Here is a 115,343-nt window from a genome sequence, read left to right as displayed (position 1 = left end):
TAATTGGTATGGCACCATAAAATTAAGGGAATAAAAATGAAAAAACAGATTAAAGATTCTTTATTTGGGGAAGCGAAGACCATGAATCATGCATTCCGTCAATTTTCTATGGCTGCGGTTGCAATTGCTATTTCGCAAGTAGCTTCGGCACAGGTGGGTATTACAAATATTGTGCCGATGAACTTGGGGGATCAGGGTACTGAAATCAGAGTCATGTTTAATGGTTTGCCTCCTCAACCACAGGCCTATCAACTTGAGCAGCCTGCTCGTTTAATTTTAGATTTTGATAAGGCTCAGCAGAACTTAAAGCAAACGTCTATTCCTGTTTCAACCAATGAGGCAAGTTCCGTCAATGTGGCTGCAGATGATCAGCGTGCACGTTTGATTGTAAATTTAAAAGACTCGGGTGCTTTCACAACCCGTGTTGAAGGTAATACTTTTGTTTTAAAAATAAATTCTGCAAAACCAACATTAATCAGTAATCCTACGGTTGCTACTCGACAAGTTCAACAAGGTGTTTCCAATATTGGTTTTCAAAGAGGAAATCAAGGTGAGGGGTTAGTTGTTATTGATTTATTGGGGGGGAATACACCAGTAGATGTACAACAACAGGGGAGTAAAATTGTTGTTCGCACTCTTGGAAATAAAATCCCAACTCACTTGGCACGTCGTTTAAATACTAATGATTTTGCGACCCCAGTAGCAAGTATTGATGCTTATAACGACAAAGGAAATGGGGTTATTACTATTCAATCTGCAGGTAGCTATGAGTACATGGCTTATCAGGCAGAGAACAAACTTACAATTAGTTTAAAAAGACCAGAAGATAAGTCACCGAATAAAGCTAAGCCACAAAGCTATACTGGAAATAAAATTTCATTAGATTTCCAAGATATCGAGGTTCGCCGTGTTTTGCAATTATTAGCAGACTTTACCGGAATCAATATGGTTGCTGCTGATACTGTACAAGGAAATATTACACTACGTCTTAAAGACGTTCCTTGGGATCAGGCTCTTGATATCGTTTTAAAAACAAAAAATTTGGATAAACGTCGTAATGGAAATGTAATTTGGATTGCACCAGTTACGGAGTTGATCAAAGCGGAAGAGGATGAGGCGAAAGCAATTGCTCAAAGTGTGAAGCTTTCACCTTTGCAAACAGAGTATATTCAATTGAGTTATGCGAAAGCGGCAGATATTGAGAAACTGATCACACAAGGTAAAAATGGCTCAGGTAATGGTAATCGTAATCAGGGAGCTAATGATCTTTTAGGGGATAGTGTAGGTAGTTTATTGAGCCCCCGAGGAACAGTTTCAATTGACCCTCGCACTAATACATTGATTATAAATGATACATCTCAAAAGATTGATCAGATTCGTAAAATGATCGATTTGCTTGATGTGTCTGTTAAGCAGGTTATGATTGAAGCACGTATTGTGCGTGCGAGTACAGACTTTACCAAAGAGATGGGTGTGAAGTGGGGGATATTGTCTCAAGGTATAGCATCTAATAATGATTTGCTTGTTGGTGGTAGTGATACAACTTTATGGAATTTACGAGAACCTACAGCTGATAGTGAAACTGGTGGTTGGAAATATGATATTGAGCGTCCAGATAATCTGAATGTGAATTTAGGTGCTGTGACACCTGGAGCAAGTCGTATTGCTTTTGGTTTAATTAGTCTTTCAGATTTTATGTTGGACCTAGAGTTGTCGGCTGTTCAGGCTGATGGTTATGGTGAAGTAATCTCAACTCCGAAAGTTCTAACCGCAGATAAGCAAGCTGCAAAAATTGAATCAGGGACTCAAATTCCTTATTCATCTTCTACGGGTGGTGGAGCTAATGCTGTTCCAAAAACTGAATTTATTGATGCGACCTTAAGTTTGGATGTTACACCAAGTATTACCCCTGAGGGTAAGGTGATGATGAAATTAAACATCACCAAAGACTCACCAGGAACACCAACACCTACAGGTCAGTTGACGATTAATAAAAACACAATTGATACGAATGTTGTGGTTGATAATGGTGAAACTGTTGTTCTTGGTGGAATCTTCGAGCAAGAAAATATTAATTCTCAGACCAAAGTTCCATTCTTGGGTGATTTACCTTATGTTGGGAAATTATTCCGCAGAGAGTCTAAACAAGACAATAAACGCGAGTTGCTTATTTTTGTTACGCCGAGAATTGTTAATGACACTTTGACAAGAAATCATTAATATATTTTCAATAGTCGCAATGAATATAGGTGGCGCGTTGCCAAGCAAAGCGTTTGAATCCCTACCAAATATTTATTTGGTAGGGCCAATGGGGGCAGGTAAAACAACAGTTGGTCGGCATTTAGCAGAATTGTTAGGTCGTGATTTTATTGATAGTGATCATGAAATCGAACGTAAAACAGGCGCTACCATTCCATGGATATTTGAAAAAGAAGGTGAAGTGGGATTTCGTTTACGCGAGACAAATGTATTAAATGACTTAACTTCTCGTTCATCATTAGTTCTAGCAACAGGTGGTGGTGCAGTTACTCAAGCAGAAAATCGTCAATTCCTTCATCAGCGAGGAATAGTTGTTTATCTTTATACGCCTGTAGAACTTCAACTACAGCGTACCTATCGTGATAAAAATCGTCCATTACTTCAAGTTGAAAATCCTGAAAAAAAACTTAGAGAATTGCTAGAGGCAAGAGATCCACTCTATCGCGAAGTTGCTCATTATATTATTGAAACAAATCAAGGTGCAGCAAGAGATTTAGCTCAAAGAATTCTTCAGTTAATTTTATCTAAACAAGTCAAGTAATTTATTTAGTGGTTAATGCTATGCAGACGTTACATGTAGAGTTGGGGGATCGTCGGTATCCGATTTTTATTGGTAATCATTTAGATCCCAAGAGATTACTTGAACCTTATCTGCACGGACGACAAGTGATGTTGGTATCTAACACAACTGTCGCACCTTTATACGCGGAGCATTATGTTAAAGCTTTAGAGCAATTAGATAAACAAGTTGCAACTTGTATCTTACCTGATGGTGAGCAGTATAAAGATATTGAGCATTTGAATCTGATTTTTAATGCTTTATTAGAAGCGGGTTTTAATCGAGATTGTACAGTGCTTGCCTTAGGTGGTGGTGTTGTAGGTGATATGGCTGGTTTTGCATCCGCTTGTTTTCAACGTGGTGTAAATTTCATTCAGGTTCCTACAACTTTATTGTCGCAAGTGGACTCGAGTGTTGGGGGTAAAACAGGAATTAATCATCCACTGGGTAAAAATATGCTGGGTGCTTTTCAGCAACCACAAGTGGTGCTGGCTGATATGGTGCAGTTAGACACTTTGCCTGATCGAGAGTTGTCGGCTGGATTGGCAGAAGTGATTAAATATGCCTTACTTGGTGATCTTGATTTTTTAACTTGGCTCGAAGAGAACATGGATGGGTTGGTTGCTCGAGATGCAAACCTGTTAGCTGAAGCAGTTTATCGCTCTTGTGCTCATAAGGCTAGAATTGTTGCAAATGATGAGAAAGAGCAAGGTGAGCGAGCTTTGTTGAATTTAGGACATACATTTGGGCATGCAATAGAGTCTTATTTAGGTTACGGTGTTTGGTTGCATGGAGAAGCTGTTGCTACGGGTATGGTGATGGCTGCTGATTTGTCTGAACGTTTGGGTTGGATCTCAAGGGGAGATCTTGAGCGTACAAAAAAAATCATTCAACGTGCTCGTTTACCGATATCATGTCCAAAAATTCCTCTTGAAGAATTCTTAGCTTATATGGCACATGATAAGAAAGTTTTGAATGGTCAATTGCGTTTGGTTTTGTTGAAACAACTTGGACAAGCAGTGATCACTAAGGATTTTGATGTTGAGCTGATGAAACAAGCAATTCTTGCAAACCAAAGCGCGTAATTAAAATTAGGGTAATATGGCTGTGTCACGATCAATTTGGCAAAATATTCAACAGTATAGCTGGCTTTTTTTCTCTATCGCTTGTTTGGTGGCTGCACTGATATTTTGGGCTGTAACGGATCGTGATGCACTTGTTGAGGTGGATCACCCTTCTAAAAATGAAGCACAGGTTGAAATTAAGTCCGAAAAAGTAACAGCGACTACGAATTTAGGTGCATTAACGAATGAGGTCAAACCACTAGATCTGACAACTCGTGTTGTTGTGTCGAATGAACATGCACCTGAATTCCGTGGAACAAAATTTATCAGTGAAAATCAACGTCAATGGGTTGTTGAAATTTTTCGTAGTTCGGATGAGGCAATTGTTAAAAACTTTTTGTTGAGTCGTGCAGATCGGAATAAATTTAGTTATTTTCGTTTGAGTGGTGATCAACAAGTTGAACAATATGTATTGGCATATGGTCTTTTCCCAAACGCTGAAGAAGCTAAAAGTCAATTTTCCCAACTTAATTTAGTTTTACCAAAGTCAATACATCCGACCATTCAGCAATTATCTGCTTATATATCTTATGTAAATGATTTAGGCTCAGATGAGTTAAAGTCAGCCTCGAATCAGTTATTTGAAGTGCGATTGAAGCCAGCAGCATTACCTAAAATAGACGAAACTTTATTGATGAGTGGGCAGCAGGCGAAAGGTTCATCAAATACCGTTACAACTCAGAGTGTAAATACATCGACAACTGTGACTACAACTGTGACTCAGCGCGATGCACAAGGTAATGTAGTTAATGTTAGACAAAGTCAGTCTAATCCACAAAATAACAGCTCAACTCCTGAAGAAATAAGAGAAAATTCAGATTCTTCCAGAAGAGAAGTAACGGATCCGTTTAATTAATATTGCATTAAAATGGTGCAAAATAGTTCAAAATTGTTGCATTAAGCTTTTTTTTGGTGCAATTTTGTTCTAAAAGGAAACGTCGCATATCTTTATAATTTTTAGTTATTTTAACTTTTTTAATGATTTAGTAAATTTATAATTTTATGGCATATTTTTTGCATCGTTGTGGTGCTAATTTATCTGCTCATTGCTCTTTTTAGTGCTAAATGATTCATTATTTTGGTGAAATGTAAAGTTTTTGTGCTTTACAAAGAAGTGTGAAGGTGTAATAACTAAAAACACTTTGTATGGTGAAATGCGATGAATCTCCTAGCAGAACAGCGTATATTGCAAATCCGCCAGAAAAAATGTTTTCGCGAAGCATTGAACTTTATATGAGTTGATCGGCAATATCGCAGAAAATGAATTGATTGTTTGTTGCTCGAAAGAGCCATGTTGAAAGAAGGGTACGCTATGCACATGCCATCGCCTAATACTGTAGCTCCCGCTCAAGGTTTATATCAACCTGATGAGTTTAAGGATAACTGTGGTTTTGGTTTGATTGCCCATATGAAGGGTGATTCAAGTCATCATCTTGTGGAAACCGCAATTCACAGTTTAAGTTGCATGACGCACCGTGGTGGTATTGCCGCAGATGGTAAGACGGGAGATGGGTGCGGATTGCTATTGGCTATGCCGAAACAGTTCTTTCGTGACGAAGCTCAGAAGTTAGGTACTAATCTTACTGAGATTTTTGCTGCGGGTACTGTATTTTTAAATATTGACCCTGCTTTAGCTCAAAATGCCAAAAATATTCTGAACAAAGAAATTACAGCTGAAGGTCTTACCGTTGCAGCATGGCGTGTTGTGCCGACAAATAATGATGCTCTAGGTGAAATTGCGTTGCAATCACTTCCAGCATTTGAACAAATTCTAGTGAACTGCCCTATGGGTGTCACTGAAGTTGAGTTTAATCGTAAACTCTTTTTAGCGCGTCGTCGTGCTGAACAACAATTACAAAATGATCCTTTATTTTATGTGACTACTTTAGCCACAACAGTGATTAGCTATAAAGGCTTGATGATGCCTGCTGCTATTGCTGACTTCTATACTGATTTGGCAGATGAGCGTCTAAAATCACATATCGTTGTATTCCATCAACGCTTCTCAACCAATACATTACCGCGTTGGCCTTTGGCTCAGCCTTTCCGTTATCTTGCACACAATGGTGAAATTAACACCATCACTGCAAACCGTAACTGGGCTTTGGCACGTACTCCAAAATTTGAAAACCCATTACTTCCAGGCTTAACTGAATTAAATCCAATTGTTAACCGTACTGGCTCGGATTCTTCAAGCTTAGATAATATGCTTGAAATCTTAGTTGGTGGTGGTATGGATTTATTCCGTGCACTACGTATGTTAGTTCCACCAGCTTGGCAAAACGTTGAAACCTTAGATGCTGACTTACGTGCTTTCTATGAGTTCAACTCTAAGCATATGGAAGCTTGGGATGGTCCAGCAGGTTTGGTTATTCAAGATGGTCGCCATGCAATATGTATGCTTGACCGTAATGGTTTGCGTCCAGCACGTTGGGTGATCACTAAAAATGATTACATCACACTTGCATCTGAGATCGGTGTATGGGGTTATGAACCAGAAGATGTGGTATCTAAAGGCCGTGTAGGTCCTGGTCAAATCCTTGTTGTAGATACACTGACAGGTAAAGTTCTTGATACTAAAGATGTTAGTAACCATCTTAAAAACATGCGTCCATATCGTGAATGGTTGCGTGATCACGCAATCCGTTTGCAAGCGAACCCACAACTTGAAGAACAATTAGTTGATCAAGGTTTAACTGGCGATGCATTAAAAGCCGCTCAAAAAATGTTTATGGTGACATTTGAAGAGCGTGATCAGTTGTTACGTCCTATCGCAGAAAGTGGTCAAGAAGCGGTTGGTTCGATGGGTGATGATACGCCAATGGCAGTATTGTCTCGTCAGGTACGTCATGTGTCTGATTATTTCCGTCAACAGTTTGCTCAAGTAACCAACCCACCAATCGATCCATTGCGTGAATCGATTGTGATGTCATTGGAAACTTGCTTAGGTCGTGAACAAAACGTATTTGAACAAGGTCCAGAGCACGCTGACCGCATCATTATCTCAAGCCCTGTATTGTCAAACTCAAAAATGCGGCAGCTTCGTGATGTGGAAAAAGAGCGCGAAGGTTATGGCGTTGTTGATATCGATTTGAACTATGCTGAAGCTGAAGGCTTACAAGCAGCAATTGCTCGTATTTGTGAAGAAGCTGCTCAAGCCGTTCGTGATGGGAAAACACTGATCGTATTAACAGATAAGAACCTCCGTGAAGGCTTCTTACCTGCGAATTCAGCATTGGCAACAGGTGCCGTACATCATCACTTAATTAAAACTGGTTTGCGTACAGATGCAAACATTTTAGTTGAGACAGGTTTTGCGCGTGATCCACACCAATTTGCAGTATTGCTCGGCTTTGGTGCTACAGCGGTTTACCCTTACTTGGCTTATGATGTAATCAATGACCTAGTTGCTAAAGGCGAGTTATTGGGTGATCCAATCCACGCACAAGCAAACTTCCGTAAAGGTATTGAGAAAGGCTTGTTGAAAGTTCTTTCTAAAATGGGTATTTCGACAGTTGCTTCTTATCGCGGTGGTCAATTATTCGAAGCGGTAGGTTTATCTTCTGAAGTTGTTGATAAGTGTTTCCTTGGTGTACCAAGTCGTATTCAAGGTGCAACATTTGCAGATTTAGAAAACGATCAGAAAAAATTGGCAACAACTGCTTGGCAGAACCGTAAGCCGATTGATCAAGGTGGTTTACTTAAATTTGTATTTGGTAAAGAGTACCATGCTTTCAACCCAGACGTGATTAACTCACTTCACAAGGCTGTTCGCTCAGGTCAATATCAAGACTTTAAAGAATATGCAGAGTTGGTGAATAACCGTCCTGTAGCTACGATTCGTGACTTATTCAAATTAAAAACCACAAATTCAATTGCGCTTGATCAAGTTGAAAGCATTGAAGATATCCTTCCGCGTTTCGACTCTGCTGGTATGTCTTTGGGTGCATTATCTCCAGAAGCACACGAAGCAATTGCAATTGCAATGAATACAATTGGTGGTCGTTCGAACTCTGGTGAGGGCGGTGAAGACCCAGCGCGTTACGGCACGATTCGTAACTCGAAAATCAAACAGATTGCATCAGGTCGTTTTGGTGTAACACCAGCGTACTTAACTTCTGCTGAAGTTTTGCAGATTAAAGTAGCACAAGGTGCAAAACCAGGTGAGGGTGGTCAGTTACCAGGTGGTAAAGTGAATGGCTTAATTGCACGTTTACGTTACTCGGTGCCCGGTGTGACTTTGATTTCACCACCGCCACACCACGATATTTACTCAATTGAAGATTTGTCTCAGTTGATCTTTGACTTGAAGCAAGTAAACCCTCAAGCAATGGTATCGGTAAAACTGGTATCTGAGCCAGGTGTTGGAACCATTGCTGCAGGTGTTGCAAAAGCTTATGCTGACTTCATTACCATTTCTGGTTATGACGGTGGTACAGCGGCATCTCCACTTTCATCAATTCACCATGCAGGTTCGCCTTGGGAATTAGGTTTAAGTGAAGCGCATCAAGCACTTCGTGTAAATGATTTGCGTGGTAAGGTGCGTGTTCAAACTGATGGTGGTTTAAAAACAGGTCTGGATGTAATCAAAGCAGCAATTTTAGGTGCTGAAAGCTTTGGTTTCGGTTCTACACCAATGATCGCATTAGGTTGTAAATATCTTCGTATTTGCCACTTGAATAACTGTGCAACTGGTGTTGCAACTCAGCAAGATCATTTACGTCAAGAACACTATATTGGCGAACCAGAAATGTTGATTAACTTCTTCAAGTTTATTGCAGAAGAAACACGTGAATGGTTAGCTGCTCTAGGTGTTGCATCACTTAAAGATTTGATTGGTCGAGTTGATTTGCTTGAGGTTTTACCAGGTGAAACTGAAAAGCATGCTCATCTTGATCTCAGCGCTTTATTGACTTCACATCCATCTGCTGAAGGTAAAGCTCAGTATTGCCAAGTTCAAGGTAATGCGCCATTTGATAAAGGTGTATTGGCTGAGAAAATGGTTGCTGAAATGCTACCAGCGATTGAAGCAGGTACAGGCGGTTCATTTAATTTCACTGTTGGTAACTGTGATCGTTCAATTGGCGCACGTATTTCAGGTGAGATCGCACGTCGCTACGGCAACTTAGGGATGGAAAACAGCCCAGTGGTGATGAATCTTGTTGGTACAGCGGGTCAGTCACTTGGTGTTTGGAATGCTGGTGGTCTGCATATCAAACTTGAAGGTGATGCAAACGATTACGTGGGTAAAGGTATGGCGGGTGGTCGTGTATCGATCTTCCCACCAAAAGGTTCGCCATTCCAAACGCAAAATACCGCGATTATTGGTAACACTTGTTTGTATGGTGCGACTGGCGGTAAGTTATTTGCTGCGGGTACTGCGGGTGAGCGTTTCGCTGTTCGTAACTCAGGTGCTTTTGCAGTCATTGAAGGTGCTGGCGATCACTGCTGTGAATATATGACAGGTGGTGTGGTAACTGTCTTAGGTAAAGTTGGTCATAACTTTGGTGCAGGTATGACAGGCGGTTTCGCTTATGTACTTGACCTTGATAATGATTTTGTAGACTACTACAACCATGAGCTGATTGACCTCAATCGTATCTCTACCGAGTCGATGGAAGATCACAAAGAAAATCTACTGCGTATCCTTGATGAACATATCAAGGAAACAGGTAGTGCTTGGGCATATAAAATCCGTAATGAGTTCGACTTCTATAGTCGTAAGTTCTGGCTTGTAAAACCAAAAGCTGCTAATTTGCAAACGCTTTTGAAAACAACCCAAGCTGATCCACAATAATTCCACGACTGCAAAGACATAGGCAGGTGCAGAGATGAGAGACATCGCTGCGCCTACCCACGGAGAGAGACATGGCAGAACGCCTCAATAATGACTTTCAATTTCTGGATGTACCACGTCAAGATCCAGAGAAAAAAGATATTACTGTCCGCAAAGCAGAGTTTGTGGAAATTTATAAACCTTTTACAGCGGAAGTGGCTGCAAACCAGACTCACCGTTGTTTAGGGTGTGGTAACCCGTATTGTGAATGGAAATGTCCTGTACATAACTACATTCCAAACTGGTTAAAGCTGATTGCAGAAGGTCAAATTTTCCAAGCGGCTGAGCTTTGCCATCAAACCAATACCTTGCCAGAAGTATGTGGTCGTGTTTGTCCGCAAGACCGTTTGTGTGAAGGTGCATGTACTTTAAATGATGGTTTTGGTGCGGTCACGATTGGTAATGCAGAAAAATATATCAATGATACAGCGTTCGCTTTAGGCTGGCGTCCAGATATGTCTGGCGTTAAATGGACCAATAAAAAAGTTGCCATCATTGGTGCGGGTCCAGCAGGTTTAGGCTGTGCTGATATTCTTGCCCGTGGCGGTGTGAAACCAGTTGTATTTGATAAACGCCCTGAAATTGGTGGTTTACTTACATTTGGTATTCCAGAATTTAAAATGGAAAAAGATGTAATGAAACGTCGTCGTGAAATCTTCACGGGGATGGGTATCGAATTCCGCTTAAATACTGAAATTGGTGTTGATGTCACGATTGAACAACTCCTTGCTGAATACGATGCCGTATTTATGGGGATGGGAACCTATACCTACATGAAAGGTGGTTTCCCTGGTGAAGATCTTGATGGTGTTTACGATGCCCTAGATTTCCTGATTGCGAATGTAAACCGTTGCCAAGGCTGGGAAAAAGACCCAAGTGAATACATCAGTGTAGATGGCAAAAAGGTGATTGTTCTGGGTGGTGGTGACACTGCAATGGACTGTAACCGTACTTCATTACGCCAAGGTGCACATGATGTGACCTGTGCTTACCGTCGTGACGAAAGCAACATGCCAGGTTCTGCGCGCGAAGTGAAGAATGCCTATGAAGAGGGTGTGAAATTCCTGTTCAACCGTCAGCCAATTGAGATTGTCGGCGAAAATGGCAAGGTAACAGGCGTAAAAGTCGTGACTACACAGATGGGTGAGCCTGATAGTCGTGGCCGTCGTAGCCCTGAGCCAATTCCTGGTTCTGAAGAGGTTTTACCAGCTGATGCAGTATTGCTTGCTTTCGGTTTCCGTCCAAGTCCAGCGGACTGGTTTGGTTCTGCGAATGTGAGCTTAGATGGTTCAGGTCGTGTCGTTGCGGCAGAACAACAAGAATTTAAATTCCAAACATCTAATCCAAAAATCTTCGCTGGTGGAGATATGGTGCGTGGTTCTGACCTGGTTGTGACTGCAATTTGGGAAGGTCGCCAAGCAGCAGAAGGTATTTTAGATTATTTAGGTGTCTAATTCATCTTTATAGTTTGATTGCGATGAAGCCTGCTCAAGCAGGCTTTATTTTTTTCATCTTATCTTTTAGGTCGTTTTAGCAAATCTTGTAAGCTTTCTGCCCTGTCGCTGATCATTTTTCAGCATGATACTTGAAGACCAATCAGGAAATTGTGCAGGCAATAAAGATGGCTGTTGTAAATGCAAATTCAGAGAAAATTATTTAAATCTTCCCAAGGCATTGGGGGTTACAGTACAACGGTTACAGTTCTCAGATGATTCTATGCAATGATATAAAGATTTCAACAAATAAATGTTACACAGCGAACAAAAAATCACATTACAATGAATTATGGCAAAAATATAAAGAAAAACCTGAGGATAAATTTTTATGAAAGTGATCAAACAAACTGCGCTCGCAACTGTATTGGCAAGCACCTTATTGTTCACAGGCTGTGGCTATAACACCTTGCAGGTGAAAGAGGAAGCCGTGAATGCTTCTTGGTCTGAAGTACAAAACCAGTATCAACGCCGTGCTGACCTTGTGCCTAATCTTGTCAATGTAGTGAAAGGCTATGCTAAACATGAAGAACAAGTCCTCACAGAGGTGACGCAAGCTCGTTCGAATGTTGCGGGTTTAAAAGTAGATAAAGAAGTGTTGGAAGACCCAGCGCTATTCGAAAAATATCAACAAGCACAAAGTCAATTGACTGGCGCATTATCTCGTTTGATTGCTGTTTCTGAAAATTATCCAGATTTAAAAGCCAATGAACAATTCCGTGATTTACAAGCACAATTGGAAGGTACAGAAAATCGAATCGCGGTGGCACGTAACCGCTATATTACGACCGTGCAAGATTACAACTCATATGTGCGTCAGTTCCCACAAGCAATGACAGCAAAAGTGATTGGGATGAAAACCAAGGAAAACTTTAAGGCAGACTCATCTGCACAACAGGCGCCAACAGTTTCATTTAATTAATCGTTGAAATTGTTTTCGGCTTAGGAGGGGCGTATGTTGATCAAATTAAAGCAAAAATTAAAATATGTTTTAACCATCATTTTTGCAATACTTTGTTTTCAACATACAACCTGGGCTGAGACCGCCACTGCGACAGATCAGGGCGATCTGGTGATTGCTGATAAAATTATTCAGCAACAGCAGCAACAAAATAAGCCATCAACAACCACAGCACAACCTCCCGTACTAGCTACAGTTGCCAATGATATGGCTGAGGGTGAATCCATACGTGGTTTACCGACTTTAAATCAGCCCATCATAGATCAAGCCAATATCTTAAATGCAACGGATAAACAGCAACTTGAACAGAAAATTTTAAATCTCTATCAACAAGGTAAAGCTCAGATTGGTGTCATTATTGTACCCACCACTGGACAGGAAGCGATTTTTGATTTTGCTTTAAGGACAGGTGAAAAATGGCAATTAGGTTCTGCTAAACGTGATAATGGTTTGTTGATGGCAATTGCGGTGAATGATCGCAAAATTCAGATTCTAACAGGCTATGGTCTGGAAGGTGTTTTACCTGATGTGGTGCTCAGCCGCATTATTCGCAACAAGATCACACCTTATTTTAAACAAGGACAATATGCACAGGGAATTTCAGCTGGACTGGATGAAATTAGCCGTATTGTAAACCTTGACCCTGAAATTGCCCAACAGGCTGCCCAAGAATTAAAAGACCGTCATGAACAAGCTTTACGTGAGCAGCAAGCGAAAGATAATACGCTAACTATGGGGCTGTTTATCCTGATTGCTGGGATCGTGGGGTCCTTTATCGTGGGAAATCGTTTAAGTGCTTCCACTGCGGCTGTGGCAGCAACGGTTGCGGGACTGGTTAATGGTGCTGGTCTTGTGATGAGTCTATTACTTGGTGTGGGAATTTTCTTTCTATTGATTACTTCATTGGCACAGCTTATTTTTCAGGCCTTTTTGTCAGGTGGTGGACGAGGGGGCAGAGGGGGAGGCTTTGGCGGTGGCAGCGGCGGTGGTTATAGTGGTGGTGGCAGTTTTGGTGGGGGAGGAGCATCAGGCTCATGGTAACAAAAACAGATACAACACAGATTATTACCCAGCCTAAACTGGATGAGCATGTTCAACCAAGTTTAAAACGCTGGTTTAAACACTTCCTCTATATATCTTCTATGCATCGTTATTTCAATAAGCAAGATAGAATGCACATAGCCAACGCTGTGCAGCAGGCTGAAAAAGGTCATGTTGGTGAAATTCAGGTAGTAATCGAAGGGCATATTCCTTGTTCACAGGCCTATCACCAGAATACACGGCTACGGGCGCAGCAATTGTTTGCTGAATTAGGGGTATGGGATACTGAACTCAATAGTGGGGTTTTGCTTTATTTGAACCTTTGTGAGCGCAAAGTTGAGATTGTGATTGATCGTGGTCTTAAAAATGCAACACAAACTGAGACGTGGAATACAATTTGCCAAAATATCGTTGTTACCTTGGCTCAAAAAGAATATTTACGAGCTGTAACTGAAGGTGTGAATGAAATTGGACAAGTATTGAATCAATACTATGTCGAATCTGATCTGCATAATCAAAATGAACTGCCGAATGAACCCATTATATTGAAGTAGATATAAACTATTGATTTTATTTTTAAATTTTTTAAAAAATAATATTCTGTATTTTTAATTGTATAGAGAATATTCTCTTTATTCCGATAGACGGTTAGCAAAATTTCTATCTTTATAAATTCTTTTTTTTTGTGATTTGTTTCGCTCATTTTTACAACAATTAGAAAATAATCAAGGTTAAACCCCTACTACGTTAAAGATAAAAAGCGAAAGTTGACATTTTTTGTCATTTTTTTCTTTCATGTGTCAGGATTGGTTTATATGTGAGCAAATATAATATTCTTTAAGTCTCTGTTTTTTTGCGTTAAAATTGGCTAAGCTAAGGATTGGCATAAAATATGCTAAATACAAAGTAGCTCGAAAGGCTTATAAAAATTTATACATTGGAGAAATGTTATGAACACAATGCAAAAGGGTTTTACTCTTATCGAATTGATGATCGTTGTCGCGATCATTGGTATTTTGGCTGCGATTGCAATTCCTGCTTATCAAAACTACACCAAGCGTGCTCAAGTTTCTGAAGGTTTAAGTTTGGCTGGTGGTGCTAAAGCTGCAGTGTCTGAGTTTTACTCTTCTAACAATCGTTTACCTGCGTCAAATAGTAGTGTTGGTTTAGCTGCTGCAACAGCTATTACAGGTAATGCTGTAACTTCAGTTGGTGTTGGAACTACAGATGGTGCGGATGCAAATGGACAAATTATCGTAACTTATAATTCTAAAGTTGATGGTACTAATAATAAATTAGTACTAAGTCCAATCACTTCAACAGGCGGGGTAAAATGGACTTGTAAACCAGCAGCTACTAATGGTATTAGTACACAATTCGTTCCTACAAATTGTCGTTAATCTATAATTAGATTATTATAGACGCTCATCATTTGATGAGCGTTTTTATTGTTAAGATATAATTTATGTTGCTCAAGTACAAATCAATCCTTTTTTTATTTTTTATTTTACTTTTGACAATAACTAGTTATTGGACTGGATTAAAAGGCGATTTTTTATTTGATGACTATCCTAATTTACAAGACTTGGGTGCGTATGGCGTAATTGATAACTGGGATAAAGTAAAAGCCTTTATTTCGAATGGTTTTGCTGGGCCTACAGGCCGTCCAATCTCATTAGCTAGTTTTCTGATTGATGCTAATACATGGCCAGCCGATCCATATTCGTTTAAGTATACTAATTTGATGATTCATTTGCTTAATGGAGTCTTGCTTTGTTGGGCAGTATTACTTTTATTAAGAAACTATCAATATCAAGAACAAAAAACAGTTTGGATTGCATTAGTCAGTACAGCAATTTGGTTGTTACACCCTTATTTTGTTTCAACAACACTATATATTGTACAACGTATGGCTCAGCTTGCTACACTATTTAGTCTTGTGGGTATTATTGGCTATTTAAAAGCAAGACAAGCTTTAGCTACTCGCCCGATAACTGCTTACTTGGGTATGATGGTCGCTATAGGTGCAGGGACGATACTGGCAACATATAGTAAAGAAAATGGCGCACTATTGCCGCTTTTGATCTTGGTTATAGAGTTTTGTAACCCTAATCAAACTAATAAACCAATATGGCAATGGCGAGCAGTTTGTTTATGGTTGCCTTCAATTGCGGTCAGCTATCTGGTTTTTAAAAGCATAAATTTTTCTGATAATCCTTGGCCAAACCGCAACTTTAACCAAATCGAACGATTATTCAGTGAAGCACGCATCGTCACGGAATATCTATACAATTTATATATCCCACAAATTGAGTTAAGAGGATTATATCAAGATGGTTATAATATTTCTAAAGGACTATTACAGCCAATCAGTACGCTATGGTCAATATTATTTTTAGCGGCTCTATCACTGAGCGCTTTTATTGTACGTAAACGGTTTCCATTATTTAGCCTAGCAGTTTTGTTTTTCTTTGCTGCTCATCTGATGGAGTCCACTGTATTGGGGCTCGAACTCTATTTTGAACATCGAAATTATTTAGCTGCATTATTTTTATTTTTGCCTGTTGGCAGCGGGTTATATTTATTACAGGAAAAAATCAACCCTAAGTTGGTGGTATTGATTACACTGGTCATTTTTTCAATACTCAGCTTCTTTACTTATGAACGAGCCAAATTATGGGGCAACACTGCCGAGCTTGAGCTTTATTGGGCAAAAATCAGCCCTAATTCACCACGAGCACAAAATTCTATTGCAGGCATATTGATGAACCAAGGACGAGTGCAAGAAGCCAATCAATTTTTAGTGCAAGCGATGCAGCGTATGCCAGACAGTGCTTTACTCAATTTACAGCTCCTCCTACAAAAAGTTTATACACATACAGCAACTCAGCAAGATCTTATCGACACAGCACATAGATTAAAACAACAACCTTTCGATGCACAAGCAGTACAAGCCATACGAGTATTGACCGAGTACGTTAGCGACCATCAACTTGACCAATACGCCGATTTATCCTTAGAGCTGATCCGCACAATGGATGCCAATCCTACATATAGCCAATTTTCGGTATATAATCGTGTATCACCCTACCTAAAAGCCAAGCTGTATATTGTAAAAAAACAACCTGATGAGGCACTAGTACAGTACTTAACTGCCTTACCTCGTTATAATGACGTAGAAGCAGGTATGATGATGGTAGCAGAACTAGGCTCAGCAGGTTATACCAAACAAGCACTTCTATTGTTAGAAAAAGTTAAAGTGGTCTATCAACACCAAACTAAGCTACAGCGCACCAAGAGAGAGTATGACTTTGAAGTACAGCGTGTAGAAGAACTGTTAAAGCAACAGCTACAATCAGAGGAAGTAACTGCACCAAATACTCCTGCTGAGATTGTGCTAAAATCTCACTCGCTATAGATCAGCCAAGGATTGTATATTGAACATTAGCATCGTCCTCCCTGCCAAAAATGAATCTACTGCCATTGGGCAAACCATTGAATGCATTAAGCAACTCAGTATTGCCCATGAAATCATCGTGGTCAATGATGGTTCTACAGACCAAACCAAACAAGTCGCAGAAACTGCTGGTGCTAAAGTCGTTACTCATCCTTACTCAAAAGGCAATGGTGCAGCCATTAAAACAGGGGCACGTACTGCAACAGGTGACATCATTGTATTTATGGATGCAGATGGGCAGCATGATCCGCAAGATATCCCTCGCTTGATTGAGAAAATTGAACAAGGCTATGATTTGGTGGTAGGTGCTAGGCAAAAAGGTTCACAAGCCAGTATTGGCCGTGGTATTGCCAATGCACTCTATAACAACCTTGCAACATATATGACTGAACAAAAAGTAGAAGACCTCACCTCTGGTTTTCGTGCAGTTCGAGCAGACAAATTCCGTGAATTTTTATATTTACTGCCTAATGGTTTTTCTTATCCAACTACTAGCACCATGGCATTTTTCCGCGCAGGTTACTCAGTAACTTATGTTCCAATACATGCAGCAAAACGTATAGGTAAAAGTCATATTCAACCCCTGAAAGACGGTGTACGCTTCTTTTTAATTATTTTTAAAATTGCCACACTATTTTCACCGTTAAAAATGTTTTTACCCATTGCAGTTGTACTATTTATGATGGCAACCAGTTGGTATGGTTATACATTATATGAGTTTGGTCGGTTTACCAATATGAGTGCATTGCTTTACACGGGAAGTGTGATGATATTTTTGATGGGGCTAATTTCTGAGCAAGTGACTGCCCTCATGTATAAAGATAATAAGTAGGAATTACTGTGTTTAGTATATTAATACAGTTGTGGAAAATTTTGACACCGCTTGATAAAAGAAAACTATTGGTTGTTCTTATTCTTGTAGTTATTATGGCAGGTATTGAAGCAATTGGTGTTGTTTCAATTATGCCTTTTCTCGCCGTATTAGCGAATCCTACAGTTATAGAAAGTAATTTATTGCTTCAAAAAATTTCAAAAATTTTATTAGTGAGTGATACACGTCAATTTATTGTATATCTAGGTGTAATTTCACTTATCATTGTTATTTGTTCTACCGTTATTAAGATTATTACTCAATATGCATTATATAGATTTTCTAACCTACAGCGGCATTATTTTTCAACTCGACTTTTAGAAATTTACTTACAACAACCTTATGAATTTTTTATTGAAAAAAATAGCTCAAACTTGATAAAAAATATATTGTCAGAAGTGGATGAACTTGTTCGAGGGATTATTCAACCTATATTGTTTTTGATTGCTTATAGTGTTGTTATCCTGTGTGTGATTGCTATTTTAGTTTGTTATGATCCTATAATGGCAATTTCTACTGCATTTATATTAATGTTTTTTTATATTATTATTTTTTTAAGTGTGAAAAAAGTTCTTGATCGGATAGGCCAAAGTTTTGTTGAGGCAAATGAAATGCGCTATCAAGCTTGTTCGGAAGTATTGGGTGGTATTAAAGATATTATAATTAATCATGCAGAAAAACAATACATTGAGAAAGTGGATCATAGTTCAAGACTATATTCACTACACTTAGCAACGAAAGAAACTTTAGGTCAAGTTCCTCTACATATTGTGGAGACGATAGGGTATGGCTGTATTATTATTCTTGCTATCACATTAGTTGTCTCTGGTAAAGAAATCTCTCATATTTTACCTATATTAGGATTGTATGGAATAGCCGCTTATCGAATGTTACCAGCCGCACAAAATATATATAGAGCAGTTTCACAAATAAAATTTTCTCAAAAAGTTTTTAATGTGATAAAAAATGAGTTTTTATTAGAGCGTGAAAAAATAGACTTTAAGCCAGACTATAAACTTAAATTTGAAAAAATAATCCAATTAGAAAATATATGTTTTTCTTACTCAAGTCGTTCTGATCATTTGATTTTTGATGATTTTAATTTAAATATTCTAAAAAATCAAAGCATAGGAATTGTGGGTAAGAGTGGCAGTGGTAAAAGTACACTCATGGATATTATGTTGGGGTTATTGCACCCAAATAATGGAAAAATCCTAATTGATGGCGTTGAGTTAAATCAGAATAATATACAGGCTTGGTATCAAATTGTAGGATATGTACCGCAAAGCATTTATCTAGCGGACAAAAGTATTGCAGAAAACATCGCATTTGGTCTTGATGTCGAGCAAATCGATATGCAGGCAGTTAGACTTGCTGCACAACAGGCTCAGATTGATGAGTTTATTGTGAAGCAATTACCACATGCGTATCAAACAAAAGTTGGTGAGCGTGGGGTAATGTTATCTGGTGGTCAAAGGCAACGTATTGGAATCGCTCGTGCATTATACAAGAATCCGCAAATTTTATTTATGGATGAAGCAACCAGTGCATTAGATATTGAAACTGAACATGCAGTAAATGAAGCAATTCAAAATTTAAGTGGAAAAAAGACCATAGTCATTATTGCGCATAGAGAAAGTGCAGTAAATAATTGTGATAAAGTTATAAAGTTATAAAGTTATAAAGTTATAAAGTTATAAAGTTATAAAGTTATAAAGTTATAAAGTTATAAAGTTATAAAGTTATAAAGTTATAAAGTTATAAAGTTATAAAGTTATAAAGTTATAAAGTTATGTATTATTAGGAGGGGATGGTGTCAAAAAGAAATGTTTTATTGTTGAGTTATGAGTTAAATAAGAATGCTCAAAGAGGAATCTATCAGTTTTCAAAGGCTTTGGTAGACGGTATTAATGCTAATAATTATAATTTAGGCTTCTTCACCCAAGTTTACAGTGTGCAAAATGGATTGGATGAAATTAATAGATGTTTAATTGATCCAAGGAAGTATTTTTTAAATGAAAATAGTATGTCTAAGTTATTATTACATTATTTAAAAAACAAGGTCGTTCCTGAAGATTTCTCAATTACTCCTAATGATAATTTTAATTGTGATATATTAATTGATGTGCCTTTTTTAAAAAAAATAAATTTTTTTATTAATAAGCCTGTTTTTTATTATGAAAACAACATGGATCTTATATTTCCACACCCATTTTATGAGAAAAATATTGAGCTAGCTGAATGCTCTAATAATGATATTATTTTTACTACTTCACCACTGGCTATAAAGTCATCTAAACATAGGGTTGTTCAGACTGTGCATGATTTAATACCATTGGAGGAGAAAAATAAATTTTACAAGTATTTTCTTAAAAGATTATCTTCATGCAATGGTGCAGACAAGGTTCTAGCAGTATCAAATTATTCAAAAAACAAGTTTTTAGAAATTTTTCCAAAAATGGAAGATCGAACTCATGTTGTTTATCAACCACTTCCAGTTGATGAAAATATTATTTTATTAAGCTTGATTCCTGAAATACAGAATAAAGTCTTAGATAAGTATAAGCTTAAACCAAAGCAGTATATGTATTACGTTGGGGTAGTTGAGAAAAGAAAAAATATACATAATCTTATAAAAGCATATATTAATGCTACTAAATTTGATAAAAATATTCCATTAGTAATATCTGGTAGTTTGGACTCAGATTATGTTGATGAGTATAATATTCGAGAATATTTCTCAGATGTAAATAACTATAATTTATCAAAATTTAATATTTTGAAAACAGATTTTGTAACGGATCTTGAAAAGCTTTGTCTAATAAGAAATAGTCGTGCATTTTTATTTCCTAGTTTGAGTGAGGGGTTTGGTATACCTGTACTAGAAGCTCAATCATTAGGTGTTCCAGTACTCACTTCTAATAATACCTCATTACCTGAGGTTACATATAAATCTGCTTTAATGTTGGATAATCCATTAAATATTGAAGAGATTAAGACAAATATTGAAAATCTTTGGGCAGATGAAAAATTATGTTTATTTTTATCAAAGCTCGGTTTAGAAAACTCAAAACGTTTTACCAAGGACCAGTTTAGGAAATCTATAGGAGATTTTTTAATGGATTTATAGTTCAATAATCTCGGTGATTAAGATTATTAAACTATTTGTTAATATTTCATATGAAAAGTAAGTCAGTAAATTTTTCTTTACTTTGATAAAGTTTAAATAAATCATCTATTATACTTATGGAAAAATTATATTTAATTTTTGTTTCAATGTCATATATATGTTTGTAACTTGAATTTTTCAGTATTTCTTTGAATTCATTGTATGAATCAGTCATTAGAAAATGCTTTGGGTCGAATTCTAAAACTAGCTTTGGAGCATTATTTTCTATTATTTCTTTTGCACCCTTTAAAATAAAAGTTTCATATCCTTGTGTATCCATCCAAATTAATGTTTGGTCTGTTTCTAAGTCTTTTATATAAGTAGTTAAAGTCTCTGTGTAGACTTTTATTACTTCTCTATTTTCATCTTGGTTTACTGATCTTTTTACTCTATGATCTCCATAATTATCTATAGATAATCCAAAATCAATAGAATCTCCAGCCTTGTCTGATAATGCTAAATTATATGATTGAATTCTATCTTCTAATTTATTTAATAGAATATTAATGCTTAGTAGCCTATAGTTTAATGGTTCTGGTTCAATAGCAATGGCTTTATGAAAAAAATTTCTATTTATCGCAGGAATACAAATAGTTCCTATATTGGCGCCAATATCTATTAGTGTATGAAATTTGAATTCATGTTCTTTTAAAATATCCATTGTTTTTTCAAATTTGTCAAAATCAAAATGTCCTCTAATAAATACTGATCTACCTATATGTTTGTCTTTAGGAGAGTGTATAAACTGCTCAGTTCCTATTATGGAAATAGCTAGCTTATCTTGAGGCAATGTAGAAAAAAAAGCTGATCTGAAATATGTTCTCTTATTGAAAAAAGGTATCCAAAAGAAAGTTTTATATAAAAAACCTCTGTACACGACAAATTTCATAGGGCCCTTGTTCTATCAGGCTTTTTCTTTCTTAAAATTGCGAGCACTTTCTTAAATTCTTCTTTTTTTCCAAAACCAATCAAACGTAGAATAACCATTTGAACATAGTCCAAACCGTAGCGAAATAAACTTATTGAAAGTCGTCCATGCTTCTTTATTTTTATCGCTTTTTTTCGATCATGTTGCCATTCACCTGTTAAATAGCACCAACAGAAACCGATAGCTAGCACTGCTATCAATTTCTTAACTCGTCTAGGGTCTGTTAAACGAGTATTTTCAAGATTGAATCCACGTCCTTTGAGACAACTAAATAAGGTTTCGATTTCCCAGCGTAATGCATAATCACGAATAGCAGAAGCATTAAACATAGGAGAAACAACAAGTAAAAGTTCTCCATCTTCTAATCGTAGCGCACTAATATACAGTTTCACTCGACCAACCCAAATACGTCGTTTACGACATTCTGTTTGACCAACTTGAAGATGACGAAATAAATCACTAATTTTATGATTCTTGGCTAAGTGATTGGTCACAATAAAGTTTTTTTAACACGTATACAGAAGTGAATGTCATTTTCAATTAACCATGTAAACCATTTCTCACCGATAAATTCTCTGTCTGCGAACACATTCACAATACGATCTTTACCAAAAATGGAGATAAAGCGTTGAATCAAAGCAATACGCTCTTTTGTATCTGAATTGCCACGTTTATTGAGCAATGTCCAAACAATAGGTATCGCTATTCCACGATAGACGATGGCTAACATCAAGATATTGATATCTCGTTTTCCCCATTTCCAGTTGGTTCTATCCAAAGTTAATTGGACTTTATCGAATGAAAATATATTGAAAATTAACTGAGAAATTTGACGATAATCGAAATACTGATCTGCAAAGAAGCGTTGTATACGTCGATAAAATGATTGTGGTAAGCACTTGATGGGTAAGGCTTTAGATGCAGAAGAAAGATTACATGTCTGTTTTACAATTAATGCAAGCATAATCAGTGTAAAACATTTTGCATGTGACTTGTTCCACTTTAGATATTTGTTTAAGATGAGATGTAACTCATTGAAATGTGTCATCATATTCGTCGTCAGAAAACAAGTATTATGCCATTATTTCAATGAGTTATCTTTTTTTGTCGTGTACAAAGATAAAAAACCTAGAATCGATAAAATAATTTTTGCGACGTAGTCCATTTATTACCTCCCTGATTTAATTTTTTTTAAGTCTAAGTTTTTGTATAATTTAATGTATTTTTCAATCATATTCAATATGCAAAAATTATTTTCAATAAATAGTTTTGATGACATGGATAAATTTTCTCTTAAATCATTTTCAAGCTTGAGTAGTTGAATTGTTTCCACAAAGGAGACAATATCATCTTGTTTACAAATTAATCCTGTTTTTTGATGTTTTACCAATTCTGGTAGTGCCGAGCTATTAGCAACCACTACAGGTAAACCGCATGCCATAGCTTCTGCTACCACTAAACCAAATCCTTCCAGTCTTGAAGGAAAAAGTAATGCATCCATTGATCTGTAAACATTTGCTAAATCTTGTGAGCTTTTTTGATATGGTAATTGTTTCATATTTGATGGGAGTTTTTCGGCAGATTTGGCTGTATAAAACAGTTCATAATCATCACCAAGCTGTTCCATTATTTTAGGTAGTAAGTCAAAACCTTTGCGAATTGAGTTATTACCTACAAACAATAGACGGAACTTTTGATTTTCTTTCTTTTCATTTCGGGGCACGGGATTAAAAATATCAAGATCTACACCATTATAAATAACTTCTATATTGGAAATATCAAAAATCTCTTTTGCACAATTAGCTGTATATTGACTAACAGTGGTTATAATAGTCGCATGCTGAATAGATTTTTTTTCAATTGGAGTAATCCATAAAAAATGGTAGAGCTTTTGCAGTTTTGTTTTATAAGCTGAAAAATTTTTATCTTGAACACAATGGTGTAATGTAGCAACAATGGGAAGATTCTTGGGGTAGAATTTTGAGGGAAGCCAAGTATTGATATGTATAATATTTGCCCATTCTGGTGCAGTAGGTGCTTTTACTAGCCATGGTAAATATTCTGCATAATGTGGCAACCAAGTAATTTCAGCCCGAATCTCATTTTTATTCAATGCTATTACGAGTTGTTCTGTGAATTTATCTGAGCCGCTATTGGTTCTGACTGTAGGAAACCAGATTGCAGGTGTTGTCATAAGTGCGTCCAAGAAGAGCAAAGATAAAATTCGTGATATCATTTTACTAATAAATGATTATATTTAATATATTTCAATGTGTTTAGAAAGGAAATACACATGATTGTTCCAGTCATTTTAGCTGGCGGGGCAGGTACACGTTTGTGGCCACTTTCACGTCAAGCTTACCCAAAGCAGTTTTTAAAACTTGTAGATGAAAGTTACACAATGCTACAAATAACTTTAAAACGTTTAGAGAATTTACCAAAGCCAATAGCACCACCGATTATTGTATGCAATGAAGAGCATAGATTTATTGTTGCTGAGCAGCTTCGACAGTTAAATATTCAAAATGCTTCAATTATTTTAGAACCTTGCGCAAAAAATACTGCTCCAGCAATAGCGTTAGCCGCTTTACTGGGACTCGAACTCTATCCAGAGCATGACACTATCTTACTTGTCTTAGCTGCAGATCATTTTATTGCTGATATTGAATGCTTCGAAAAGTGTGTTAAAAATGCCTATCATTATGCAAAGCAAAACGATTTAGCTATTTTTGGGGTAGTTCCTACAGAAGCAAATACTGGTTACGGCTATATACAATTGGGAGATGAAATTAAGAAGAACGATGTTTATAAACTTAAACAGTTTGTTGAAAAACCTGATCGTTCAACGGCAGAAAAGTACTTATCCACGAGTCAATATCTGTGGAATAGTGGTATGTTTATGTTTAGATCTATTGTCATTCTTGAAGAGCTTAAAAAATATCAAGGTGAAATTTATCAAATTTGTGAGCTAGCATGGCAGAGTAAAAAACAAGATATGGACTTTATCCGTATTAATGCTGATATATTCCAACAATGTTTAGATGAATCAATAGATTATGCAGTCATGGAACATACCCAAAATGGTGTAATTGTAAGTTTAAATGCTGGTTGGAATGATTTAGGTACATGGTCATCTTTGTGGCAGTCCAATCAAAAGGATGAGCAAGAGAATGTGATTTTTGGTGATGTATTAGTTGAGCAGAGCTATCATAATTATATCCATTCGTCTTCACGTTTAATTTCCGTATTAGGTGTTGAGAATCTTATTATTGTAGAAACAAAAGATGCGATATTAATTTGCCATTAAGATAAATCTCAAGAAATTAAGGACATAGTACAGCGGTTAAAAAAGACCCAAAGGGTGGAATTATTACAGCATAAGGAGGTAGTTCGGCCTTGGGGTAAATATGATTGTATTGATATAGGAGAGCGTTATCAGGTTAAAAGAATTACTGTTCAACCTAAAGCGAAATTATCTTTGCAATTACATCACCATCGTGCAGAACATTGGATTGTTGTGAAAGGTACAGCGAAAGTAGTTAAAGGTGAGGAACAATATTTTATTTCAGAGAATGAATCTACTTTTATTCCATTGGGGACAGCACATAGTTTAGAAAATCCAGGCTCTATTCCATTGGAGTTGATTGAAGTACAGTCAGGCTCTTACCTAGGCGAGGATGATATTATTCGCTTCAAGGACGAGTATGGGCGAACCTAATCATTTAATAAATTAGAGAATTTAACTCTCATGTTGTTCCATGAGAATTTCTCTGCGTAATTTTGGCACGTACCTCGGTCTATTGATGTCTTGTTCTGCAGAAATTGTATAACAGCATTACTGAGTTCTTGATAATTATTACTCTCAATTAAAAACCCACTCTTTTGTTGTTCCACGGCATCTATTACACCACCTGTAGCAAAGCCAATTGTAGGAATTCCATGTGTTGCAGCCTCTATTGCGACCATACCAAAGCCTTCAGGGTCATTTGCTATGTGTTTAACGGGAAAAATATGAATAGAGGATAAATAAAATAGGCTAGAAAGCTCTTGATCTGTAACTTTTCCTGCAAAACATAGATGTTGGTCTATGTTATGAGTTTGAGCTATTTTAATGAGTTGATTTCGGGTTTGCATATTCTTATTCAGAGCATGATTGGCTGAATCACCGACAATGAGCAAGATTACGTTTGGATTATTTTTCACAATTTGAGGTAAAGAAAATTTTATGAATTCACTTAAACCTTTGCGTTCTGTTAGGCGTCCGACAGAAAGGAGAATTTTTTTGTTATTAAGATTTAATTTCTCTTTCATTTCTTGCATAACTGTATGATTTTGAATTTTTGCTGGAAATGTTACACCAGGGTGAATTATAGATATTTTCATAGATGGAATATTTTTTTTTATGCATAAATCACGAGTAGGTGAACTATTTGTAATAATATGATTTGCAGCCCCTATGAATGGTGTCCAAACTAAATGATAAATACGACTATCATTTTTTATATCTAAACCATGTATATAAACTAAACTTTTTTTTCTAAAAAACTTTGCCCAAAAAACTGTAATTGGAGCTGTTAAACCACTGCCTGCAAATAAAATATCTGGGCGTTGGGTTAAGCATATCCAGAATGTTTTGATAAAAGCCAATATAAGAAAAAGAGGAAGTGGATCTAATGTGACTCCATAAAATGTGGATTTTGATGGCGCGATTGTTCTTGCTTTGGTATGGCTAATAAGCAGAACATCATGATCCTTAGATAGTTCATCTGCTATATGCCAATTTAAGCGTTCCATTCCCCCAATTAATGGAGGAAGATTGCGGGTCACGATCAATATTTTTTTCTTAGACATGATTTTAAGAGATTATAAGCTCTTCTAGAGTGTATATGATTTGAAGTTCTTTCGTTAAATTTTTATTCAATAAAATTACCTTATAAGTCATCATATGACAAAATAGGTCATTCATTTGATCTTTTAATTTAACTTATATATTTGAAATTGTTTATTTTATTTAATTGGCATGATTTTTGAAATTAAGCTCCCATAATTACATTTTTAGGGAGGAAAGTCATGATTGGTGCGAAAGGATTTACACTCATTGAATTGATGATTGTGGTTGCGATCATTGGTATCTTGGCCGCAATAGCAATCCCTGCCTATCAAAACTATACCACACGGGCACAGGTTTCTGAGGCACTCAATATGGCAAGTGCATTTAAGTCGGAATTGATGGCAAAATACGGTGAAAGTGGAGCATGCCCTACATCACCTGTAGACTTGGGGCTAGACTCTTCTGGAACAGTGAATACTAAATATGTTCAGAGCATAAGTATTAATACAACTTATTCAGGTGCGATCTGCGCTTTTGACTTTACTTTTAATAACTCAGGAATGAATGCAGGGGTTGCAGGTAAAACACTCACTTTTGCAATGATGAATTATGCTGGAAATGGATCGGCGCGTTGGGAGTGTGCTTCTTCACAAATCTCTCAAATGTACTTGCCATCTATATGTAAAGGTGCTTAGTCATAATCGCAGATGAGATTGAGAGGGCGGGAGGATATATTTTAGATCGTATAAGACAAACTTCTCTTTCCCTAATTGTTGAATGGCTTCATATCCCATATTCTTAAATTGTTGATGTCCAATCGCAAGAATAATAGCATCATAATGAGAGGTCTTAGGTGTTTGAATTGGTTCTAAACCATATTCCTTAATCACTTCTAGTGGATTTACCCAAGGATCGTATACATCCAGATTTAGATCATACTCTTTTAATGACTGTATTAGGTCGATAATTTTTGTATTTCGAATATCAGGACAATTCTCTTTAAAAGATAACCCCATTACAAGAATATTTGCTCCTACAACCTGAATTTTCTGTTTGACCATTTCCTTGATCAATTGGGTTGCAACATATTCTCCCATACGGTCATTGAGTCTTCGGGCAGCTAAAATAATTTCTGGGTGTAGACCAATTGATTGGGCTTTATGGGTGAGATAGTAGGGGTCGACACTAATGCAATGACCACCAACGAGACCTGGTCGGAATGGTAAAAAATTCCATTTTGTCGCAGCAGCCTTTAGAACTTCTTCGGTATCTATGCCGAGTTTATTAAAAATAAGTGCAAGTTCATTGATAAGGGCAATATTAACATCACGTTGAGTGTTTTCAATAACTTTAGCAGCTTCTGCAACTTTGATAGACGAAGCCTTATATGTGCCTGCTGTAATGATTTTTAAATAAATCTGGTTAATCAGTTCCGCTATTTCAGGTGTTGATCCTGAAGTGACTTTTTGAATGGTGGTAACGCTCTTGGTTTTATCGCCTGGATTGATACGTTCTGGACTATAGCCAACGAAGAAGTCTTGGTTAAATTTACACTGTGAGTTTGCTTCTAATATCGGAACGCAAATTTCTTCAGTTGCTCCTGGATAGACTGTAGACTCATAAACGACGATATCCCCTTGTTTAAGATACTTTGCAATAGTTTTTGATGCTTCAATTAATGGGCTTAGGTCTGGTTGTTTAAAGTGGTCAATCGGTGTTGGGACAGTAACAATAAAACATTGACACTCTGATAAGTCATCAGCATTCGAGCTAATCTTAATTTTAGCTAAATCATTGAGTTGATCTTGTTCTATTTCGAGTGTGGAATCTTGTTGGTTAGCCAGTTCAGTCACCCGTTTGAAATTTATATCATACCCAATTACTTGAAATTGTTTACTAAAAGCTAAAGCTAGAGGTAAGCCTACATAACCTAATCCAATGACTCCAATCTTTAAGTCATGGGTCATTATTTTTTTACTAATATTTGAATAAATATGAGAAATACTTTGATTGTTAAGGTTATTTTCCATCTTGAATAAGAGTTGAGGTTGTATTTTTGTATTTTAATACGTATATCAATGTAAAAAAACTTAAATTTTAGAAATCGCTTATTTTATTAGAGTTAATAAATTAATTTGACATTCTTATTTGCGTCTAATTTTTATATCTTATTGTAATTATTTAATAATTTATTTTACATATTTTCTAAAAAAATTATGGTGGTAAGTTTGGTCGGTAGTCATATCAGAATTTACTCATCTCTATTTAGATGATAAAAGCGCTTTACTGTATGATATGTGAGAATGCCTTTTACATACTACCCTATGCCATTTCTATGTCTCATTCTCGCTAGCCTTTTACTTAGCTTTGCCTGGCTATCACCATTTCACACCTATCCCTGGGTGACATTTTCTAGTGAGTTGGCAACTTTCGCTGCTGCGCTAACGCTATTTACGCTTTTTCTCAATCGAAATATTCAGATACCCAAACTACAACTTTATATATTGCCAGTTGCTTTTATACCATTGTTGCAATGGAGTAGTGGCTTAGTCTCTGATTTTAGTGTTGCCTTATTGAGTACAGCATATTTATTTGGTTTTTGGGTCATGGTGGTGATGGGGTATAACCTATCGTTACAATCAAGTGCTCGTGAACAGTTGATGAAACAGGTTTGTTGGCTGTTACTTATTATTGCGAGTGTGACTAGCCTGATAGCGATGGTGCAATGGCTGGGGTTTGAATCAAGTGTATATGGCATTATGCAGCTCAAAGGCAACCGCCCTTATGCTAATTTTGGGCAACCTAATAATCTCTCGACTTTTTTAGTGATGGCATTGATGGGTGGGCTTTATCTATATGAGAAAAGAAAAGCATCCTTATGGTTGCTTATTCCTTCTTCTCTAATCCTGCTATTTACCATTACATTGACGCAATCAAGAACAGCATGGATTGTTTGTATATTTTTCTTTTTTTATTGGATTTATAAACAACATAAAAATAATCCGCGATTCAACTTTCCGAAATTGCTTTTATGGACTTCATTGTATTTTGTGATTGCGGGCTATTTACTGCCATATCTGACACAATTTATGACCTCTCATTTAGATACGGGAGTGGCTCATACAGCTTCTATTGTTCAAAGAGCTGGTTCAGGACATGAAAGGTTAGGCATGTGGATGCAAATTCTGCATGCGATTGCAGAGCGTCCATGGTTTGGTTATGGCTGGAATCAAACAAGTATCGCTGTAGTCGAGAGTATTGAGTTCAATACTGTTCAAGTTTGGTTTAATAGTGCCCACAATATTATCCTTGATCTTCTAATTTGGAATGGTGTTCCGCTCGGTGTTTTGATTGTTGGATATTTATCTCTATGGTTATTATGGTTAAACAAGACGGCAAAAGATAGTACCTCAATTATCGCGATTATGATGGTTTGTGCGATTTTGATTCATGCTATGTTGGAGTTCCCGCAGCGTTATGCGTATTTTCTGTTGCCAATGGGTTTCTTGCTGGGGCTTATTCAAGCACAAACACCGCAATTAAAAGGTATTACCATTCAAAAAAATGTCGTGCGTTGTGTATGGTTGATCAGTGTCATTGTTCTTTTGTTGATCTGGCGGGATTACAAACTGTTTCAGGATAACAGTCGCCTTATCTTTAAAGGTAAACAACCTACCGAAGAAATATTGGGCAGCTCAAGAATTTTATTATTAACACAATTTCAGAAGCGTTTAGATTGGATAGCCTTAGATCCTAAAACAAGGTTTTCTGAAGCGCAGTTAAGTGAATTTGCTGAGATGGTGAAGAATAAGGCGACACCGTATAACTTGAAGAAATTTGCACAAGTATTGGTCTACAATCAGCAAAATAAGGAAGCTGAAAAATACCTTTACATACTTAATCGTTTGTATAAAAAAGATGTGAGTTTGGCTGACATTATTGAGTTAAATCAATAGTCTAAATGATAAAAAAGAGCGACATTAAGTCGCTCTTTTTTTATATGTTTTAAAGTTGGCTTTGAATATAGTTTTCAATGCCAACATTTTCAATAAGATCTAATTGAGTATCTAACCAATCCCAGTATTCTTCTTCTTTCTCTAGAATTTCTTGAACTAAATCACGTGTTACATAGTCTTGTTGCGTTTCTGATAGCTCTACAGCTTGCTTGAGTGCTTCAATATTTTCTTTAACTTTGCGAATGTCGCAATTTAAGACTTCTTCTGTGTGCTGTCCGATGTAAAGTTTGCCTAAGTGTTGCAGATTTGGTAAACCTTCAAGAAACAAGATGCGTTCAATAATCTTATCAGCATGTTTCATTTGGCGAATAGATTCTTTGTATTCAGCTGAACCTAATTTTTCAATTCCCCAATCATTGAACATACGCGAGTGTAAAAAATATTGGTTGATCGCAGTTAAATGGTGATAAAGCACCTGATTCAATTGATTAATGACTTCACGATTGCCTTTCATTGCACTTACTCCGTAAACATCCAGTAATGCCCTAATCGCTAAGGCAATTTAGATTATATTAATCAACAAATGGATTTGGCGCGAGTAATTTATTGAACGGCAAATGAAAATCACAATCAAAAGCAGATCATGTGAGTCTCATTTGCATAGGGAGGGTTAAAGAAAGAGTTAATTTTAATAGTGGTAGTTAAAGCAGGGTTATTATTAAAATATTTGAAAAGGAGTTATGCCGCGACAGAAATACGTGCTGCAATTTCAGCAAGTTCTTCATTGATAATTGAGCGAGCTTCAGGAACACAGCGACCACAACAAGTGCCTAAGTCGAGTAAATCACGAATTTCACGATAGCTTTCAGCGCCATTTGCAACAGCATCTTTGATATCTTGGTCTGTGATTCCACGGCATAAACAAACATACATGGGAGTGATCCACAAATATTAATGCGATAATTGATATTATTGATAATTATTATCGTTTGTCAATGAATTTCATTCTAATAGTGAATATATTCTTATTGAGAATTTGAATAAAAAAAGATCATTTGAGAGGAAATCCGAGTTATACACGGAATTCCTCTCGAGATTGATGACCAATTAAAAATGAAATTTATTAATTAAGTATTTAATTTTTATAGATTATTGGTTAATGATAACGATGCCATCCATTTCAACCAATGCACCTTTGGGAAGGCTAGCAACCCCCAATGCTGCTCGAGCAGGGTAAGGTTGTGCAAAGTATTCGCCCATGATTTGATTCACAAGTTGGAAATGAGATAAATCTGTAAGGAAAATATTGAGTTTTGCGATATCTGCTAAGCTTCCGCCCGCTGCAGCACATACAGCTTTTAGGTTGTCAAATACTCTACGAATTTGAGCTTCGATTCCATCCACAAGTTCCATACTATAAGGGTCTAAGCCAATTTGGCCTGAAAGGTAAAGCGTATTACCGACTAAAATTGCTTGAGAATACGTTCCGATCGCAGCTGGCGCATGTTCAGTATGAATTACTTGACGTGACATTAAGCTCTCCTATGTCGTTTTTATCATAAAACAATGTGACTTTAACACAAATGATCGCCCACGAAACTGCCTACGACTGCGGAGTCGCAGTCGATTATTGTCATGATTTATATCTGCTAGTGAGGATAAGTGTTAGATTTTATGCTTTGGCAATTTCAGTTTGCACAATTGGCATATTGAGGCGTTCTATTCGAGGGAATCCAAAATGCATGCGTAAATCACGGATAATTTGCGCGATCTGATTACGGTTACTGACGACTATATTGACGTAAGTTTTATGATCTTGTGATTCCACCATTTCTACGCCTGTTTTAGCTTTTCGGCACTGGTAGATCAGATCAGAAATTTGTTCATCATTCATCATCATATGAATGCATAGATAGGCACTAAAACGAACATCATCAACTTCTTCAGCTTGCCAATGTAGGGGCATAATATTTTCAGGATGAAGATGCTGCTCATGTAGTAAATTACGACAGCGTGAACGATGGACGATTAATCCTCTTCGAGATAAATGCCCTTGAATTGGATCACCGAGAACAGGATTACAACAGTGTGCATATTTGACATCGACACCTTCTGTGCCTGAGATCAAACGGTCTGATGTTGCTTGGTGCTGTGTATGATGATCTTGTGCAAACAAATGGTTAGCAACTAGTTGAGGCAATAAGTCGCCCACTGCAATTTGCTCAAACAAGGTATCTTTGCTACTTAAATGACGCCACTCCAATACATTAATCCAATCCGTTTGAGAGAGATCGTCAATTGAGCGATGGAAGAGTTTTAATGCACGATTAAGAGCTTGTTGACCAACAAGACGTTGTTCATCTATATCTTGCTCGCGGAGCATGTTTTGGAGAGCACGTCGAGCTTTTTGCGTATTAATGAAACTCAGCCAATCTGGGTTCGGGGTGGCTAGTACATCTGTAATTATTTCAACAACCTGTCCACTGTGTAAAGGTGTTGATAAAGGACGAATTTCACCATCAACCTTTGCACCAACAGCATGATTACCTAAAAATAAGCTGGCAGAATAGGCAAAATCTACAACAGTTGCTCCCTGTGGTAGTTCATGTAACTGCCCGTGAGGTGTATATACCCAAATTTTTTCTTGATGTAAATAATCAAGCAAATCACTAAAAGTAGTTTTTGCGCATTCTCCATCAATGAGGGTGTTCAAGTTCTGCATAGAGGCTTGAATGGCTGAACGACAAGCTTGAGGCGCGTTCTCACCTAAAACCACACCAAAGCGAGCAGCTTTACGCATAAGTTCGGTTTGTATGGTGAGCGAAAGTGTAGTTTTTTCACCTTTTAATTTGATCATTAACGATTGGTTGCCACCTGGAAGTGGACGTCGGATGTGATCTTTGTATTGTAAAACTTGGAAGTTCTCTTTGAGTGCATCGACGAAGCGATCACAATCAGCAATGCTGTTTAAAATAATTTCAAAGGCATGGCTGTGGCTTAATTCATTTAAGTCTATTTCATTTTTTACAAAATGGCGTAGCAATTCAATATTATTGTTTTTCTTTTTAATACGGCCTTTTAAGTCGTATGTCTTTAATAAATCAGTTAGTTTTTGTTCCCATACTGTTTGATATTCACAGCGCTTTGGTTTTGTTGCAAGTAGGGCTGCTTGTACGTCGTTAAACATATCAAGATCAAGATTTTGATAACAGAGATGTTCCAAGTTATCAGCCATCTCATTCATACCAACCAAACGTGCCATCGGTACGAAAATATCAAAAGTTTCTTGTGCAATACGTGCTCTTTTATCGGGGCGTAAAGCATCCAAGGTCGTCATATTGTGATAACGATCGGCTAATTTAATAATAATGACACGAGGATCTTGTAAGGTTGCTTGCAGAATTTTTCGGAAAGAAGCGGCTTTGTTATATTCTTTATCACTGGAGTGGCTTAATTTTGTTACACCATCGACTAATTCGGCGACAACTATTCCAAATTTTTGTCCGATTTCATCTTTGGTAAATTCGGTATCTTCAATAACGTCATGTAATAAGGCTGCCATCAAAGTATCGGCATCCAAGCGCATATGTGCAAGTATGCAACTTACTGCTATAGGATGCAGTACATAAGGTTCACCACTTTTTCGAGTGATACCACTATGCGCTAAATCGGCAAAATCACAGGCAGCAAGCACACACTGAATTTCGCTATCTTTGAGATAGGCTTCAATGATGACTTTGAGTTGTTGCTTGGCTTGGCTGACCTCTTCGCCTGGCATAAAAAACACCTATATAACTTAAATTTCGATATTGAATTACTTAGCTTCTAATGAAAAGCATATTGATAAACTTGTCAATTTGTTCATTGGAAAAAATATGAATTTTTTTCAATTAAACCGATTGCTTTTATCAATTTGAATCCAAATTTTCAATAAACAAAAAAGCCCAGTGTCTTCACATTGGGCTTCTTTATGCGAGCAGATTTACTTAAAATGTAAATCCTTCTAAATTCAAAGAATTTGTAGACAATACCATATCAAGATTTGATGTTTGGTAGTCTTGTTCGCGTTGTTTTAAGATGTCTTTTGTTACATGACCAATCGCAATTTCACGTAATGCAACGACTGTTGGCTTGTCATTATCCCACTCAACAGTTGGTTCCATGCCTTGACGTGCCAATTGACGTGCACGTTTACTCGCTACCAGTACCAACTCGAAGCGGTTATCTACATGGTCTAAACAATCTTCAACGGTTACACGTGCCATAAATTGTCTCGTTTGAACATTACACTTGAAAAGACTAAATAGTATAAAAGGCTTTTGCTCAAGACTCAAGTTATTCGCGATTGAGTGTAATTAAGTTTTCAATCAACTTTTGATGGCGACTGCTTTGTTGCAGAGTGACTAAACGATTTGCCGTAATAATTGCTTCGAGATCATGCACAGCTTTGTTGAAATCATCATTGATAATGACATAGTCAAAACTAGCGAAATGGCGCATATCTTCAACTGCACAACTGAGGCGATGTTCGATCACATCGACTGAATCCGTACCACGGTTTGAAAGACGTTGTCTTAGGTCATACTGGGTTGGAGGGAGAATAAAAATTTGTTTTGATTCAGGGAAAAGGCGACGAACTTGTTCAGCACCTTGCCAGTCAATTTCGAGTAAAACATCGTGACCTTGTTGTAATTGTTCTTTTACTTTTGCTTGAGATGTGCCGTAATAATTACCAAATACTTCAGCGTACTCAATAAAACCACCTTGTTCTACTTGCTCTAAAAATGTTTCAGTATCAGTAAAATGATAGTGAACACCATCAAGTTCACCAGGGCGTTGTCCACGCGTAGTATGTGAGACAGAAACGTGTAGATTGCTGACTCGATCGAGTAGGGCTTTTACAAGAGATGTTTTGCCTGTTCCTGATGCCGCAGAAACGACAAACAATAGACCCGACATGATATTTTTCCTGATATGATAAAATATCTTGGCTATTGTAGTGTAGCGTGCCGTTAAACGAAATAGCTTGGCATAAATATTCAAATGATGAGAGAGGTTGTTATGGAAATCGTGTTGGCCAATCCAAGAGGTTTTTGTGCTGGTGTTGACCGTGCTATAGCGATCGTCAATCGTGCATTAGAATGTTTCAATCCACCGATCTATGTACGACATGAGGTCGTTCACAATAAATTTGTAGTCGATGATTTACGTCAAAGAGGTGCAGTGTTTGTTGATGAGCTGGACCAAGTTCCTGATGATTCAATTGTAATCTTTAGCGCTCATGGCGTATCAAAAGCCGTACAACAAGAAGCAGAACGTCGAGGTTTAAAAGTATTCGATGCTACTTGCCCGTTGGTGACCAAAGTTCATATTGAAGTCACCAAATATGCGCGTGAGGGCACCGAAGCCATTCTGATCGGGCATGAGGGGCACCCTGAGGTTGAAGGCACAATGGGTCAATATGATAAGTCTAAAGGTGGAGAGATTTATCTCGTTGAAGATGAAGATGATGTGGAAGCGTTAGTTGTAAAACACCCTGAAAAAGTTGCATTTGTAACTCAAACAACACTTTCAATCGACGATACAGCGAAAGTGATTGATGCCCTAAGAAAAAAATATCCGATGATCATGGGACCGCGTAAGGATGATATCTGTTATGCCACTCAAAATCGTCAAGATGCGGTACGTGATTTGGCGGAACAATGTGATGTAGTGTTGGTGGTAGGTTCTCCGAATTCATCCAATTCAAACCGTTTGCGTGAACTGGCTGAGCGTATGGGTAAATCAGCTTATTTGGTTGATAATGCAGAAGAACTAGAAAAAGATTGGTTTAAGTCAGACAGTAAAATTGGTGTGACGGCTGGTGCATCCGCGCCTGAAATTCTCATCAAGCAGGTCATTCAGCGTTTACAGGATTGGGGTGCGACTCCTCCGCAAGAGCTTCAAGGTCGCGAGGAAAATATTACTTTTAGCCTACCCAAAGAGTTACGAATACAAGTGATACAGGCCTAATTTGTATAGAAAAATGTGAACTTAAAACGGATGGACGACACTCCATCCGTTTTTTTATGTTACTTATCTACTTTGTATTGGTTATGTAAGAGATAAGTTTATTATTAATATAAGTAAAAGTTTTTCTTGGGTGCGGAGCGATGGGGAAAAATCGAGGATTCACCTTAATAGAATTGATGATGACAATTGCGATTGCGGCGATTATTGCAACGATGGCTGCGCCGTCTTTTATCCAAATGGTTCGGAGTAATCAATTGCGAAGCGATACCCGTGATTTTGTGGATTTATTGAGCGAAACGAGATCAGAAGCGATTTTTAAACAGAGTGATCGGATCGTAGCGTTAGATAGTAGTGTGGCAACACCTTTTAAAACTTGGGTGCCGACGCATGTCACAAAAACGAGTGGGGATAGCAGTGTGACTTTTAATCGTTTGGGGCAGACCAGTATTTCCACAAACGGACAGTGCTTTATTTTTGAACACAGTAGTGATGCTGCGTTAAAAGCATATGTGTATGTACAAAAGGGTGGAACGGTTGTTTACAACAAAGCGGCAACAAGTTGTCCGACTTGAGGGGAAGGAATAATAAAAATGATGAAACGTCAAACGGGAGTTGGGTTGGTGGAGGTGCTTGTGGCTTTAGTACTTCTAAGTATTGCTGTATTGGGGTTTGTGGCATTACAAATTAGAGCCATCACGGCTAGCAACGAAGCGACGATGAATGTTCAGGCGACTAATATTGCCCGAGATTTGGCGGAGCGGATGCGTATGAATCGGGATGGGTTGGCGGGATATGTTGCGAATACCGATACCACGAATTGCGCAACTGCATTTTGCTCCCCTGAAAATATGGCTAAATACGATTTTAGACTAGTAAGCAGCCGTGCAACTGACTTGGGTATGAGTATGGATGTGCTTAATTGTCAAGGGTCTACCTTAGTTCGAAAATGTATATATGTAGCGTGGGAAGGAACAACAGCGACCAATGGTACAAGTAGTTCTGATTGCACCAATGGTGCGGCTTATGTACCAAATGCGAAATGCATCATCATGGAGGTATATAACTATGGCTCATAAGCGATATACCTCAGGTTTCACCCTCATGGAGTTGATGATTGCTTTAGCATTAGGATTGTTAATTGTTGCCGCAGGTTTGGCGGTATTTTTGAGTAGTCAGCGTTCTTTGAGTTTACAGTCTGGCATGAGTGAGTTGCAGCAAAATGCTAATTTTGGTTTATCTTTAGTCACACATGATCTGCGTCATACCAATTTAAATACTGCCTCTTCACATAGGGTGAATAATTATAACAATGGTTCGGGGATTATTTTTAAAAAAGAAAATCTACCAACTGCATTGCAAGCAACAGCTAATTTAGAAGCTGAATTTGTTACTTTACAAAATAAGGATACTGACAACACTACTGGGGCAAGTGATCGGTTAACTATACAATATGTCCCTGCAAGCAGTGAGATTTTTAATTGTGAAGGCGTACAGGTGACGAATGCGTCCTCGAAAACCATTGTGCAGCGTTATTACGTAGCAGAAAGTCCGCAACAAGTCACGGGTGAACCGACTTCATACTCTTTGTATTGTGATGCAGCTTCTTATGAGGGTGCGGTAATGACGGGTTTGGGGACTGGCGCGCAACAAATTATGCAGCGGGTCGATGCGTTTAAAGTACGCTTAGGGGTAAAAAATCCTGCGGGTCAGTTACGCTATATGACAATTGATGATTATATTGATGCAATGGCTACTATTCGTGCTGCTTGTGCCACCCCAATAGTTGAAGATACCTGTTCAAAAACCTATTTGAATGTTGTTTCTATGGATATTGGCATTTTGTCTCGTTCTACGGGAACAATTGGTGCTAATGCAAATTTAAATACTCAAACCAGCTTTAATGTTGCGGGAACTCCAGTCACGCTTTCAGGGGATGAAGCAGTAAATAAGCGATATTTGCGTCAGGCGGTAAATCAAGTGGTCGCTATTCGTAATACTTTGGGAGCATCATCATGAAACAACAAAAAGGTGCAACACTCATTACGGTATTGGTCATTTTGGTCATTGTCACCTTACTTGGCACAATTGCGGTAAAAATGGGGATTGTGGGCTTAAAAATTGCAACCAATAGTCAGGTGAATGCGTTGTTGTTAGAAAACTCCGATTCAGCGTTGTTTAATATTGAAAACCCTGCTGAGGTTGAAAGACAATTGGCTCTGGATGGTATGTTTGCTTATTTTAACTCGTCTGCCAATGCAAATGACGAATTGGTATTTTGCTATCGCGCATCGGAAAATTCTTTCTTTAAATTATCTAAAGCTAGCGCGATTACAGAGGATGGATCAACGCTCAAGATTGGTGTTGATGGCTTTTGTAAAGCCAATCAATTTGCAATGGGGCGTTCAGCAGTGCTGTCACAAGTGTATTTAACCAAAAATGCAACAACCTCTACACCATTTGGTGGTGTGCCAAAAGGAACAAGTCTTGGACAAAGTAATGTGCCGGTAACCATGCATAATATCGGGGCGACTGTCATTTCAGTCTTACCAAGTTTTGCAGGTGCGACTACTACGCAAATAGAGAACTGTTTTAAGCAGCGGGCTTCGGCCGTGGGGGCATGTTTTGATGGGTTAGGTATTCCCTATAACATGCAGCATTCGGACTATACCGTTGGCGGTCAGCCGAAGTTGGTATCGTAAAGAAAGAGGATTAAAAAATGAAAACATTAAATTCAAGAAATATACTTTCTACGGCAGTCTCGGCGCTGATGACGATGATGGTCTGTAGTAGTGTCTCCCGGGCGAGTGATATCGATATCTATCAAAATGCTCAGCCAACCACGATTACCTTGATGATGCTGATCGATATCTCAGGGAGTATGGATTATAAGTCTCATGGCGGTGGTTCAGCTTGTGATCCAGGTGGTAAGCCTAGTTCGCCACTATATACATACGATAAATCAAATACTCATACTGATGTGCCTGTGTATCGACGACAATTTTGTGGTACTGCTGACGCACCACGCTTTGATAGAATTACCCGTGTCAAAGATGGCATGATGGATTTGTTATTTGGTAACGAGAGCAAAGGAATTTCCGCATTGTCTGGCGATAAACTTATTGGTTTATCTACCATTGGTTGGGTTAGAGATCCTCTGTTAATTGACCTAAAAAATAGTGGCAAGCTACTTTGGGATGGGACAACAGGTACTTCTCCTATGACCGATAGTGGGAATATGGACAAGCTAAAAAAAGGAGCTAGCAATACTTATAAAGATGAAAGGGGCGGTACAGCTTCAGACTGGGAAAATTATGGCAGTATTGTGGTGCCGGCACGACGACTTGATGAAACGCTTACAATAAATGGTGTCTCCATAACGCAGCGAAAGTATTTGGCGCAAAAAGTTGCCGAGCTAGCTGCGGTGACTAATACACCTACAGCCTCAGCATATGCAGAGACGGCTGCCTATCTGCTTGGTACATCGACGAAGATGAGTGGAGGTTATTTTGGCTTTGAGTCTTCAAATGAGAATGCTAAAAATGGGGATAACTATGTAGCACCCGCATCAATGACGCAGACAGAAGACCAAAAGCAGTGTCATGGACAAGGGATTTATGTACTTACAGATGGAGAGCCTTATGATTATACGATGAAATTTAATGACTTGGCAAAACTGGCGTTAAATTCGTCTGATAAAGTTTGCAATTCACCAAATAATAGTCAAGATGTGTGGGGTTGTATCAACAATTTAGCAGGTGCCTTGTTAGATCCAAACAAGAATCCAAAAGGGGTAAAGATTAAAACCGCCGTTGTAGGTTTTGGAAATAGTTTTAATGCTATTGAATCTTATGATCCTACAAAAACTAAAGCTGAGAATCTTGCTGCGGTTGGTAGTGATAGTTCAGCGGTAAAAAATGCTGCAAGATGGGGAATTAATGCTGAAGGGGGGTGGTATTCAGGGAGGAATACGGAAGATGTTGTAAATAGTGTGCAACAGTTTTTAGGACAAATCGAAGTTGAAATTCCTGCGGTAGCAACGGGTTCTCCAACCCTTCCTCAAGATGCTTTGAATCCATTGCGTATCCAACCTTATGGTTATTACGCTTCATTTGTGCCGAAACCGCAGGAATCGACCCAGCTTTGGGTTGGGAATATGAATAAATATCATATTTTTAACGGTGAACTATATAATGCAAGCAAAACTATTCGCTTAATTAAGGCAGATGGTTCGCTTGACGCAGCCGCCAAAGGGCTTTGGACTGACGAGGGCATGAAAGGACAATTGCCCTTAGGCATAGGCACTAATGCTGCGAATGAGCAAGTTGCAAACCGTACTATTTATACCAATCGTGAAATTACAGGTACTGCGGCTCCGTATGCAGCAAGTGAAATCGGTTCACTGAAAAAAGTCAATGTGGCGACGCTATTTGGTACAGGTAGCACGGCATTGTTTGTGAACGACCCAGATAAAAATTATTGGTTGAACTTGCTTGGTTACAATGTTGCTGAAACAGGAACGGTGACTTTAGCCGATCTTATAACCAAACCTGAACTGCGTCAGGTCGGTTCGGTCATGCACTCAACCCCTATCTTGCTGACCCAGTCAGGCAAAATTTCATACACTTCGGGCACCATTGACACCACTGATCGTGACGATTACTTATTATTCGGTAGTACACAAGGATTATTGCATGTCGTACGGGCAGGCAAAAATGCAACTGATGCTGATCGTGGTAAGGAAGTATTTACTTTTGTACCTCACGAAATGATGAGAGACCAAAAGACTGCATTCCTGAAAGAAGATAGCACTACTGGTGGCTCGGCGAATCTGTTTTATGGTATTGATGCACCGTGGACGGCTTATACCCAGTATGTTGCAAAAGCAGATGGAACATTGACCGTGAACGACTCAGGTCGTGTTGCACAAAATGCCAGTGGTGATGATATTGCCATTAAAGGCTTGCAGTGGGTCTATGGTGGTTTACGTATGGGAGGCAAAAGTTATTACGCCTTGAATTTATCTGACTTAGATAATCCAGAGCTCAAATTTCACATCGACCCAGCCAACTCAAAAATTTATAAATCAAGTTCCACAACCACAGGTGTAACCGCTCTAAGCTATATGGGACAAAGCTGGTCTAAACCGACCATTGCTTATGTGAATTTTGGTGGAGTGAAAAAACTAGTCATGTTTGTGGGTGGGGGTTATGACGCAGGTTATGAAAATGCGGCTTATGACCAAAATACCACCACAGGCGGTGGTGCGGGCGTATATATGTTTGATGCCAATAATGGCGACTTACTGTGGTGGACGAGTGCCAATGCAACAGCAGCAGGTGGAGCAGAAGCATTTACCAATGCAAGTGCAGCTACTATTAACATGAAATACAGTGTTGTCAGTCAGATCAATGCCATTGATCGTGATAGTGATGGTTTGGTAGATAACTTATACTTTGGTGATTTGGGTGGACAGGCGTTCCGTGTTGACCTAAATAATGCAGCAACAGGTACGACTGCAAGTGATAAAAAAGCCAATTTTGCGAAACGTGTCGTTCGTTTATTTAGTGAAAATGTAACCACTGGTGCAAGTCCAAGATTCTACGAAATGCCAAGTGTTTCGATTCACGAAGACAATGGTTATGTTGCAGCCGTTGCATTTAGTTCAGGGAATCGTAGTTCTCCATTAGTTGGAGCAGTCGCAGCATCAGGTAGAAACAATCAGGCAGGATCCACGGTTAGTGCAGCGGACGGTGTATTTGTCGTTTATGATAAAGACGTTGCAAAAACAGATCTTTATGCTTCTCCTACATTAACGACACAAAATATTAGCTTTAGTTCTTTAAATACAAATATTAGTACAGGCGTTCCAGTTACTGGTAATAATGGTTGGAAATATATTTATTCGAATACAGCTGGTGTCTATAAAGGGATGAATGAGCTGTATGCCTTAGATGGCATGTTGTATGTCAATGTGTTTCATCGTGATGGTACAGGTATTGGTGGTTCGTGTGGTGCAGGTGTCAAAGGTGACAGCTATGTCTATCAGTTCTGTTTGCCTACAGGAAAATGTCCATTTAATACAACCACATCTGGGGTGCCGAATCGCGTAAAACTGGGTGCGGGTATTTTGGGTGCTGGTTTAGGTCAAGGACGTAGTAGTGCCAATAATACTGGGTTGATTGTAAACCGCCCTAACACGCTCAATTGTACCACTACCCCAAATTTACCTGAATGTCAGGAGTTTACCACCACAGCGAAACTTAGACAGTTACGTTGGTATGAAACTCGTTAAGGGGTAAATCATGAAAAAATACTTTGCTAGGGTGGTTTTTTTGCAGAGGTCGAATATAGTTGCGAACTCTGCTTGTGAGTTAAAAACTTGCAAGCAGGGATTCGCCCGCCTCAACCGCAATGCTGGATTTACACTTATTGAACTGATGATTGTTATCGTGGTTATGGCAGTTCTTGCTGCCATCGCTTATCCTAATTATACGCAATACATGGAAAGACGAGATTTGGCAATCGCGAGACAAGAAGCCTTGCGTATTGCTGCAGAGCTTGAACGGTTTAAATCAAGGAATTTTGGTTATAAAGGTTTCGATGCTAGTTATTTGTATGTATATACAGAGACGGATGCTGATGGAAATCCTACAACTGCCAGTTATTATAATAAAACGACGGGTCAATTGCTGTTACCACTAGGCTCAACGAGTTCCACTGCGAAATATACGTTGACATTGGTGAATGGAGGAACAGGACATAAGCCCTTAACGATTGTTAAAGGATCTGATGGTCAAGAAACAGCAGATTCGGCGAGTGTGAACGGTTTGAGTTGGGTAATGTCGCTAGAGCGGGCTAAGGATAGTGATGGTGAGCCAAAACAGCCACGTAATTACGATCTGCTTTTAAGCAATACAGGTATACGTTGTATGACAAAAGTCAAAGATGTAGTGACAGGTTATGCAAATTGCGGCAGTTATAGCGAGTCATGGTAATGAAAAAATACTCTTTAGCATTTACTTTAATTGAATTAATGATTGTTGTCGCAATTATTGGCATCTTGGCAGCAATTGCTTATCCATCTTACACACAGTACAAAATCCGTACCAATCGGGCAGATGTGCAAAGTGAAATGATGCAAATAGCCCAACGGTTACAGAGTTATTATGTCATCAATCATAATTATACCAACGCAAGATTGGACAATGGCACAGTGAGTAAAGCCTATCCTGCTTCAGGAAGTGTATATACCATCACCCTTGCGCCACTCGATCAAACTTGGACGCTTACGGCAGTCCCAACCCCGAGTACAGTTCAAGATGGCAATGGAGCAGTGGTGCTAAATAGCCAAGGACAAAAATGTTGGGAGAAAGGAACGACATGCAGTGTTTCTGCTTCTTCAAATTGGGAAAGTCGTTAATTCTCGTTTGATGAAGTCTCTTAAAAGAGCATTCCTAGATGCCCTTTTTTGTAAAAAATCCAAATTCAAAACTGTGGATAAATCTAAATTATTCTTCCTTTTAGCATAAAATTAACGTAAAATACCGCCCTCTATGAAAGGGGTTTGAAGTGCTGCCGATGGTCGGCGCAGGGATAATCCGTAAAAATTATAAGGTTGTTCTCATGGTTGTTATTCGTTTAGCGCGCGGTGGTGCAAAAAAACGTCCATTCTACCAAATCATCGTTACTGATAGCCGTAATGCACGTGATGGTCGTTTCATCGAACGTATTGGTTTCTTTAACCCAACTGCACAAGGTAAAGCTGAAAAAGTTCGTTTAGACGCTGACCGTTTTGCTCACTGGGTTGCTCAAGGTGCTCAACCTTCAGAACGCGTTGCTTCTTTAGCTGCTCAAGCTAAGAAAGCTGCAGCTACTGCTTAAGGGTAGTAGATAACCCATGACATCAATACAGAATGTGCCAGAAGATCGAATTCAGATTGGACAGTTACGTTCAGCGTATGGATTGAATGGGTGGCTCTGGGTTTACTCAAATACTGAACCTATGAGTAATATGTTTGACTACCTTCCTTGGTACATCGAGACTAAGGCAGGTTGGCAAACTATAGATGTAAAACGTTGGAAACCTCATGGCAAAGGCTTAGTTGTTGCATTAAAAGGTGTGAATGATCGCACAGGTGCAGAAAACTTAGTCGGTGCAAATATCTGGATTGCCAAATCTCAGCTTCCTAAAGCTGATGTAGATGAATATTACTGGTCAGATCTTAAAGGTCTAACAGTATTAGGTCTTGGTGATGATGAGCAAGAAGTAAATCTTGGTCAAATCTTTGAATTATTTGAGACAGGTGCCAATGATGTCATGGTAGTCAAAGCGACTGCTGACAGTATTGATGCTGAAGAACGAATGATTCCTTGGCATAAAGATGTAGTACAACGTGTTGATCTTGAAGCTGGTCGTATTTACGTTAATTGGGGCGTAGATTACTAATCCTCAATGGATTGTAACGCAGCAGGAATAGAGGAGTCTGCGATGTTTTTTGCAGTCATCACATTATTTCCTGAAATGTTTGAAGCAATTACGGCATATGGCATTAGCGGAAGAGCAACAAAAAAAAATATTGTGAAAATCACTTGCATAAATCCAAGAGATTTTGCAGAGGGCAACTACAAACGAGTGGATGAGCGTCCTTTCGGTGGTGGTCCTGGTATGGTCATGATGGCTGAGCCTTTGGCAAAAGCAATTACCCATGCTAAACAACTTGCAATACAAGCAGGCTGTGTTCAAGCGCCAGTGGTGTATATGTCACCGCAAGGCAAAACCTTAAATGAACAAGCAGTGCAACAATTCGTTGATTATGATGGATTGATTGTATTATGTGGTCGTTATGAAGGTGTAGATGAACGTTTAATCCAGCATTATGTTGATCAAGAGTGGTCAATTGGGGATTACGTATTATCTGGTGGTGAACTACCTGCGATGGTGTTGCTTGATAGTATTATTCGCCGTTTGCCGAATGTTATGTCTGACGAGCAATCAGCGATCCAAGATTCTTTTGTGGATGGTTTATTAGACTGTCCGCAATATACAAAACCTGACCATTTTGAAGGGTTGGATGTGCCTGAGGTACTTAAATCAGGACATCATGCCAATATCGAAAAATGGCGTTTTTTGCAGCGTTATCAGCGTACTTTAGATCGACGACCAGAGTTGGTTGAAAAAGTAGAATTGACTAAGCAGCAAATAAAATGGTTAAAAAATTCACAAGGATAAATGCAAATCTAAATATGCTTTAGATATGTGGCTCATAAGTATGATTTATCTTTGTTCCAGACGAGAAGCATTGCTTCGAGTTGCTACTTAAACTTAGTTTAAGTTGAAAAATAGGCTCTTTAGGGCAATTTTGCTTTAAAGGGAAAGTTAAACGAGAGATATGCGCTTTAGCCTCTATCCTCAGCGGTGTAAGAGACCTCTTCTCTCCCGCACATATTGGAGATTCCACAATGAGTGGTAAACATCCTTTAGTTCAAGCTGTTGAAAATGCACAGTTAAAAACTGATATCCCTGCTTTTGCTCCTGGTGACACTGTTATCGTTCAAGTTAAAGTAAAAGAGGGTGATCGTGAGCGTCTTCAAGCATTTGAAGGTGTTGTAATCGCGAAGAAAAACCGTGGTTTAAACTCTGCTTTCACAGTTCGTAAAATTTCTAGCGGTGTTGGTGTTGAGCGTGTTTTCCAAACTCACTCTCCAATCGTTGCTAAAATCGAAGTGAAACGTCGTGGTGACGTTCGTCGTGCTAAACTTTACTACCTACGCGAGTTGTCTGGTAAAGCTGCACGTATTCGTGAAAAGTTACCAGCTCGTAAACAAGGTTAATTTTAACTTTGTTGTAAAGCAAAAAAATGCGCCTTTGGCGCATTTTTTTATGTCTGCTCTATAGTCCTTGTAATTTTAGTCGATTGGCATGTTGACGATAAATATCAATTGGATCAGGTGCAAACAGTGATTTCAAACCTAAAACCTGATTCACTTCATCTGCATGATTCCAAGGGAGATTATCTCTAATTGTACGTCCAAACTTAGCGCTACAACGGCTTACCATACCATCATTATCTCCTTTAATATCGACAATTAGGCTCGTACCTGCAAATAGAGGATCAAGTGGGTCAAGAATGTTTGTGACTGCTCGAGTCCCTGAGAATGAATACATATATATTCCTTTCTCTTGATAATTACCTTCGCCACATGTTGTAGTTGGTACGCCCATTGGGAATCGTGTATTGAATTGGGTTGAACCTTCTACCGAAATACTACGTCCAGCGGCTAAAGCATCGTGAGGATAGCTTTTTGGATCAAGTCCTTGTGACCATGTAATCGCTCCTGAGAAAAAGTTCACGACGGCAGAGCCAGCTGTACCTAAGATAGTACCATCTACATTCATAATTAAACTAGCGACAGGTGAACCCTTATGAGTGCCACTTACACTGGTTAATGATGCAACTTTATTTGGCATAATGCCAGCCACGTAACGGATCGTTGGACCGCCTTGGCTATGACCAATTAAATTAACTTTAGGTTGTCCAGTAATCGCAATAATTTCTTCAACTTGTTGCGCGAGTTGTTCACCACGAATTTCATTTGAGTTAAAAGGAGAAAGTCGTGTCGCCCAGACATTTGCACCATTACGAGCAAGGTCAGGAAGAATTTGATGCCAATAATCAACGCCTAATGGATCACTTCCTGCGCGTGAAAAACCTGCCACTCCATGTACAAAAACCATTGGGTATTTGGTTTTAGCATAAGTAGAGGAGGCCGTACCTGTAACTTGTGTTGCGTTTGATGCGTAGCTTGTTGATACGCCCATTGCTATCATGGATAGTGCAAGACAGCGGATTAGTTTTTGCATGATATTTCTCTCGATTTTTGTTTTCATCAGGGTCTTGATGTTCTTGCGAACTGACATTGCATCCTTGCTAAATCGCATTATTTCAATGTCTTGTATTACGTGTTCCTAGTTGCTAAAAGGTAAGGTGCCTCCTTGGTCATGAACCGTTTCAAATGTTTGTAGACGTTGCTGTTCCTGTGGAGACTGGAACTGTTGTTGTTTGAGCTGTTGAATGGCTTGATCCTTGGCTGAAGTGCTCATGTTGCTGTCCATAATGGTTTTACGTTCATCCAGATAGGATTGTACGCGTTGCTTCCAGTCAGAACGTTGTTGATCAAGCTGCTCTAAACGTTGGGTGGCTGCCTCTCCAACCAGATTGACCCGCATATCCCGAAGTTCCTGCGCTGAACCATTTCTGGCCTTGATTTGTGCAGTTAAGGAGTGCAAATCATCAAGTTTGGATAAATCCTTAAGATTGTCTTGCCAATCCTGAGGAAGTTGTTCAAAGCGTTGTTGTAATTGTTTCGCTTTTGCTCCAGCATCCAGTGCATTATTTTCTAAAATTTGCATACGGTCGAGCGTATATTGCTGATAAATATCCTCAGCGCCAAATAAGCCTTCTATTTCAGGCTTTGAAAAGAAACGTTGTTTTAAATCATGCATGGCATTAAAAACAGTCTGGAAATATTGATAGCTTTCCTGAGCAGGCTGTTGCACCTGTAATTTACTCAGCTCTTTGCGATAATCTACATAGCGTGACCACAAGGCTAAAATCTGCTGTTGCTCCGATGCCTGAAAACCCTTGGCAATATAGCGCTGAAAACTCTGACGGATTTCATCAATATTCCGTTCGCCATATTGGGAAATGAAATATTCAAAGCAGTTTCGGGTCAGCTCATTCACCACTAATTTTTGTGATGCATTAAACTGTAGTTTGCAGTTGATTTCAGTATCGAGCTGGCTTGTGCTGTTGAATGTTGCATCAAGTGCTTGTGCCTGCCCTAAATTTTCAGAATGTTCTGCTGAATTGGAGGTGCCGCTGGATTGAGCAGTTGATTTGAACCGTGACTGCTGATCTTGAGGATATAACCAATACAATACACTCAGCGTGACTGCTGAAATGATCAATAAGCTACATAATAATGCTATTTTTTTTCCATTTTTATTCATTAAGCATAATCCATTTGCTTTTAATTTCGGAAACTAATATAAATTTATCATAAGTGTTGTTTTTTTAAGCGTTTAATTTTTAAAAATCCGATGAATAGTTTTGATAAAATACCGTTTTATACTTTGACTTTTCATTTATGAAAAAAAGTTCTTATCGCCATTTAAGTGGTGTTTTTTTATTGAATAAACCACTTGGTTTGAGTTCAAATTCAGCACTTCAGAAAGTTCGCCGTCTGTTTAATGCACAAAAAGCGGGACACACAGGTGCTTTAGACCCATTGGCGACAGGTTTGCTTCCAATTTGTTTGGGGGAAGCGACCAAATTTTCACATTACTTGCTTGATTCTACAAAGCGTTATCAGACTACGGTAAAGTTGGGTGAAACAACTGCGACAGGTGATGTTGAAGGTGAAGTTTTACAGCAACGAGCAGTGCCGCAACTGACTGAAGAAACTATTGAGCAGGTATTAACAAAATTCCGTGGGGATATTCAGCAAGTTCCACCCATGTATTCAGCGCTAAAGCGAGAAGGTCGCCCTTTGTATGAACTTGCGCGTAAAGGAATTGAGATTGAGCGCGATGCACGTCCCGTTACGATTTATGAGCTACGATTAGTGAGTTTTACCGAAGATAGCTTAACTCTGGATGTGACTTGTTCAAAAGGAACTTATATCCGTGTGTTGGGGGCGGATATTGGTGAGGCTTTGGGCTGTGGCGGACATTTGACAAAATTACACCGTGTTCAAACAGGGCATTTTGAGATTAATCCAAACTATACCATTGAATATTTGGAAAGTTTGTCACTTGAACAACGGGATGCTTTATTGCTACCTGTCTATGCACCCGTTGAGCATTTCCCTCGTGTACAGCTTCCTGAGGGACGCGAGAAATATTTTGGTAATGGGCAAGAAAGTAATATTGATCACGAAGCGGCAGCGGAAGTGTTAGTGTTTAATGGTGATCGTTGTTTGGGCTTAGCTGAAATTACAGATAAAAAACGATTAGTGCCAAAACGTTTATTGAATTTATAAGGATATAACTCATGGAGTGGGAACTCATTCTGAGTTTAATCTTTTTTGCTTTTTGTGCTGGAACAATTGATGCAGCAGTAGGTGGCGGTGGACTTATACAAATCCCTGCCCTAATGGGGGCACTACCAAATACCTCACCTGCAACAATATTTGGTACCAATAAGCTTGCTTCAATTTGTGGTACAGCATCGGCGGCATTTTCTTTTGCTAGGCGGGTCAAATTAAACTGGAAACTTTTACTTGTGATTGCCATCTTTGCATTCATAAGTTCTTTCGCTGGAGCTGCTTGTGTCTCCATGATCCCCACTCATATTCTAAGACCTTTTGTATTGGTCATGCTGGTCGTGATTGCGATTTATACTTTTATGAAAAAGCAGTTTGGGCAAGTTCATGTGGATCAACGCATTACTCCTAAACTGCTGATCTTTGCAGCGGTCGGTAGTTTAGCAATTGGCTTTTATGATGGAATCTTTGGACCTGGAACAGGCAGCTTCTTTATTTTCTTTTTCATTCGATTTTTGCAAGTTGATTTCTTGCATGCTTCTGCACTATCCAAAATTGGCAATTTCATGACGAATCTGGCGGCATTAAGCTTCTTTATTCCAACAGGTCATGTGTTATTTGCATTGGGTTTAATGATGGCGCTAGCAAATATTGCTGGTTCATTAGAGGTGGATCAGGAAATTTGAACAACACTTATAAGTGATATTTTGCTCCCCAAATGATGTTATAAACATCAATATATGGAGTATTTTATGGCACGTAGACCAAGAAGAAATCATTCAAATGATTTTAAAGCTAAGGTAGCACTTGCTGCGATTAAAGCAGAAAAAACACTTGCTGAATTGAGTGCTGAATTTGATGTTCATCAAAACCAAATTATCGACTGGAAAAATCAATTAATTTCAGCTTCCTCGCAAGCTTTCGATCAATCAAAAGCTCCAACAGAACCACCCATCGATCTAAAAAAACTACATGCAAAAATTGGTGAGCAAGCATTAGAAATTGATTTTTTAGAAGGTGTGTTGAAGAAACTGGGCCGCTTCAACCACAAAAGTTAATCGACGACTCACTTCAGATTTCAGTATCTAAGCAAGCTAAGCTGCTGAAAGTCTCCCGTGGTTGTTATTATTATCGCCCAAAACCTGCGAGTGCATCAGATCTGAAGCTGATGCGGTGTATGGATGAATTACATATGCAATATCCTTTTGCAGGTAGCCGTATGATGCGTGATTTGTTGAATCGTCAAGGACATCATATAGGACGACGTCATACACGTACTTTAATGAAGAAAATGGGCATTAATGCGTTATATTGCAAACCAAATTTAAGCCAGGCTAATCAAGCTCACCGCAAATATCCATATCTGCTCAAAGGATTGGCTATTCAGCGCAGTAATCAAGTGTGGTCTACGGATATAACGTATATCCCTATGGCAAAAGGCTTTGTTTATTTATGTGCTGTGATTGATTGGCATAGCCGCAAGGTACTTGCGCATAGAGTATCGATTAGTATGGAGGTTACATTTTGCATAGAAACATTAAATGAAGCTATTGAAAAATATGGTCGACCTGAAATATTTAATACAGACCAAGGCAGTCAGTTTACCAGTGATGCATTTATTGATGTATTGAAATCAAATGGCATTCAAATCAGTATGGATGGTAAAGGTCGATGGGTTGATAATGTGATGGTTGAACGATTATGGCGGAGCGTTAAATATGAAGAGGTGTATCTCAAAGCCTACAGCAATGTTTTGGATGCGAAGAAGCAATTAAACGCATATTTTGAATTTTATAATTTGAAACGACCTCATTCGAGTCTGGACAAAATGACTCCAGATGAGTTTTACTATGACCAGCTACCACAACAAAATAAGGTAGCTTAACTAGAGCAGAGTATCACTTATAAATAAGCTTTTAGTTGTTCAAACATGTGGGACCACCTCTCATTGTTGGGTGTACGCCTTGCTTTAAAATATGGAAGCGGATTTATTCGGATATTGTTTTTAATTTTGGTGAGTATTTTGATTTGTCGATTGGGTTATCAAATGATAGTTACTGTTTGAACCAATAGATAAAGTTTCACAACAAAAACATACCTAAATAATGCTGTCTAAAAAATCAACACTTTCTAAGATGGATGTTTAGCCAAAAACCGCAGTAACAAGATGCTCACGATCTCGTACTGTGGTTGTTCGCCAATCTTAGAGGTAAAAATGAATATATTTGAAGCACTTCGAGAAAGCCATGAACAGCAACGTAATTTAGCGAATCAATTAATTACTACCAGTGGATCGAGTGAAGAGCGAAAAGAACTTTTTGATTTGCTCAAAAATGAATTATATGCTCACTCAGTTGCTGAAGATCGTTATTTGTATATTCCATTGATGTTTGATGATGTGGGTTTAGATATTACTCGGCATGCATTGGCTGAACATCATGAAATGGATGAATTGGTAGAAAAATTAGAAGAAACCGACATGAGTAATCCAAGTTGGTTAGCGACAGCAAAACAATTAAGTGAAAAGGTGCATCATCATTTAAAAGAAGAGGAACATAAGTTTTTCCAACAAGCAGGAAAAATTTTGGCAGATAGTGAAAAGGAAAAATTAGGTAAGAAATATCTAGCTGAATATAAAAAATATAAACGTTCAGATGCCTAATTTTTCGCTATTTTAATATTAAGGAGTGATCTTACTGTGGTTGTGATTTTTCACCACGTAAGGTCACTCCAATTGATGCGATCATGATACAAAGAAGAGCGATCCATTGAATCAAACTAATTTGCTCATGCAGTATTAAGAGTCCTGCTAATGCTGCCAAAGCAGGAGCAAGACTTGTTAGTGTCCCATAACTGAGTTTGCTTAAGCGTTTCAATGCCATCAAATCAAGCGCATAGGGAATGGCAGTGGCTAATACTGCAATCACTAGGGCTTTTCCCCAATATTGCGTGTCGATTAAGGCAAGCGTGTTGTTCCAAAGTCCGAATGGTAATAAGGTCAGTGCAGACAAACCAATCGCAATAGTAAGCGCATGCATCCCAATATTTTGCTGTACCACGCGATGCCCAAAATAAATATACAAGGCCCAAAAGAGTCCAGCACTTAAAGCGCAAGCAGCTCCAAAATAGGAGAAATTTTCCGAGTTCGCATCGTGCCAAGGAACCATTAATGCGATTCCTAAGATAGCAAAAACCACCCAAATATAATCACTGCGCTGTTTGATTGATAGTAATGCTAATCCTAAAGGACCAATGAATTCTAGACCTACAGCAATCCCTTGAGGCAGTTTGCCTAAAGATGTATAAAACAGAATATTCATACAACCTAAGGATGCACTATAAAGTAATAAATCACGCCATTTTAAATACTTTAGCTTAGATAATACTTTCCATGAGCGGAACATGATCGCAACCAAAATCGTTGCAAAACAGAGTCGTAGAATCGTGACAGTCAGTGGATCAAGTGTTGCAATAAGTTGTTTGGCAAATGAAGCGCTGATTTGATAAGACACCATGGAAAGAACCATGTACAGCACCGCGACCAACTGGATATTTTTCATGGAAGATCTACAAAAGCAAAGTAAAAAATACCTACAAGATAGGTGGTTTGATTATAAGATGAAGACAGTACATCGTGATGGAACGCTTTCATTTTATTTATTCACTTTTTGCTGTCGAGCATGTTGAGTGGTAAATGTACAACCGATCGATGCGATGATAATCGTGCCAAGCGCAAGCCATTGATTCCACAATAAAGTCTCACCCAGAAAAATAAATCCTGATAATGCAGCTACGGCAGGTTCAAGACTCATGAGTGTTCCAAAACTTAAAGGAGTTAGGCTTCTTAATGCGATCATTTCTAAAGTAAAGGGCAATGCACTTGCTAAGATTGCCAGTCCAATAAAATAGTAGATATTTGGCAATTCAATGACACGATCAAGCGCCCCTGAAAAGATGGCGAAAGGTAATAAACATAGCATGCCGATACTCATTCCCAAACAGACAGTATGATTGCCTGAAATGCCAGAAGGCTTCTGTCCCGCAATAATATAAAGTGCCCAACAGGCACCCGCACTGACAGCAAAAAAGACACCGACTAGATCCAATCCTTGCTGGGCTTGTTGTAGTGGGAAAAGTAGAATCAAGCCTAAAATGGCACATCCCACCCAAATGAAATCGTATTTTTGGCGAGCATGATAAAGTGCTACGCTCAAAGGTCCAATAAATTCAAAAGCAACAGCCAAGCCTAGAGGTAAGCGCTCCAGTGATAAATAAAAGAGGGCGTTCATTCCTGCTAGTGCCATACCGTAGCTGAGAATGGCTTTCCAACGAACAGCTTTAAAATTGATGGTCCAAATTTTAAAAATAATTGCCAAAATGATCGCACCAAAACATAGGCGCATTGCGGATACGGTCAATACTGGAAAAATTTGAAATAAAATTTTGGCTAAAGAACCGCTACCTTGTACACATAACATGGCGATCATTAAGAGGAGGAGAGCGTGCACAGGTGTTTTTAGCATTGGGACACTTATTATTAGAACAATTGGTTTAATATTCACATAATAATTCAATCACCAATAAAAAAGCCACAGCAAGTGCCGTGGCTTTTGAGTGAATTGTCTAAATTAGAACAATACACGTACTCGGATTGTACCTTCTACATTATGTAGAGTATCCAAAGCTTCTTGAGAAGCAGAAGCATCAACATCCATTACCAAGTAACCGATATCACCTTTAGTCATTAAAGATTGACCAGAGATATTGATTCCTTGTTCAGCGAACAATGTATTGATCTTAGACAATACACCAGGAACGTTTTTGTGGATGTGAAGTAAACGATGTTGACCATCAGAAAGTGGTAATGCGATTTCTGGGAAGTTCACCGCAGAAAGTGTCATACCTTTATCTGAATACGCAACGAATTTTTCAGCAACTTCTAAACCGATGTTTGCTTGCGCTTCCATCGTAGAACCACCCACGTGCGGTGTTAAAATCACGTTGTCTAAGCCGCGAAGTGGAGATTGGAATTCTTCACCATTTGCTTTTGGCTCTTTCGGGAATACGTCGACCGCTGCACCAGCAATGTGACCAGATTTAATCGCATCTGCCAAATCTTCAATGATGACACATGTACCACGTGCAGCATTGATGAAGATAGAACCAGGCTTCATTTTCGCAAATTGTTCTTTCTTGAAGAAGTTACGCGTAGAAGGAACATCAGGAACGTGTAAAGAAACCACATCAGCAGTTTCTAAAAGCTCATCCAAAGAACCGACTTGGCGTGCATTACCTAACGGTAATTTAGTTACCGCATCATAATAGCAAACTTTCATACCTAAGCTTTCAGCTAAAACTGAAAGTTGAGAGCCGATAGAACCGTAACCTACGATACCTAATGTTTTACCACGAGTTTCGTATGAACCAACAGCCGACTTGTTCCAACCACCTGCGTGCGTATCTTTTGATTTTTCAGGTACACGACGAAGTAATAAAATTGCTTCAGCAAGAACCAATTCTGCTACAGAACGCGTATTCGAATACGGTGCGTTGAAAACAGGAATACCACGAGACATTGCTGCTTTTAAATCAACTTGATTTGTACCAATACAGAAACAACCTACCGCAATCAATTTATTCGCTGCTTCAAAGATTTCTTCAGTCAATTGAGTACGCGAACGAATACCAATAAAGTGCGCATCTTTGATCGCTTCTTTCAAAGCTTCGCCTTCAAGCGCAGTTTTGTGGTAATCGATGTTGGTATAACCCGCAGCGTTTAATGTATCGATGGCATTTTGATGCACACCTTCAAGCAAAAGGAAACGGATTTTGTCTTTAGGTAGTGATAGATGTTGGCTCATTACGGCTCCGCTACAAAGGCCAAAATTTAGTTGCGGTATCATAGCATAGAGCTTTGTGTTATAGATATTTCGTTTAAAATTAGCTCAGCATAATTGTTGAGATTTTTTCAGTTTCGAATGAATTTTAGTTCATATACACATTTTGTTATGACGAGATGTTTATCCTGTGCTTTATCCCTCGCTTGCTTACATGTAAAATAAAGGAATACGAAGCTCGAACTCGTTGTGTAGACAGTTTGATAGTTCGCTAGCGTTTCTATATTTTGGATGTTTTGAATCCTTTGTTTTCAAGCCCTTGAAATACATTCAGGATCATCCAGAAGTCCTATATCTCTTTCTTACTAGGCCTGAAAACGATGAATGCTCCAGTCGCTTTAACACCCGAGTTATTGACCCTCTTAACGGCAATCGTGGGTGAAAACCGTATTAAAACTGATGCCGATAGCTTGGAAAATTGGGGACGAGATCATACTAAGCACTTTGATCCGAACCCATCAGTCATCGTTTTTCCATCAAGCACTGAACAAGTTCAAGAGATTGTAAAACTGGCGAACCGTTTTAAAGTGGCAATCACGCCATCAGGTGGTCGTACCGGTTTATCTGCTGGTGCGGTAGCGAACAATGGCGAGATCGTGATTAGCTTTGACAAGATGAATCAAATCTTGGAATTCTTGCCAGCGGATCGTATGGTTCGTGTTCAAGCAGGTGTTGTGACTGAGCAATTGCAAAATTATGCCGAACAACAAGGCATGTATTACCCAGTTGATTTTGCATCGACAGGTTCTAGTCAAATTGGTGGAAATATCGGAACCAATGCAGGCGGTATTAAAGTTATCAAATACGGCATGACACGTAACTGGGTGCTTGGTTTAACGGTTGTTACGGGTAAAGGTGACATTTTACGTTTAAACAAAGGCATGATTAAAAATGCGACAGGTTATGCCTTGCAGCATTTGTTCATCGGTGGTGAAGGTACATTAGGTTTAGTGACAGAAGCTGAAATTAAGCTTGAACGTCAACCACAAAACTTACAAGTAATGGTATTGGGTACGCCTGACTTTGAAGCGGTGATGCCTGTATTACATGCTTTCCAAAAAGAAATCGACTTAACCGCATTCGAATTCTTTGGTGAAGTGGCAATGCAAAAAGTGTTGGATCGTGGTCATGTACAACGTCCATTTGAAACAACTTGCCCATTCTATGTATTACTTGAATTTGAAGCGCCGTATGAGCCGATTATGGACAAAGCAATGCAGATTTTTGAGCATTGTATGGAACAAGGTTGGGTGATTGATGGCGTAATGAGCCAAAGCTTAGAACAAGCACAGAGTTTATGGCGTTTACGTGAAGATATTTCGGAATCGATTGCACCGTATATTCCTTATAAGAATGATATTTCAGTGTTAATTTCGCATGTCCCTGCGTTTATCTCAGAAATTGATGCGATCGTTTCACAAAACTATCCAGACTTTGAAATCTGCTGGTTCGGTCATATTGGTGACGGTAACTTGCACTTAAATATTTTAAAACCTGAAAACTTAACTAAAGACGAATTCTTTGCGAAGTGTCAGGTGGTGAATAAATATGTGTTTGAGACTGTGAAAAAATATGATGGTTCGATCTCTGCCGAACATGGTGTGGGAATGACTAAAAAGCCATATTTAGAATATTCACGTTCACCTGAAGAAATTGAATATATGAAAGCATTAAAATTGGCATTTGATCCGAATGGGATTATGAACCCAGGGAAATTATTTGATCTTTAATGCTTGAAATTTAGAAATTATTGTCGTAAAAAGCATCCGAAGAGGATGCTTTTTTATGAATTTAAAAAAAATACTAAAAACGCCATGGCTTAGTTCTACAGCAGTTATATTGACAGGTCTGTATTATGGGACGCTAGATATTTGGGGGGATGATTGGAAATGGATCTCGGAACATTCTAATATACATGCTTGTATTTATTCTATTTTAATGTTTTTAACTATAGTTTGTGTTATTGCTAAATGCTGCCTTGAGTATATTGATGATAAAGAAGAAGCAAGATTAGAGGCGATAAAACAAGATCGTGAAATGTTATTGAAAGAATTTTTATCTTTTATTAAAAATGTTGTTCATGCGAAGAGAACCCGTTTTTATGATCGCGTCACTAGACTCCAACTCAATAAAAAAATTAATTTTTTTGATGAAATCACTCATCCAAAAGATCAATTAAGATATATCATGGATCAAGTTGTCCATTTTATGAAGTTTTATGGTGTGCCAAGATCAAACATTGAAATGACTATAATAGGGGCAAATGATTGTAATAACTGGAAATATGAAGTTGAGTTAGATAGACAAAAAAACTATACAGATGCAAATATAATTATGAGTTCTACATCTTTAGCTAGAGTTGCTTTAGATAAAGGTGAAAGTATTTTTCTGAGTGATTTAAATGAAGGGATTCGTCAAAATATCTTTTCAACATCAGTTAGATCTGATAGTGTCAATAATGTAGGCTCAATCTATTGTAAGCCTGTTACAATAAAAATTCAGGGAAAAACTTACAAATATGTTTTTACTTTAGTATCATACGGAACCTATTTTTGCTCACCAAACGATCAAAATGAGGCAAACGAATTTGCAACATTATTGGATGAAATTGGTGATAGAGTGGAGTTAGAACTGTATTTACTAGCTATGAAACAGCACAAAAACAGTTGAAAGGGGAAATTTATGGAACCTAAGAAAATGAGAGTTATTGTTTCAACAGTACCATCGAATTCAAGTGAAACTTCTTCTAAAGTAGCGAAAGGTCATAAGCATGTCAGTTTCTTGGCGGGCTTTTTTCTTTCAGAAAGTAAGCGAGAAAAGAGTAACACTAAAGCAGGGCAGTGTGCTTAGTTTATATAACAGATATATTTTAAGAGAGCTTCTATGGCTCTCTTTTTTTATATTTTTTATGATATATTTCAATATCAAAACATGAAAGATCTAATGCTAAAATTAAAAGAAACTCTAACAATGAACATCCATCACGAAATTGAAAAACTCTTTCAACAGCGCCAAGACATTCCATTATTTTATATCGAAAGTGGCAGCCGTTTATGGGGCATGGCAAGTCCTGACAGTGACTATGATGTACGCGGTTTTCATTTACCGAGTAAAGAGCAATATTTTGATTATAAAAAGTACCGTGATCTAATCGAAATCATGGACGGTGATTTTGATTTCGTTTCTTATGATCTCGACAAAATGTTTGGCTTATTGGCAAAAAGTAACCCAACGGTTTTGGAATGGGTCAGAGCGCATGTTGTTTATTTTAATGCTTTTCCAGAATGGCAAAGCTTTCGCGATGGATTGCTTGAGCGAATCGACTATAGTGCGCTATATCACCACTACTTATCGCTGGCGAAAGGCGGTATGAAAGTGATGCAAACTGCGGATAATTTTACTTATAAGAAAGTATTTTATTCGATTCGTGGTTTGATGTCGGCAGAGTTAGCAACTCAAGAAGTCATGCCTGAATTATTGATTACCGATTTATTTGCACAAGTCTCTGAGCATGATCCATTACGTCATTGGGCAGAAGATTATTTGGAAATTAAAAAACAGAAGAAAGAAAAAGCCCAACTTCCTGAAGCGGAACAAGCCGCTATTCTGAATTTACTTGAAACTAAGATTGAGCAGTTGGCTGCTAAAGAGATGCAAAAAGCTGATCGTCGAGAGGGCTTAGAATGTTATTTAACAGAATATAGCCGACATTTGAAGCAGTATTATTATCAGTAAAATCATTTGCTTATATTTTTCTTTGTCTTGACGGAGTCGTATTGTGTTCTCATTCATATTCAAGATTAGCCTTCGGCTGGAGTTACTTTGGTTTTGCCCAAAGTAACCAAAGGCATTGTCATCTGCAAAACCTGTTCACTTCTTGTATTAATTAAAATTTATCGCAGAAACAGTATCTTCTTGAAATCACGCAGGTTGCAGATGACATTACCGAGTATCATATATTTTATGAGGATTTGATAAATAACCAATCTTTGTTCTAAATCCCATTTTCCAAAATACGCACTTTCACATCAGCCACATGCGCTTTGGTCGCTTCAAAATGCTTCAGCATATGTGCCGTTTGCATATGTGCTTCAAGGTGAGCGGTACTTTCCCATTGTTCTAACATCACAATGCTATTTTCATCTTGTGTTTGCATTTCAATTGCAGGTAAATGATCAATCAATGGCGCATAACCATGACAACCATCTTCTGCCAATACAGTTGGAATGATTTTTTGGAAAGCATCTAGTACTGCTTGGCGGTGTCCTGCACCTGCATGTGTCTGAATTTCTGCAATAATTGTCAACATAGCATTTCTCTCTTAATGGGCAGTCGCAAAAAGCTGATCTAAATGTGCTTTATAAGCTTCGACGTAGCTTGGGACATCAGGCATTTTGATTACATCATTCACGATAAATGTAGGTAATGATTCCATACCCAAGAATTGATTGGCTTTATGAAAAGGTAAATACACGCCATCTACACCCACACCGTGAAAGAATTGGTCAGGATCAGTGAGCGCTTCCATTGGTGCGTTCCATGTCAACGACAACATGTATTTTTTACCTTGAATCAAGCCACCTGAACCATACTTTTTAGAAGCATCAGAACGGCTACGTCCATCGCTTGCATAGAGGGAACCATGACCAATCGTAAATACATCATCAATATATTTTTTCATCGTCCATGGTGCGCCCATCCACCAACCTGGCATTTGATAGATCACTACATCTGCCCATAAATATTTTTCAATTTCGGCTTGGATGTCATAGTCACTGTCGGTACGTGTCACTTGTACTGTATGACCTAAAGCTTTTAAATATGATTCTGAAAAGTCAGTCAGGGTGTCATTCAATTCACCATTTGAGTGAGCGAATTGTTTCGCGCCATTAATAATTAAAATATTGCTCATAAAATTAAACTCAAAAATAGATTTCTAAAACTTGAGTGCATTTTAGATAATCTATTCATGAGTAAAAATGCGCAAATAAGCAAAATACTATTGATCAAAAATCAATAATTAGCTGTTTTGTTTTCTAGATTTATAGGCTTTACGAATAAACCAAACTGCAACAATTACAAGGAAAAATGCCCAGAATTGGATCAACCACAAAATAGTTTCTTTAAAATAAGAAAGCCCAATTTTGAATGCATCGGCTATCCGAGTCATTAAAGGTTCGCTATCGAGATGTGCAATACGATGAATGTTTAAATCTTGAGTTTTGCGAACTTGTGCTTGTTGAAAGTATTCGATGCGTATTGTGCTGTAAGTCAAACGATCTTTGACCTCAAGTTGAGTCAATTGTTGAAGTTGATTATTGACTGTATTAGATGTGCTAGGGCTTTGATTTGCTGTATTAAGTTTTTCTTCTAACAGTTTCAGTTCATATCGCTTAGCTTCATAGCTTTGATTATTAAAGTTGAGCATCAAAGGCAATAGACTATTCAAAAAGGCAGTAACTTGTTCATTTGGAACACGAATCGTAAGTTGTACGGTAGGGATGATTTTTTCATAAACATCTATATGACCATCGAGACGTTCGCGCTGCGAGCTATCACTAACCTGATAATTCACTTGTTTTTCTTCGATATAGCCATTTTGTTTGAGGAGTTGCTGTTCAAGTATAGCCGTCGTTTTTTGAACATCTTTGACTTCAAATTGTAGTTGAGCTGTTTTTACTAATTGTCGGCTTTGTTCTAGGGTGCTTTGTTGATCGCTGAGTAATTGCTCAGGATTTTTTGCAGTCTGACTTTGAGATGTATCTTGCGCTGCGGCAACACTTTCAGTGGCCATTGCAGCCTCACCTGCAGGCGCTTCTTCCTTTTTAGAACAAGCAATCACTGAACTGCTTATGATTAAAATTAGAGTTAACTTTTTTGCTAAATCTGACATGTGTGTATGCCTAAAAGTTTCTGATATTGATGTTATGGGGTTGTTTTATTTTGAGGATCACAATTGTTATCAAAGCATTGATAAATACAACAAATCTCTCATATGTCGCATACATTTTGTTATTCGACAGTTCATTTTTGCATAGTAGCATAAAAGAATAATGCAAATCGGAAGACTACAAAATGCATAAACTTTGGATCATTTTAGGATGTGCAATTTTTTTGACTGCATGTAATCAACCGATTGCTCAGTCACAACAACAAGCTGCTGTGCAAAAAAGTACAGCGATGCATGCGGTACTACTTGACCAACCCAATTTGTTTCATGATGAAACTAATCTCAAAATTGATCAGCAATTTAATAGTGCTGAAAATCCTACAGATGCTGAGATTACCGTAGAGCAAGCGCAGTTAGATGATTCGGTAGCGGCTATTCGCACTGAATATCAGTTAAAACGTGATCAAGAGACTTGGAAAGTGGTGAATAAAAAACAAAGCTATCAATGTGCTCGAGGAGGGAATACCAAGACTTTCCAGTTTGAGCTATGTCCTTAAATGGTGAGTTATCTTTTAAGGTCGTGTGAAAGTTGAGCAGAATTGTGGATAACTTTTTGGTTATTCACATATCCACACAATTGATTTGCTTTGCTTAAATTGCGGTCATTTTTAAAAAGTGCTAAAGTTGCGCTTGGTAATTTTTCCAATAGGTAAAACTTTTTACCAATCTCACGTAAATAAATTGTTTTCTTAATACACCTTGTGAATACGGTGTTTTCACACTTTTACATGCGCTCTCACTGCATGGAAATCAAAATTTAATTTAAATCAAAACCATAAAATGATGTGGTGCGGAATCTATTTTCTTTTTTTCAGAGAAATAGACGGCACACGAATTGGTTATTTTTGTGAATAAAACATGATGACGAATAATCAAAGCATGACGTTAAACCGTATAACGCTCATGTTTCCATTGGCTTTAGTGCTATTTGAGTTTTCAGTTTATATCGGTAATGATTTGATTCAGCCAGCGATGTTGGCGATCACAGAGCAATTTGCAGTCAGCGCAACTTGGGCACCATCTTCAATGTCATTTTACTTATTGGGTGGTGCTAGTGTCGCTTGGTTACTGGGACCACTTTCAGATCGGCTTGGACGTAAGAAAGTCTTATTGGTCGGTGTAGCTTTTTTTACGATTTGCTGTTTGTTGATTTTATTGACCCATAATATTCAACAATTCCTGACCTTGCGCTTCTTGCAGGGTATTGGTTTAAGTGTGATATCAGCCGTTGGATATGCGGCAATTCAAGAAACTTTTGAAGAGCGTGATGCCATTAAAGTCATGGCATTGATGGCAAATATTTCCTTGCTTGCGCCTTTGCTTGGACCTGTATTAGGCGCGTTCCTGATTGATTATGTGTCATGGCACTGGGGCTTTGTGGCGATTGCTTTTATTTCTTTTCTCAGTTGGTTCGGCTTAAATAAATTTATGCCAGCCTCGCAAGAAAGTCGTAAACAAGCGAAACAACCCTTTCGTTATATCTGGGATGATTTCAAACAAGTATTTAGTAATCGCCAGTTTTTAGGTTTAAGTGTTGCATTACCGATTGTAGGAATGCCACTGATGCTGTGGATTGCTTTGTCGCCGATTATTCTTGTAGATGAATTAAAGCTGAGTAGTGTGCAATATGGCTTGGCACAGTTTCCTGTGTTTTTTGGTTTGATTGCAGGCAATATCGTTCTGATCAAAATTATGGATCGTTATGCACTGGGTAAAACCATTTTAATGGGTTTGCCGATTATGCTAGTAGGTACTTTATTTTTGATGCTCGGTGTGATTTGGCAAATGTATTTAGTGCCATGTTTGCTGATCGGTATGACCTTAATTAGTTTTGGTGAAGGGATTAGCTTTTCAGTGATTTATCGTTTTGCATTGATGTCCTCTGACGTATCGAAAGGAACGGTCGCGGCTGCGGTTTCAATATTGATGATGGTGAGTTTCTTCTCAATTATTGAAGTGGTTCGTCTGCTATATACCTATTTTCATATTTGGGCATTTGTATTGACGAGTTTTGCCTTGATAGCTTTTTGGTTTGGCATACCTCGAATGGTACTTAAGCAATATATGCAAACAAGGCTGCAACAAGGCATTCATTAATTAGCGTTGAGCTAAACGCGCTACTTAATTTCTAGTTCAAGTAGTTTATTTTTTAACATCACCAATTCGGGCAGAGTCTCAAGCAATAGCGTTATTTGTTTTAACAATAGTTGCTGTTGTTCTGAGACTTGAGCTATTGAATTTAAACGATCAATTTCGCTAAACATCTCTTGGATGTGCTTTTCTGGAAGCGCTTGCCTTTCGATCAATGTTTGATTAAGCAATATTTCACTCTGGTCTAATAGCTTCAAAATATTTTGATCTTGAATTTGCACACGTTGATGACCCAGTGCTGAAACATAGCTCAACTGACTATGACTGTAGACCAAATAGCGAAATGCATAGTGAATGAGTTCTTGGTTTGGTTCAGGTTCTGTACTCAGACTAGAAATCATATTAGATAATTCAATCTGAGCATTATGGGCGGCACGACGAGCTTTTCGATACTCAAGATCGTTGGAGCGACCTTGATGATATTGCTGGACAACTGCATGCAAATAATTGAGCGTTGCTTGACTGCTTTTGCGGATATTTTCAGGAATATTTCGGAAATTCCAATCTGGCCATATGAAGTTAACCGCTAGCCATGCGATTGCACAGCCGATCAACGTGTCAATGATACGCGGCAAAATAATGCTGAAACCTGCGCCTTTTAAATTGAAAATTAACAACACCATTAGCGTTGCCATCACTGTTGCGAGTGCATATTTTTTCTGACGCAAATAGAAAAAATATACTCCGCAAATTACAGTAATAACCAATTGACCTTCGATGCTAGGTACAAAATAAAGAACGGGCACACCTAAAAGCACACCCAACAACGTGCCAATCGTTCTAAGTTTTAAGCGACTTTTAGTGGCAAAGTAAGTGATCTGACAAACGAACAAACTGGTCAATAAAATCCAATAGCCATTTTTTGCAAAAGGCATCAAGGACACGGCATAACCTACGGCAAACACAATAGCTAAGCGAATTGCATGACGAAATAAAGCAGACTGAGGACTTAGATGCTGTTTTAGTTTTAACAATAAATCCTGAAAGCCTTGAATATCCTCATCCAGTAAGTTGAGATGAGCTTGTTGATGTTGTGTTGATCTTATTTCGATGTTTTGTGGAAATTGCAGTTGAGCAAATTGTTCATGAATACTTTTTAAGTTATTCAGAATCAGTTCTAGGTTTTTAACTTCAAGATTATGTGGATGTTGAGCAATCCAGTCTTGCATGGATTCTTCCAATTGAGCAAGCGCAGCATCAGCGAGTGGGGTATTTTGATAAGTACTTTTATGTAGCAAAGCCTGACTCAGTTTTTTGCAGGCAGTTGCTTGTAGAAACATATTTTTTTGAATACGAAAAATTAAATCACTACGGCTAAAGTTCTGATGGATTTTTTCATAGTGCAAATAATTAGAGGTGACTTGCTCATGAATATCTTGCGCAAAATAATATAAGTTTAGCCAATAGATACTGCTGTTATTGATGCGTGAGGATTTAAGTCGAGAAAGTAAGGATTGTTTTGCTTGATTTAGACTATTCACCACCTGTGCATTTTTTTGTGAGAGTTCAAATAACAGTGTTTCAACATTATCGACATTATCTGGATCAAACAACTTGGCTTTGCTCTGTAGCAGCTCACCCATTTCTTTGAAAATCGTTGAAATCTTCTCCTGTAAGGGTAGGGTTGGTCGAATCATAAAAAATAAGATCGAGGTCAATCCGTACCACACAGCACCGATGACAAAATAACTCGGTTGTTGATACCAATTTGCATATTCTCCTAGACCAAACATGGTGTAAATCGAAAGGAGAATCGTACCAAATGAAATCGTCGCATAACGTTGACCTAAAGCCCCCATGAGAATCAGTGCTGCACTGGACAGGCTAAGGTAAACGATAAACCAAAATTTATAAGGTACTAGAAATTCTAAAATGGTGCTAACACTAAAGAACAGTACACAGACATAGACCAAATTGCGTAGCCGAATACTCAGACGATCATCGAAGTCTGTGAGGGCAGCCGCAATTGCGCCTAATGTAACAGGAACAATGAATTGACCTAGTCCCAATCCGTGCAACACCAATGTAGTGCCTGTCAACACAATCAAAATTTGTAGGCAATACAGTAGAATCGAGTTTGATCGGAATCGATTAAAAAGATGATAAAGACTATTCACGACTATATTCTGCTATGTGTTGATTCATTATCATATAGCCATATTGCGTAGCTAAAATGATGTGCTGATCAAGATATTGAGTCAATTTTTCAACCTATTTTTGTTGATTTTTCATTTAATAAAACTAAGCAAAATTCGTGCTCATCTTTTATTTATAGTCATCTTTATAGATAAATTAAGTGAATAAAATCCTAAATTGTGGATATCTTTTGAGATACCCACAATCTTTATTTGATCACACCACAAGCAATTCTTTCACCACCTCCACCAAGGGGTTTAGGTGTGTCAGAATAATTATCCCCACCTGCATGAATCATAATCGCACGTCCCTGAATATCGGAGAGCTTTAATCGAGGTGCGATAACGGCTTGGGTTGCAAAGCCTTTTTCATTGACAGTGAGTGCAGGTAAATCACCTAAATGACCATTTTCTGGCGTACCGTGATGGGCAATATTGTCAGGATTGTAATGACCGCCCGCTGCCAGTGCTGCACCCATTTTTCCATCTTTCATTGCAGCTTCACATGACGGCTTCTCGTGAATATGAAAACCATGTTCACCCGATGGAAGTTTCCACAATGCAGGGGTGATGATCAGACCATTTGGACTTTCTTGGAAGGATACTGTACCAATCGAAGCACCTATACCATCGGCGCTAACCAGATAGATCGGGATTAAATATTTATGGTCGGAGCTAGTGGGCTGTTTCTGAATTTTTGCGGCATTATTGTCTAAGGGAGTTGATGAGCATGCGCTGATACTCATCATGATTGCACTAAAAACTGCATACCGTTTTAAGGTTGAAAGCATTGCGAATTATCCTTATCTATTTTGTCTTTATTTGATTGATTCAAACAAAGTCTGGGATAACGCGCAAGCTAGATTCTGTATGACAAGATAAATGGTCAAAATTGCATTTAGGATTTGGTTTCTGGTGGTGCTTCGATCGCAGCAATAGGTTCTTGAATATTTTCATGTAGCCATTCACGCCAAATCGCTAATAAGATTGCCAAAATCACAGGACCAATAAATAAGCCGACCAATCCAAAGCTAGCAATACCACCCAATACGCCAAACATGATTAAGATGAATGGGATTTTTGTTGCCCCTGAAATCACGAGTGGTCGAATCACATTATCTGAGCTGCTGACGACTAATAAGCCCCACACCACAACCCCAATTGCTTCAACTGTTTGACCTTGAGCAAATAACCATAAACCGACGCTGAGATACGAAATTGGAGTTCCAAAAGGAATTAATGCCAAGATAAATGTCACCATAGTCAACAACATTGGGTTGGGTACATCAGCTACAAAATAGCTTAGACCTGCCAAAATTGCTTGAGCTACAGCAGTTAAACCTACACCGTAAACGACTGCACGTGTTGTTTCAGAAATCGTTTCAAGATAATGATGCACACGAGGACCAATCACCATTTCAAGTGCGCGACTCACTTGTGACAGAATCAGCTGACCATCCCGATAAAAGAAGAACAAGGTCATAATGGCAAACGTAAGTTTGACGAGGTTACGACTAATCTCGCTCAAGACAAAACGACCGTAGCTGAGATGACCTTGAATCCATTCAGCGACATTTTTGGTAATACTATTCGGATCAGCACTTAATTCATTGACTGTACGACTGATGTCTTTGCCAATGATAGGGAGGTTACGAATAAAATCTGGGACTTGAATGTGTCCTGAAAATAATTGTTTTTGTAGATTAAAATATAAATTGCGACCTTCGAGTTGCAGCATGAAAATCGCAAAAATAAATGGGATACCAATCACTAAAATTACAAGTGTAATCATAATAGTAGCGTTCAGTGTAGGGCGGTTCTCACCAAAAAAACGACGTTGTACCCATAAATAAACGGGCCATGTCATATAGGCGATAATAGCCGCCCAAAGAACAGGGACAATAAAGTATTTAAGAATACTAAAGCCCAAAAACAATAAAACAAAAAACAATCCAAACAGCAAAACGCGTTGTAGTGTTGGAGCGTATTGTTGCACCATGGTTTTCTCTAGTGCCAAAAGATAATTGAAACCATATTAACTGAAAAACACCCTGAGTGAAATTTTCACTATAGGATTTCAGCATTAAAGATCAAAAGATTAGCTTTAGATACAGTGCTTAGAACCATTCGCTCGGGTCATCGACCAATTGGTTTAAAACAGGTTGCCATTGATGTTGGATGCTGACAAAGTTTTTTTGTGGCTTATCAAAAACACTTAAACCCTGCATGGCTAATGTTCCATAGGCACTTCTTTCTGATATCCATGCCACAGGTTCTTGTTCAATCTTGTTAAAGAAATCTTGGATATCTTTAGAGCTCGCGCTATTCGGTTTGACTCGATTTGCGACCAATAAGATTTGTACTTTTCCCTTGCGAATACGTTTAATCTCGTGAAGATGCTTGAGAAAACGGCGTGTACTATCAATATCGAAAAATGAAGGTTGTAATGGTGTCACAATCGCATGTGCTTCGCTCACCAATTGTTCAGCATGTTCACCAGATAAAGCGCCAGGCGCATCAATAATTAAATAATCGAGATTTTTGGGAGCTTCGCCGATTGATTTCTCATGTCGCCAATCGAGACTTTGAATATTAGTGACAGAGTCGGGGCGTTGTTTGAGCCATTGTAAGGATGATTTTTGATTATCTGCATCTGCGAGAGCGACTTTATAACCTTTTTGTGAGAGCGCAGTGGCGAGCGTAATCGCCGTCATTGTTTTACCACAGCCGCCTTTTTGATTTGCGATTAATATTGTCTTCATGAAATTAGATTTTTTAACGTGTGTTTTGTATTCCACTATACCTTAGCATCTTTTTGAACAGAGTGTGCTACACATGACAAAAGTTTAATGTTGCAGTTAAATAGCAGCGTTATTGAAAAAGGAATGACTTATGTCGGTTTGGCTTGCGATGTTGATTGGTGGCTGTATAGGGGTTGTGATTACCACCCTCATTTTATCAAATAGCCGCAATGGTCGTATTCAAGCTGAATATGAGAAATATATTGCTGAATTGGAACTAGAGCATAAACAGGCATTGTTAGATGCTCAAAAGCGTAGTGTGAATACCAGTCGTGCAGTCTTAAAAGGAAAAATGGCTGAGCAATTTGCCCCGATCTTACCTGAGTTTCAATATTTACCTAGTGATGCCAAATTTCTTGGTGATCCTGTCGATTATGTGGTGTTTGATGGCTATACCGATTTTCGTGACGGTGATGGTGATGCAGAAGATATTGAAGTGATTTTATTAGATATCAAAAGTGGTGGTGCGCGCTTGAGCAAAGGACAACAGGCGATTGCTCAAGCTGTTCGAGAAGGTCGAGTCCGTTTTGAAACTTTACGGATCGACTTTGATGATTAGCTCAAGGATTCAACAAAATCTTTTGCACTCGTGCAAGTAGCATCTTTTGTGCGATCGCAGGAATCCCCTCAGCATCAAAATATTGCTTTTCAATAAATTTGAATTTTGCTTGCGCTAGGCTCCGTTCGATATCCCGATTTAAATGGCAACCATCTCCAATGCGCTTCTGAATCGGAGTCAGTAAGGTTTGTAAAGATTGCATTTTTACCGATTCTGGATGTTTGACATGCTCAACGAGATGAAATGTTCCTGTAGGTTTAAGCACGCGATAGATTTCAGCTAATGCCTGTTCCAGTTTTGGGATACTACACAGGGTCCATGTCGAAATAATATGGTCTAGCGATGCATCAGCAAATGGTAGTTTCTCAGCACTGGATTGGACGTGTTTCACGTGGAAAGGTGCATTCTGAACACGCTCAATCGCCAAATGATAAATATCTGGATTCGGCTCAAGCGCATACAGGGTATCTATATTGCCATAAAATGGAATGTTGAGACCTGTACCAAACCCAATTTCGAGAATTTCACCTTCGATCGGAATGAGTAATTCGCGTCGTTTATCCATCAAACTGCCCGTTTGCATGACTTGATTGAGTAAATGCGGAAAGATTCGGCGTTGATAAAATTGATAAATCATAGAGAATCCATTCGTAGATTTAATGGGGGGCTGTCGCAGCTAGATGTGAAATGTCAACAGACCCTAAACACTGCACAAAAATATGACTAAAGATTATTTGATTGTTACCAAAAAAAGCAACTTTTCTCATGGTCTAAGCATACTATGAAAGCTCAAACGAGTTTATTTGCTATCAGTCATATTTTTGAGGAAGTAAAAGCCATGAAAAAGCGTCTATGGATGAGTTTATGCATGGTGGCTGCACTGGGTCAGGCACATGCTTCTGCCAGTGGAGTGGAATACAATATTGCGAAAGGTTTATCCCCTCAAGTGAAAGACCAATCGATTTCGGTATTGCAGCCTTTCTACGGTAATTTTCGTATTTTAGGATCTAAAGTTTATCAAGATGATGAGCAAGCCAAGTTTTCACCGATTGATTATGCTGTCAGTTGGGGATTGTTCGCGCATCCTGAAATCGCACGTAATATTTCAGTCAGTCAATATGACCGCTATTTGAATTGGAAAATGGACAAACTTCCCGTGCCTGCGGATCAAGCCATGCAAATGGTATCGAACATGCACATCATTCCTGCCAATCCTGAAATTGCCAAACAGATTAAACAAGTGAAACGTGGTGATTTGGTCCAGTTAAAAGGTGAACTGGTTGAAGTTCGTGATAAAGACTTAGTATGGAAGTCTTCGCTATCACCTACAGATATTGGCGATGGGGCATGTGAGTTATTTCGAGTGAATTCGATTCAATGGATTGAAAAGCAGAAAATCTAATTCAAATTAATCCAAGAAAACGAGGGGAATAACCCTCGTTTTTTATTTAATTGCTTTTATTTTCTGTAGCTTGAGCACTTCTCCAATGATGGAGTTGACTTTGTGCATGTAAATATTCATTTAACTGATTAACTTGCTGATTGGTGTCTGTTGTATTTTGTAGCGCCTTTGCTTGGCTTTCCCAATAATCATATAACAAACCTTGAATATAGCGTCCTTGTTGAGTTTTTAGATCTAAATCTTTAAGCATTGTGAGTGCAGAGTTCACATTGTCTTTTTGGCGTTGTGCTTCAAACTCTGGTGTCAACGTATTTTCTTGCTTCATTTTGGCAAGTTCGATTTCCATGCTATCAGTCATCTCAGTAAAGCGACGATCATAGTCATCCAACACAGCTATATCATGTGCATCATCTGCGGTCGTAGGAAATTGCTTGATCGGTGTCTGATTCAATTGACCAATCGCATCTTGACTAGAGCTAGTTTGATTTTCAGTTGTTGCTGTAGGTTCTTTGTCTTTGTTACAGCCTGTGAGAAAAAGGACTGAACTAAACAATGCTGCAAGGACATAAGTGGTTTTAACGGTTGGCATGGACATATTCATCCCTGATTAATTTGATATTTTCTGAAAGTGATAGGCATAGGTGATATAAGGGAAATCTATCTGATCTTGCGGAGATCGTCCCGTAAAATCAAATACAATTTGTTCAAATTTCGCTTTGAACTGTTGTTGTTCAGGATAGGGCATCGCTGCAATAAAACTGGTGGACAATAAGCGTTTGCTGACTACCTGTTCTACCGTACCAGAATGTATCAGTTGAAAGGTCTGCAAACTATTTAATTTGAATAAATCCTGATCATCGAAAACTTCTTTCCAGCGACCACTATGATAACGTGGAGTATCTCCTTCAAAAGGCGCTATTTCATCTGCTAAAGCTTGAACCCAATCAACATTGATGTCTCTTTGATTCCAAATTAATCCTAGATGACCTGATGGTTTGAGGACTCGATGGATATCAGAAAGGCTGAGTTGATTTGCAAACCAATGAAATGATTGCGCACAAATAACACGATCAATAGAAGCATTTTTGAAGGGGAGTGACTCTGCTGATGATTGAAAGCACTCAATATCAGGGTAGCTTTGTTGGAGCTGCTTTAACATCTCATTTATAGGCTCAACAGCCAGCACTTTGGCACCTGTTTGAATCAGGTATGGTAAGAATTTGCCAGTCCCAGAACCTAGGTCTATAACAGTTGAACTTTCACCTATTTTTAGACGATCTTGCAGCCAAACCACTATTTCTTGTGGATAATTGGGACGAACCTGTTGGTAAAGTTCAGCACCTGAACTGAAGCCTTTTTGCGCCGAAGGATGCAGGGATTGTGTCATTTTTTGCGCTTTTTAATCTGTTCTATTTCTATAAAATAAGATACTCCGCAATTTGGGTTTGGCAAAGTCATGATTTGGTGACTTTTTGATACCAACCTAGGATCAACTTTTCAGTGTGAGCATGGATAAGCAAATAATATTTGAAGATGAACATATTCGCGTTATTTTTTTGAAAGGTTCAAGCGACACATTAGTGGTTTCTTTTGGCGATTTGATTAGTCGAGCCAAAGGAATGTCCATCAATGCTGAAAAATCATTAATTAAATATGAATACAATGTCATCGGCATAATGCCGAAATTAAAAACATGGTTTCCTAAAACTAGCATGTTGCAGATGCAACAACAGATTCAGCCGATTCTTGAACAGTTTGAAAAGCGAGTGGGCTATGGCGGTTCAATGGGTGGCTATGCCGCAATAAAATACTCAAACTTGTTGAATATGCAAAAAATTGTGGCATTTGTACCACAATTTTCGATTGATCCAGAAGTTGTTGAAGATCGTCGTTATGCAGAATTTTTTGATGCATCTATTCATCAAAATATGCAGATTCAGGCGGATGAGGTCGACGCATCTCGGGAGTATATTCTTGTCTATGATCCCTATTTTGCTGAAGATAAAGAGCATTTCTTAAAAATAAAACCTTTGTTGCCACAGATGTATGTTATTCATTTGCCCTTTACAGCACATGAAGCACTTTCTGTATTGGCAAGCTCGCAACTGTTACATGATTTTGTAGAAAAGCCGTTTGAGCTGACGTATTTTTATCGCCGTGTGCGTGAAGTGAAAAAACAAAGTAAGTTCTACTATCGTCATGTTTTGGATGCTGCCTTATCGAAGCATCAACAAGGATTGTTAAAGATTTTAGAAAACAATGACTTTGCACTTGATGAACGATATTTTGATGCTGTAATGAAACAAAAACTCGTTCAACAGTTGTTTAAATTGCGACAGGGAACTGAGCAGAATTTACATAAATTAGGTGCGCATGCACATTTTGTTCAAAAAATTCAAACAGCAGCTGCCAACGTCTGTACCCCACAAAACCAATTCTTGGTTTTTAACTTGGTTAGTTTAAAACTTGAAAGCTATAGTGCAGAGCATATTCAGGAAAATTCACAATACCTTGTGCCTTTGCACTTAAAGCCGAATGCGCTAGTTGAGTTAAATTTAAACGATGAATATTATTTCTTGACCATGAATGATCGGGGGATTTATAAACTGATCAAGTTCGGTGATGCTTTACCTCTAGATCAATCACCACTGATATTTAAACAATATCCAGATTTTTATAATCTTAGTTATAAGCAACTGACTTTAAGTTGTGAAGATGATGGTCTGACGCATTTTATTGAGAGTCATTCTGCTGAGCAGAGTCGATTACAACTCTGTTAAACAAAAAAAGCCCTTACATTGCTAAGGGCTTTTATTTATTAGATGGGTATTAAGTAATTAATTAATGCCGACTTTAGCATTGGTGTTTACATTGGCATTTACACCTAAAACTTTTACACCCACGTTAGTGCCTGCTTGCAGATTTTTCTTATCTGCATTTAAGCCTGTTTTGGCATCTACCGCTGCTGTTTTATTATTAAGCTGCGCTTTTGCATTGGTTTGAGCTTCTAAGCTTAGCGCCTTAGAAGCTGCTTGCTTGTCCGCAATACGTTTTTTCACATCCGCCGTTTTGTCAGCAGCAAATGTTCGACCATCTACGGCTTTCTCTACAGCATAATCTTTCGTATTTTTCACGGCAGTACCCGTAGTATGAATCACTTTTGATCCTATATTTGCAGCAGTACCGACAGTTTTCTGAGATGCATTCACACCTGTGTTGACGGCCGCATGACCAACATGTTGTGCTGCATGACCAACGCCTTGTGCTGTGTTAGCAACTGCACCTGTAATGCCTTTTACCAATCCACCAGATTGAACATTCACTTGAGCAGATCCATTCGCATTTACCCCTACATTTTGTGCAAAAACAGAAGCAGAAGCGAGAATAGTTGTTGTCACGATAGCTGTTTTGATCATTTTCTTCATTGCGATTTCCTTTAAAGATGTGCCATGTTGGGGCACTTCATGAACGCAAATGAATCATATCGAGCAAATGAGAGAAAGCTATGGATTTCAGCAAAACTTTACAACTAGATTACAGCTTAAAAACACTTTGGATAGAAATTGTGGAGATGGCAAACTTAGCCACATTGGTCCAAAACGGTTTGGTTAAAGTAGCTTTTTAACTTGTCAAAGTTATGTTTTACCTCAGGTTTCTGAATGTCAAATACTGTGGTTTTTCGGGTTTTCTGATCTAATACAGGTTTTTCAGTGGTCGCATTGAATAAACGATTCGGCACATATTGATAGGTCTCAGAAAAAGCCCGACTTAACTGATTGCCTTTAAATTCCCATGATTCCGTACTCTGCCCACCATCAAAATAACCTGTAAACTGGATCATACAATGATTCTTGTATTTATTTAAGGATGCGGCATTGGTCTTGGTATCGGGTAGGGCATCAATGTTCTGAACCAGTTGCAGTTGTTGTAAAGGCTGCTCGGCTTGAGAAGAGAGCGTTGAACACGCGGTAAAGCCAATACTACTGACTAAACAAAGCAAAATGGTTTTAAAAGGCATAACTGTCATTGTTTCATTCATTCCTATAAATTTTGTTCAATCGTATTAATTTGATGAGGGTTGGCTCAGTTCAGCACGTTCAATAGGAATATTTCCATCATTGGTTCCAATCACGGCATCTTTGGTGTCTTGCCATTTTTTAGCAGTATATTGTTTGGCTTTTTCGGTTTGTTCCTGAACAATGACGGATTGTTCAGCCGTGTATTCTTTTGTGGTTTTCCACTTTTCACTCATTTTTTGTGAGGTGTTTTCCGATGCACCTTGGATGGATTCACCTAGGTTTTGTAGCCCTTTACCTGTTTTATACAGCAATACTCGACCAAGGCTCGGGTTGTCACCATAAGGGAGTGTTTTTTCAGCCGTAGTCGTGTTTGCATTTGTGGCTGTTGTATTTTCGGTTGCCCAGAGAGAAGACGATGCGATCAGTGTAGTCGCTAAACACAGAGCAGATATTTTTTTCATCATCTTTTATCCTTTTGGCAATAATGTTGCAATTCAAGTTTTATAGCTTATCGCCAAGTTCAAGAAAAGAATGTAGGTGATATGAAATTGATAATGTTCGTAACGTTAATTAAAAAGAGACTATCTATATGATAAGAGCACAATTACTAGTTTGGAATTAATCATAAAAACTGTATCAATACGGGAGTAGTTTTTTGATTTAGATGTCCAATATTTAATAAAGCTAAGGCCTCTTTCATCTAATTTTTAATTTATATACAGCTTACTAATTGATTTGGAAAGAATCCACGGACTTTTTTAAATTCAGATTGTACTTCTTGTGCATGAGGATTTAATTTTTGATTTGAATGGACATATTCTAAAAACTGGCCTTGATTCTCGGGGAGCATGGCTAAGCCACCATCAGTGTAATTATATTCTGTCCGCTGAGCTTGTTTTAGTCCTGATGCATTAAAATGCCAAAGGTAAATAATTTTTCCAGTCTCACCATAAAGTGTGATCGATATTGTACAGATATTCTTTTTCCGTTTGAGTATAGCAATGCTTCCTTCGGGAGCATCGTAACCATTGGGGTAATTTACTGCAGCAAGAGTATGTGATTGCTTTGATAGAGCTAAACAGGTGGTAGGATAGATTATGAGTGAGAACATCATAGCGCAAATTTTTGTTTGCATCATTAATAACCACCTAACTAAATAAACCCCGCTATTGTATAGCGGGGTTTATTTGAAAGATCAAGAACTATAAATACTTAACCCTGCAGCACACTTACATCCGCAATTGCCGTGAACAAATCACGCAACTGAGCCAATAAACGTAAACGGTTGGCTTTTAATTCAGCATCATCAGCCATGACCATCACGCCTTCAAAGAAGGCATCAATTGGCGCACGAAGTGCGGCCAGCTTAGACAACGCTTCAGTATAGTTACGTGCAGCAAGTAAAGGCTGAACTACTGGTGTCAATGTTTGAAGTTCTGCATAAAGCGCTTTTTCAGCAGCTTCAACGAGATTCGCTTCAACCACAGCACCTTCAGGTGTTGCTTCTTTCGCAAGAATATTGGCAACACGCTTATTAGCCGCAGCTAATGCAGCCGCTTCTGGTAAAGTACGGAAATGATTGACCGCAGTCACACGCTTATCAAAATCAAGAGGAGATTTTGGAGCAAGTGCTTGAACCGCTTGAATCACATCAACTGCTACGCCTTGGTCTTCATACTTAGCACGGTAACGACCTTCAAGGAACGCAACGGCATCCGCACGCGTCTTGTCATGATCTTTAACCACGTCACCATAACCTTGAAGCGCAAAGTTAACTAGTTCTTCAATCGTGACATCGAGTTCATTTTCAATGATCAAACGTAAGATACCGATTGCAGAACGACGTAATGCAAATGGGTCTTTAGAACCTGTTGGCGCTTGACCAATACCAAAAATACCAACCAGCGTGTCTAAACGATCTGCAAGCGCAATCGTTCTGCCTGTCTTGGTTTGTGGTAATACGTCACCCGCAAACTTAGGTAAGTATTGCTCACCTAAAGCTTCAGCAACTTCATGATTCTCACCCTCAAGGCGAGCATAATAAGTTCCTGCAATCCCTTGAAGTTCTGGGAATTCACCCACAAGTTCAGAGGTTAAGTCACATTTCGCCAGTAAAGCTGCTTTCTCAGCATCAGCAACATTTGCCCCCGTAATTGGAGACAATGCCACCGCTAATTTAGCAATACGTTCTGATTTATTCCAAAGCGTACCCAATTGTGCTTGGAATACCATATTTGCGAGTTTTTCTTTACGAGATGCAAGCGGTTGCTTTTGATCTTGTAGGAAGAAGAATTCTGCATCCGACAAACGAGGGCGTACAACTTTTTCATTGCCTTCAATAATTTGAATCGGATCTTTCGACTCAATATTTGAAATAGTAATGAAGTAAGGCTGTAATTTACCTTCAGCATTGATCAAACAGAAATACTTTTGGTTGTCCTGCATGGTTGTAATCAATGCTTCTTGAGGAACAGCTAAATAACGCTCTTCAAAAGTTGCACGTAATGCAACAGGCCATTCAACCAAGCTGGTGACTTCATCAAGTAAGTCTGCTGGGACAATCGCAGTTGCATTAACTTCATCAGCTAACTTTTTCACTTGATCTTGAATGGTTGCTTGACGCTTTTCAAAGTTCGCAACAACGTAAGCTTTTTCTAAAGCAGCAAGGTAGTCATTTGCATGCGCCAAAGTCACGGCTTCAGGTGCATGGAAACGGTGACCATAAGTCACATTACCTGCTTTATGATCTTGAATGGTTGCTTCAACCACTTGATCATCTTTCAGCAATACCACCCATTTTACTGGACGCACGAATTCAGTACGACTTGCAGCAGAACGCATACGTTTTGCGATTGGTAAGTTGTCTAATGCAGTTTGTAAAATTTGTGGCAGTAAAGCATCAAGGCTTTGACCTTTCACATCTTTCAAAAAGCAAACTTTTTCAACTTTGCCTGCTTGGAACGTCGAAAGCTGATCAACCGTGATGCCTTGACCACGCATAAAGCCTTCAAGTGCTTTAGTTGGTTTGCCTTCTGCATCATAAGCGGCTTGAACAGCAGGGCCGTCAAAACGTTTTTGTGTGTCTGCTTGAGCAGCATCAATATCAACAATTTTGAGCGCTAAACGACGTGGTGCAGCATAAGCTTCGATCGCAGCAAAATTTAAGCCTGCATCTTTTAAGCCTTTTTCCGTTTCAGCTTTTAAGGCATCACGTAAAGTTTTTAAGCTTTTTGGTGGAAGTTCTTCACAGCCAAGTTCGAATAAAACAGTATGCTTTGTCATTATTTATTCTCCTTCGCTTTTTCAGCTTGGGCTGCTTCTGCTTCAACTTGTGCTTTTAACTGTGCTAATACTTCATCACGTAAATGTGGTTCTGCCATTGGGAAACCGAGTTTCGCGCGCGCAGCCACATAACTTTGAGCGATTGAACGCGCTAAGGTACGAACACGTAAAATATAACGTTGACGCTCAGTCACGGAAATCGCACCACGCGCATCTAATAAGTTAAAGCTATGCGATGCTTTAATCACTTGCTCATAAGCAGGAAGTGGAAGTTCAGCATCCATTAAACGAGCTGCTTCAGCTTCATAGAAATCGAATAATTCAAATAATTTATCGACTGGCGCATATTCGAAGTTATAGGTCGATTGTTCCACTTCATTTTGATGGAATACATCACCGTAAGTGACTGTACCGAATTGACCTTTGGTCCAAACAAGATCGTAAACTGAGTCTACACCTTGAAGGTACATTGCAAGACGTTCTAAACCGTATGTGATTTCACCAGTAACAGGGTAGCATTCAACACCACCGACTTGCTGGAAGTAAGTGAACTGAGTCACTTCCATACCATTTAACCAAACTTCCCAACCTAAGCCCCAAGCGCCTAGTGTTGGAGATTCCCAGTTGTCTTCTACGAAGCGAATATCGTGGGTCAGTGTATCGATGCCGATCGCTTTTAACGAATCAAGATAAAGCTGTTGGATATTGTCTGGGTTTGGCTTAAGTACCACTTGGAACTGATAATAGTGTTGTAAGCGGTTTGGGTTCTCACCATAACGACCATCTTTCGGGCGGCGTGAAGGTTGAACATAAGCCGCGTTCCAAGTTTCTGGACCTAATGCGCGTAAGAAAGTTGCAGTGTGGAATGTCCCTGCACCCATTTCCATATCATATGGTTGTAATACGACGCAGCCTTGCTCCGCCCAATAGTTTTGTAGGGCAAGAATTAAGCCCTGAAATGTATCAATATGCGATATAGCACGACTCATGGTGCATCCACTGGAATCAAACAAAAATTGTGGTTAAGTATAAGGATTTTCGGGTGCAGTGCAAAGGATTCAAGCGTTTCAGCGACAAGTTCTGATAATAAATTATTTAAACGCTTTTGTTTAATTTTCGAGTTAATTCAAAACGGACCCAATAGCCGACATATTTTCCCAGTTGGCAAAGTTCTGAATGGAAGACCATTCACATAAACGTCACCTCATGACGCATAACATCTTTACCAATCTTAATTTTCAAATCATGAAATGTTAGCTTTGAAATGATGTTGTCACTGAGGTGTTTGCTATGTCTGATCGCATTCGTGAAAAATTACAAATTCTTGCGGACGCAGCTAAATATGATGTGTCCTGTTCCTCTAGTGGTAGTGACCGTAAAAATAAAGACAAAGGTTTAGGTGATGCCAGTCGGGCAGGGATTTGCCATAGCTATACCGAAGATGGGCGCTGTGTTTCATTGCTGAAAATCTTGTTCAGTAATGTCTGTATTTTTGATTGTGCTTATTGTGTGTCACGCCGTTCTAATGATGTCAAACGTGCTGCATTTACCGTACAAGAAGTGGTTGATCTGACCATTAATTTTTATCGTCGTAATTATATAGAGGGATTATTCCTTAGCTCAGGTATTTTTAAATCCGCAGACTATACGATGGAGCGGATGCTTCAAGTGGTGAAAAAACTACGTCTAGAGGAAAATTTTAATGGCTATATTCATCTCAAAACTATTCCTGGAGCATCGCCTGAGCTGATTCATGAAGCAGGACTTTATGCTGACCGTATGAGCATCAATTTAGAAATGCCAACTGAGATCGGATTAAAAGCGTTTGCTCCTGAAAAATCCCATCAAGAAGTACAAAAAGACTTAGGCTTAGTGCGTGATCGACTAATTCAACTCAAAGATGAACGTCAAATTATTAAGCATGTTCCAAAATATGTACCCGCAGGGCAGACCACGCAAATGGTGGTTGGTGCGCATCAAGAAACCGATCAAGATGTGTTGGTAATGGCAGATCGACATTACAAGGAGTTTAAACTGAAACGGGTGTATTTCTCAGGTTATATTCCAATCAACACAGAAAATAATTATCTTCCTGCTGTCGGTTCAGCACCACCTTTGTTGCGTGAAAATCGTCTTTATCAAAGTGATTGGTTGATGCGTTTTTATGGTTTTGAAGTCAATGAAATCGTCAATGAAAAATACCCACATCTTGATTTAGATGTAGACCCCAAACTGAGTTGGGCGTTGCGTCATCCTGAGCAGTTTCCAGTGGATTTAAATCGTGCTGACTATCGCATGATCCTTCGTGTACCAGGCATCGGAGTGAAGTCAGCTAAGAAAATCGTGCAAGCGCGTCGTTTTGGCAAGATACATACTGATTTATTGAAACAACTCGGTGTGGCATATTCACGTGCCCAGTTTTTTATTCGTTGTGAAGACAGTCCAAGGTTTCAAAAGGAACTTTCTACGACTGATATTCGTCAGCAAATATTAACGCAGGGTTCATCCAAGTACGTCAAACAACTGTCACCTCAGTTGAGTTTAGGATTCTAAACATGCTCAGTGATGGTGTGGTTTATTACTATTTTGATGGCTCTATGGTCGGTTTACTCAACTGCGTATTTCGTGCTTTTCAATTTAAAGAATTCCACGTGCAATTGTGTTTAAACCAAGGCGCACAGCATGGTTTATTTGCCACGGTAGTTGAAATTCCAAATCACGAGCAACATGCAGCACGTGTTTGGTCAGCCTTAAAGCAGAAATTGTCGCATTCATCTTTGAGACAATTTTATTTTGCCTATTTATCTGAATCTTTGGATGCCTATCAGCATTTATTTAATTACTGTATCTATGTCTTTCGACATCAACATTCAGTTGAGAAGAATTATTCGCATCCTAGTGTTTTAGCGATATCGCAATGGACGAAAAAGGTCGGGCGAGAAAAGCATCGTATGGAAGCTTTTGTGCGGTTTAAGAAAACCACAGATGGTTTATTTTTAAGTTTAGTTCGACCTGATTTTAATGTATTACCTTTGATACAGCCGCATTTTAAGCGTCGTTATCAAGATCAACGTTGGTTGATTTATGACGAACAACGCAAATATGGATTGTATTATGACTTACACGAGATTCATGAGGTGTCTTTAGATGCTCATCAGATTGACCGTAATATTGAAAATGGGGCCAGTCAAAACTTTCAATTAGAATTAGATGAACAAGAAGAATTATATGATCAGCTTTGGAAAGATTATTTCAATAGTATCAATATTAAAGAGCGTCAGAATGTGAAATTGCATGTGCAATATTTGCCTAAACGCTATTGGCGTTATTTGAATGAAAAATACGTTTGATCTTCTCTCTTATTTAAAGCGATAAAAAAAGCGCCGAAGCGCTTTTTTATATTTAGAGGAAAAACCAGTAAACAAATATTGAAACCAGTGCGATACATAAAATATTGAGGATAAAGCCAATTCGCATCATTTCACTTTGTTGAATATGCCCTGTACCAAATACAATCGCATTCGGTGGTGTTGCGACAGGGAGCATAAACGCACATGAAGCCCCGATTCCGATGACAACCACAAGAATTTCTTTTGGAATTCCCATTTGATCAGCGATTGCTGCAAATACTGGAACCAGCAGAGCAGCTGAGGCTGTATTACTGGTAAATTCAGTTAAGAAAATAATAAATGCAGCTACAATCACGATGACTAGGAATGGTGAGGCATCACCAAATGCATTTGCCAGAGTTTGCCCAAGTACCAAAGAAGAACCAGAGTCTTTTAAAACGGCACTTAAAGTTAAGCCACCACCAAATAGCATTAATACGCCCCAGTCCGTATTGTCTGCAATATCTTTCCAAGTGGCGATTCCTAAGATCACGACCATACAGGCTGCGAGTACTGCAATCCATGTATCAGGTTGAGTAATTCCAAACTGTTCGCTGACGCTTTTACCAAAAATCCATGCCAATGCAGTGATAGCGAAAACTAACATGGTTAGAATACGATCACGGTTCCAAGGGATAGTTTCTGTTCTGAATTCCACACGATGATTAAGTTTAGGTCTGAGCACGATATACAAACTAAATAACATCGCAGGGAAAATGATGAGCATCATAGGCAAACCGACTTTCATCCAGTCTGCAAAATCATAGCCTAATGCTTTCGCTGCAATCGCATTGGGTGGTGAGCCAACTAAAGTACCTAAGCCGCCAATACTTGCTGAATAAGCAATACCTAAGAGAATGAATACGAAAGTTTTACGTTCTTTTTGCGCATCAAAATGTGAAAGCAAACCCAATGCAAGTGGAAGCATCATAGCCGCGGTAGCAGTATTTGAAATCCACATCGACAAAACGGCTGTGACCAAACAGATGGCTAAAACAGCTACTCCCAGATGCCCTCTAGACATTGCAATAATCCACATGGCAATTTTTCGATCAAGTTTTTGCACATGCAATGCAGTTGCCAAGGCAAAACCACCAAAAAATAGAAAAATCGTTGGATCAGCAAAAGTACTCAGTGCTTTAGTGGTAGAAATTGCTTCAATCTCACCATCTCCTCCCACACTCGGCATACCGACGAGAACCGCGAGCACAGGGACTAGCAATGCCGTGATGGTGATGTGAATAGCTTCAGTCAGCCACAAAATACCGATAAATAACAACAGACTTAGACCTTTATTGGCATTTTGGTCATAAGGCAAAATTTCATATAAACCGAAAGACAGCAGTGCTGCAATTGCAATAATCACCCAGCCACGGATTAAGCCTTTGGGCATGGCATTGGTGGGTGTTTCGAGGTGAGGAACATTCATAAAATATCCTTATTTGAGTTGTTCTAGTTGCGATAGCGTATACAACTGAATAACCATAAAGTCTCAAAGAACTAGAAGTAAATATTAAGTTCTGCCATCTATGTAAAATCTTTTTAAATCATGTTGATTCCCTGCCACAGTGCATTGGTACCGAGTACAGTCAAAATGACTAAAATAAGGCGTTTGAATTTTTGTTGGGAAATATGAATTCTGATCTTAGAACCAAGATAAATAAAAAATAATGAAAAAAACGTAATTGCACACAATAGATATATCTGTGCCTGATCAAAGGTCAAAAGCGTTGGGTAGAGTATCGAGAACTGGATTAATTTGCTGGCAAGAAAGCTAATGTTGGTAATCATCACGATGTCATTTTTACTGTGCTGTGTACTTAACAAATACATCATCAAAAATGGAGCCATCGCATTGGTTGCGCCTCCAATCACACCTGCAAGCAACCCAAATATGAGCATGTTTTTAATTGAGCGATCTAGGTGCAAAGGTTCCGATCTAAATTGATCTAATACATAGAGCCAAATGACCATCCCTAACAACAGCTTGAGATAACTTTCATCAATATAAAGCAGTAGCATGACGCCAAACAGACTTCCAATCAGGCTACTACCGATAAGACTCCAGTAATTTTTTACATAATATAATAGGGAGATCGGGGCTTTTTCATGCGTCCCTAACACACTTAGGTTCATGATAATACATGGAATAAGTACCATCGCGACGGCAGTCTGTAGAGGGTGAAACAGAGACAATGCTGCTGTACTGATCATCGGAAATCCGAAACCACTCAGACCATGTAGTAATGCTGCTAATGCACACAGCAGCAGTGTTAAAAACTCAGTTTTATACAAAACAGTTCTCTAGCACAGTATTGAATTGATTAATCATCGGTGTTGGTTAATTTATAATATTTGGTAAAAATTGCTTGAATAATAGATTATCAGATTATCTCATATCTTTAAGATGTAACTTGAATACACCTTATTTGGCTTTGCGCGTATACTTGCTTCGTTCGAAAATCAAAACATCCAACCAGCAAGGTGCATTGTGAACTTGACCCAATTAGACTGGATAAATTTACTAAAACCTAATTATAAAGTTCTTCCAGTGAAAGAACGTTTGTTCTCAGGCTTTGGCGCACTGTGTGGTTTGGCGATTTCTTCTTTGATTAGTTGGTATGTATTGGGCGGGATGAATGCCTGGTATATCGCGCCGATGGGTGCATCTTCCGTTTTATTATTTGCAGTTCCAAATAGTCCATTAGCACAGCCTTGGAATGTGGTGGTTGGTAATACTTTAGCGGGATTTATTGGGGTGGCTTGCACCCAGCTTTTACCTGATTTAACCACAGCATTTAGTGTGGCTGTTGGATTGGCTATCTTTATGATGATGACCACAGATTCATTACATCCACCAAGTGGTGCTGTAGCCATTACTGCGGTTTTGGGTGGAGAAGCTGTACATAAGCTCGGCTTTCATTTTATCCTTTACCCTGTATTACTCAACTCAGTTTTATTACTTGTTTTTGCAGTGTTTTTTAATCGACTGATTGGGCGAAATTATCCGACTATGCCTCATCTGAATGAACGCTCCAAAGACCCAACACCTACTCAAAAAGTATCGATTCAACCCAAAGATATCGAATATGCCTTAGAGCAACACACTGAACTATTAGATATCAGCCAATACGATTTAGAGAAAATCATTTTAGAAGCACAAGAGCATGCGAATGAGCGATTAAATCATTCGTTCGTGTGTCAGGATATTATGAGCCGTGATGTAATCAAATTATATGAGAATGACGATATTCATCAGGCTTTGGATAAGTTTAAATCGGTTAATTTAATGAGTTTGCCAGTTGTGAATGATCAAGAGCAATTGGTTGGAACTCTAGCATTGTACGAAGTTGTTGAGTGGTTCAAAGGGGCCACTGATCCGCGAAATTCTTGGCAACATTATGTGAAACAGATCATGAGTCGTCGAGTTGTGAAAGTTGATCCATTACAACCGATTCAAGATCTTGTACCTTATTTTGTTGAAAAATCTTTTAATTATATTCCTGTGGTTGAAGAGCTACGTTTAATTGGAATTATTAGTCGGGCTGATATGATTGCGGCCTTGCATCAGCAAATCAAACAACAATCTTCAGTATTTTGAGCAAAAAAAAGCTACGGTTGTATAGGGGTAAATCCAACCGTAGCGACCAAACTAAAAAATAAGATTAACGTTTGATTCCTTGATCTTCATACACTGTTTTGACAGGTTGGTTGTAACCTTGTACGTGCTCAACTCGATTCGCCTGTCTTTTTGGAATGACTAACCACATGATTAAATACACCAAAATACCTGGGAAAGCGGCGCTCATAATTGAAATAATCACAAAGATTAAACGTAGTAAATTCGCATTCCAACCAAAACGTTCAGCAATACCGCCCATTACACCAGCGATCATGCTTTGTTGGTTTGAGCGATATAAACCAGAATTGGCCATCGAGTTTTTCTCCTTAAATAAATGAAACAACAGGGAAAAATCAAAAAATTGAGATAATGTGCTGTTGTTATATTAGAGATAGGGTCAAATTCATTTTTTTAAAGTTTCTGTAAGCGAGAGAATAGTTACGGTATGTAAAGAATTGATGGAAAAACCGACACTATCGCCTAAAATGCACCGACTTAACGCATCTTGTGATAGCAACCTGCGATTTCAGACTCATCGTTACTTTATTTCTATTCCTTCTGTAGATGTGTAAATGTATATCCTGTTCTTTATGATTTACACGGGGTGGAGAGGTCTTGAATAAAATGAACGATGTTGATGTTAGAGAATGATGAATATGCAGTTTCGGTTATTCTTACAGCCCCTCAGTGTAGGAACTCTATTGGTTTTAGGTTTGACAGCATGTGATGGTCATCATCCTGAACCAGCGATATCACACAGTCAAACCCAGCCTAAACCTGTTGAGGTGGCTGTATCGACTGTGCTTGTAGATGATCAAGCAGTTTCCAGTGAAGGTGTTGCTTTAACTAAAGTAGCAGGTCAGGCAACCATTCCTCATGTTGCATCGAAACATATAGAAAAACCATCACCGCAAGATTTGATCTATGCCGGGCGTTATCATGCGCGTATTCCATGTTCTGATCCTTTTGCTGGATGTGTGAACAATGAAAACGAAGCCGAATATATTATTAATTTACTAGATGATGGATCTGTATTTTGGACCAATACCAGCTTTGGACGTTTGGGCACTGATTCATCACAGAATATTGCCAAAATTGAACAGACCTGTAAGCAGGTTCATTGGCATGTTCATAAAGATCAAAATGAAATCATGATTCGTTGTGATGCAGCGGATGTGAATTTGTACTATCAGATTAATGCGAATCAAGATTTGGTAATGAATTTAGACAAGATTTGGAATGGTGATCACGGACAAAATCGGAAGTTTTTTAACGAATATCCGTTTCCTAAGAAAGCCTATGTTTTTGAAAAAGTAAAATCATGATGAATTTAAATATAAAAAAGAGCGCTTAAGCGCTCTTTTTTTATGCAGTTCCGATTAGTAATCGAAGCTGAAGTGTTCTGGTGCAAGAGAAGTCAATGTACGAGAAGTCGATACCATTGATTCTGCATGACCTTGGGCACGTGGCAATAAACGGTCAAAGTAGAAATCTGCAACTTTGATTTTTGCTTTATAGAATTCTGGAGTTTCAGCACCGTTACCAGCTTCTAATTTTTCAGAAGCGATTACAGCTTGTTGAGCCCAGAAGTAAGCCATCATTACATAACCAGAGAACATCAAGAAATCATTAGAAGCAGAAGATACGATGTCACGGTCTTTACGCGCTGCAAGCATGATGCGAACAGTTAATGTATTCCATTGAGCGCAAAGCTTAGTTAAGTCCCAAGCGAAGCGACGTAAATACTTGTTGCGAGCATGTGCAGCACAGAATTTTAAGATTTCAGCAGTATAGTCACGAACAACTTTACCTTTTGAGCTTAAAAGCACTTTACGACCTAATAAGTCAAGTGCTTGGACACCCGTTGTACCTTCATACAATGTTGAGATACGTGCATCACGTGCGATTTGTTCCATGCCCCATTCTTTGATGAAACCATGACCGCCATATACTTGGATACCATGGTTTGCAGCTTCCAAACCTAATTCAGTCAAGAAACCTTTAAGAATTGGAGTATAGAAACCAAGTTTGTCATCGGCAGCTTCATAAGCAGCTTGATCACCACTTGCCAGCGCATCAGCCATTTTATCTGCAAGTTTGGCAGCGTGATAAATCATTGCACGACCACCTTCAGCTACAGCTTTTTGAGTTAAAAGCATGCGGCGAACGTCTGCGTGGTGAATGATCGCATCAGCAACACGCTCTGGCTCTTTTTTACCAGAAAGTGCACGCATAGACATACGGTCTTTCGCATAAGGTAAAGCACCTTGGAAAGAAAGTTCAGCGTGTGCGATACCTTGAACAGCTGTACCAATACGTGCAGTGTTCATGAAGGTAAACATGGCATGTAAACCTTTGTTGATTTCGCCGATTAAGTAACCAGTTGCGTTATCAAAGTTCAATACAGCAGTTGCTGAAGCACGGATACCCATTTTGTGTTCGATCGAACCACAAGAAACCGTGTTACGCTCACCTACACCACCATCAGCAGTTGGGATGAACTTAGGTACGATGAATAACGAAATACCACGAGTACCAGCAGGTGAATCTGGAAGACGTGCAAGTACGATGTGGATGATATTCTCTGTTAAATCATGCTCACCTGCAGAGATGAAGATTTTTGTACCAGAGATTTTGTAAGTACCGTCAGCAGCAGCTTCTGCTTTAGTTTTTACTTGACCTAAGTCAGTACCACATTGAGGCTCAGTTAAGCACATTGTGCCAGACCAAGTACCTTCAACGAGTTTAGGCATATATGTATTTTTTTGCTCATCAGTACCGAATTGCATGATGGTGTTCATACAACCTGTACTTAAACCAGGATACATCGTGAACGACCAGTTCGCAGTACCCATCATTTCTGATTTGATAAGGTTTAAAGACATTGGTAAGCCTTGGCCACCAAACTCTTCTGGATAAGAAAGACCTTGCCAACCACCCATTACAAATTGGTCGTATGCTTCTTTGAAGCCTTTAGGAGTAGTTACTTCGCCGTTGTTAAAAGTACAACCTTCTTCGTCGCCAGACTGGTTGATTGGAGAAAGTACGTTTTCGCAGTAATCAGCCGCACCTTCAAGAATCATGTCAACTGTATCAGCATCAGCATTTTGACCACTTGTCAAAGTTTGGTAATGTGCTGGATAATCGAACACTTCATTCATTAAGAAGCGAATATCACGGAGCGGGGCTTTATAAGCTGGCATAATCTTAATCCTGTATTTGAATCGTTGTGGATTATCTGTATCAGTACTTTGATTATTCACAGTGGTGATAAAAATACATTGATAAACACTGTGGAAAAGACTGTCAGAAAAGCTAATTAAGGCTAAAAACACTTAGTTGAAAATTCAATTTTCTGCTAAAGTTTTAGACTCGTTTTGAATATGAAAATGATCCATTTAGTAATTGAAAATATAACGATATAAAGGTGTTTGATAAAGCTATGCGTTTAAAATATTTAACATTATGTTTGTTTGGTCTTAGTATTTCAGGTTGTTCTCAGCATGTCATTAAAACCAATTCAAGCTCTTCTAGTTTAGAGCAAAAAGCAATAAATAGCATCAATGCGATGTACGAATATCCGAGCTACGACTATCGGGGGAAATTTAATATTCATGTTGACCTTGATCAGCATAAAGCTGAAGCAGATCAACAGAAAGATGTTTTAGATGCTGCTTTGAAACAAAAGGTTGATCAATATCTGCGCGAGCAAAAAGTCAATTTGGATGCAAAACAAAAACAAGCACTATATAAAGCTTTGGCAGAGCAACCGAAAGGTTTGGGCAATAGCAAGTTTGATAAATTTGCTCGAGTAATGGCTAATATCTTAAATGATATGCAATTTGAGTATGATGGATCTGTGCATTATCGCCAAAAGATAGGCTCGTTTAACCTCACTGCTCGTTATGAAAAGCCAACCTTATTGGTTCAAGCAAAAGTTCCGATGGTTTTGGATTTAAATAACTACAAGTTCTACATCAATTATTTTGCATTGATGCCATACTTGGTGAATAAAGAAAATCAGAACAATTTAGCGTATTTAGATTTTTCAAAATACCAAGGCTTGTTTAAACAAGTCGATTACAAGAAATTTGCAGAATACATCAAAGCATCGAGTGCTATTTACTATCGTTTAGCTGATCCAAACAGTATTCAAGCTTTGTCGGTGAGTTCTGCTGATCAAGCTGCGGGTGTGGTAGAGAAAATTCGTTTAAAAACCACAATTGAAGAGCTGGTTCTGCAAGCGAATCTATATAGCAAAGTGAATGAAAAATACTTAATGCAAAGTATTTTGAAATTTGATGAGCAAAATCTTGAAAAATTGATTTCAGAACAAGACAAAACAGACACTGCTTCAAAGGCTAAACAAAGTGGCACTTTATTAAATTCAAAGACAGCAGCTGATGATGCGAGTGTGGTGAGCCAAGAGTTGTATCGTTTAGTGAATCAACACTTTGGAGTACAAGAGCCAGAGGATGAATATACTGAAGAGGCAGATGCAACCAAAGTCGCAGCAGAGGATGTGGCTCAAGAAGCTGAAGATATTTCAGAAGAGGCTGATGCCGTTGCAGAGTCTGCCACCGCGACAGAACATGTGCTAACAGGCGAGCAATGTACAGCATTACAAAATGCTGCCAAAACAAATTTTGGTGATATTCAGTATTGTCAAACCATGTACGATGTCGATGTTTTGGGTGAGCAGAAAACGCCATCGGGTTTCTTGTCTTATATTGAAAAATTGGTCGCAGTTGAAAAAGAGTTTGTTCAATACGATCAAAATCAATTTATTGATGATCAGGGCTTTAAAGCACTTTGGCTGAAGCATCAAGCAGACATTCAAAAAGCATTACCACCCGTTGAAAAGCGTAATCCTTTCGTGATGGATGTTGGCTTGGATGCACAAGGACGTGCAGTCAAACTTGATTATGACTTGAATTATGCACTGCCTGAGCTGAAGTCGAGTTTTAATATCAAAGCAGATATGCTGGTGACAAATTACGGTAAAGCAACCCCGATTGATCAAGCTCAGTTAAAGCAAGCTAAAACATGGGCGGAAGCGAGTAAGGGTTCTATCCTTGAACAAGCGATCGGCAGTTTCTCTGAAAAATTAGGTCAAACAGGCATTCAAGAGCGCTCAGCACAGCCTTATACATTATCTTTGGATGATCAGCTCAAAGTAATTGCTGAGCAGCGTTACGATGCTACACAGTCATATGAACAAACCTACAAAGCGGTGTTCATTGCTAAATTGGTTGAGAGTAATCCAAGTCTTGCGAAACGTTACACTTCTCAAGAGCTACAAGAAGTCGCAAGTGTCTATGCTTATTGGTTCTCAGATGAAGAGGTATATAGTCCTGAAGGTAAGGCTCTGAAACAGATCGAAAGCTTACAGAAAAAACACCATTTGGAGCAAGAAGATCAGTTTGATGATAAGTTGGGTCAAGCCGTAAATCGTTTAGTGACGGATGCAATGCGTGGTGACCAAGATCGTCAGCAATGGAAAAAGCTAAAAGCTCAATATAAGCAACCACAGCAATTGTTTGCGAAACAATATCAAATCCAGTTTGAACAAACCAATGGTATTTCGAGCGAAGAAAAGAGCTTGTTGGAGCAAACAGCGAATGTGCTGGGGCAAGTATATATAGATGCACGTAAAAATCAGCTTTCTGATAAATCATTGAAGGCATTGAAAATTGAACATAATGAATTTATTGATTATGAAATCTTCAAAGATGTTTATCAGAAAATGATAAGCACAAAATAATTCAGTTAAAAAGAACCTGCATCATGCAGGTTCTTTTTATGGTTTGATTTATAAGAAATCTTTTAATTCAGGTTTCACGCCATTCCAAATAGAGAAAGCTTCAATGGCTTGACCCACTAGCATGCCGAATCCATCTTTAGAAGGCACTTGTCTCATAAGGGCTTGATCAAGGAAACTTGATGGTTTTCCGTATGCCATTTCGTAGGCGTGATGAAAAATAAGTGTTTGGGGTAATTGCAAAGCTTCACCCGTTAAACTTGCCGAAGTCGCATTAATGACGAGGTCAAACTCACCTGTCAGTTGATCTAGGCTGATTGCATGTAGCTCAGTATCGGGCACAGCCGTTTTTAAATCTTCAACTAATTGTTCTGCACGGGCTAATGTACGGTTGGCAATCATAATTTGTTTTGCACCAGCTTGAACCAGAGGATAAATCACACCGCGTGTTGCGCCACCCGCACCCAAAATCAAAATACGGCTATTTGCTAAGTTCCAATTCAAAGCTTGTATCGCCGCAACTAAACCTTGCCCATCGGTATTATCACCATATAGTTGACCGTCTTGCATCCATAAAGTATTGACTGCTTTGGCAATCTTGGCACGTTCAGTGAGTTGGTCACATAACGCAAAAGCCTGCTCTTTAAATGGAACAGTGACATTCATGCCAACACCGTTTTGATCGAAGAACGCTTTAACTGCGGACTCGAAACCATCTAGCGGAGCAAGAATTTTTTTATAATTTAAATCAACGCCTGTTTTTGCTGCAAAAGCATGATGCAATTCTGGTGAGCGGGATTGTTCAATTGGATTTCCAATAACAGCAAATTGTTTCGTCATGAGTCATCAGCTTGATTGCGGTGGTCAAAGTTTATTAAAGATACATGGTGTGCCGCAATATTGATTTACATCTCGCACCATATGACAGGCTGATTTAATTTTCAGAACATGTTCAGATAAGACTGAATTTTGCTGAGATTTATACAAATTATGTTATGAGTATCTTTCTTATTAGACATGCCGAAAGCATTGCAAATATTAATCATCGTAGTGATTGTCACACGGACAGTTTTTACAGTTATTGATTACTTTGATCAAACAGCCTCAAAGTTTGAGTAAGTCTTTAATGCAAAATTTTAGATCAGATTTAATTCATAACCCTATCAAGAACACTGAGATCTTTATATTTAGAACTTAAATGAATGTACAAATAAAATACATCCCTGATTTATAAAAACAGGGATGTAAAGTAGGGATTATTTTGTTAAACCTAACCAATCTCTTGGTTTTAAATAATAATCTGTAAGTCGTTTCTCTGACGAGTCAGCGTCCCATTCTGGACGATACGACCAACCTGCTAGATTCGGTAAACTCACTAGAATTGACTCAATACGCCCACCTGTTTGTAAGCCGAACAAAGTGCCACGGTCATAAACCAAATTATATTCTACATAACGCCCACGACGATAAAGTTGGAACTCACGTTGCGCTTCTGTATAGGGTTGCTCACGATGCTTTTCAAAAATAGGTAAGATCGCCTCTAAGTACCCATTTCCAACGGCTTGCATATATTTAAAACAAGTTTCGAAATCCCACTGATTGAGATCATCAAAGAACAGCCCACCTACGCCACGTTGTTCGTCTCGATGCTTTAAATAAAAATAATCATCACACCATTGTTTATGTTCTGCATAAACATTTTCACCAAAAGGCTTGCATAAGTCATAAGCGGTTTGATGCCAATTTTGAATATCTTGATCATCTGGGTAAAAAGGTGTCAGATCGAAGCCACCACCAAACCACCAAACAGGATCTTGACCTTCAGGTTCGGCTACAAATAAACGAACATTGGCATGTGAGGTTGGAATATTAGGATTTTTAGGATGAATGACTAATGAAACGCCCAAGGCTTGTGCTTTTGCACCAGCAATCTGTGGATGGCGTTCTGTCGCTGAAGCAGGTAGTTTGCTGATGTTAATGTGGGAAAACATCACCCCACCTTTTTCGATTACTTCACCATTTTGTAGAACTCGAGAGCGACCACCACCGCCTTCGGTTCTCTCCCAATCATCAATGATAAACTCAGCGGTTCCACCGCCTGCACGTTCCTGTTGTTCTAAACCTGCGCAAATTCGTGCTTGTAGATCAAGTAAAAATTCACGAACACGTTGAATATCAGCTGAAGTTGGATGCTGCATGATGATCCTCTTGAGGTGATCTATATATTAGTAACATCAAAACATAAAACCATAAAAAAAATAAGGGATTTTTAATCATTCTGATTAAAAATCCCTTGATTGCTTTATTTTTAAACGTTTAAGAACGTGAATCAGAAGTCATCATTTTGATAGAGATGATCCATACGCTCACGTTTGGTCTTTAAATATTGCTCATTGAACGGATTTTTTCCAACAGTAAGTGGTACACGTTCAACAACATTAATACCAAGATCGGTGAGTGCTTTAAGTTTTAGAGGATTGTTAGTAATCAACTTAACCTCTTTGACTTGGAGATGATCGAGCATAATACTGCACATATCATAACGACGTGCATCAGCAGGAAGATTCAACAGAAGATTAGCATCAACAGTATCATGCCCTTGATCTTGAAGTGCATAAGCTCGGATTTTATTGGTCAATCCAATGCCACGACCTTCTTGACGTAAATAAAGGATGACACCTTGACCTGCTTCATTGATCAAATGTTGGGTTGCTTGCAGTTGAGGACCACAGTCACATTTCAGTGAGGCAAAAGCGTCGCCCGTAAGACACTCTGAGTGAATACGAACTAAAACAGGAGTATTTGGTGGAGTTTCTAAACCTTTAGAAAGCGCCACATGTTCTTCACCCGTCTTTGGGTCTTGAAACACGGAAATATTGAAGTCACCGAAAGCAGTTGGTAGCTTTGATGTTGCAATAAATTCAATCGGCACAGATTTATTCACCATTATCAGAAAAACTGTCAAAGTATAGCCTAATGTGTGAAGATTGCGTGAATTAGAATGTCTGATTTTTCACACAAGTTTTTCTTTTTCATACAAAGCACATAATAATAGTTGATAAACAGTGACATAATTCAGGATAATCTGATGGCTATACTGTAAATGTATGCAAGAGAATGTTCAGCACTACATCATTCGCACATGTGGCTGATTGAAGGTGCATCATATTTAATTGTATGATCACCCCCATTTAACCCAGCTTCGGATTTGCCAGGCTTAAAAAGGCTTTGCCACATTATGTTGTATACCGAAATTCCAACTCAACGCCCTGTTACGCCATTGTTGGATGAAATCGATCATCCTGAGCAATTACGTCAGCTCGAGCAAAGCCAACTCCCTCAAGTGGCAGATGAGTTGCGTCAATATATTTTGTATGCAGCAGGACAAAGTGGTGGTCACTTTGGCGCAAATTTAGGTGTGATTGAACTGACAGTTGCTTTGCACTACTGTTTCAATACACCAGATGATCGTTTAGTTTGGGATGTAGGGCATCAAGCATATCCTCACAAAGTCCTGACTGGGCGTCGAGAACGTATTACCACAATTCGTAGTAAAGGTGGTTTAGCTGCATTTCCAGCACGAGATGAATCTGATTTTGATACTTTCGGTGTAGGACATTCTTCAACAGCAATTTCTGCTGGATTAGGGATGGCACTGGCTCGCCGTTATCAGCAAAAGCCTTGCGAAGTTGTTGCGATTATCGGTGATGGTGCAATGACAGCAGGGATGGCTTTTGAAGCCATGAATGATGCTGTTGCACATAATGCTGATCTAATAGTGGTATTGAACGATAATGATATGTCGATCTCATGCAGCACGGGTGGTTTTGCAAAACATCTCGCTGCGATTTGGGAAACTGGTCAATTGGTCAATGTAAATGAACAGGGCGAAGCTTATGTTCAGCCACATCCAAAATGGACATACAATTCGCGTTTGCATCAATCTGCAACAGATGCAGCTGATAACTTATTTAAAGCGATTGGTTTTGACTATTTCGGACCTTTTGATGGGCACAATGTTGAACAACTTGCTCAAGTCTTCCACGCATTAAAAAAACGCAAAGGTCCGCGATTAGTTCACGTTTACACTAAAAAAGGTAAAGGTTTCGCTCCAGCAGAAGCAGATCCGATTACCTATCATGCCATTACTAAGATTACACCTACTGCTTCGGCACCAGTTAAAAAATCACCACCTAAATATTCAGATGTATTTGGACAGTGGTTATGTGACGAAGCTGCACAAGATGCACGTTTATTAGCGATCACACCTGCAATGTGTGAAGGTTCTGGCATGGTGAAGTTTGCACAGCAATACCCTGAACGCTTTTTTGATGTTGCAATTGCTGAACAGCATGCAGTGACTTTAGCAGCGGGTATGGCGTGTGAAGGTTTAAAGCCTGTTGTCGCGATTTATTCAACCTTCTTGCAACGTGGCTACGATCAGTTGATTCATGATGTGGCATTGCAAAATTTAGATGTCACCTTTGGTATTGATCGTGCTGGTTTGGTTGGCGAAGATGGTCCAACGCATGCAGGTGCATACGATTATGCCTATATGCGTACTGTACCTAATATGGTGATTATGGCGCCAAAAGACGAAAATGAATGTCGTCAAATGCTACACACTGCATATCATTATAAAGGTCCAACAGCAGTTCGTTATCCGCGTGGGGCTGGAACAGGTGTAGAAATTCAACAACAAATGACTGCTTTAGAAATTGGTAAAGCTGAAATCGTTGCAGAATTTAATTTGGATGCAGATCAGCAGATCAGTATTTTGGCTTTCGGGAGTCGAGTGGCAGCTTCAGTCGAAGCAGCGCAACAATTTGCGAATAAGTATGCAATTGGTGTGCGTGTGGTAAATATGCGTTTTGTGAAGCCATTGGATGAACAAATGATACGCACACTTGCTGAACGAACTCAGCTTTTCGTAACTGTTGAAGAACATGCCGTGATGGCAGGTGCGGGAAGTGCAGTAAATGAATTCCTCGCACAAGCAAAAATCGTAAAGCCACTCCTCAATTTGGGTTTGCCAGATGAGTTTTTACATCAAGCTACACATCAACAAATGCTCGCCGATTGTGGTTTGGATGCGTATGGGATTTTAGCTTCAATTGAACGTGCTTGGTTTTAGATAAAAAACGGAAATAATTTTTCGTAAACATTTTTCCCCTAAAAGCCCTTATATTTGATAGAATGTAAGGGCTTTTATGCATTATTCTTTGTCAAAATCTTCAAATTTGTAGTGGGTGTTCAATGGAACCTATGGTGGTTATGGCTGCGCGTGCGGCTCAAACAGTTGGTCAAGAGCTTTTAAAGGCACATCAAAATCGTCATAAACTCGATTTACAAGTTGAAGAAAAAGGCATTGATGGTCCAGTAACACGTGTTGATCGTTATTTGGAACAACTTACAATAGATACACTTCGCAAAAGCTATAAAAATCATAGCTTCCTAGGTGAAGAGTTTGGTATGCAAGAAGGTAAAGGTCACGACGCTGATTGGTGTTGGGTGATTGATCCTTTAGATGGTACTCAAAACTTTATCAATGGTTTCCCTCACTTTTGTATTTCTATCGCTGTACAACACAAAGGCGTGACACAACACGGTGTGATCTATGATCCAGTTCGTGATGAATTATTCTCTGCAAGCCGTGGTCGTGGCGCAGTAATGAATCAACGCCGTATTCGTGCAAATGTCAAAGATAGTTTAGATAAAACATTCCTAGCAGTCGGTCATCCTTATCGTGCAAAGCGTAATGGTGAAATCGTTTCTTATGCAGAGCAACACTTTGCTTCGTTATTGGCAGTCACAAAATCTGGTGCTCAAATTCGTCGTGCAGGTTCAGCAGCATTAGATTTGGCATATGTTGCTGCGGGTCGTTTTGATGGTTTCTTTGAATTAGGTTTAAAACCATGGGATATCGCTGCAGGTGAGTTAATTGTTAAAGAAGCGGGCGGTGTGGTTGTGGATGCTCGTGGTGGTAATGATTCAATGGAAAATGGTCAAGTCATTGCTTGTTCAATGAAAATGTTAAAACCACTAATGCAAGCAGTAGTTCCAGCATGGAGCGAAGCTGCAAAATAAATTTTAGATTAAAAAACCCTCAATAATTTGAGGGTTTTTTTTATTATGATCTGATAATAATGAAGGAGTTATTTTTATAATTTCATCTTCTTTAATCGGTCAGATACAAATAATAAAGGTGATCCAGTAGAAAAACCTATTAAAAAGGGTGACTTTTAAAATTATTCTGCTATAATCCGCCCACGCACTTAAATTCCAGTTCATTACCTGAACATTCAGTTCTATTCATATTATGCGCACGCTGTCCATAGAGAGGACCACATCTTGCGCCCAAATCGCTTAGCGATTCTTCAGGTTGAGGCAGTAATCAAGCGTGCGTTAGTCCACATCGTCGTTATCCGGATTGCCGCTGAATTTCATATATTTTCAGCTTGAGTCGCTTTGCCGCTTTTTGCCGATGTCTATTTTTTGTATTTATTAAAATGGAGCACCCATTAGGGTGAAACTCTCTATGAGCAAAACTTTTGCCGAATTTTCTTTGCACGAAACCTTACAACAAGCCCTAGAAGGTTTAGGTTTTACTAGTCCAACTCCTGTGCAAGAACAAGCGATTCCAGCTGCGTTAGAAGGAAAAGATCTATTAGTTTCTAGCCAGACTGGTTCTGGTAAGACAGCAGCATTTTTACTCCCAACATTAAATGCTTTAACTGGTCAAGAAACTTTCGTGCCATTTAAAGAGCGCATGAAAGCGATTACCCAACCAAGTATTTTAGTTTTATGCCCAACGCGTGAATTGGCTCAACAAGTAAGCCAAGATGCGATTGCATTTGTACGTCATATGAAAGGTGTTCGTATTGCTGCAATTATGGGTGGTATGCCTTTTGGTAAGCAAATTCAACAGCTTAAAGGCGCGCAAGTTATTGTTGCTACTCCAGGTCGTTTACTTGACTTGGTTAATCGTCGTCAATTGAAACTTGATAAAGTTGAATCTTTAATCGTCGATGAAGCTGACCGTATGCTTGATCTAGGTTTCTCTGAAGATCTAGAAGCAATTGGTGAGTTAGCTGCAAACCGTAATCAAACATTAATGTTCTCTGCTACTTTTGCTGATCGTATTATTCGTCTTGCTGAACGTATGATGAATGATCCACAACGTATCGCAATCGAAACAGGCCACAGTACTAATACTGATGTAACTCAAACATTACATTGGACTGATGGCTTTGAGCATAAGAAAAAATTACTTACACACTGGTTATCTGACGAGTCAGTAGATCAAGCTGTTGTATTTGCAAGCACGCAAGAAGATACAGACATGCTTGCTGAAGAATTGGCTGAAGCAGGCCACTCAGTTGTTGCATTGCATGGTGCTATGCCACAAACAGTTCGTAACCGTCGTTTACGTAGTATTCGTGAAGGTCGTGCAAAAATCTTAGTTGCAACTGATGTTGCAGCACGTGGTTTAGACGTACCAACCATTTCTCACGTAATTAACTTCGGTTTACCGATGAAAAATGAAGACTATGTACACCGTATTGGTCGTACAGGTCGTGCGGGTCGTACAGGTCAAGCGATTACACTTGCGACTTATCGTGAGCGTGGCAAAATCCGTGCTTTAGAAGATTATTTAGATGCACGTTTAAATGTGTCTGAAATTGAAGGTTTAGAGCCATCTCCACCTCCTGCACGTTCAGGTCGTGATGGCGGCGGTCGTGGTCGCGGTGGTCGTGATGGCGGCGGTCGTGGTCGTGGTGGTTTTGGTGGCGGTCGTCGTTTTGAAGGCGAAAGCAATTTCAAACGTCGTGAAGGTGGTGATGATCGTCCACGTCGTAGCTTCGATGATAAACCACGTGGTGAACGTCCATCATTTGGTGGTGAAGATCGTCCACGTCGCGAATTCAATTCTGATCGTCCACGTCGTGAAGGTGGTTTTGAAGACCGTCCACGTCGTAACTTTGATGATAAACCACGTGGTGAACGTCCATCGTTTGGTGGTGAAGATCGTCCACGTCGCGAATTCAATTCTGATCGTCCACGCCGCGAAGGTGGTTTTGATGATCGTCCAAAGCGTACATTTGGTGGTGAAGATCGCCCACGTCGTGAATTCAATTCTGATCGTCCACGTCGTGAAGGTGGCTACAACGATAAACCACGTTTTGACTCGAATGATGACAACCGTGGTAATCGTGTAGATTATAAACCACGTCGTGAAGGTAGCTTCGGTGATCGTCCAAAACGTGATTTTGGTGATCGTCCAGCACCTCAACGTGAAGGTGGCTTCGGTGACCGTCCAAAGCGTAGCTTTGGTGGTGAAGATCGTCCAGTACGCGGTACACGTGAAGAAACTTTCGGTGGCGACCGTCGTCGTAAAAACGACTTCTAATCGTTAAAAAACGATAAAATGAAGAAGCCAGTTGAAAAACTGGCTTTTTTATTACTTGATATTCATGTAGAATCGGTAAAAATGTGTTCTAGTTCAAATTTTATATAAAAAATGAATAATATTAAGCAAAATAACAGTTTTGTTGCTCAAGCATGGTCTTTCGTTTGCAATGAAGGGCTACCGTGTCTATTTGTCATTCTCATGTTATGTAATGGATTATTCTTTGCATATGCATTGTTTGATGAAAACAATTCTGACAGTTTTAATGCCAATAATACGATGCATGTTGCGAGTGAATCCGCGTCTAAGAATAACTACATAAATTAAATAATCTTGATACATCCCTTATCAAAATAAAAACAAGTGCTTAATCTTTCAGTGTATAGTATGCGTGCATAAAAAGTGCAGGAATGAATGCCCTTATGAATAATAAAACTCCTCGCGATACTGAAGCCTTAATTGAAGTTAAACACTTGAGCTTTAATCGAGGGGAACGTGTCATTTATGATGATGTTTGTCTCAAAATTCGACGTGGTCAGATTACTGCAATCATGGGGCCGTCAGGTACAGGTAAGACAACATTATTAAGACTCATTGGTGGACAATTAACTCCTGATCGGGGTGAGGTTTTAATCGATGGTAAAAATATAGCAGCAATGTCTCGTCCTGAGCTATTTACAGCTCGTGCGCGTATGGGAATGTTATTTCAAAGTGGTGCGCTGTTTACTGATATGTCGGTATATGAAAATGTTGCATTTCCGATACGAGCTCATACGAAGTTACCTGAACATATCATTGCAGAGCTTGTTGCCTTAAAGCTTGAATCTGTTGGTTTACGCGGTGCAGAACAATTAATGCCATCAGAACTTTCTGGAGGTATGAATCGTCGTGTTGCTTTAGCACGTGCGATTGCACTTGATCCAGAATTGATTATGTATGATGAACCTTTTGCTGGGCAAGACCCGATTGTGAAAGGTGTTTTAACTCGATTAATTCGTTCTTTACGTGAAGCATTAGATTTAACAACGATTATCGTATCGCACGATGTGGCAGAGACCTTATCGATTGCTGATTATATTTATGTTGTTGCTGAAGGTAAAATTCAGGGTGAAGGTACACCTGAACAATTAGAAAATCATGCTTCACCATTTGTGCGCCAATTTTTAACAGGATCAGCTGAAGGACCTGTCGAATATCAATTTACTCATCAAGCTTATTTAGATAACGAGGTTCGTCCATGAATACGATTGCCTGGTTAGGTAGACTCGTTATTGAGCGGGTGAAAGGCATTGGTGCAGCGTCACTAATGTTGATTCAGATTTTATTTTCAATGCCATCCAAAGGCGGATTTCAGCGTTTTATCTACCAAATGTACCGTGTCGGAGTGATGTCATTATTGATTATCTCTGTCTCAGGTTTATTCATTGGTTTGGTACTGGGTTTACAAGGTTATTCGATCTTGGTGAATGTCGGTAGTGAAGCAATGTTAGGGACGATGGTGTCTTTGACATTACTTCGTGAGCTTGCACCTGTAGTCGCTGCATTATTATTTGCAGGACGTGCTGGTTCGGCGCTTACTGCTGAAATCGGTTCGATGAAACAGAGCGAACAGCTTGCCAGTATGGAAATGATTGGTGTTGATCCGTTAAAGCAAATCGTTTCACCACGTTTATGGGCAGGTATTGTAAGTTTACCGATGCTGACTGTCATTTTTGCTGCAATTGGTATTGTCGGTGGAAAATTAGTTGGTGTTGATTTCCTCGGAGTGGACGAAGGTTCATTTTGGGGTGGAATGCAAAGTAGTGTGCAATTTGGACATGATGTTGTTAATGGCATTATCAAAAGCGTAGTGTTCGCATTGATTTGTACATGGGTAGCGGTATATCAAGGTTATGCCTGCGATCCAACTCCAGAAGGTATTGCGACGTCGATGACGAGAACGGTCGTGTATTCTTCACTTTGTGTATTAGGTTTTGATTTCGTGTTGACTGCGGTCATGTTCGGAGGGATTTAATGAAATCACGTACTAGTGAGCTGGCCGTAGGTATTTTTGTCATTATCTTCGGTATCGCTCTATTTTTTCTTGCAATGAAAGTCAGTGGTTTAGTTGGCACAAATTTACGTGATAGCTACAGCATGACAGCGCAGTTTGACAATGTGAATGGTTTAAAACCACGTGCAAAAGTTACGATGAGTGGTGTAACGATTGGTCGTGTTGAATCTATTACATTAGATCCAATCACACGTTTAGCGACTGTGAAATTCGAATTAGATGGTAAGTTAACGAGCTTTAATGCTGAGCAGTTAAAAGAAGTTCAGAAGAATGCACTTGAGGAATTACGCTATAGCTCTGATTATCAACAAGCTGATGCTGCGAAACAAAAAGAAATGGAACAGCAACTGATCGGTAACATGACCTCCATCACGAGTCTGGACGAAGATGCTTATATAATGGTAGCAACCAATGGCTTATTGGGTGAAAAATATTTGAAAGTCGTACCAGGTGGTGGTGTCAACTACTTGAAACGTGGTGACGTCGTTTCAAACACTCAAGGCACAATGGATTTAGAAGATTTAATCAGTAAATTTATTACTGGTGGTGCGGGTAAATCCACATCAAGCTCATCAACAGAAAGTTCAGCTTCTCAACCTGCTACGGATGATGCAGAACCTTCGTTTGTTGAGTAATTCAGGTTAGGAGATTGAAGTGAATACATTATTGAAACAGACACTGACAGCAAGCGTATTATCGACAATGCTTGCGAGTGCCGCTTTTGCAGCGCCAAAAGAGACCCCACCTGATTTCGTAAAACGTGTTGCAGATGGTTTAATTACTCGTTTGAAAGCTGATAAACCGAAGTTGCAAAACAATCCAGCTTTGGTCAGAACGATTATCCGTCAAAATCTTGATCCATATGTAGATTCGCAAGCATTTACTCGTATCGTATTGGGTACTTATGCAAATAACCAATACACGAATGCTGCACAACGTGCTCAATTTGAGAAAAACTTCCGTGAAGTGATTATCGAAAACTATGGTGGTGCTTTCGCGAAATATACTAATGAAAGTTATACAATGCGTCCGTTTAAGTCGACTAACAGCAAAAATCCTGTGGTGACTTTAGACTTTATGCATAATGGTGAGAAGATCCCTGTGTCATTCCAATTAACGGACAAAGGAGATCAATGGAAAGTGCGTAATATCAATGTTTCTGGTATTGATCTAGGCTTACAATTCCGTAACCAGTTTGCTGCTACAGTTCAGCGCAATGGTGGAAATATTGATAAAGCGATTGCGACCTTTAAACCAGATGCTGATGCAGCTGTAAATAAAAAATAAGTAGGTGACGGGTGATTCAATATATCGACCAACAACTCGTCGTTCCTAAGACGATTGATTTTGAAAATGCAGAGCAAGTTTATCAATCAGGTTTAGCATATATTCAGCAACATCAAAGTTTTCCTTTAGTTGTTGACCTTGCTCAGCTTGAAAATGGTAATACTTTATCTTTGGCTGTTTTGGTGCAATGGTTACGTCAAACTCCAGAGAGTAAAGGATTACATTTTAAAAATGTTTCTGAAAAGATGTTAAAGATCATCCAAGCTTGCCATCTACAAGATGACTTGAAGTTAATTTAATTGGTTTTGTAGATTACAAAAAGAGAGCTATTTAAGCCACTACTGTCCCATAGTTTGCTTTAAATAAAAAAACCTGAGTCTAAATAGTTAAAATATGAGTGCAAACAAACACTTTAACTATAAAGGACTCAGGTTTTGTCACATCAGAATACCGTATTTCATCAATTACTCAAACCCATTCTAAGACAAGATTTTGAACGTCTGGCTAAACTGCACCACTCTGGGCAAAAATTAAGATCAGCCACCCGCTGGGATCAGTTTGTTGCCATATTGATGTCCCAACTTTCTTGTCGGCAAAGCTTAAGAGACATTCAATCCAATCTCGAATCCCAGCAGGAAAAGCTCTATCATCTTGGCGCGAAGAGAATTGCGCGAAGCACCTTAGCAAGACTCAACGAAGAACAGCCCGCCAGCCTGTATCAGCAATTGTTCACACAGCTGCTTCAGCGCTGTGAAAACTCTAAAACTGCACATAAATTTAGATTCAAAAATCCACTGTATTCACTAGATGCCAGTCATATTGATCTTTCACTGTCATTGTGCGAATGGGCAAAAGTGCATGAATCCAAAGCCAGTATTAAACTCAGTGTTGGCTTAAATCACAGCAATACCATTCCTGAATTTGTAGCGCTTGGGGATGGTATTGAAAATGATATGGTGCAAGGCAGAGCATTTAAATTTCCTGCTGGCAGCATTATCGTCTTTGATAAAGGATATGTTGATTATCAATGGTTTGCTCAGTTGACACTTCAGAACGTCAGCTTTGTAACCCGGCTACGCCCAAAGACAGTTTATCAAGTTAAATCAAGCCGCAGCGTATTAGAGACTAAAGGGATTATTGCGGATGAATGTATTGAATTGAGCAGTGCGCATGCCAAGAAAAGAGGCGCACCTGAATTATTAAGACGTATAGAGTTTTATGATACAGATAAGAAAAGAACATTCGAATTTCTGAGCAACAACTTTCATCTGGCAGCATCCACCATTGCTGCAATTTATAAAGACCGCTGGAAGATTGAGTTATTCTTTAAAGCCATCAAGCAGAATTTAAAACTGAAGTCATTTCTAGGTCGAAGCCGCAATGCGATACAAACGCAAATATGGATTGCATTAATTGCCTATTTGCTGGTGAACTTCGCTAAACACATGGCACAAGAAGGATGGAGTGTTCAGCGTTTACTGAGAATTATTCAGGTCAATTTATTTGAAAGGAAACTTTTAAGGTCACTCTTTGTGCCTGATAAAAAATGGCGAAAACAAGAAGAACCTCAATTGAGGTTCTTCTTGTGATATTTGTGGGACAGCAGTGCTATTTAAGCTCTCTTTTTTATTGGTATTATTTGGGATAAGCTGAAAAAAGAGCTTCGCAAGTTGGATATTTTTGATGTAGTTTTTTTTAAATAAAAGCTTTCATCATGTTCTAAAAAACCATCTAGTAATCTGATAGATGATTCATTATTACAGCCTTTAATTCTTCTATTCCATGCGGTAAATGGTGCAATAGGAAGATCAATCGATATGGTATTTTCTTTGCAATCTAATAATGCTAAAGAAACAATTTGATATTTTTGGGATGTATTATGATTTGATGGGTATGCTAAGCCCATAATTAAGTCATTCGTTTTTATCGTTTTAATTGGAAAATCACTCATCCATTCTTTAGGTCTTGGTGAAATGATTTTAGATAAAAATTTTTAAATACAAAGTCAGGGTGCTGTAATTTAAATTTAGTATGATTAATTGAATTGATCTTCTGAACAGACTTAACGCGGGCAATAAACACATCATTAGGGGAAAGCGGTGCGCAGGCAAAAGTTGTGGGTATCGAAAGAGTTATGCCCATACAAAGGAATAACCCTTTCATTTTATATCCATTTCTTCCATCTGAAGTAGACCATTGGCAGTACTAAGAATGCCATTAATATGCCAGCGACGATGAGAAAGCTTAAACTTCCGTGAGCAAATGGTAATTCATCTGTATTCATCCCATAAATACTTGCAATCAGCATAGGTGGTGCAAGCATACTTGGTAAAATAGAGAATCGACGAATCGTGTCATTCTGTTCAGTGTTAATGAACCCAGACGTTGTATCGAGTAAGAATCGTACTTTTTGGAATAAGAAAGCATCGTGCTCAACCAGTGAGCGTACATCCTCGCTTAATTCTCGAATATCTGCATCATAGATATGACTGCCTAATGCACGTGGGCGAGATAAAAAGGTAAGAACTCGACGCAAATCAATCAAACATAATTGTGCTTTTCCAAGCATATCTTCTTGTTGTGCTAGGCGTGTAATCATGTCATCTAGATCTAAGATCTTTTCACGATGATGATTATTGAGTACTTCTGTGGAGTATCTTTCTAAGTCTTTGTGGATATCTTCTAAGATATCCGCAAGTTCATCAAGCTTTGCTTCTAGTAACCCCAATAAGATCCACGTCGGATCTTTATAGTCCATATCATAGTCATTGCGACGCGCACGGGCACGGAATGCACGGAAAGCGACGAGCTTCTCACCACGCATGGTAAATAAACGATCTTTATGCAAAATAAATGCGACGGTTTGTACCATTGCAAGCATATGTGATGAGTCGTCAGTATCACCATCTACCTGATAATTTTTATTCTTTGTTAAAAAATATGTGCTGATATGCAAAATACCATCATCATCACGGTAAAATCGTGCGGATGAGGAAATGTCTTCAAGTGATTTGAGAGTAGGTAAGTTGCGCTCATAAGCATCAAGTACCCATTGTTGTTCTTCTTGTGATGGAGCGATTAAATCAATCCAAACTAATTCAGGATGCAGATCAAAACTCCCATTGATCGTTGCATCTTCTAGACTACCGCGCTCTGTGGCATAAAAGGCTTCAAGCATGTCTTTTTTCCTCGCGCAGTTTATGAAAGTCAGCGTGTATTTTAGACAAGGATTGAACTAAAAACACTTGCCTAAACGCTATTTTGTCAAAAATCTTGTTTCATAGCCTACTTTATCAGCATGACAGTTATATAAAACGGTTTTAATTGTATGAATTCTATATGTGTTTTTTGCGGTTCTTCTCTCGGTAATGATGTGGTTTATGAACAAATCACTCAAGCAACAGGTCAAATAATTGCTGAACAAGGTTTGACCCTTGTTTATGGTGGTGGTCGTTCTGGCTTAATGGGTGTGGTTGCCAATAGTGCGCTTGAAGCAGGTGGCAAAGTGATTGGTGTTATTCCTGAAGCTTTGGTTGATCGTGAGCTTGCGCATGCTGAACTTAGCGAACTATATGTTGTGAAAGATATGCATGAACGAAAAACCAAGATGGCTGAATTGGCAGATGGTTTTATTGCATTACCTGGCGGTGCAGGGACTTTGGAAGAAATTTTCGAGCAGTGGACATGGAATCAATTAGGGATTCACCAAAAGCCTTGTGCATTTTTAAATATTAATGGCTTTTATGATGATCTGATTAAAATGTTACAAACTTCAGTTGAGCATGGTTTTAGCCAAGCTCGATTTGTAGATACCTTGATTGTGTCTGATAATATTCATGATATTTTAGCGGCATTTCAGAAATATCAACCCGCAGTTCCGAAATGGACGTCTCGCAATGAAATTCAAGCTTGAGGATAACCTTTGAAAACAATCACTGTCGCTGCTGCCATTATCATGAATGACAAAAATGAGTTGTTATTGGTAAGAAAAAAGAACACGCGTGTGTTTATGCAAGTTGGCGGAAAGCTTGAACCCAATGAAGCGCCTGAAATAGCAATTCAGCGCGAAATTTTAGAAGAGATTGGGTCTACTTGTGACATCAAGCAGTATTTGGGGCGATATGAGACAGCAACAGCAAATGAACCTGATCATCAATTAATTAGCCATCTGTTTGTTGTCGAACTTCATCAACAACCTGAAATTGCGGCTGAAATCGCGGAAATGAAATGGATTGATTTGCATGAAGAGTCTATTTTGCTTGCACCATTAACTACCGAGGTTGTCATTCCTTGGTGTCTTAAGCAATAACATCATGATTTGCCTGTTTAACACCACCAGCGGCTAAACAGGCTGAGTATATATGTTGGCACCCCAACTGTTTTAATACTTGACTGAGGGCATTGATAGAGCTGCCTGTGGTCACGACATCATCAATAATCAGCACTTTTCTATAAATCAATTGAAGATGTGTTTTAGCGACAAATTGATCTTCTATATTTTCCAATCGCTCTAAGCGGCTTAAACCTTTTTGAGAATGTTGGGCTAGTCGTTGCACGGGCTGCCATACTGGAATATTCAATACTTTGCTCAGTTCCTTAGCGATTAAAAGTGATTGATTGAAACCTCTTTCCATCAGTCGATCATTTGAAATAGGCATTGGTACGATGGCATGTACTTTTGGCAGCTTAAGTTCCAGTAATAGTCCGCTAAGTAATCGAAGATGATGTAACTGTTGCTCGTATTTAAATTGTTGAATGAGTTGGCTGATCGGATATTCATAATGACAGGCAACAAGTATATCTTGCTGATGTCGTTCGATTTTATGTTTTAACCATGGTAATTGTTGCCAGCAACTTTGACAAACACCATGGTGTGCTCTGACACCAATATCGCATAAGTGACATGCTGTGAAATAATCAGCAACTTGTTGTGCTCCTCGGCTCAATAATTTAAACATAAGCGTATCGAGGTGCTTTAGGTAGCCAGCGTTTTAATAGTCCTTCAGCATGTTGTGGATAATCTTTGAGTAATTGTTCAGCAACATAATGTGCTTGGGTGAGCAAATGGTCATCACGTTCTAAGCGTGCGACACGAAACCCCATATCACCAGTTTGCTTGGTACCTAGTAATTCACCTGGACCACGTATTTCCAAATCTTTTTCAGCGATCACAAAGCCATCGTTGCTTTCACGCAAGATGGAAAGACGTTCTTGTCCATTTTGTGATAGTGGCGTTTTGTAGAGTAGGGCACAAAAACTAGCTGTTGCACCGCGACCAACTCGACCACGTAACTGATGTAATTGAGAAAGTCCAAGTCGTTCCGCATTTTCAATCACCATAATGGATGCATTGGGCACATCGACACCCACTTCAATCACTGTGGTGGCAATCAAAAGTTGTGACTGGTTGTCTTTAAAGGCTTGCATGACAGCTTGCTTTTCATCAGCTTTCATTTTGCCGTGTACTAATCCCACATTTAGATCAGGGAAGCGTTCTTTAATTTCTTGAAAAGTTGCTTCTGCTGCTTGGGCATCCAAGGTTTCAGATTGTTCAACTAAAGTGCAAACCCAGTAGGCTTGTTTACCTTCACGACAGTTACTGGCGATACGTTGTAAGACCTCTTCTCGACGATCCAGAGGAATCGTGACAGTTTGAATCGGGGTTCGTCCAGGTGGTAGCTCGTCAATGATTGAGGTATCTAAATCACCATAAGCACTCATTGCGAGTGTGCGTGGAATAGGGGTCGCTGTCATCACTAATTGATGTGGTGTAAATTGATCAACGCCTTTATTACGTAATGCAAGTCGTTGATCTACCCCAAAGCGGTGTTGTTCATCAATAATCACTAAGCCCAACTTCGAGAATTCTACATTGTCTTGGAATAGGGCATGCGTTCCGACAACGAGTTGTGAGTGACCTTCTTTAATTTCCTGCTCTGCTAATGTTCGTGCTTTACCTTTCTGTTTACCTGAAAGCCAAGCTACTTTTATGCCTAAAGGCTCAAACCAACGTTTGAAATTTAAATAGTGTTGTTCAGCCAAGATTTCGGTGGGTGCCATCAGCGCCACTTGCCATTCAGCTTCTAAAGCATGGCATGCTGCAACGGCTGCAACCAATGTCTTACCTGCACCCACATCTCCTTGAACTAAACGCAGCATGGGTTGATCTTGCTTCAGATCATGTAGAATTTCTTTAGAAACCCTTTTTTGTGCGTTGGTCATCTGGAAAGGCAGGGCATCTAAAAGGCGCTTTGCTAAAACTTTGCTGCTGCTAAAGCGAGGTGCTGCTATTTGTCGAATATAAGCACGACGTGTAAGTAAGCTGATTTGATGCGCGACCAGTTCTTCAAAAATCAATCGTTGCTGTGCAGGATGTGAGCCTTGATTGAGTTGTACCATATTGGCATCAATCGGTGGTTCGTGAATATAGTGCAGAGCTTCTTTTAATTCGTAGCCATTACTGTATTTGGCGGGCAGTAATTCAGGTAAAGCATCGCTATGATGTTCTAGTGCTTGGCGAACATATTCACGCAACTTAGGTTGTGTTAGACCTTCCGTGCTTGGATATATCGCTGTTAACTGAGTTTTGGGTAATGCGGTATGTCGTTGAATGACTTGTATTTCAGGATGATAAAGCTCTAAGCCTCGTGCACCGACACGCACTTCACCAAAGATTCTTAAACGTGCACCTGGTTTTATACGATCCGTTAAACCTTTATAAATATGATAAAAACGTAAGGTGACTTTGCCAAAATCATCTTGTAGCAACGCAGCAAAGGATTTCTTTTTTCCTGGTGGGAAATCAATAGATTTAACTTCCCCCTCAAGCAAATAACTACGTCCAACAACCAGCTGATTCATTGGAATAATAGTGCTACGATCTTCATAGTCACGCGGAAGATGAAACAGTAGATCATCCGTGCTAAAAATATGGAGCTTTTCTAGTAGGCTTGCTGCGGCAGCACCAACGCCTTGTAATTGCTGGACTGAAGTCATTTTTTGGTCAAGGATCGGTATGCATATTTTATTTATTGGTTATGGTAAAACATCTCAGCGTGTCGCTAAACACTTATTTGAGCAAGGTCACCACATTAGCACAATTAGCCGTACTGAAAAAACAGATCATTACGCAACACACCATATTCAAGATGCCCATCATCTTGATTTAAGTGAATTTGAACCAATCGATGTGGTATATGTGATTCTTTCACCAAGTGAAAGTGGAATTGATGCTTATCAACATACCTATGTCGATAGTGTGGAACCAATTGCTAAAGCTTTACAACATCATCCTGTCAAACGGATCATTATCGTTTCTTCAACACGCGTTTATGGTGAGAACGCAGGAGAGCTTGTGGATGATGAGTCTGATATACGTCCAATAGATGAACAAGGTGAGCTGTTACGAAAAATGGAGTTGTTATGGCAATCCTGCTATCCACAACAGGCTGTGATTGTTCGTCCAACAGGTATTTATGGTGTATCCGTTGAGCGTTTAAAAAGGCTTGCCCAGCGCACACAGAACTATCCGACGATTCACTTTAGTAACCGTATTCATATAAATGATTTAGCTCGTTTTTTAGCTTTGTTGGCGACTTTGGAAAGTCCTGAATCAAGTTATATTCTCAGTAATAATAGACCTATTGCGATGCATGAAATTTTGCTTTGGTTTCAGCGAAAATTAGGTTTGACAGCATTGAAATTGGAGTCTGAACAGCACACTGGAAAGCGTATTTATGCGACTCGAATTGCTAAAACTGGTTTTGAATTTGACCATTTGATTTGCTTTAATGACTATGAAGCCGCGCTGTTCGTACATATTAATGAAAAATAATTAGATTAAACTGCGATCATGATTGAAAAGTTGGTATGAATCTTGATTGATAATTACCAACACATTCCGTTAAGGAACTGCCTAAGTTTGCACGTAGTTTGCAGTGAGGCATTGAAGGTTGTATATGAGAAAAATAATTTATTTAATTTTGCTGTTATTTATGGGAACAACAAGCTGGGCTGGTGAGCAGGTTTGGTGTGTTTTTGAGCCTTTGAGTTCTAAAGGCGATATCAGTCGTCGTTTGCAAGATATGCAAAGCCAAGTTCAATTAAAATTCAGCTATTTTAAAATTGAAAAAGATGCGATTCAGGCTTTTGAGCAAAATAAATGTACAGGTTTAATCGCATCAAACTTTAATACCTACCGCTACAACTCATTTATGGGAAGCACTGGTGGAATTGGCTTAATTTCGAATAATCGTGTTGCACGAATGTTTTTGCAACTTATGAATAATCCGAATGTTGAAAAAAGAATGATCAGTTCGAAGTATGAAGTGGTTGGTATGATTCCGATCGGAACGGCATATATGATCATGAATACTCAACAGATCAGTAAAGTATCCCAACTCAAAAACAAGCGCATAGGGATTCTAGAAGATAACCCACCACAACAAGCTTTAGTACAAAGTGTTGCTGCTAAAGCGACTTATGTTGATTTTTCAAATGCAATTGATTTATTTAAACAGCATAAGATTGATATTCTAGCGGCGCCTGCTTATGGAATTTTACCCTACAATCTCAAGAAAGAGTTTGGTGAAGCGACACAGGTTGTGAATTTCCCAGTTGCTTATTTTGCAATGAATATTGTGATTAAACCAAAATCATATCCTGCAAATTTTGGGCATCATGTTCGTACATGGTTTGTCAAAAATAGTAATGTATTGGCCGCACAGGCGATTCAATCGGAAAATCACTTGCCAGCGTATTATTGGGCTGATATTTCGGGTTATGAAAAGCAGGGCTATGAGGCGCTGGTTGCTAAGATTCGTAATCGTTATGTGGATTCAGGTTACTACGATGCCTATTTTGTCGAGCTAATCAAACGACTCAGATGTCTAGATGATCCGAAATATTTAGAATGCCGCAAATAAATTGGGTTAGCCAAATTTTTGACTAACCCATCAGAAGTGAATACCGAAACATTAAGCTTTTTTACGTTTCAAACGGCGTTTGGCCTGCTGTGAAGCCATTGCCTCCAGCGCTGTCGCCAGTTCCTCATCACTGAATGTGGTGATGTGCTGCAACATCTGCAGGGTCGCTTCGTCAAGCACCAACTGTGCGCCTGCCGCCATCTTACTAAAGTTGTCATCATATTCAATGAAGCCCTGTTCATTGTTGCGAATATAATTCTGCTGAGTTAGCACCTTAATAAAGCTTTGGAACAGTGCCTTGTCAAAGAACTCTGGTGAGTTGAACTCGTACAGCACAGACAGACGTTGACCCAATAAGTGACTCAGTTCCTCCACCTGTTTGGTGGAGATATTGCCAGAACCACGCTGGGTAATCAGCGCAAGCGTCATGTAGTAACGCTCTAAGCTTTGTTTAACTGGCATGCCTAAAGTCAAAAGTTTTTGATGCTCTTCACTGTTTGGTGTTGGGCTAAATAAGTTGCCATCATGATCTTGGAAAATTAGACCAATTTTAACAAGTGCGTTGATATAGTTATCTATATGCTGTTGCAGTTCAGCTGGCTGCCATTTCATGAACAGTTCAGCTTTCAGGAATGGATACAAGGTACGGATGACGTTGCTTAAATCGGTCTTGTTAATTTTACCGTTGTGCTCAACCAATGATGCAACCAGTGATGGTAAGACAAAAGCATGTAAGATGTTATTACGGAAATAGGTTAATAAAACGGCTTGATTGTCTTCTATGGCAATAATATCACCTAGAACATGCTGCACACGTTTGATCAGTTTGAGCTTTAGACCATAAGCAATGATTTCTTTACCTGATAAAGAAGTGACTTGCGTGCGTTCATCATACGGTTGTTGAGTCGCTAAATCACGATAAATATCAAGTTGTTTGGCACAGATCTCTTCATCTAATGTATGTTTTGGTGTTGCTAATAAGATCAAAGATAATAATGAAACAGGGTTGATCACCACCGCACGGTTGATATTTTCCAGAATCAGGTTGGCTGAGCTTGACACCACACTGGAAATTTCTGCTGGAATTGGCGCATCATTTTTTTCGATCTGAATTTTATCTGCATTATGCTGCTTTAAAATATCATCAAGGAAAACAGGTTCACCAAAATTGACGTGTACCTTGCCAAAAATTCTTTCAATTTTACGTAAAGTTTTGACGATGCCAAAAATTGATTCTGCTTCTTTTGGCTTACCCTGCATCTCACCGACATAAGTTGAACCTTCCATCAGGCGTTCGTAGCCGATATATGTTGGAACAAAAACAATTGGCTTGGCGCGACCGCGTAAATGACCATGTACGGTCATTGCAAGCATGCCTGTCTTCGGTGGTAGCAAGCGACCGGTACGTGAACGACCACCTTCAATGAAGTACTCGATAGGCGTATTGCGTGATAGAATGCTGTATAAATATTCTTTGAGTACAGATGTATATAGTGCATTACCGCGGAAAGATCGGCGTATGAAAAATGCACCACCTCCACGTAATAACTGACCTACAAAAGGTAAGTTTAGGTTATCACCCGCAGCAATATATGGAATCATCAAGCCACGTTTGTAAATCACATAAGACAGTAATAAATAGTCAATATGGCTACGGTGGCAGGGTGTGTAAATAATTTCATAGTCTTTCGCAAGTTCGCGAACTGTACTGAAATTATGAACTTCAACGCCGTCATACAGTTGTGTCCATAATCGTGTTAAAGCCATATCTGCGAAGCGTACTGCTGACGCTGAATAATCAGAAACGATTTCATTGACATAGCCAATTGCGCGGCGTTCTGCCTCAAGCATACTGATTTTATGCTGAATGCTTTCACGACGGATGGCATCCTGTACATCGGGTGCCTTAATGATAGACTGCATCACGTTGCGGCGGTCTGACAAGTCAGGCCCAAGTACCACTTCGCGTTGCTGGTCTAGGTAGCCATCTAGTGAACTTGCGATATACGTGGCAGGAGAGATGTTTGGATGATGTCTCTTGGCATAATCTACCAGTTCACGCAAGGATTGCGGTGCATGGAACTCTAAATAAGACTCACGACCATGTAGACCAATATTGACCAGTTGTTTGACTGTCCCAGGCGTTGCCCAAGTATCGGAGAACAACAGTTTAAACCATGAATCCTCTTTATCTGGTGAACGTCCCCAAAGTACTGTAACGGGAACTAATTGAACATCTACTTCTTGATTTTGTTCTAATGCTTCGATCAACTGTAGAAGGCGTGGGGGATATGTTTGAGTATTAAAAAAGTTATTTTCATTCTGATGCAAAAATAGAATCGAGTTTTTTTCATGATACGTCCCGAAACTCAAGGCATCCAAAGCAGGTTTTAGATGAAGGCGGCGAGTTTCACCATCTACAACCAGTGCGTTACTACGTGAATAATTTTGTAAAACATAGCAGACCAGCTTGTTTGAATCCTGTTTCTCTTGCTCTACTGCGGTGGATTCTGTAGGAACTTCACCAAGAACATGTGGGGTGACCACAAGGTCAAGTAACTTACTCGAAAGTTGGCGATACATTTGACCAAATCCAGTCTTGGACATTACAAACTCCTAAATCATAATCCTGACAGTAAGTCATGATGAGCACGACATTCTGCGTTATTCTGACATAAAACGATATGTTATTTTCTGACAAAATATAGCGTATTTGGTAGATTTTATCGTTAAAAATCGTATTTTTAGCGGTTATAAATAAGAATAACGTGACGGACAAATCATTTTATCCTGAGTATATTTATGGGAATTTATGGCACAATCAAGTCAGGCTGCTCATAACGGTTGATCTGAATTGTCCTGAATTCACCTTGTGCATGAGCTAAAAGCAGTGTTTTATTGTGGCACTATATTGTGCCTTATGCCTGGGTTGATTTTTCCTGATTGATGGATGGTAATTACATGAATGTTTTGACTCAAGAACTCGTTGAACTATTGACGCTGGAACGGATTGAAGAACATATCTTTCGGGGCAACAGCCGCAATCTGGTTGGTAAACGGGTATTTGGTGGGCAGGTTCTGGGTCAGGCGTTAAGGGCCGCATCCTACACTACAGATCGTCCAGCACATTCGTTGCATGCTTATTTTTTATATGGTGGTGATGTCGATGCACCGATCATTTATGAAGTTGATCCATTGCGAGATGGTAAAAGTTTTGCAAGTCGACAAGTGCGTGCGATCCAACATGGACGTACAATTTTTTCTGCAATGGTCTCTTTTGCCAATCCAGAAGAAGGCTTAAATTATCAACATAAAGAACCAGAGTATCCGAGTCCTGAAGAGCTGAAGTCTGAGAAAGAATTAAAGGAAAGTATGCTCAATTTCGTGCCTGAAAATGTTCGCGCCAGCTTTATGCGTGAACGTCATGTTGAAATTAAACCGATTCAGCCTATGAATCCGTTTCAACCTCAGCCGGAAGCTCCTTTTTACGCACACTATATTCGTACTCATGATCGAATCCCATCGAACATTGATGAAATTTCACTTCATCAAGCGATTGTTGCGTTTTATTCTGACTTTACCTTGATGACTACAGCATTGCGTCCACATGGTCTGTCTTGGATTTCCCCAAATCTACAATGTGCTAGTATTGATCATACGATTTATTTCCATCGTCCTCTGCGTGCAGATGATTGGATGTTGTATGACATGGAGGCAACGATTAGTGCAAGTTCACGTGGCTTGAACTTTGGAAAAATGTGGCAAAACGGACAATTAGTCTGTAGTACAGTACAAGAAGGTTTGATTCGGCTCAGAGAAATAGAAACGCAATAATGTGAAATTATTCTGCATGAAATCGTATTAAAGCCATCATAATGATGGCTTTTTTGTCATAAGCTTGTGACAAAAAATTGCTCGATTCTTAGATTTGAGCATGCCATAGTAGCTGTACTGCATTCATTTTTAATACGCACAATGAATTTAAATACCCAAATTTTAATTGCAGCTATCGCGGGAGTAGGGTTAGGACTTTTATTGACTAGCTATCCTCAGGCTGATTTTGCTCAAACAACGTTATATGTTTTAGGTATTTTAAGTAGCATTTTTATTGGTTTGTTAAAGATGTTGCTGATCCCTTTGATATTTAGTTCTATCGTTGT

General features: G+C 38.9%; 106 protein-coding genes and 4 pseudogenes (2 of these 110 cut by a window edge). 66 read left to right on the top strand and 44 right to left on the bottom strand.

Features of this window, described 5'->3' with window-relative positions; all coding sequences use genetic code 11:
- The 15 genes from R2H34_RS15100 to R2H34_RS15030 all read left to right on the top strand — a co-directional run.
- Positions 1-20, top strand: the 3' portion of a protein-coding gene (locus tag R2H34_RS15100; protein ID WP_075696027.1) for a pilus assembly protein PilP. It extends 508 nt beyond the left edge of the window; the window shows 20 of its 528 coding nt (coding positions 509-528); its start codon lies beyond the left edge, outside the window; it ends in the stop codon at positions 18-20.
- A 16-nt stretch (positions 21-36) separates the two neighbouring features.
- Positions 37-2,220: a type IV pilus secretin PilQ gene (gene pilQ / locus R2H34_RS15095; protein ID WP_412176804.1), complete on the top strand. Its 2,184-nt coding sequence runs from the start codon at positions 37-39 to the stop codon at positions 2,218-2,220.
- A 19-nt stretch (positions 2,221-2,239) separates the two neighbouring features.
- A complete protein-coding gene (aroK, locus tag R2H34_RS15090; RefSeq protein WP_004909618.1) occupies positions 2,240-2,800 on the top strand; it encodes a shikimate kinase AroK in 561 nt (186 codons plus the stop codon).
- A 20-nt stretch (positions 2,801-2,820) separates the two neighbouring features.
- Positions 2,821-3,903, top strand: coding sequence for a 3-dehydroquinate synthase (gene aroB / locus R2H34_RS15085; protein ID WP_004964593.1), 1,083 nt, complete (start codon positions 2,821-2,823; stop codon positions 3,901-3,903).
- A 16-nt stretch (positions 3,904-3,919) separates the two neighbouring features.
- Positions 3,920-4,798 carry a hypothetical protein gene (locus R2H34_RS15080; RefSeq protein WP_318342340.1) on the top strand — a complete coding sequence of 293 codons (879 nt, stop codon included), beginning with the start codon at positions 3,920-3,922 and terminating at the stop codon, positions 4,796-4,798.
- 462 nt (positions 4,799-5,260) lie between these two features.
- Positions 5,261-9,739, top strand: a complete 4,479-nt coding sequence (gene gltB, locus R2H34_RS15075; RefSeq protein ID WP_171493200.1) for a glutamate synthase large subunit — start codon at positions 5,261-5,263, stop codon at positions 9,737-9,739.
- A gap of 71 nt (positions 9,740-9,810) precedes the next feature.
- The gene (locus R2H34_RS15070; protein ID WP_004909607.1) at positions 9,811-11,232 is read left to right on the top strand and encodes an FAD-dependent oxidoreductase; all 1,422 of its coding nucleotides are present in this window, start codon (positions 9,811-9,813) and stop codon (positions 11,230-11,232) included.
- 370 nt (positions 11,233-11,602) lie between these two features.
- Positions 11,603-12,193: a LemA family protein gene (locus R2H34_RS15065; protein WP_087539628.1), complete on the top strand. Its 591-nt coding sequence runs from the start codon at positions 11,603-11,605 to the stop codon at positions 12,191-12,193.
- A gap of 33 nt (positions 12,194-12,226) precedes the next feature.
- Positions 12,227-13,273, top strand: coding sequence for a TPM domain-containing protein (locus R2H34_RS15060; RefSeq protein ID WP_318342339.1), 1,047 nt, complete (start codon positions 12,227-12,229; stop codon positions 13,271-13,273).
- Entirely contained in the window at positions 13,267-13,827 is a 561-nt protein-coding gene (locus tag R2H34_RS15055) for a TPM domain-containing protein (protein ID WP_318342338.1), read from the top strand. Before R2H34_RS15060 ends, R2H34_RS15055 begins: the two co-directional genes overlap by 7 nt.
- 405 nt (positions 13,828-14,232) lie before the next feature.
- The gene (locus tag R2H34_RS15050) at positions 14,233-14,673 is read left to right on the top strand and encodes a pilin (protein WP_412176808.1); all 441 of its coding nucleotides are present in this window, start codon (positions 14,233-14,235) and stop codon (positions 14,671-14,673) included.
- Between the two features lie 113 nt (positions 14,674-14,786).
- Positions 14,787-16,691 (top strand): tetratricopeptide repeat protein, encoded by a 1,905-nt coding sequence (locus R2H34_RS15045; protein ID WP_318342336.1) that lies wholly within the window; start codon positions 14,787-14,789, stop codon positions 16,689-16,691.
- 16 nt (positions 16,692-16,707) lie between these two features.
- A complete protein-coding gene (locus R2H34_RS15040) occupies positions 16,708-17,562 on the top strand; it encodes a glycosyltransferase family 2 protein (protein ID WP_318342566.1) in 855 nt (284 codons plus the stop codon).
- 8 nt (positions 17,563-17,570) lie between these two features.
- Entirely contained in the window at positions 17,571-19,277 is a 1,707-nt protein-coding gene (locus tag R2H34_RS15035) for an ABC transporter ATP-binding protein (RefSeq protein ID WP_318342335.1), read from the top strand.
- A gap of 137 nt (positions 19,278-19,414) precedes the next feature.
- Positions 19,415-20,731: a glycosyltransferase family 1 protein gene (locus tag R2H34_RS15030; protein ID WP_318342334.1), complete on the top strand. Its 1,317-nt coding sequence runs from the start codon at positions 19,415-19,417 to the stop codon at positions 20,729-20,731.
- Between the two features lie 46 nt (positions 20,732-20,777).
- Here the strand turns inward: R2H34_RS15030 and R2H34_RS15025 are convergent, their stop codons facing one another.
- The 3 genes from R2H34_RS15025 to R2H34_RS15015 form a co-directional block, all read right to left on the bottom strand.
- A complete protein-coding gene (locus tag R2H34_RS15025) occupies positions 20,778-21,659 on the bottom strand; it encodes an FkbM family methyltransferase (protein ID WP_318342333.1) in 882 nt (293 codons plus the stop codon).
- Positions 21,656-22,746, bottom strand: a protein-coding gene (locus R2H34_RS15020; RefSeq protein WP_108565324.1) for an IS4-like element ISAba33 family transposase whose coding sequence is annotated in 2 segments (ribosomal slippage) — positions 21,656-22,206 and positions 22,206-22,746 — 1,092 coding nt in all. Because the reading frame shifts where the segments join, the coding sequence is not laid out codon by codon here. Before R2H34_RS15020 ends, R2H34_RS15025 begins: the two co-directional genes overlap by 4 nt.
- 120 nt (positions 22,747-22,866) lie before the next feature.
- Complete coding sequence (locus R2H34_RS15015; protein ID WP_318342332.1) at positions 22,867-23,892, bottom strand: glycosyltransferase family 4 protein; 1,026 nt, start codon at positions 23,890-23,892, stop codon at positions 22,867-22,869.
- A gap of 99 nt (positions 23,893-23,991) precedes the next feature.
- Here R2H34_RS15015 and R2H34_RS15010 point away from each other — a divergent pair, with 99 nt between their 5' ends.
- Both R2H34_RS15010 and R2H34_RS15005 read left to right on the top strand, forming a co-directional pair.
- Entirely contained in the window at positions 23,992-25,005 is a 1,014-nt protein-coding gene (locus tag R2H34_RS15010) for a mannose-1-phosphate guanylyltransferase/mannose-6-phosphate isomerase (protein WP_318342331.1), read from the top strand.
- A gap of 54 nt (positions 25,006-25,059) precedes the next feature.
- The gene (locus R2H34_RS15005) at positions 25,060-25,416 is read left to right on the top strand and encodes a cupin domain-containing protein (RefSeq protein ID WP_318342330.1); all 357 of its coding nucleotides are present in this window, start codon (positions 25,060-25,062) and stop codon (positions 25,414-25,416) included.
- Here R2H34_RS15005 and R2H34_RS15000 read toward each other — a convergent pair.
- Positions 25,413-26,549, bottom strand: a complete 1,137-nt coding sequence (locus R2H34_RS15000) for a glycosyltransferase family 4 protein (RefSeq protein ID WP_318342329.1) — start codon at positions 26,547-26,549, stop codon at positions 25,413-25,415. The two genes, R2H34_RS15005 and R2H34_RS15000, sit on opposite strands and share 4 nt — an antisense overlap.
- A gap of 219 nt (positions 26,550-26,768) precedes the next feature.
- Here R2H34_RS15000 and R2H34_RS14995 point away from each other — a divergent pair, with 219 nt between their 5' ends.
- Positions 26,769-27,224, top strand: coding sequence for a pilin (locus tag R2H34_RS14995; RefSeq protein ID WP_318342328.1), 456 nt, complete (start codon positions 26,769-26,771; stop codon positions 27,222-27,224).
- On the opposite strand, the gene tviB is transcribed toward R2H34_RS14995, so the two are convergent.
- Positions 27,225-28,496, bottom strand: a complete 1,272-nt coding sequence (gene tviB / locus R2H34_RS14990; protein ID WP_318342327.1) for a Vi polysaccharide biosynthesis UDP-N-acetylglucosamine C-6 dehydrogenase TviB — start codon at positions 28,494-28,496, stop codon at positions 27,225-27,227. It lies immediately after the preceding gene.
- A gap of 357 nt (positions 28,497-28,853) precedes the next feature.
- On the opposite strand from tviB, the gene R2H34_RS14985 reads away from it, so the two are divergent.
- Positions 28,854-30,485 (top strand): PglL family O-oligosaccharyltransferase, encoded by a 1,632-nt coding sequence (locus R2H34_RS14985; RefSeq protein ID WP_318342565.1) that lies wholly within the window; start codon positions 28,854-28,856, stop codon positions 30,483-30,485.
- Positions 30,486-30,534: 49 nt separating this feature from the next.
- Here the strand turns inward: R2H34_RS14985 and bfr are convergent, their stop codons facing one another.
- The 6 genes from bfr to gmk form a co-directional block, all read right to left on the bottom strand.
- Complete coding sequence (bfr, locus tag R2H34_RS14980) at positions 30,535-30,999, bottom strand: heteropolymeric bacterioferritin subunit Bfr (protein ID WP_004909585.1); 465 nt, start codon at positions 30,997-30,999, stop codon at positions 30,535-30,537.
- Positions 31,000-31,223: 224 nt separating this feature from the next.
- Positions 31,224-31,418, bottom strand: a complete 195-nt coding sequence (locus R2H34_RS14975) for a bacterioferritin-associated ferredoxin (RefSeq protein ID WP_004909583.1) — start codon at positions 31,416-31,418, stop codon at positions 31,224-31,226.
- Positions 31,419-31,634: 216 nt separating this feature from the next.
- Positions 31,635-32,018, bottom strand: a complete 384-nt coding sequence (locus R2H34_RS14970) for a RidA family protein (protein WP_004909581.1) — start codon at positions 32,016-32,018, stop codon at positions 31,635-31,637.
- Positions 32,019-32,157: 139 nt separating this feature from the next.
- Positions 32,158-34,263: a RelA/SpoT family protein gene (locus tag R2H34_RS14965; RefSeq protein WP_234856544.1), complete on the bottom strand. Its 2,106-nt coding sequence runs from the start codon at positions 34,261-34,263 to the stop codon at positions 32,158-32,160.
- A gap of 208 nt (positions 34,264-34,471) precedes the next feature.
- On the bottom strand, positions 34,472-34,750 hold the full coding sequence (rpoZ, locus tag R2H34_RS14960) for a DNA-directed RNA polymerase subunit omega (protein ID WP_004909577.1): 279 nt from the start codon (positions 34,748-34,750) through the stop codon (positions 34,472-34,474).
- Positions 34,751-34,820: 70 nt separating this feature from the next.
- Entirely contained in the window at positions 34,821-35,444 is a 624-nt protein-coding gene (gene gmk / locus R2H34_RS14955; RefSeq protein ID WP_004909574.1) for a guanylate kinase, read from the bottom strand.
- 102 nt (positions 35,445-35,546) lie between these two features.
- Between gmk and ispH the strand changes: the two genes are divergently transcribed.
- The 12 genes from ispH (at position 35,547) to rplS (ending at position 46,328) form a co-directional block, all read left to right on the top strand.
- On the top strand, positions 35,547-36,497 hold the full coding sequence (gene ispH / locus R2H34_RS14950; RefSeq protein WP_004909571.1) for a 4-hydroxy-3-methylbut-2-enyl diphosphate reductase: 951 nt from the start codon (positions 35,547-35,549) through the stop codon (positions 36,495-36,497).
- Between the two features lie 140 nt (positions 36,498-36,637).
- A complete protein-coding gene (locus tag R2H34_RS14945; RefSeq protein WP_125318151.1) occupies positions 36,638-37,069 on the top strand; it encodes a Tfp pilus assembly protein FimT/FimU in 432 nt (143 codons plus the stop codon).
- An 18-nt stretch (positions 37,070-37,087) separates the two neighbouring features.
- Positions 37,088-37,573, top strand: a complete 486-nt coding sequence (pilV, locus tag R2H34_RS14940; protein ID WP_262545239.1) for a type IV pilus modification protein PilV — start codon at positions 37,088-37,090, stop codon at positions 37,571-37,573.
- Positions 37,563-38,513, top strand: coding sequence for a PilW family protein (locus tag R2H34_RS14935; RefSeq protein ID WP_318342326.1), 951 nt, complete (start codon positions 37,563-37,565; stop codon positions 38,511-38,513). Before pilV ends, R2H34_RS14935 begins: the two co-directional genes overlap by 11 nt.
- Positions 38,510-39,196 (top strand): pilus assembly protein PilX, encoded by a 687-nt coding sequence (locus R2H34_RS14930; RefSeq protein WP_318342325.1) that lies wholly within the window; start codon positions 38,510-38,512, stop codon positions 39,194-39,196. The genes R2H34_RS14935 and R2H34_RS14930 overlap by 4 nt, the downstream gene beginning before the upstream one ends.
- Before the next feature lie 17 nt (positions 39,197-39,213).
- Positions 39,214-42,789, top strand: coding sequence for a PilC/PilY family type IV pilus protein (locus R2H34_RS14925; protein WP_318342324.1), 3,576 nt, complete (start codon positions 39,214-39,216; stop codon positions 42,787-42,789).
- Positions 42,790-42,799: 10 nt separating this feature from the next.
- Positions 42,800-43,492, top strand: coding sequence for a type IV pilin protein (locus R2H34_RS14920; RefSeq protein ID WP_136695011.1), 693 nt, complete (start codon positions 42,800-42,802; stop codon positions 43,490-43,492).
- Positions 43,492-43,917, top strand: a complete 426-nt coding sequence (locus R2H34_RS14915; RefSeq protein WP_087539597.1) for a type IV pilin protein — start codon at positions 43,492-43,494, stop codon at positions 43,915-43,917. The genes R2H34_RS14920 and R2H34_RS14915 overlap by 1 nt, the downstream gene beginning before the upstream one ends.
- A 203-nt stretch (positions 43,918-44,120) precedes the next feature.
- Positions 44,121-44,378: a 30S ribosomal protein S16 gene (gene rpsP, locus R2H34_RS14910; RefSeq protein ID WP_004964546.1), complete on the top strand. Its 258-nt coding sequence runs from the start codon at positions 44,121-44,123 to the stop codon at positions 44,376-44,378.
- 16 nt (positions 44,379-44,394) lie between these two features.
- A complete protein-coding gene (gene rimM, locus R2H34_RS14905; RefSeq protein WP_004951620.1) occupies positions 44,395-44,943 on the top strand; it encodes a ribosome maturation factor RimM in 549 nt (182 codons plus the stop codon).
- A gap of 42 nt (positions 44,944-44,985) precedes the next feature.
- The gene (gene trmD / locus R2H34_RS14900) at positions 44,986-45,726 is read left to right on the top strand and encodes a tRNA (guanosine(37)-N1)-methyltransferase TrmD (protein ID WP_318342323.1); all 741 of its coding nucleotides are present in this window, start codon (positions 44,986-44,988) and stop codon (positions 45,724-45,726) included.
- A gap of 230 nt (positions 45,727-45,956) precedes the next feature.
- Positions 45,957-46,328 (top strand): 50S ribosomal protein L19, encoded by a 372-nt coding sequence (gene rplS, locus R2H34_RS14895; RefSeq protein WP_004660214.1) that lies wholly within the window; start codon positions 45,957-45,959, stop codon positions 46,326-46,328.
- A gap of 58 nt (positions 46,329-46,386) precedes the next feature.
- Here rplS and R2H34_RS14890 read toward each other — a convergent pair whose 3' ends face one another.
- Together R2H34_RS14890 and R2H34_RS14885 are read right to left on the bottom strand one after the other, a co-directional pair.
- A complete protein-coding gene (locus R2H34_RS14890; protein WP_318342322.1) occupies positions 46,387-47,358 on the bottom strand; it encodes a triacylglycerol lipase in 972 nt (323 codons plus the stop codon).
- Positions 47,359-47,463: 105 nt separating this feature from the next.
- The gene (locus tag R2H34_RS14885) at positions 47,464-48,507 is read right to left on the bottom strand and encodes a lipase secretion chaperone (protein ID WP_136695013.1); all 1,044 of its coding nucleotides are present in this window, start codon (positions 48,505-48,507) and stop codon (positions 47,464-47,466) included.
- Between the two features lie 137 nt (positions 48,508-48,644).
- On the opposite strand from R2H34_RS14885, the gene truB reads away from it, so the two are divergent.
- The 5 genes and pseudogenes from truB to R2H34_RS14860 all read left to right on the top strand — a co-directional run bounded on the left by truB (position 48,645) and on the right by R2H34_RS14860 (position 52,203).
- Entirely contained in the window at positions 48,645-49,538 is an 894-nt protein-coding gene (gene truB / locus R2H34_RS14880; RefSeq protein ID WP_005403300.1) for a tRNA pseudouridine(55) synthase TruB, read from the top strand.
- A gap of 11 nt (positions 49,539-49,549) precedes the next feature.
- A pseudogene (locus tag R2H34_RS14875) lies at positions 49,550-50,206 on the top strand (sulfite exporter TauE/SafE family protein); the annotation flags it as partial.
- Positions 50,207-50,281: 75 nt separating this feature from the next.
- Positions 50,282-51,426, top strand: a protein-coding gene (locus tag R2H34_RS14870) for an IS3 family transposase (protein ID WP_115613877.1) whose coding sequence is annotated in 2 segments (ribosomal slippage) — positions 50,282-50,546 and positions 50,546-51,426 — 1,146 coding nt in all. Because the reading frame shifts where the segments join, the coding sequence is not laid out codon by codon here.
- A 60-nt stretch (positions 51,427-51,486) separates the two neighbouring features.
- Positions 51,487-51,606: pseudogene (locus tag R2H34_RS14865) on the top strand (sulfite exporter TauE/SafE family protein); the annotation flags it as partial.
- A 150-nt stretch (positions 51,607-51,756) separates the two neighbouring features.
- The gene (locus R2H34_RS14860) at positions 51,757-52,203 is read left to right on the top strand and encodes a hemerythrin domain-containing protein (protein ID WP_005403298.1); all 447 of its coding nucleotides are present in this window, start codon (positions 51,757-51,759) and stop codon (positions 52,201-52,203) included.
- Positions 52,204-52,234: 31 nt separating this feature from the next.
- On the opposite strand, the gene R2H34_RS14855 is transcribed toward R2H34_RS14860, so the two are convergent.
- From R2H34_RS14855 to serA, 3 genes are all read right to left on the bottom strand, one after another.
- The gene (locus R2H34_RS14855) at positions 52,235-53,101 is read right to left on the bottom strand and encodes an EamA family transporter (protein ID WP_282896573.1); all 867 of its coding nucleotides are present in this window, start codon (positions 53,099-53,101) and stop codon (positions 52,235-52,237) included.
- 93 nt (positions 53,102-53,194) lie between these two features.
- Positions 53,195-54,064, bottom strand: a complete 870-nt coding sequence (locus tag R2H34_RS14850; protein ID WP_318342321.1) for an EamA family transporter — start codon at positions 54,062-54,064, stop codon at positions 53,195-53,197.
- Positions 54,065-54,169: 105 nt separating this feature from the next.
- The gene (serA, locus tag R2H34_RS14845; RefSeq protein ID WP_004909533.1) at positions 54,170-55,402 is read right to left on the bottom strand and encodes a phosphoglycerate dehydrogenase; all 1,233 of its coding nucleotides are present in this window, start codon (positions 55,400-55,402) and stop codon (positions 54,170-54,172) included.
- Between the two features lie 356 nt (positions 55,403-55,758).
- Here serA and R2H34_RS14840 point away from each other — a divergent pair, with 356 nt between their 5' ends.
- From R2H34_RS14840 to R2H34_RS14825, 4 genes are all read left to right on the top strand, one after another.
- Positions 55,759-57,168 (top strand): FAD-binding oxidoreductase, encoded by a 1,410-nt coding sequence (locus R2H34_RS14840; RefSeq protein WP_005403295.1) that lies wholly within the window; start codon positions 55,759-55,761, stop codon positions 57,166-57,168.
- A gap of 55 nt (positions 57,169-57,223) precedes the next feature.
- Positions 57,224-58,108: a hypothetical protein gene (locus tag R2H34_RS14835; protein ID WP_004964514.1), complete on the top strand. Its 885-nt coding sequence runs from the start codon at positions 57,224-57,226 to the stop codon at positions 58,106-58,108.
- A 12-nt stretch (positions 58,109-58,120) separates the two neighbouring features.
- Positions 58,121-58,288, top strand: a complete 168-nt coding sequence (locus R2H34_RS14830; protein WP_004964506.1) for a hypothetical protein — start codon at positions 58,121-58,123, stop codon at positions 58,286-58,288.
- A gap of 120 nt (positions 58,289-58,408) precedes the next feature.
- A complete protein-coding gene (locus R2H34_RS14825; RefSeq protein WP_026057394.1) occupies positions 58,409-59,173 on the top strand; it encodes a DNA polymerase beta superfamily protein in 765 nt (254 codons plus the stop codon).
- A gap of 259 nt (positions 59,174-59,432) precedes the next feature.
- Here the strand turns inward: R2H34_RS14825 and R2H34_RS14820 are convergent, their stop codons facing one another.
- From R2H34_RS14820 to R2H34_RS14810, 3 genes are all read right to left on the bottom strand, one after another.
- Positions 59,433-59,747: a putative quinol monooxygenase gene (locus R2H34_RS14820; RefSeq protein WP_004964482.1), complete on the bottom strand. Its 315-nt coding sequence runs from the start codon at positions 59,745-59,747 to the stop codon at positions 59,433-59,435.
- A gap of 12 nt (positions 59,748-59,759) precedes the next feature.
- A complete protein-coding gene (locus tag R2H34_RS14815; RefSeq protein WP_087539589.1) occupies positions 59,760-60,350 on the bottom strand; it encodes an NAD(P)H-dependent oxidoreductase in 591 nt (196 codons plus the stop codon).
- Between the two features lie 108 nt (positions 60,351-60,458).
- Positions 60,459-61,331 carry a DUF4349 domain-containing protein gene (locus tag R2H34_RS14810; RefSeq protein WP_087539587.1) on the bottom strand — a complete coding sequence of 291 codons (873 nt, stop codon included), beginning with the start codon at positions 61,329-61,331 and terminating at the stop codon, positions 60,459-60,461.
- A 182-nt stretch (positions 61,332-61,513) separates the two neighbouring features.
- On the opposite strand from R2H34_RS14810, the gene R2H34_RS14805 reads away from it, so the two are divergent.
- Together R2H34_RS14805 and R2H34_RS14800 are read left to right on the top strand one after the other, a co-directional pair.
- Positions 61,514-61,885 carry a hypothetical protein gene (locus R2H34_RS14805; RefSeq protein ID WP_087539585.1) on the top strand — a complete coding sequence of 124 codons (372 nt, stop codon included), beginning with the start codon at positions 61,514-61,516 and terminating at the stop codon, positions 61,883-61,885.
- A gap of 364 nt (positions 61,886-62,249) precedes the next feature.
- The gene (locus R2H34_RS14800) at positions 62,250-63,485 is read left to right on the top strand and encodes an MFS transporter (protein WP_171488087.1); all 1,236 of its coding nucleotides are present in this window, start codon (positions 62,250-62,252) and stop codon (positions 63,483-63,485) included.
- A 20-nt stretch (positions 63,486-63,505) separates the two neighbouring features.
- On the opposite strand, the gene yccS is transcribed toward R2H34_RS14800, so the two are convergent.
- From yccS to R2H34_RS14780, 4 genes are all read right to left on the bottom strand, one after another.
- Complete coding sequence (gene yccS, locus R2H34_RS14795) at positions 63,506-65,656, bottom strand: YccS family putative transporter (RefSeq protein ID WP_087539581.1); 2,151 nt, start codon at positions 65,654-65,656, stop codon at positions 63,506-63,508.
- Positions 65,657-65,883: 227 nt separating this feature from the next.
- Positions 65,884-66,465, bottom strand: a complete 582-nt coding sequence (sodC, locus tag R2H34_RS14790; protein WP_087539579.1) for a superoxide dismutase family protein — start codon at positions 66,463-66,465, stop codon at positions 65,884-65,886.
- Positions 66,466-66,572: 107 nt separating this feature from the next.
- Positions 66,573-67,670: an AI-2E family transporter gene (locus R2H34_RS14785; RefSeq protein ID WP_039047116.1), complete on the bottom strand. Its 1,098-nt coding sequence runs from the start codon at positions 67,668-67,670 to the stop codon at positions 66,573-66,575.
- Positions 67,671-67,791: 121 nt separating this feature from the next.
- Positions 67,792-68,436, bottom strand: a complete 645-nt coding sequence (locus tag R2H34_RS14780; protein WP_004909505.1) for a ParA family protein — start codon at positions 68,434-68,436, stop codon at positions 67,792-67,794.
- Between the two features lie 130 nt (positions 68,437-68,566).
- On the opposite strand from R2H34_RS14780, the gene R2H34_RS14775 reads away from it, so the two are divergent.
- Positions 68,567-69,034 (top strand): Holliday junction resolvase-like protein, encoded by a 468-nt coding sequence (locus tag R2H34_RS14775; RefSeq protein WP_004909502.1) that lies wholly within the window; start codon positions 68,567-68,569, stop codon positions 69,032-69,034.
- 1 nt (position 69,035) lies between these two features.
- Here the strand turns inward: R2H34_RS14775 and R2H34_RS14770 are convergent, their stop codons facing one another.
- The gene (locus tag R2H34_RS14770) at positions 69,036-69,671 is read right to left on the bottom strand and encodes a class I SAM-dependent methyltransferase (RefSeq protein ID WP_087539577.1); all 636 of its coding nucleotides are present in this window, start codon (positions 69,669-69,671) and stop codon (positions 69,036-69,038) included.
- A gap of 201 nt (positions 69,672-69,872) precedes the next feature.
- On the opposite strand from R2H34_RS14770, the gene R2H34_RS14765 reads away from it, so the two are divergent.
- The gene (locus tag R2H34_RS14765) at positions 69,873-70,436 is read left to right on the top strand and encodes a hypothetical protein (protein WP_026057391.1); all 564 of its coding nucleotides are present in this window, start codon (positions 69,873-69,875) and stop codon (positions 70,434-70,436) included.
- A gap of 46 nt (positions 70,437-70,482) precedes the next feature.
- On the opposite strand, the gene R2H34_RS14760 is transcribed toward R2H34_RS14765, so the two are convergent.
- Both R2H34_RS14760 and R2H34_RS14755 read right to left on the bottom strand, forming a co-directional pair.
- Positions 70,483-71,025 carry a hypothetical protein gene (locus R2H34_RS14760; RefSeq protein WP_087539575.1) on the bottom strand — a complete coding sequence of 181 codons (543 nt, stop codon included), beginning with the start codon at positions 71,023-71,025 and terminating at the stop codon, positions 70,483-70,485.
- Positions 71,026-71,043: 18 nt separating this feature from the next.
- Positions 71,044-71,823, bottom strand: coding sequence for a class I SAM-dependent methyltransferase (locus tag R2H34_RS14755; RefSeq protein ID WP_087539573.1), 780 nt, complete (start codon positions 71,821-71,823; stop codon positions 71,044-71,046).
- 121 nt (positions 71,824-71,944) lie between these two features.
- Here R2H34_RS14755 and R2H34_RS14750 point away from each other — a divergent pair, with 121 nt between their 5' ends.
- Complete coding sequence (locus tag R2H34_RS14750) at positions 71,945-73,216, top strand: hypothetical protein (RefSeq protein ID WP_318342320.1); 1,272 nt, start codon at positions 71,945-71,947, stop codon at positions 73,214-73,216.
- 57 nt (positions 73,217-73,273) lie between these two features.
- Here R2H34_RS14750 and R2H34_RS14745 read toward each other — a convergent pair whose 3' ends face one another.
- The 6 genes from R2H34_RS14745 to glyQ form a co-directional block, all read right to left on the bottom strand.
- Positions 73,274-73,861 carry a hypothetical protein gene (locus tag R2H34_RS14745; RefSeq protein ID WP_004909486.1) on the bottom strand — a complete coding sequence of 196 codons (588 nt, stop codon included), beginning with the start codon at positions 73,859-73,861 and terminating at the stop codon, positions 73,274-73,276.
- A 155-nt stretch (positions 73,862-74,016) separates the two neighbouring features.
- Complete coding sequence (locus tag R2H34_RS14740) at positions 74,017-74,463, bottom strand: hypothetical protein (RefSeq protein WP_004909481.1); 447 nt, start codon at positions 74,461-74,463, stop codon at positions 74,017-74,019.
- 36 nt (positions 74,464-74,499) lie between these two features.
- Positions 74,500-74,916, bottom strand: a complete 417-nt coding sequence (locus tag R2H34_RS14735) for a hypothetical protein (protein WP_005403282.1) — start codon at positions 74,914-74,916, stop codon at positions 74,500-74,502.
- Between the two features lie 251 nt (positions 74,917-75,167).
- A complete protein-coding gene (locus R2H34_RS14730) occupies positions 75,168-75,593 on the bottom strand; it encodes a hypothetical protein (RefSeq protein ID WP_087539570.1) in 426 nt (141 codons plus the stop codon).
- Positions 75,594-75,667: 74 nt separating this feature from the next.
- Positions 75,668-77,737, bottom strand: a complete 2,070-nt coding sequence (gene glyS / locus R2H34_RS14725; RefSeq protein WP_087539569.1) for a glycine--tRNA ligase subunit beta — start codon at positions 77,735-77,737, stop codon at positions 75,668-75,670.
- On the bottom strand, positions 77,737-78,726 hold the full coding sequence (gene glyQ, locus R2H34_RS14720) for a glycine--tRNA ligase subunit alpha (protein ID WP_004964427.1): 990 nt from the start codon (positions 78,724-78,726) through the stop codon (positions 77,737-77,739). Before glyQ ends, glyS begins: the two co-directional genes overlap by 1 nt.
- A 301-nt stretch (positions 78,727-79,027) precedes the next feature.
- Between glyQ and R2H34_RS14715 the strand changes: the two genes are divergently transcribed.
- Together R2H34_RS14715 and R2H34_RS14710 are read left to right on the top strand one after the other, a co-directional pair.
- On the top strand, positions 79,028-80,290 hold the full coding sequence (locus tag R2H34_RS14715; RefSeq protein WP_004964424.1) for a putative DNA modification/repair radical SAM protein: 1,263 nt from the start codon (positions 79,028-79,030) through the stop codon (positions 80,288-80,290).
- A gap of 2 nt (positions 80,291-80,292) precedes the next feature.
- Positions 80,293-81,087 (top strand): TIGR03915 family putative DNA repair protein, encoded by a 795-nt coding sequence (locus tag R2H34_RS14710; protein WP_004964421.1) that lies wholly within the window; start codon positions 80,293-80,295, stop codon positions 81,085-81,087.
- Between the two features lie 52 nt (positions 81,088-81,139).
- Here the strand turns inward: R2H34_RS14710 and R2H34_RS14705 are convergent, their stop codons facing one another.
- Both R2H34_RS14705 and R2H34_RS14700 read right to left on the bottom strand, forming a co-directional pair.
- On the bottom strand, positions 81,140-82,555 hold the full coding sequence (locus R2H34_RS14705; protein ID WP_004909459.1) for an SLC13 family permease: 1,416 nt from the start codon (positions 82,553-82,555) through the stop codon (positions 81,140-81,142).
- A gap of 113 nt (positions 82,556-82,668) precedes the next feature.
- Positions 82,669-83,421, bottom strand: coding sequence for a sulfite exporter TauE/SafE family protein (locus R2H34_RS14700; protein WP_151722949.1), 753 nt, complete (start codon positions 83,419-83,421; stop codon positions 82,669-82,671).
- A gap of 196 nt (positions 83,422-83,617) precedes the next feature.
- Here R2H34_RS14700 and R2H34_RS14695 point away from each other — a divergent pair, with 196 nt between their 5' ends.
- Positions 83,618-84,727 (top strand): HPP family protein, encoded by a 1,110-nt coding sequence (locus R2H34_RS14695; RefSeq protein ID WP_039047486.1) that lies wholly within the window; start codon positions 83,618-83,620, stop codon positions 84,725-84,727.
- 64 nt (positions 84,728-84,791) lie between these two features.
- Here R2H34_RS14695 and R2H34_RS14690 read toward each other — a convergent pair whose 3' ends face one another.
- Positions 84,792-85,061, bottom strand: a complete 270-nt coding sequence (locus R2H34_RS14690; RefSeq protein WP_004760601.1) for a PspC domain-containing protein — start codon at positions 85,059-85,061, stop codon at positions 84,792-84,794.
- A gap of 343 nt (positions 85,062-85,404) precedes the next feature.
- Between R2H34_RS14690 and R2H34_RS14685 the strand changes: the two genes are divergently transcribed.
- The gene (locus R2H34_RS14685) at positions 85,405-86,073 is read left to right on the top strand and encodes a hypothetical protein (RefSeq protein ID WP_318342319.1); all 669 of its coding nucleotides are present in this window, start codon (positions 85,405-85,407) and stop codon (positions 86,071-86,073) included.
- 54 nt (positions 86,074-86,127) lie between these two features.
- Here R2H34_RS14685 and R2H34_RS14680 read toward each other — a convergent pair whose 3' ends face one another.
- The gene (locus R2H34_RS14680) at positions 86,128-87,951 is read right to left on the bottom strand and encodes an acyl-CoA dehydrogenase C-terminal domain-containing protein (protein ID WP_004909455.1); all 1,824 of its coding nucleotides are present in this window, start codon (positions 87,949-87,951) and stop codon (positions 86,128-86,130) included.
- Between the two features lie 239 nt (positions 87,952-88,190).
- Here R2H34_RS14680 and R2H34_RS14675 point away from each other — a divergent pair, with 239 nt between their 5' ends.
- The gene (locus R2H34_RS14675; RefSeq protein ID WP_004964405.1) at positions 88,191-90,512 is read left to right on the top strand and encodes a hypothetical protein; all 2,322 of its coding nucleotides are present in this window, start codon (positions 88,191-88,193) and stop codon (positions 90,510-90,512) included.
- Positions 90,513-90,560: 48 nt separating this feature from the next.
- Here the strand turns inward: R2H34_RS14675 and aroE are convergent, their stop codons facing one another.
- Positions 90,561-91,349 carry a shikimate dehydrogenase gene (aroE, locus tag R2H34_RS14670; RefSeq protein WP_004964402.1) on the bottom strand — a complete coding sequence of 263 codons (789 nt, stop codon included), beginning with the start codon at positions 91,347-91,349 and terminating at the stop codon, positions 90,561-90,563.
- A gap of 217 nt (positions 91,350-91,566) precedes the next feature.
- Between aroE and R2H34_RS14665 the strand changes: the two are divergent.
- Positions 91,567-91,707, top strand: a pseudogene (locus R2H34_RS14665) (histidine phosphatase family protein); the annotation flags it as partial.
- Between the two features lie 58 nt (positions 91,708-91,765).
- Here the strand turns inward: R2H34_RS14665 and hemF are convergent.
- Both hemF and ribA read right to left on the bottom strand, forming a co-directional pair.
- Positions 91,766-92,707: an oxygen-dependent coproporphyrinogen oxidase gene (gene hemF / locus R2H34_RS14660; RefSeq protein ID WP_004951723.1), complete on the bottom strand. Its 942-nt coding sequence runs from the start codon at positions 92,705-92,707 to the stop codon at positions 91,766-91,768.
- A 131-nt stretch (positions 92,708-92,838) separates the two neighbouring features.
- Entirely contained in the window at positions 92,839-93,441 is a 603-nt protein-coding gene (gene ribA, locus R2H34_RS14655) for a GTP cyclohydrolase II (RefSeq protein ID WP_026057390.1), read from the bottom strand.
- Positions 93,442-93,747: 306 nt separating this feature from the next.
- Here ribA and dxs point away from each other — a divergent pair, with 306 nt between their 5' ends.
- From dxs to R2H34_RS14610, 9 genes are all read left to right on the top strand, one after another.
- Complete coding sequence (gene dxs / locus R2H34_RS14650) at positions 93,748-95,643, top strand: 1-deoxy-D-xylulose-5-phosphate synthase (RefSeq protein ID WP_151760307.1); 1,896 nt, start codon at positions 93,748-93,750, stop codon at positions 95,641-95,643.
- A 122-nt stretch (positions 95,644-95,765) separates the two neighbouring features.
- Positions 95,766-96,596 carry an inositol monophosphatase family protein gene (locus R2H34_RS14645; protein ID WP_151760306.1) on the top strand — a complete coding sequence of 277 codons (831 nt, stop codon included), beginning with the start codon at positions 95,766-95,768 and terminating at the stop codon, positions 96,594-96,596.
- A 451-nt stretch (positions 96,597-97,047) separates the two neighbouring features.
- A complete protein-coding gene (locus R2H34_RS14640) occupies positions 97,048-98,919 on the top strand; it encodes a DEAD/DEAH box helicase (protein ID WP_318342318.1) in 1,872 nt (623 codons plus the stop codon).
- Between the two features lie 422 nt (positions 98,920-99,341).
- A complete protein-coding gene (locus R2H34_RS14635) occupies positions 99,342-100,160 on the top strand; it encodes an ABC transporter ATP-binding protein (protein ID WP_004909426.1) in 819 nt (272 codons plus the stop codon).
- Positions 100,157-100,933, top strand: coding sequence for a lipid asymmetry maintenance ABC transporter permease subunit MlaE (mlaE, locus tag R2H34_RS14630; protein WP_004909424.1), 777 nt, complete (start codon positions 100,157-100,159; stop codon positions 100,931-100,933). The genes R2H34_RS14635 and mlaE overlap by 4 nt, the downstream gene beginning before the upstream one ends.
- Positions 100,933-101,607: an outer membrane lipid asymmetry maintenance protein MlaD gene (locus tag R2H34_RS14625; RefSeq protein ID WP_004909422.1), complete on the top strand. Its 675-nt coding sequence runs from the start codon at positions 100,933-100,935 to the stop codon at positions 101,605-101,607. Before mlaE ends, R2H34_RS14625 begins: the two co-directional genes overlap by 1 nt.
- 19 nt (positions 101,608-101,626) lie before the next feature.
- Positions 101,627-102,259 (top strand): phospholipid-binding protein MlaC, encoded by a 633-nt coding sequence (locus tag R2H34_RS14620; protein ID WP_004909421.1) that lies wholly within the window; start codon positions 101,627-101,629, stop codon positions 102,257-102,259.
- 11 nt (positions 102,260-102,270) lie between these two features.
- Positions 102,271-102,558, top strand: a complete 288-nt coding sequence (locus tag R2H34_RS14615; RefSeq protein WP_004964385.1) for a lipid asymmetry maintenance protein MlaB — start codon at positions 102,271-102,273, stop codon at positions 102,556-102,558.
- A 135-nt stretch (positions 102,559-102,693) separates the two neighbouring features.
- Positions 102,694-103,848 carry an IS4 family transposase gene (locus R2H34_RS14610; RefSeq protein ID WP_108565295.1) on the top strand — a complete coding sequence of 385 codons (1,155 nt, stop codon included), beginning with the start codon at positions 102,694-102,696 and terminating at the stop codon, positions 103,846-103,848.
- A 46-nt stretch (positions 103,849-103,894) separates the two neighbouring features.
- Here R2H34_RS14610 and R2H34_RS14605 read toward each other — a convergent pair.
- Together R2H34_RS14605 and R2H34_RS14600 are read right to left on the bottom strand one after the other, a co-directional pair.
- Positions 103,895-104,422 (bottom strand): annotated as a pseudogene (locus R2H34_RS14605) (hypothetical protein).
- A 1-nt stretch (position 104,423) separates the two neighbouring features.
- Positions 104,424-105,437 (bottom strand): magnesium and cobalt transport protein CorA, encoded by a 1,014-nt coding sequence (locus R2H34_RS14600; protein ID WP_004964376.1) that lies wholly within the window; start codon positions 105,435-105,437, stop codon positions 104,424-104,426.
- Between the two features lie 150 nt (positions 105,438-105,587).
- Between R2H34_RS14600 and R2H34_RS14595 the strand changes: the two genes are divergently transcribed.
- Both R2H34_RS14595 and R2H34_RS14590 read left to right on the top strand, forming a co-directional pair.
- The gene (locus R2H34_RS14595) at positions 105,588-106,172 is read left to right on the top strand and encodes a TIGR00730 family Rossman fold protein (protein ID WP_004964372.1); all 585 of its coding nucleotides are present in this window, start codon (positions 105,588-105,590) and stop codon (positions 106,170-106,172) included.
- Between the two features lie 9 nt (positions 106,173-106,181).
- Entirely contained in the window at positions 106,182-106,568 is a 387-nt protein-coding gene (locus R2H34_RS14590; protein WP_005403262.1) for an NUDIX hydrolase, read from the top strand.
- On the opposite strand, the gene R2H34_RS14585 is transcribed toward R2H34_RS14590, so the two are convergent.
- Positions 106,558-107,217, bottom strand: a complete 660-nt coding sequence (locus R2H34_RS14585; RefSeq protein ID WP_005403261.1) for a ComF family protein — start codon at positions 107,215-107,217, stop codon at positions 106,558-106,560. The genes R2H34_RS14590 and R2H34_RS14585 overlap by 11 nt on opposite strands.
- Entirely contained in the window at positions 107,210-109,255 is a 2,046-nt protein-coding gene (gene recG, locus R2H34_RS14580; protein ID WP_125297285.1) for an ATP-dependent DNA helicase RecG, read from the bottom strand. Before recG ends, R2H34_RS14585 begins: the two co-directional genes overlap by 8 nt.
- 19 nt (positions 109,256-109,274) lie before the next feature.
- Here recG and R2H34_RS14575 point away from each other — a divergent pair, with 19 nt between their 5' ends.
- Positions 109,275-110,093, top strand: a complete 819-nt coding sequence (locus tag R2H34_RS14575; RefSeq protein WP_004964357.1) for an NAD-dependent epimerase/dehydratase family protein — start codon at positions 109,275-109,277, stop codon at positions 110,091-110,093.
- A 124-nt stretch (positions 110,094-110,217) separates the two neighbouring features.
- Positions 110,218-111,183 carry a putative solute-binding protein gene (locus tag R2H34_RS14570; RefSeq protein WP_004964356.1) on the top strand — a complete coding sequence of 322 codons (966 nt, stop codon included), beginning with the start codon at positions 110,218-110,220 and terminating at the stop codon, positions 111,181-111,183.
- Positions 111,184-111,234: 51 nt separating this feature from the next.
- On the opposite strand, the gene plsB is transcribed toward R2H34_RS14570, so the two are convergent.
- Entirely contained in the window at positions 111,235-113,790 is a 2,556-nt protein-coding gene (plsB, locus tag R2H34_RS14565; protein ID WP_125297284.1) for a glycerol-3-phosphate 1-O-acyltransferase PlsB, read from the bottom strand.
- Between the two features lie 354 nt (positions 113,791-114,144).
- On the opposite strand from plsB, the gene R2H34_RS14560 reads away from it, so the two are divergent.
- The gene (locus R2H34_RS14560) at positions 114,145-115,017 is read left to right on the top strand and encodes an acyl-CoA thioesterase (protein ID WP_004964352.1); all 873 of its coding nucleotides are present in this window, start codon (positions 114,145-114,147) and stop codon (positions 115,015-115,017) included.
- A 141-nt stretch (positions 115,018-115,158) separates the two neighbouring features.
- On the top strand, positions 115,159-115,343 hold the 5' end (the start) of the coding sequence (locus R2H34_RS14555) for a dicarboxylate/amino acid:cation symporter (RefSeq protein ID WP_282896698.1). Its footprint extends 1,057 nt past the window's final position; 185 of the gene's 1,242 nt are visible here — the first part of the coding sequence; the start codon lies at positions 115,159-115,161; its stop codon lies beyond the right edge, outside the window.

Source organism: Acinetobacter sp. 16 (assembly GCF_033439925.1).
In the GTDB taxonomy this organism is placed as follows: Bacteria; Pseudomonadota; Gammaproteobacteria; order Pseudomonadales; family Moraxellaceae; genus Acinetobacter; species Acinetobacter junii.
The sequence above is the reverse complement of the archived record's forward strand: the minus strand, read 5'-3'. Positions and strand labels throughout refer to the sequence as shown.

What these genes read in the sequence shown, in the direction of transcription:
- pilQ (WP_412176804.1), top strand. Translation starts at nt 37, where the DNA reads ATGAAAAAACAGATTAAAGATTCTTTATTTGGGGAAGCGAAGACCATG.
- aroK (WP_004909618.1), top strand. Translation starts at nt 2,240, where the DNA reads ATGAATATAGGTGGCGCGTTGCCAAGCAAAGCGTTTGAATCCCTACCA.
- aroB (WP_004964593.1), top strand. Translation starts at nt 2,821, where the DNA reads ATGCAGACGTTACATGTAGAGTTGGGGGATCGTCGGTATCCGATTTTT.
- R2H34_RS15080 (WP_318342340.1), top strand. Translation starts at nt 3,920, where the DNA reads ATGGCTGTGTCACGATCAATTTGGCAAAATATTCAACAGTATAGCTGG.
- gltB (WP_171493200.1), top strand. Translation starts at nt 5,261, where the DNA reads ATGCCATCGCCTAATACTGTAGCTCCCGCTCAAGGTTTATATCAACCT.
- R2H34_RS15070 (WP_004909607.1), top strand. Translation starts at nt 9,811, where the DNA reads ATGGCAGAACGCCTCAATAATGACTTTCAATTTCTGGATGTACCACGT.
- R2H34_RS15065 (WP_087539628.1), top strand. Translation starts at nt 11,603, where the DNA reads ATGAAAGTGATCAAACAAACTGCGCTCGCAACTGTATTGGCAAGCACC.
- R2H34_RS15060 (WP_318342339.1), top strand. Translation starts at nt 12,227, where the DNA reads ATGTTGATCAAATTAAAGCAAAAATTAAAATATGTTTTAACCATCATT.
- R2H34_RS15055 (WP_318342338.1), top strand. Translation starts at nt 13,267, where the DNA reads ATGGTAACAAAAACAGATACAACACAGATTATTACCCAGCCTAAACTG.
- R2H34_RS15050 (WP_412176808.1), top strand. Translation starts at nt 14,233, where the DNA reads ATGCAAAAGGGTTTTACTCTTATCGAATTGATGATCGTTGTCGCGATC.
- R2H34_RS15025 (WP_318342333.1), bottom strand. Translation starts at nt 21,659, where the DNA reads ATGAAATTTGTCGTGTACAGAGGTTTTTTATATAAAACTTTCTTTTGG.
- R2H34_RS15015 (WP_318342332.1), bottom strand. Translation starts at nt 23,892, where the DNA reads ATGACAACACCTGCAATCTGGTTTCCTACAGTCAGAACCAATAGCGGC.
- R2H34_RS15010 (WP_318342331.1), top strand. Translation starts at nt 23,992, where the DNA reads ATGATTGTTCCAGTCATTTTAGCTGGCGGGGCAGGTACACGTTTGTGG.
- R2H34_RS15000 (WP_318342329.1), bottom strand. Translation starts at nt 26,549, where the DNA reads ATGTCTAAGAAAAAAATATTGATCGTGACCCGCAATCTTCCTCCATTA.
- R2H34_RS14995 (WP_318342328.1), top strand. Translation starts at nt 26,769, where the DNA reads ATGATTGGTGCGAAAGGATTTACACTCATTGAATTGATGATTGTGGTT.
- tviB (WP_318342327.1), bottom strand. Translation starts at nt 28,496, where the DNA reads ATGACCCATGACTTAAAGATTGGAGTCATTGGATTAGGTTATGTAGGC.
- R2H34_RS14985 (WP_318342565.1), top strand. Translation starts at nt 28,854, where the DNA reads ATGCCATTTCTATGTCTCATTCTCGCTAGCCTTTTACTTAGCTTTGCC.
- bfr (WP_004909585.1), bottom strand. Translation starts at nt 30,999, where the DNA reads ATGAAAGGCAATCGTGAAGTCATTAATCAATTGAATCAGGTGCTTTAT.
- R2H34_RS14975 (WP_004909583.1), bottom strand. Translation starts at nt 31,418, where the DNA reads ATGTATGTTTGTTTATGCCGTGGAATCACAGACCAAGATATCAAAGAT.
- R2H34_RS14970 (WP_004909581.1), bottom strand. Translation starts at nt 32,018, where the DNA reads ATGTCACGTCAAGTAATTCATACTGAACATGCGCCAGCTGCGATCGGA.
- R2H34_RS14965 (WP_234856544.1), bottom strand. Translation starts at nt 34,263, where the DNA reads ATGCCAGGCGAAGAGGTCAGCCAAGCCAAGCAACAACTCAAAGTCATC.
- rpoZ (WP_004909577.1), bottom strand. Translation starts at nt 34,750, where the DNA reads ATGGCACGTGTAACCGTTGAAGATTGTTTAGACCATGTAGATAACCGC.
- gmk (WP_004909574.1), bottom strand. Translation starts at nt 35,444, where the DNA reads ATGTCGGGTCTATTGTTTGTCGTTTCTGCGGCATCAGGAACAGGCAAA.
- ispH (WP_004909571.1), top strand. Translation starts at nt 35,547, where the DNA reads ATGGAAATCGTGTTGGCCAATCCAAGAGGTTTTTGTGCTGGTGTTGAC.
- R2H34_RS14945 (WP_125318151.1), top strand. Translation starts at nt 36,638, where the DNA reads ATGGGGAAAAATCGAGGATTCACCTTAATAGAATTGATGATGACAATT.
- pilV (WP_262545239.1), top strand. Translation starts at nt 37,088, where the DNA reads ATGATGAAACGTCAAACGGGAGTTGGGTTGGTGGAGGTGCTTGTGGCT.
- R2H34_RS14935 (WP_318342326.1), top strand. Translation starts at nt 37,563, where the DNA reads ATGGCTCATAAGCGATATACCTCAGGTTTCACCCTCATGGAGTTGATG.
- R2H34_RS14930 (WP_318342325.1), top strand. Translation starts at nt 38,510, where the DNA reads ATGAAACAACAAAAAGGTGCAACACTCATTACGGTATTGGTCATTTTG.
- R2H34_RS14925 (WP_318342324.1), top strand. Translation starts at nt 39,214, where the DNA reads ATGAAAACATTAAATTCAAGAAATATACTTTCTACGGCAGTCTCGGCG.
- R2H34_RS14920 (WP_136695011.1), top strand. Translation starts at nt 42,800, where the DNA reads ATGAAAAAATACTTTGCTAGGGTGGTTTTTTTGCAGAGGTCGAATATA.
- R2H34_RS14915 (WP_087539597.1), top strand. Translation starts at nt 43,492, where the DNA reads ATGAAAAAATACTCTTTAGCATTTACTTTAATTGAATTAATGATTGTT.
- rpsP (WP_004964546.1), top strand. Translation starts at nt 44,121, where the DNA reads ATGGTTGTTATTCGTTTAGCGCGCGGTGGTGCAAAAAAACGTCCATTC.
- rimM (WP_004951620.1), top strand. Translation starts at nt 44,395, where the DNA reads ATGACATCAATACAGAATGTGCCAGAAGATCGAATTCAGATTGGACAG.
- trmD (WP_318342323.1), top strand. Translation starts at nt 44,986, where the DNA reads ATGTTTTTTGCAGTCATCACATTATTTCCTGAAATGTTTGAAGCAATT.
- rplS (WP_004660214.1), top strand. Translation starts at nt 45,957, where the DNA reads ATGAGTGGTAAACATCCTTTAGTTCAAGCTGTTGAAAATGCACAGTTA.
- R2H34_RS14890 (WP_318342322.1), bottom strand. Translation starts at nt 47,358, where the DNA reads ATGCAAAAACTAATCCGCTGTCTTGCACTATCCATGATAGCAATGGGC.
- R2H34_RS14885 (WP_136695013.1), bottom strand. Translation starts at nt 48,507, where the DNA reads ATGAATAAAAATGGAAAAAAAATAGCATTATTATGTAGCTTATTGATC.
- truB (WP_005403300.1), top strand. Translation starts at nt 48,645, where the DNA reads ATGAAAAAAAGTTCTTATCGCCATTTAAGTGGTGTTTTTTTATTGAAT.
- R2H34_RS14860 (WP_005403298.1), top strand. Translation starts at nt 51,757, where the DNA reads ATGAATATATTTGAAGCACTTCGAGAAAGCCATGAACAGCAACGTAAT.
- R2H34_RS14855 (WP_282896573.1), bottom strand. Translation starts at nt 53,101, where the DNA reads ATGAAAAATATCCAGTTGGTCGCGGTGCTGTACATGGTTCTTTCCATG.
- R2H34_RS14850 (WP_318342321.1), bottom strand. Translation starts at nt 54,064, where the DNA reads ATGCTAAAAACACCTGTGCACGCTCTCCTCCTCTTAATGATCGCCATG.
- serA (WP_004909533.1), bottom strand. Translation starts at nt 55,402, where the DNA reads ATGAGCCAACATCTATCACTACCTAAAGACAAAATCCGTTTCCTTTTG.
- R2H34_RS14840 (WP_005403295.1), top strand. Translation starts at nt 55,759, where the DNA reads ATGAATGCTCCAGTCGCTTTAACACCCGAGTTATTGACCCTCTTAACG.
- R2H34_RS14835 (WP_004964514.1), top strand. Translation starts at nt 57,224, where the DNA reads ATGAATTTAAAAAAAATACTAAAAACGCCATGGCTTAGTTCTACAGCA.
- R2H34_RS14830 (WP_004964506.1), top strand. Translation starts at nt 58,121, where the DNA reads ATGGAACCTAAGAAAATGAGAGTTATTGTTTCAACAGTACCATCGAAT.
- R2H34_RS14825 (WP_026057394.1), top strand. Translation starts at nt 58,409, where the DNA reads ATGAACATCCATCACGAAATTGAAAAACTCTTTCAACAGCGCCAAGAC.
- R2H34_RS14820 (WP_004964482.1), bottom strand. Translation starts at nt 59,747, where the DNA reads ATGTTGACAATTATTGCAGAAATTCAGACACATGCAGGTGCAGGACAC.
- R2H34_RS14815 (WP_087539589.1), bottom strand. Translation starts at nt 60,350, where the DNA reads ATGAGCAATATTTTAATTATTAATGGCGCGAAACAATTCGCTCACTCA.
- R2H34_RS14810 (WP_087539587.1), bottom strand. Translation starts at nt 61,331, where the DNA reads ATGTCAGATTTAGCAAAAAAGTTAACTCTAATTTTAATCATAAGCAGT.
- R2H34_RS14805 (WP_087539585.1), top strand. Translation starts at nt 61,514, where the DNA reads ATGCATAAACTTTGGATCATTTTAGGATGTGCAATTTTTTTGACTGCA.
- R2H34_RS14800 (WP_171488087.1), top strand. Translation starts at nt 62,250, where the DNA reads ATGACGAATAATCAAAGCATGACGTTAAACCGTATAACGCTCATGTTT.
- sodC (WP_087539579.1), bottom strand. Translation starts at nt 66,465, where the DNA reads ATGCTTTCAACCTTAAAACGGTATGCAGTTTTTAGTGCAATCATGATG.
- R2H34_RS14780 (WP_004909505.1), bottom strand. Translation starts at nt 68,436, where the DNA reads ATGAAGACAATATTAATCGCAAATCAAAAAGGCGGCTGTGGTAAAACA.
- R2H34_RS14775 (WP_004909502.1), top strand. Translation starts at nt 68,567, where the DNA reads ATGTCGGTTTGGCTTGCGATGTTGATTGGTGGCTGTATAGGGGTTGTG.
- R2H34_RS14770 (WP_087539577.1), bottom strand. Translation starts at nt 69,671, where the DNA reads ATGATTTATCAATTTTATCAACGCCGAATCTTTCCGCATTTACTCAAT.
- R2H34_RS14765 (WP_026057391.1), top strand. Translation starts at nt 69,873, where the DNA reads ATGAAAAAGCGTCTATGGATGAGTTTATGCATGGTGGCTGCACTGGGT.
- R2H34_RS14760 (WP_087539575.1), bottom strand. Translation starts at nt 71,025, where the DNA reads ATGCCAACCGTTAAAACCACTTATGTCCTTGCAGCATTGTTTAGTTCA.
- R2H34_RS14755 (WP_087539573.1), bottom strand. Translation starts at nt 71,823, where the DNA reads ATGACACAATCCCTGCATCCTTCGGCGCAAAAAGGCTTCAGTTCAGGT.
- R2H34_RS14750 (WP_318342320.1), top strand. Translation starts at nt 71,945, where the DNA reads ATGGATAAGCAAATAATATTTGAAGATGAACATATTCGCGTTATTTTT.
- R2H34_RS14745 (WP_004909486.1), bottom strand. Translation starts at nt 73,861, where the DNA reads ATGAAGAAAATGATCAAAACAGCTATCGTGACAACAACTATTCTCGCT.
- R2H34_RS14740 (WP_004909481.1), bottom strand. Translation starts at nt 74,463, where the DNA reads ATGACAGTTATGCCTTTTAAAACCATTTTGCTTTGTTTAGTCAGTAGT.
- R2H34_RS14735 (WP_005403282.1), bottom strand. Translation starts at nt 74,916, where the DNA reads ATGAAAAAAATATCTGCTCTGTGTTTAGCGACTACACTGATCGCATCG.
- R2H34_RS14730 (WP_087539570.1), bottom strand. Translation starts at nt 75,593, where the DNA reads ATGATGCAAACAAAAATTTGCGCTATGATGTTCTCACTCATAATCTAT.
- glyS (WP_087539569.1), bottom strand. Translation starts at nt 77,737, where the DNA reads ATGACAAAGCATACTGTTTTATTCGAACTTGGCTGTGAAGAACTTCCA.
- glyQ (WP_004964427.1), bottom strand. Translation starts at nt 78,726, where the DNA reads ATGAGTCGTGCTATATCGCATATTGATACATTTCAGGGCTTAATTCTT.
- R2H34_RS14715 (WP_004964424.1), top strand. Translation starts at nt 79,028, where the DNA reads ATGTCTGATCGCATTCGTGAAAAATTACAAATTCTTGCGGACGCAGCT.
- R2H34_RS14710 (WP_004964421.1), top strand. Translation starts at nt 80,293, where the DNA reads ATGCTCAGTGATGGTGTGGTTTATTACTATTTTGATGGCTCTATGGTC.
- R2H34_RS14705 (WP_004909459.1), bottom strand. Translation starts at nt 82,555, where the DNA reads ATGAATGTTCCTCACCTCGAAACACCCACCAATGCCATGCCCAAAGGC.
- R2H34_RS14690 (WP_004760601.1), bottom strand. Translation starts at nt 85,061, where the DNA reads ATGGCCAATTCTGGTTTATATCGCTCAAACCAACAAAGCATGATCGCT.
- R2H34_RS14685 (WP_318342319.1), top strand. Translation starts at nt 85,405, where the DNA reads ATGCAGTTTCGGTTATTCTTACAGCCCCTCAGTGTAGGAACTCTATTG.
- R2H34_RS14680 (WP_004909455.1), bottom strand. Translation starts at nt 87,951, where the DNA reads ATGCCAGCTTATAAAGCCCCGCTCCGTGATATTCGCTTCTTAATGAAT.
- R2H34_RS14675 (WP_004964405.1), top strand. Translation starts at nt 88,191, where the DNA reads ATGCGTTTAAAATATTTAACATTATGTTTGTTTGGTCTTAGTATTTCA.
- aroE (WP_004964402.1), bottom strand. Translation starts at nt 91,349, where the DNA reads ATGACGAAACAATTTGCTGTTATTGGAAATCCAATTGAACAATCCCGC.
- hemF (WP_004951723.1), bottom strand. Translation starts at nt 92,707, where the DNA reads ATGCAGCATCCAACTTCAGCTGATATTCAACGTGTTCGTGAATTTTTA.
- dxs (WP_151760307.1), top strand. Translation starts at nt 93,748, where the DNA reads ATGTTGTATACCGAAATTCCAACTCAACGCCCTGTTACGCCATTGTTG.
- R2H34_RS14645 (WP_151760306.1), top strand. Translation starts at nt 95,766, where the DNA reads ATGGAACCTATGGTGGTTATGGCTGCGCGTGCGGCTCAAACAGTTGGT.
- R2H34_RS14640 (WP_318342318.1), top strand. Translation starts at nt 97,048, where the DNA reads ATGAGCAAAACTTTTGCCGAATTTTCTTTGCACGAAACCTTACAACAA.
- R2H34_RS14635 (WP_004909426.1), top strand. Translation starts at nt 99,342, where the DNA reads ATGAATAATAAAACTCCTCGCGATACTGAAGCCTTAATTGAAGTTAAA.
- mlaE (WP_004909424.1), top strand. Translation starts at nt 100,157, where the DNA reads ATGAATACGATTGCCTGGTTAGGTAGACTCGTTATTGAGCGGGTGAAA.
- R2H34_RS14625 (WP_004909422.1), top strand. Translation starts at nt 100,933, where the DNA reads ATGAAATCACGTACTAGTGAGCTGGCCGTAGGTATTTTTGTCATTATC.
- R2H34_RS14600 (WP_004964376.1), bottom strand. Translation starts at nt 105,437, where the DNA reads ATGCTTGAAGCCTTTTATGCCACAGAGCGCGGTAGTCTAGAAGATGCA.
- R2H34_RS14595 (WP_004964372.1), top strand. Translation starts at nt 105,588, where the DNA reads ATGAATTCTATATGTGTTTTTTGCGGTTCTTCTCTCGGTAATGATGTG.
- R2H34_RS14585 (WP_005403261.1), bottom strand. Translation starts at nt 107,217, where the DNA reads ATGTTTAAATTATTGAGCCGAGGAGCACAACAAGTTGCTGATTATTTC.
- recG (WP_125297285.1), bottom strand. Translation starts at nt 109,255, where the DNA reads ATGACTTCAGTCCAGCAATTACAAGGCGTTGGTGCTGCCGCAGCAAGC.
- R2H34_RS14575 (WP_004964357.1), top strand. Translation starts at nt 109,275, where the DNA reads ATGCATATTTTATTTATTGGTTATGGTAAAACATCTCAGCGTGTCGCT.
- R2H34_RS14570 (WP_004964356.1), top strand. Translation starts at nt 110,218, where the DNA reads ATGAGAAAAATAATTTATTTAATTTTGCTGTTATTTATGGGAACAACA.
- plsB (WP_125297284.1), bottom strand. Translation starts at nt 113,790, where the DNA reads ATGTCCAAGACTGGATTTGGTCAAATGTATCGCCAACTTTCGAGTAAG.
- R2H34_RS14560 (WP_004964352.1), top strand. Translation starts at nt 114,145, where the DNA reads ATGAATGTTTTGACTCAAGAACTCGTTGAACTATTGACGCTGGAACGG.